The following is a 112985-nucleotide window of genomic DNA, read 5'->3' as shown; positions in this document are numbered from 1 at the left end:
ACCTCTATGTGCGTGAGTGCCGGATGACTTCTGTTGTCACGGCCGTGTTGGACCTTCCGGTAGATATCTATGGACGCGGGTGGGAGTATCTCTCGCATAAGGCCACACGGGCGCGCTTCCATCCGGCTATCGACGCTGCCCACTTGGCCTCGATCTACGCAGCAACGCAATTCAGCCTGAACACGAGTCCCAACATTTCCTCCGGTCTTCATGAGCGCGTGGCCTGCGGACTGGATTCTCGCTGCTGCGTCGTATCTGATGAAAACGCCTTCATGAAGAAAATGCTCGCGCATGTACCAACTTTTTTTGGAATAGACCCGAACAGCCCTGAACTGACGGATCGTCTCGCCCAGATTTATTATGACAAGACGGACTATACCGACGCGACACAGGTCGGGGTCGATCTCGTCTCCCGCCAGTTCGATGGAAGAACACTTATGTTCTCCCTTCTCCGGATTGCTGAGGAAATGAGATCTGCCGATCCTCTCTTCTCTCTGCTTCCAGAAGCCTTGGCCTTCGTGTGATCCCCGAACCTTGACTTTCAGTAACTGAAGCCTCGAATATGAGCCATGGACACGGGTAACCTGAATCAGCTAATTGCGCTTATCTTGGAGCGCCGCCCACAGCATGATCCAAATTGATCCTGTCCCGAACATGCCCTCAGATTTCAGTTAGGGCCTGTGGGTTGTTGTATGCCTTGGTGGCGTGTTGAGCGAAAGCCTCTGGCGTCATGCCATTGAGGCTGGTGTGGGGCCTGACAGCGTTGTAGTCGGCCCGCCATGCGCCGATGACCGACCGGGCGTGGCCGAGGTTACGGAACAGGTGCTCGTTGAGGCATTCGTCGCGGAACCGGCCGTTGAAACTCTCGACGAACCCGTTCTGCTGCGGCTTTCCCGGTGCGATATAGTGCCACAGCACCGACCGCTTTTCCTGCCAGGCCAAGATCGCGTTCGAGGTCATCTCGGTGCCGTTGTCGCTGACGATCATCATGGGAAAGCCTCGGCTTTCTGCGATCCGGTCCAGTTCGCGGCCAAGCCGTTCGCCCGACAGCGATGTGTCGGCGACCAGACCGAGGCATTCCCGGGTGTAGTCGTCGACCACCGTCAGCACCCGGAACCGCCGTCCGTTGTTCAGCGCGTCCGACACGAAGTCCAGGCTCCAGCGCTGGTTCGGCCCGTCGGGCAGTACCATTGGCGAGCGCGTGCCCAGCGCCCGTTTCCGGCCACCACGCTTGCGGACCGACAGTCCTTCCTCGCGATACAGCCGAAACAGCTTCTTGTGGTTCATGGTTACTCCCTCGCGCTCCAGGAGGATGTGCAGGCGCCGATAGCCGAACCGGCGCCGCTCTCCCGCCAGTTCCCGCAGCCGGCCACGCGCCTCGGCTTCATCCGGGCGGCGTGACGTATAGCGCCACGTCTTCGGGTCCATACCAATGAGCCGACAAGCCCGCCGCTGCGAGTAATCCCGTTCGGTCATCGCCCAGGTCACGGCGTCCCGCCGCAAACCGGGCGTCACGAGTTTTTTGCCAGCAGTTCCTTCAGCGTCGAGACGTCCATCACGCTCTCCGCCAGGAGCCGCTTCAGCTTCGCGTTCTCCTCTTCAAGAGCCTTGAGCCGCCGCGCTTCCGACACTTCCATCCCGCCATATTTCGACCGCCACGTGTAGAAGGTCGCATCGCTGATCCCGTGCCTGCGGCACAGATCCGCAGCCGTGGCACCCGCCTGATGCTCCTTCAGGATCCCGATGATCTGATCCCGGGTGAAACGCGCTTTCTTCATCGCCTGTCTCCAATGGACAGACCTTATACCAAAGGCCGTAGCCACTGACTCGTGTGTGAAGTGACGAACGGCGCCGGCTCTGATTCTCTTGATTTTGGGAGGATCTGGCAGATGACGAGAGCGGTGAAGCTACGGGATGACTATTCGGCCTCTGAGCTGAGGCGACTTGCGGCGCGCAGCCGGCAGGCGAACGCTGCGCGCCGGCTTCTGGCCCTGGCGGCGATCCGTGACGGGGCCAGCCGCACCGATGCGGCCCGCGTAGGCGGCATGGACCGCCAGACGCTGCGGGACTGGGTTCACCGCTTCAATGCTGAAGGGCCGGATGGCCTGCGCGATCATCTGCACGCAGGGCCGGCCTGCCGTCTGAGTGTCGCACAGCAGACCGAATTGAAGGCCCTGGTCGAGGCAGGCCCGGATCGGCAGCGTGATGGCGTGGTGCGCTGGCGCCGGGTCGATCTGCAACGCGTGATCGAAGGGGACTGTCAGGAATTTCGTGTGCGATGCGTTGTTCACAAGTTGTGATCAGACGGTGGCGCGGGCGAAGCGGTCACCGAAGAGAATGGCGAACTGTGCCTTTGCCATGGACCATTCCCTTGGCGGCATAGTCCATTCTTTCTCGGCCCGGTTCAAGGCCAGGAAGAGAAGCTTGAGGGCCGCGTCGTCATTGGGGAAATGCCCCCTGGCCCGGACGGCCCGCCTCAGTTTGGCGTTCAGCGCCTCTATGGCATTGGTGGTGTAGATCAATTTTCGGACTTCGGCGGGAAAGGCATAGAACGGAATGACCTCCTCCCAGGCCCGCTCCCAGGACTGGACGATCGCCACGTATTTCCGGCCCCAGGCGCTTTCGGCAAAGGCGGCCAGGGCAGCTTTGCCGGCCTCGGCGTCCACTGCCCGGTAGATATCCTTCAATGCCGTAGCCACGGATTTACGGTCTTTCCAGGCGACGAAATCCAGCGAATGACGCAGCAGATGAACGATGCAGGTTGCCCCAGGGCATCGGGAAGACGGACGATGGCCCTACGAGCTGAAACGCACCAACCCTTTTCGCACAATCTGCCGATCCGTCCCAGCCAGTCGTGCCGCGTCTCCGCGTGACGCACCATCGTAGATCGCCGCCAGCGCTATAAGCCGACGCGCCTGGCCCGCATGCCTCGTTGTCCGCGCCAGAGCACGCAGTCCCGCCGCATCATAATCCTCACGCAACGCTAACGCCCCGCCCATTCGGATGCCTCCCGCCCGGTTCGGCATCCTGTGAATCACAGCTCGTTCCAGAACGATACCGTCAGGCAATCACATATGAGTCAGGGCGGACCGGAGTTGGTATTACATGACGCTGGAAGGACTGGCCGCCATCAGCCATAATCCCACAATCAGCCTGCCCGCCGTGGCCGCCTGATAACCTCGAACCCTTCGAGGAACGGTGCTCCTACACCACACCTCGGGACACAGCCGCGCAGGGCGTTGCCCCGCAGGGTGGTGTTGTTCCACTTACCGCCCGTGGGGCTGGGGACGCCTTCGTCGTTCAGGCGGCTGGCGATAGCAAGCGCGCTGCGCCCCGACGCGAACTCACGGAAGATGCGGCGGACGATCTCCGCCTGCGCGGGATCGATCTCGCGCTCGCCCCGGATCTGTTCGCCCTTTGCGTCGAACTGCCGGACGACGCGATAGCCGTAGCACAGGCCGCCGCCGGACTTGCCCGCCTCGACCCGGCCGCGCAGGCCGCGATGAGTCTTCATCGCCAGATCCTTGAGGAACAGGGCGTTCATGGTGCCCTTGAGGCCGACGTGAAGCTCGCTGATCTCGCCCTCGGCCAGGGTGACGATGGTAACGCCCGCGAACTGGAGACGCTTGAACAGGGTAGCGACGTCGGCCTGGTCGCGGGACACGCGGTCCAGGGCTTCGGCCAGCACGACGTCGAACTGCGCGGCCTGGGCGTCGCGCAGCAGGGTCTGGATGCAGGGACGCAGGATCATGCTGGCCCCGGAGATCGCCGCGTCGCGGTAATACTCCACCACCTGCCAGCCCTCGCGCGCGGCGCGTTCTTCACAGAGGCGGAACTGGTCCTCGATCGAAGCCGCCCGCTGGTTGTCCGAGGAATAGCGGGCATAGAGAGCAACGCGGGTCATGGTGAATCTCCCGACAGGTGGTTTTGTAAGGTTTACCTCTTGCGGCTTCTGCTGCTGGGCTGACGTGTCCGATCGGCTGGCGTCTCCGGGATGCGCCCGGTTGCCGCCGTGTAGATTTCGTTGTCCTCGCGGCGTCCGACCGCGATGACGAAGATGACGATCCGCTGTTCCACGACCTGATAGACAAGGCGATAGCCGTCCTGCCGCAGCTTGATCTTGTAGAATCCCGCGAGATCGCCGTGCAGTTCGTTACCGGGAGAATGCGGGTTCAGAACCAGTTTTTCGAGCTTTTTCTCGAACTTCCTGCGAATGCTGCCGTCAAGCCCGTCCCATTCCCGAAGTGCGCGATCATCGAATTCGATCGCGTATTCAGTCATCCGGATGGCGCGCCTTGAGTTCCGCCAGCGTCATGCGGTGGCGGGGGGCGGGATCGGCGAGGCGTTCTCGGACGATTTCGATCAGCCTTGCATCTTCGTCGGTCACAAGCCGCCGCTTGACCGGTGGCTGGCCGGTCTCGGCGATATAGGCCAGGGTATCGCGCAGGACGTCGGAGAGAGACAGGCCGTGCGCGGAGAGTTTGGCGACAGCGGCGGATTTGAGGGCGTCATCGACACGGAACGTCACGGCGGACATGGCTTCCTCCTGATTGCATGACAAACGTAATACATTTGTGCGAATGGAGGAAGCGCAAAAGTGGGTGATACCGGCCTCCCTGAAATGGTCCCATGGATAGGACGGGCATCATTCATCCGGTTCCTCCCGACTTGCCGTACTGCGGCCCGACGGATCGTTGTCGTTGGCGGTGTCAATCTCACCCAGCCGCCGTTCGAATTCCTCGCGGGCGATCTGGCGTCCCAACATCCTGGCGAGGATGAATACCAGTTCGTCCATCCGCGCTTTCATCGCCGGATCGGATGAGGTTCCCGATGGGTTGTTATCATTGGCCGGCGCGATCGGCCCAGTCGTCGCCGTGCGATCCTTGTCCGTCATCGTCCTGCCCTTTCCGTCTGGAGAGAACCAGATCATGGGGCATAAAAAACGAATACTTCAAGGCGATCACATTGTACTTCTGAGGTGGGACAATAGTACTGGTGTCGGCAATTGTCGGCGTGTGCGTACTCTGGCGTATCCGGGCGTAATCCGGCGGACGACAAAAGCAGAACATTCGGTGATATGATGAATAACTATTAATTATTCTGAGGGTTTTGTGAATGAGGTGAGGCGTCAGAAGCACGGAATCGTCAGTTGAGCGCCGCATAATTCACAGCGTTGCTACACCTGCTTTTGCCATCGGGCCGGATCGTGACGGGGCAGGTAAGCCCCTTGGTTTTTCTGCCCCAAAACGCCGCCTGGAGACCAGGTGAGCCGAGCGCCGTGCTGGGCGTGGCCCAACTTGCACGCGATGTGGTTGCTCGCGTTGGTAGAGGTTCCCCTCCGTTACGCGAGGCTCTTTATCACGGAAAGCATGCAAGAGTTCAACGGGTCTTCGCGGCATCATAGACGGCAGAGTTCACCAGCGCCGCCACCAGCCTCTCCGCCAGATGTAGCCGCGCGGAGTCCAGAACCAGCGGCCCGGCTCCCAGACATAGCCTCGGCGTGGCAATGGCACCATTTCGTAGGGTGGCACCGGTGGTGGGGGGCGAATGATCGTGAGGGGAGGCGGTGCAATCACGACAGGCGGAGGTGGCGGCGCGACCACGACTGGTGGTGGAACGACAACTGGAGGTCCAGCATAAATCCACGGCCTGGCCTCCGCCGGAGCGGCACTCAGCATGGTCGCGGCGAAAGCCGCGGCCCGCAACTTCCATCTGACGCTATCAGGCATTGTCCTGGTCCACTCTGAACACGCGATGATGCTTTATAGCACGATGCCCGTGAAACGGGCATGGGTCCGTCTCACTCGCGAAGACGCGCAGGCAATGAAAACGCGAACGATAGAGGACGCCCAAACCAGCCTTTCTGCATTTTTGATGCCTCTTGACACCATGCACGGAGTTCCCAGATTGAATTTGCCGGCCGCCGAAGGGGTCGGCAGACAGAACTATCAGTTTTGATCTTGTGTCCATGTTGCTCAAAGGAGGATATGGCTATGAGAGCCACCGTTGATTTTGCTCCCCTGTTCCGTTCGAGCGTGGGTTTTGACAGAATGCTCAATGCCCTTGATCTCGCCAGCCGGATTCCGACGGTCGATAACTGGCCGCCTTACGATATCGTCAAGACCGGTGAGGATGATTACCGGATCGACATGGCGGTTGCCGGACTTGCCGAGAATGACCTTACGATCACACAGGAGCGTAATACTCTTGTCGTGACGGGACGAAAGGCGCAAGAGCCGCAAAGCGCCGCCGAATATCTCCATCGGGGTATTGCGGGCAGAGAATTCGAACGCCGCTTCGATCTGGCCGAGCATATGAAAGTCACCGATGCGCACTTCGAGAACGGACTTCTGTCCATTACCCTGAAACGTGAGATACCCGAAGCGATGAAGCCGCGTCGTATCGCGATTACGTCCTCTGCAACACGTGCGGAGGAAGCCGTGCCCCAGATCGAGGCTCGGAAAGAGGCAGCCTGATGGCGTGACGAAAACTCTCCCCCGGCCATTCATCCGGCCGGGGGAGAATCTCGAAAGGTCCTGAGCGTGAAGAGGACGAAAATATCTCTGTCGTGCGCTGCTCTGGGCTTGTCTCTACTGAGCCAGTCGGGCGCACATTGAAGCGTCCCGGGTTTCCCGGAGGCCATTTGGTTTGAGTCACGCAGCCATATCGATGATCTCGAGGGCTGCATAGTAGTTGGCTTCGGCCTCGGCGGGTGGGATATAGCCGATGGGGCCAAAGAGGCGATGGTTATTGAACCAATCGACCCAGCGCAATGTTGCCATTTCCACGGCCGATACGGTCGGCCAGGAAGGCTGCCGCCAGATGACCTCGGCCTTGTAGAGGCCGTTGATGGCCTCGGCCAGGGCATTGTCATAGGAGTCCCCGACGCTGCCGACCGAGGGTACCAGATCGGCCTCGGCCAGGCGCTGGGTGTAATTCATGGCGAGGTATTGGACGCCCCTGTCACTATGGTGGATCAAGCCATCCTCGGGTCCGGGCCTGCGGGCATGGATCGCCTGCTCCAGGGCGTCCAGCACGAAGCCGGCGGTGGCTGACGTGCTGACCTTCCAGCCGACGATGCGCCGGGCATAGGCGTCGATCACGAAGGCGACATAGACGAAGCCGGCCCATGTGTGGACGTAGGTGAAATCGACCACCCACAGGGCATTCGGCCGGCTCACGCGGAATGCGCGGTTCACCTTGTCCAGCGGGCACGGAGCCTTGGGATTGCTGATGGTCGTGACCGTCCTCTTCCCTCGCCGAATGCCGGCTAGGCCCATGGCACGCATCAGGCGTTCCACGGTGCATTTGGCCACCTCAATGCCTTCACGGCGCATCTGATGCCAGACTTTGCGCGTCCGTAGAGCTTTGAACTGGCGTCATATACCCGCTTGATCTCGTCCTTCAGTTCGTCGTCGCGCCGGGCACGCGCAGGCCGCCTGGCGGGGTCCGCCAGACGGACAGCATGTTCGTGATAGGAGGATGGGGCAATCGCCAGTTCGCGGCAGATCGGCTCGATACCCAAGTCCTCGCGATGGGCGTCGATGAACGCCATCATCATTTCCCGCGGCGGTCGAGCTCCGCCATCGCAAAATACGCCGATGCCTTGCGCAGGATCTCGTTGGCGCGGCGCAACTCCTTGACCTCGCGCTCAAGTTCCTTGAGCCGAACGCGTTCGTCACCAGCTTGCCCCGCCGGTCCCGCTCGCCGCCTGGCCTCATCGCGGCACCAGCGGCGCAAGGTCTCCGCCGTGCAACCGATCTTGGCAGCAATCGATGTCATCGCAGCCCATTCCGACCCGTAATCGGCCCGATGCTCCCCAACCATACGGACCGCACGCTCACGGACCTCAGGCGAAAATCTCTGGCTCATCGTGTTCATCATAGCTCCTTCTCACAGATAGGAGCCTCCGCGAAACCCGGGACGCTTCACATGCTGGTGATATTGTCCGGACGGCTGCAACATCGTTCGATGCGAGGGCGACTGAGGGAACGTCCACAATCCCCAAAACCGGGGCTCGCACTCATTACGAAGACGGTACGGGTGATATGCTGGTTGACAGCTTGAACGCAAGCCAGTTGGATCAGAACTACAAGGGGCCGGTCTATTATCCCGGACAACCCATTCCGCCGTTCCGGCCCATCGACACAGATCATCTGGCACAGTCAGGGTCACAGACGGCGAAGAAGACGTCCTCATCGCACGGGACGTAATGGGGATTTGAGTAAAGGCGGTGTTATAGACCGCCTTTACCTCGATTCTTCAGGATGAAGACCGTTCAGGCTCACAGCGGGCCGCAGGATTATCTTCGAGATGCGCCTGTTCCCTGGCATCGCGCGCGACACGCGCATCCTGCTCGCGGACCAGCCAGTAGACGACGCCCAGCGCCAGAACAGCCGCCGAGAGAGCGAATAGTTCCATGGCAGTCACGTCATGCAGATCCAGCAGGATGAATTTGCGGGCAATCGCCAGGAGGGCGATCAGGACGATGGTCCGCACCCGGATGACGTTCTCATGCTGGGCAAGAACGACCAGCAGGGAGTGTTTGAACTCAAGGGCGATGATAACAGTAAAGATTGCGCCAAAAATCGCCTGGAAGATCGTCTGGTTGATCGGATCGATTCCGACATCGACGACCAGATGCCATACCGCGCCGATCAGATGAATCGTCGCGATGGCGGTGACCAGCATGATGAGCGCAATCAGGGTCAGAATGATCGCCTGTTCAAAACGCTCGTAGAATGTCAGGCCCCTGAACAGCTTGATGAAGCGGGACCAGTCCCTGCTCTGCCAGGAACGTTTCATGGAGAGGTCTTCCATAGCCGTTTTCCGATCTATTAATTGCGTTATAGTTCCCACGCCCTGGGGCTGGTTTTTCTTTTAGAGCCCGATCCGAAAGTTTTTGAACAATACCAGCCTGTTGTGATTCATCCGTCTTTGCGAAGAGATGGAGTGAATGGTGACATGGACTGGTATTGCCCGACGTGAACATAGCCGGGAAGGGTTGCGATATCCATCGGATATGACGGACGGGGAGTGGGCTTTGATCATGCCATTTGTACCCCCGGCGAAACGGGGCGGTCGCCCCCGCACTACGGATATGCGCGAGGTGGTCAACGCGATGCTCTACATAGCCTCGGCCGGGTGTGCGTGGCGCCTGCTGCCGAAATGCTTTCCGCCGGTCTCGACCGTCAGGCGCTATTTTTACGCCTGGCGTGGTGCCGGAGTGTTCGAAGTCATGAATACGGTGCTGGTCATGAGCCTGCGCGAGATCGAGGGGCGTGAAGCCTCTCCGAGCGCGGGCGTGATTGACAGCCAGTCGGTGAAAACCACGGAAAGTGGCGGGCTTTCGGGCTATGACGCGGGGAAGAAGGTCAAGGGCCGCAAGCGCCATATTGTGACGTGTAGAAGTTTGCACTTAATCTGACGGACGGCTTGAAGTGGCCGGCGTGGATGCTACGCGTTCATGTGGTGTTCGACGTGGCGCCCGATATCTTTTTCGACTCACTATAGGGCGAATTGGGTACTGGGCCCCCCCTCGAGGTCGACGGTATCGATAAGCTTGATCCAGGGCCGCGACCGCACCGACACGCCCCAAACAGACCTCGGCGACCATGCGGTCGAAACCTGCGCGCGTTACGCCGCCCGCTGCCGAGCAGCCCAGATCGTCGTCGATCACGTCAATCGTCTGCCAGCCCAGCTGGGCGAGCCGTTCGCGCATGGCATATTGCAAGGCGCGGCTTTCCCGGTTGTGCTGCACCTGGTGCGCGGATGATTGCCGCACATACAGAATTGCCCTGCGCTCCAGATGACGCGGGCTGATCTTGTCACGGCTCATCGCAGGCCTCCTGCACGACACCGGGTCCGCGACTGCGTACGTGATCGAGGATCAGGCGAGCCATCATCGACTGTAGATCGTTCCGCGCCTGCTGGGGGAGGTCCCTCCAGATCAGGTTCGGACTGGGCCGATCGGCTTTCTTGTCGTCGAACAGATCCGGCTGCGCCGATATGGTCCCCACACGGGAGCGCTGTCGTCCGTCGTGTCGCATGGTCCTCTCTCCGATTCCGGTCAGGAGAGAAGCCTGCGACGGTTTCAGATGGGTCCGACGACAAAAAGCCCGTCAGCAACGATTGCAGATCGTAAAGCGCTCCCAGGGACACGGTCGGATCCGGGGCCAGCCGCATCCCGGCGCAAGCCGCGCGATCAAGCATCCACGCCGGCAATTCAAGGAGCCTGACCCCTCCCGTGTCAGACAGGCGACAGCGGGAAAGGACTTGGCCGCCCCGCTCAATCATGTCCTCGACGCACACCCGACGCCCAAACCAAGGGTGCCAGGGGTAGAGAACCTCCCGCTCGTCGGTATTATGGGTCTTGCAGAGCCGCGTTCTAGTCGGCCCGCCAGTCCTCGATGACCGTCCGAGCGTGGGCGATGTTACGGAACAGATGCTCATTGAGGCATTCGTCGCGGAACCGGCCGTTGAAGCTCTCGACGAACCCGTTCTGCTGCGGCTTGCCCGGTGCGATATAGTGCCACAGCACCGATCGCTTCTGCTGCCAGGCCAGGATCGCGTTCGATGTCATCTCGGTGCCATTGTCGCTAACGATCATCAGCGGCCAGCCGCGATGCTCGCCGATCCGGTCGAGTTCACGACCGAGGCGTTCGCCTGATAACGAGGTGTCCGCCACCAGCGCCAGACATTCGCGCGTGTAGTCGTCGACCACCGTCAGCACCCGGAAGCGCCGTCCGTTGTTCAATGCATCCGAGACGAAATCCAGGCTCCAGCGCTGGTTCGGCCCGTCGGGCAGCATCATCGGCGAGCGCGTGCCCAGCGCCCGTTTCCGGCCGCCACGCTTGCGGACCGACAGCCCCTCTTCGCGATACAGCCGGAACAGCTTCTTGTGGTTCATCGTCATTCCTTCCCGGCCGAGCAGGATATGCAGTCGCCGGTAGCCAAATCGCCGTCGCTCCCCAGCCAGTTCGCGCAGCCGCCCGCGCGCTGCGGCATCATCCGGGCGGCGTGACGCATAGCGCCAGGTCTTCGGGTCCATGCCGATCAGCCGGCAGGCCCGTCGCTGCGAATACTCTTTCTCCCGGATCGCCCAGGTCACGGCTTCCCGCCGCAAACCGGGCGTCACGAGTTTTTTGCCAGTAGTTCCTTCAGCGTCGAGACGTCCATCACGCTCTCCGCCAGAAGCCGCTTCAGCTTCGCGTTCTCTTCTTCAAGAGCCTTGAGGCGCCGCGCTTCCGACACCTCCATCCCGCCGTATTTCGACCGCCAGGTGTAGAAGGTCGCGTCACTGATCCCGTGCTTGCGGCACAGATCCGCAGCCGTAGCGCCCGCCTGATGCTCTTTCAGGACCCCGATAATCTGGTCCTGCGTAAATCGCGCTTTCTTCATCGTCTGTCTCCAGTGGACAGACCTTACTTCAATGCGAGGGCATTTCAGGGGGCAAGGTCAAGCGCTACACGGGCGCAGTGGACCAGGTCCGCCTCGCCCGCGAGGCGATGGAGCGGATCGCCCGTGTAAAACTCAATCCCGGTATTTGTAAAACACCGAGCCAAGATACAGAAATGTAAGGGTATTTTACGCCTTGGCGTCCCATAGGGGATTCGAACCCCTGTTGCCGCCGTGAGAGGGCAGTAAAAAGACATTCAGCGCTTAGAAAAAACCACAGAAACCCTTTCTTTCCAATCTATTAGTATCACCACATATCACTGCTTGTCACCTTAAATCTCCCCCATGTTGGCTCATAAATGGCTCACGCCTTAGCGGAAGTGACCTTGACTGGTGTCAAAATATCTTTAGATGGAGGGCATCCGTTCCATACCGATGATTGATGTCCAAGCTTCCCGATTCCGTCCGTCCTGCTATCCTGACATATCCGCAGGCGGCTGAATATCTTGGTATCTCCCCCGGACGCCTTCGGAATCTAAAATGGATGGGGATGGGTCCAAGGTCGGTAACATACGGCAAGAGAGACATTAGATTCCGTATTGCTGACCTTGATGAATGGTTGGGCGTGAAGGCTGGCGTCATGCCCCCGCCAGAGCCAGCGCGTAAGCGACCCAAGCGTCCTCGGCGGGGTGTTACGCTTTGGGAGGCTTTTGTCGTGCTTGGAGTGCTCGCTGGAATTTTGGCATTGTTGAGATTGCTCGGATTGCATTAGGTGAGAGCCGGAACTGCCTTCACCAGCTCACGAAGCTGCAACCCTCTGTATCGTTCTCAGACCAACGCCATATTCTTTGGCCAGCAGTGCCCCGGTCTCATTGCCATAGCGTTCTCGGATGGCTTTTCGGGCCTGCTTGCTGAGCTTGGGCTTTCGTCCCATTTTTACGCCACTGGCTATGGCTCTGCGCCTTCCCGACTGAGTACGGTCAATAATGATGGCACGCTCGAACTCTGCGAAGGATGCGAGCAGGTTCATGGTCAGGCTTCCCATCATGTCGTCCCTGATGGTGCCCACGCCATGAATGGTGATGGCCACACCCTGAGTGCGGAGAGTCTGGATGACCGTCAGGATATCGAGGGTGGACCTACCCAACCGGTCGAGCTTCATGACTACAAGCTCATCCCCGGACTGTATTTTCCTCAGTATCCTGCCAAACTGCGGGCGGCCGTCCGACCGGATGACCCCCGAAATCTTCTCTTTGAAAATACTGGCCTTGGGCACACCGAGTGCCGCCAAAGCGTCTTCCTGTTCCTTCAAATCCTGTCCCAGTGTCGAGACTCTGCAATATCCATATTTCATGCCAATTTCCCCCTGCAATTCTGGCGGGGATTTATGGCGGTGCTTTTCTGGCTGTTTTCTGCGGAAATAATAAACCGCCATATTTCCCAATCTATGGCGGTATTATACCAAAAAGATAGTAAGTTTTTTGGATTATTATAATCAATATCGTGCGGACAATATTTATTCGTTCTCAAATATCTTCTGTTCCGCTCGCTGGTCCCATCGTATTTGTAACGGCGTAACGCCACGGTATGCGCCAACGTGAATGTGCGGTGCTCTCGCAAAGCCGTTATTCCCATCAAGAGCTACAATCTGGCCTGCGGTCACGTGGTCACCAATTTTGACACGAATATCAGTGACATGCGCATACACGATGATAACATCGTCGGACCGTTTGAAAACGATAAAACTGGGTAAAGTAGGTTGCAAATGCCCCGGCGTATTCGTCACGGGATTTCTGTAAATCCCAACAACCTCACCGTTCATTGGGGAGAGCACGGGAGCGTGCCACCCGTACCAGTCGGGATTGTGTTTTCCATCAGATTTAAAAAGCCGAAAATAACCTGAGTCCTTGTCTGCAAAGCCTCCTAGAATCAAACAGTCCGTGCCGAGCGCGTCTCCTAGTTCTGTTACCTCGCCCTCTGGATGATCTACACAAGTGAAGCGTCGATCGAACAAAGGAGAGACAACAACTGATTCTATTGCCGCTCCAGGGGCGACGACAGCCTTTCCGAACAAGTTTGGCGCACCAGGAAACTTGGGGAAGGGAACTGCGACTGCGGGTTGAGTGGCGGTTATGAACAGACCCGTTATGTAAATTGGGAACGACAGCCATAAGCGACCTGAGAATCTCATTTCTTCATTACCTTCGTGAGGATCTTTCGATGGCACATTGTCAATGTGCTTACGCCGCGCTCCGTGGAGTAGTCCCCCTTTGTTGTCAGTAAGGACGAGTCAGGGTTGCGATAGCAAGATTTTGTAACGGCAGGAGTATGGTATCAAGCTTAAAAAACAGTCAGAATGATTGTGCTATCGTCCCAAAAACACCTGTTTTGGAAATAGGCGAAATCCGCATGGCTACGATTCCTGTCCTGCAATTCTGATACGGGGATTGCGGGACGGATGTCAGGAGTTCATCGCCCGCCAGGCGGTCATCTTCGAGACGTGCAGGAGCTTGCCCACCTCGCGGGCGGACAGTCCCTGCGCCTTGAGCCGACGCGCCTGAGCGATGGCGTCGTCGGGGAGGGCCGGTTTCCGGCCGAGACGGGTGCCTTTGGCTTTGGCGGTTTCCAGCCCCGACAGCACGCGCTCCCGGATGATGTTGCGTTCGAACTCCGCGAACCCTGCGAGCAGGAGCAGGAACAACCGGCCACCGGCGCCCGACGTGTCGATGCCCAGATTGAGGATGCGCACGGATATTCCGCGCTTTTTGAGCAGGTCGATGAGGGTCAGCACATCGAGTGCGTTGCGTCCCAGGCGGTCGAGCTTGACCACGGTCAGGCTATCCCCGGCCTGTAATCGCCTGACCAGCTTCCGGAGAGGTGGACCCCATTTTTCAGACAGGGGGTTAAGCTATAGACCGGCCTGAGAGAGGACGGGTTTATGGGCAAGGTTACGCGGAAACGGTATTCGGGTGAGTTCAAGTCGCGGGTGGCGCTGGAGGCGATCCGGGGCGACCAGACGCTGGCGGAATTGGCGTCGAAACACGGCGTGCACCAGACGATGATCGCCCAATGGAAGCGCCAGGCGATCGAGGGTATGGCGACAACCTTCTCTGGCAAGCAGACGCCAGAGGCGGCGGCCAGTCCTGCCGATGTGGAGAAGCTGCACGCCAAGATCGGGCAGTTGCTGGTGGAACGGGATTTTTTGCGGGATGCCTCTGTGCGGTTGGGCGTGTTCAGAGGCGGCAAATGATCGACCTGAAACGGCCTCGGTTGTCGGTGGTGCGGCAGTGCACGCTGCTGCAGCTCAACCGGTCGAGTGTCTATTACCGACCGGTACCGGAGAGCGACGCCAATCTTGCGTTGATGCGGTTGATCGACGCGCAGTTTCTGGAGACGCCGTATTACGGGTCACGGCAAATGGCACGGCATCTTTGCCGTCTCGGACATGATGTGTAGAAGTTTGCACTTAATCTGACGGACGGCTTGAAGTGGCCGGCGTGGATGCTACGCGTTCATGTGGTGTTCGACGTGGCGCCCGATATCTTTTTCGCGGGCGTGGTGGGCTGCGTCAAGGAAGGTTTGCATCGGGGTTTTGCCGAAGCAGTATCGTCCCTGGTGGGTGCGATTGCGGTTGAAGTCATCCATCCATTCGTCGAGGTCTGCCTGGAGTTCGTGGATGCTGTCGTAGATCTTGCGGCGAAAAGTGACACGATAGAACTCGTCGAGCATGGTCTTGTGGAAGCGCTCGACGATGCCGTTGGTCTGCGGGCTGCGCGCCTTGGTGCGGGTATGGTCGATGTTCTCCACCGCCAGATAGAGTTCGTATTCATGGCGTCATGAGAGCCCAGATACCGATATCACGATATGTCGCCCGTTCGATCCGACGCGATGAGAACACGCCGTTCGCATAGGCGTAAATCAGCAGCGCCAGCATCAGGCGCGGATGATACTGCGCCTTGCCGCCAGTCCGCACAGGAACGGAAAATGCCCTCAACGGCACCCGCTCTACCGCCGCCACGATGAAATGCGCCACATCGTCCGACGGCAGCCATGACTTCAGATCCGGCGGCAGAAGATACGGCTGCGATCGATCAAACGGAATGAAGCTGCTCATCCTGAAAGCTTACCGCAGATCGCCAGAGCCAGGTACCCCAACCCGACAGCCTGCTAGAGGCCTATCCATTCCCACCGGTTCGCGGACATGCCCCCCCCCGGATCGGTGCCCTGGCGAGCATCCCTGTCCGACCGTATGGAGCCATCCGGCCGGATGGCTCCAGCGCAGGGCCCAACCGGAAAAGATCCCATGCTGGACACGACCCAGACCGCCCGCGACCCCCTGCTGTGGAATCCCGACATCGCCCCCCTGCCCCGGCAGAAACGGGACTGGACATGGATCACCCTCGCCGCCGTCTGGATGGGCATGGTCCATAACGTGGTCGCCTACGAGGCCGCGGCCGGCCTCATGGCCATCGGCTTCTCCGCCATGCAGTGCCTGCTCATCGTCTGGACGGCCTATTGCTCGCTGTTCGTCGCCATGTGGTTCAATGCCCGCGCGGGCACCGAATGGGGCATTCCCTTCTGCGTCCTGATCCGCGCCGCCTTCGGCCCGCGCGGCGCCGTCATCCCCGTCGCCATCCGCGCCGTGGTCGCCATCTTCTGGTTCTCGGTCCAGTCCTATGCGGCCTCGCAGGCGCTCGACGCCATCGCCGCCAGCCTGTGGCCGGACTGGAGCAGCCTGCACCTTCCCGACGGCACGGCGCTCGGCCCCTGGCTGGCGGTGACGATGATCTGGGGCCTGCACGCCCTCGTCGCCGCCCATGGCATACACCGCATCCGCAATTTCGAACTGGTCGCCGGCCCGCTGGTCCTTGTCGTCGCCGGCGCCGCCGCCCTCTGGGCCATCAGGATCTGCCACGGCACCGGCCCACTCTTCGCCATCCCGTCCACGCTGCACGGGTCGGCCCTGTTCCTCAAGGGCGGGGCCGCCGTCACCAGCATCATCGGCATATGGGCATCGTTCGCGGTCAACATCCCCGACCTCAGCCGCTTCGTCCGCTCGCAGCGAGACCAGGCCATTGGCCAGCTCATCGGCCTGCCGGTCACCGCCGTCATCTTCACGCCCATGAGCATTCTCATCACCTCGGCCACCCTGGTGATGTTCGGAAAACCGATCTGGAACCCGGTCGAAATCCTGATGCGGATCCACAACACGCCGCTCACGCTCGCCGGCGGCATCACGATCATCGTCGCGGCCCTGTCGGTCAACGTCGCCGGCAACATCGTCCCCGCCGCCTACGACCTGCTCAGCCTGTTCCCCCGCCGGCTCGATTTCGACCGCGCGGGCATCACGGTCATCCTGCTCGGCCTGTTCGTCGCCCCCTGGCTGTGGTTCGACCATCCGCAGACGGTCTTCGCCTTGCTCGGCCTGCTTTCGGCGGTGCTGGCACCCATCACCGGGATCATGCTGGCCGACTACTATCTGGTCCGCCGCCAGACGATCGACCTCGCGCAGCTCTACTCATTCTCCGGCCTCTATGCGGGCCGGCGGGGCTGGCGCCCGTCCGCCCTGGCGGCTACCGGCCTGACCCTGCTGCTGCTGCTGCCCCCCGCCCTGCTGCCGGCCGGCACCCTCCCGGGGCAGGATGCCATCAACGCGGTATCCTGGTTCCTGGGCATTGCGACGGGCGCACTGCTATACACCGGCTTCAACCGCCACCCTCTTCACAGACCGAATGACCTGTGAAGAGGGGCATGATCACATCAGACTACGATGATCATCATTTCTTCTGCTGCGTCGGTTTCGCCGGGGCAGCCGGGGCAGCCGGGGCAGCCGGGGCAGCCGGGGCCAGGGTCTCGATAAAATCCTGCGACACGAAGACAAGCCCGTTCAGGGCCTGATCCAGCGCCTCGGCCGCCTGGGCCGGCTGGCGTCCCTCAACGAACACTGTCGCCCGGTTGACCGCACCCTCGGTCTGATCCAACGGCGCCAGCGCGACAATGAAATCGACATCCTCGCCAACGACCTGCATCGTCTGGGCGGCGCCCTTGCTGTCGCCGGCCTTCAACTGATCGTTGGCCTTGGCGACCGCGGCCTTCTTTTCAGGTGACAGAATATCGCTGGCGATAAACGCGCCGCCGACCGGAACCCAGTCGATCGGCGTGCTCGTCACCGGATGGTTCGACGGCAGCGGATGCTGCGGAGCAGGCTGAAGCGCGCTTTCCGCCACATTGTAGCGCTTTTCGGCCTTACGCGCCGCTTCCAGGCGCTTCTGCGCGTCATAGAGCGGCGGCACCGCCTGATCGACTTTTCCCTGCGCGACAAGCTGCCGAGCCGTCACGATATCGGTCAGGGCCTGCTCCCCGTCATGGGAGAGATGATGGAGCGCGCGCTCGGCCTTGAACTTCTCCCACGTCGCATGAAGCGACGCCGCCTGCGACAGCGAGGGCGCGAAGCCCAGGGCGGCGACGACCGCCAGCGTGGCAACATTTCGCATAGCTGATATCCTTCTCGTCCGTTAGAGTCATATTTAACATAATGTTTCTGGCACTCCGAGGACAAGGCAAGTCAAGATACGTCCCCGACCACCCATGCATAACGAAGCCGCGATTAATACGGCGTTGCCTCCCGCCGGAGCGCCCCAGCGGCGAAGCCTGAATTCCATCCCGGACCCACCGTAAGACGGACGATGCCATGCGCAACGAGCCGGCACGGAAGCATGACACTGCACCGGAAAAGTCGTGACCCTGCCCCGTGGAATGCCCTCGTTTTTGAGTAAGGTCTGTCCAACCGGAGACAGGCCATGAAGAGATCACGTTTCACGCAGGACCTGAAGCGTCCCGGGTTTCGCGGAGGCTCCTATCTGTGAGAAGGAGCTATGATGAACACGATGAGCCAGAGATTTTCGCCTGAGGTCCGTGAGCGTGCGGTCCGTATGGTTGGGGAGCATCGGGCCGATTACGGGTCGGAATGGGCTGCGATGACATCGATTGCTGCCAAGATCGGTTGCACGGCGGAGACCTTGCGCCGCTGGTGCCGCGATGAGGCCAGGCGGCGAGCGGGACCGGCGGGGCAAGCTGGTGACGAACGCGTTCGGCTCAAGGAACTTGAGCGCGAGGTCAAGGAGTTGCGCCGCGCCAACGAGATCCTGCGCAAGGCATCGGCGTATTTTGCGATGGCGGAGCTCGACCGCCGCGGGAAATGATGATGGCGTTCATCGACGCCCATCGCGAGGACTTGGGTATCGAGCCGATCTGCCGCGAACTGGCGATTGCCCCATCCTCCTATCACGAACATGCTGTCCGTCTGGCGGACCCCGCCAGGCGGCCTGCGCGTGCCCGGCGCGACGACGAACTGAAGGACGAGATCAAGCGGGTATATGACGCCAGTTCAAAGCTCTACGGGACGCGCAAAGTCTGGCATCAGATGCGCCGTGAAGGCATTGAGGTGGCCAAATGCACCGTGGAACGCCTGATGCGTGCCATGGGCCTAGCCGGCATTCGGCGAGGGAAGAGGACGGTCACGACCATCAGCAATCCCAAGGCTCCGTGCCCGCTGGACAAGGTGAACCGCGCATTCCGCTTGAGCCGGCCGAATGCCCTGTGGGTGGTCGATTTCACCTACGTCCACACATGGGCCGGCTTCGTCTATGTCGCCTTCGTGATCGACGCCTATGCCCGGCGCATCGTCGGCTGGAAGGTCAGCACGTCAGCCACCGCGGGCTTCGTGCTGGACGCCCTGGAGCAGGCGATCCATGCCCGCAGGCCCGGACCCGAGGATGGCTTGATCCACCATAGTGACAGGGGCGTCCAATACCTCGCCATGAATTACACCCAGCGCCTGGCCGAGGCCGATCTGGTACCCTCGGTCGGCAGCGTCGGGGACTCCTATGACAATGCCCTGGCCGAGACCATCAACGGCCTCTACAAGGCCGAGGTCATCTGGCGGCAGCCTTCCTGGCCGACCGTATCGGCCGTGGAAATGGCAACATTGCGCTGGGTCGATTGGTTCAATAACCATCGCCTCTTTGGCCCCATCGGCTATATCCCACCCGCCGAGGCCGAAGCCAACTACTATGCAGCCCTCGAGATCATCGATATGGCTGCGTGACTCAAACCAAATGGCCTCCGGGAAACCCGGGACGCTTCACTCTCCTGTTCGATCTGGCGCGTCCGCTTGATGAACTCGAGAAAATGCTGCTCGAAACCTTCTCCGGAATGACCTTGAAAATGATCGATGTATTCGAGCGCCATCACGTCGGAAAAAGATACTTGCGCAGCAATTACAAGGACGCCTTGAAATCTCTCGAGGCAAAAGGATCAATAACTGCATCACCGCCTGCACAAAATAGACGTCGAAACACATTCGCTGACAATATTCTGATAGAATTTCCTTGAAGAATAGCGAAGCGGCAGGTATCGTGCTGTGTGTCGTCACCCTGAACCGTCCTGCCCGGACAACGCGGATTTCACTCTCACACGATAATGCTCTGTGATGCGCGCCATCAGCCATCACAGGCTCATGGCGCAAGGCATCCCGGACCCATTTCGTCGGTGTCGAAGTGCCAATACCCACATTCTTAGCAATCCGCTCACGCGACAGATCGCTGCTTAGAGTCAGACACACAGCTTCACGTCTGAACTCCGCCTTGTAAACACGTCCTATTCCAGTTCCCCTTCATAACCATATAGTCTGTGGTAAAGGTCCGGAACACAACCATGACACGCCCACATCCTTCGCGTAAGTGTCCGCTTCCAGGACATGGGCTGCCGGCGGTCTTTCGGCGTTTTCGCCAATCATGACGGCTTCAGGGCGGCGCGTTGGGCCGCGATCCATTGCGTAACTCGCTGGTCCAGCATGTCCAGCGGCAGTGCGCCGCCGCCCAGGATTTCGTCGTGGAAGGCGCGGATATCGAATTTGGGGCCCAGCGCTTTCTGCGCCCTGGCGCGAAGATCCAGGATTTCGAGTTGGCCCAGCTTGTAGCCCAGCGCCTGGCCTGGCCAGGCGATGTAGCGGTCGGTTTCGGCCTGCATGCCGGGTTCGCTTTCCGATGGATGGGCGCGGAAGAACGCGATCATCTGCGGGCGCGTCCAGTGCAGATAGTGCACGCCGGTATCCAGAACCAGCCGGTCGGCGCGCAGCAGTTCGCCGTTCAGCCAGCCATATTCGTTATAGGCGTCCTTGTAGAACCCGTAATCCTTCGCCAGCCGTTCCGCGTACAGCGCCCATCCCTCGACATAGGAATTATAGCTGCCCTGCTGGCGGAAAGGCGGCAGGGGCAGGGTCTGGGCCAGGGCGATCTGCAGATGGTGGCCGGGAATGCCCTCGTGATAGGCGGTGTCCTCGATCGTGTACAGGTCGCGATGCGCGAAATCCCCGGTATTGACGAACACGATGCCGGGGCGCGACCCGTCGGGCGTACCCTGGTGGTATTCGGCGTCCGGCGCCTCGGCCTCGCGGTAGGTTTCGACCGCCTGCACCTTCACGTCCGCCTTGGGCAGCGTGCCGAACAGCCTGGGCAGTTCGGGCCGCATTCCGGCGATATAGGTGCGGTAGCGGTCCAGGATTTCCTCGCGCGAGGTCGCGAACAGCTTATGGTCGGTCTGGACCGACGCCCGTAGCGCCGCGAGGTCCGCGAAGCCCAGCCGGTGCGCGACATCGGTCATCTGCTTTTCGATCCGCGCGACTTCGGCCAGGCCCAGGGCGTGGATCGCGGCGGGGGTCATGGTGCTGGTGGTCTGCTGGCGGATGGCGAAGCGATAGCGCGCGGTCCCGTCGGGCAGCGCCCAGATCCCGTCCTGCGCCCGGCCGTGCGGCGCGTAGTCCTTTTCGACGAAATCGGCCGTCTTCTCGAACGCCGGGCGGACCTCGCGATCGACGGCGGCGATGATCTGCGCCCGCAGCGCCGCCTGCTGGTCCGCCGGAATCGTCGCCGGAAAATGCAGGGCCGGCTGTCCGAACACATTGTCCGTCCCGGCCGGGGACGCGATGCCGCGCAATTGCGGAATCGCCTTTTCCAGCAGGAAGCGCGGCGGCATCAGATGGTCCGCCATGCCGGCCCGCGCGCTGTCGACCACCGCCTGCAGGACCGCCGGAATGGCGTGCAGGCGGGCGATGTAATCCTGATAGTGTCTGACGGAATCGAACGGAATGCTGGACACGAAACCAGCCAGTTGCAACGGCACCCCATTGATCTGGTCGATCGGCATTTCATAAATCTTCAGCCGGATCGCCTCCCGGTCGATCGCCAGTTGCTGGAGCATCATCTGGCGGCTGAGGCGGTTCTGTTCCGACAATCCCGCCGTTCCGAAGGCCGTGAACCGCGTCTGGAAGTCCTTCAGCGCGCGGTCCTGAACCGCGACATGGGCCAGCGACATGTCGGACCAGCGATCATTATAGCGGTCGTCCCCGATGGTCGTCGCCAGTTCCGGGCTCTCGCGCAACTGCCATTCCCATTGCTGCGCCAGCAGGGCCTGAAAGGACGCGTTCCGGTCTTCGGCCGCGTGCGCCAGGCCGGGAAAGAGGGCGATCGAGGCCAGGAGGAGTCTTTTCAAGAACGTGCCCTTTCGGTTGACAGACCGCAGGATCGTGCCGAAGGGGGAACGTGTTGGCAAGAAGGGGTGCCCTGGTGGGGGTTGTTTGTTCTTTTTTGAAAAAAAGAACCAAAAAACTTTTGGTCTGTTCAGGGGTTTTGTGCCGGGTGCATACCGGGACCCGGAACGAATCAAAGTCTTTTTGCTTCTTTTTCTTCAGAAAAAGAAGGCTTCACCGCGCAATCCTCCGACACGCGGCAGCGCCGAGGCCGATGGCAAGGAACGTCACGGCAATGAACCCGAACATCCAGCCGATTCCGCGATGCAGCAGCGGGCCGCCGATCATGGGACCGGCGATGGTTCCCAGTCCGAACAGCAGCAGCATTTCGCTGGCCACCTGTTCCGACGGCCGGTGGGGCGCCTGCAGGGTGGTGATGCCGACGCACAGAGTGTACAGCGGATATTGCGCGAAGCCGAACGCCCCCAGCAGCAGGATCAGCCCGGCGCGGGGCCATTGCGGCGCAAGAACCAGCGGCATACACACGGCGACGCCCAGCAGGGCCACCCCGGTCAGCAGCCAGCGCCGGCCGATCCGTGCGGTCAGGAAGCTGACCGGCGTATTGGCCACGGCACCGCCCAGCGTGTTCGCGGCCAGCATCATGCGTCGTCCCGTGCATGCCCAGTCCCGCCACCATGCCGAATACGGGGCCGAGCCCGCCCAGCACGCCGGTGATCGTCCCGGCGCCCAGGCAGTCGAACGCGCCCAGCGGCGAGAGCGCGATCACGCGCCCGATTTCCGCATGGAACGCCAACGGCGCCGGCGGCAGCGCCGTGCGCTCGAGGAACACCGGGACGATCGACGCCAGCACGGCCGCGCTGGTCAGCACGAAGGGGGCCTCGCCCAGCGGATCGAGCAGGTTGAGGCTGAGGGTGCCGGCCAGCGACGCCACCAGCACCACGGCCAGGTAACTGGCAAACGCGGCATTCGCGCCCGTTCGCGCGATCAGCCATCCCTCGACCAGGGCGGACAGGCCGCCGAAGCAGAATCCGATTACCATCCGCAGCCCGATCCAGACCGCATTGAACGGCAGGAACCACAGCAGCATGGCGGACAGGCCGGACAGGCCCGCGAGCGTGGAAAACGTGGCAAAGGGCCCCAACGCGCTGGTGACGCGCCCGACCACCCAGCAGGCCAGCACGAAGCCCAGCGACCATGACGCGGAATACAGCCCGACCACCAGGAGGAACATGGCGACCCGCAGGCGCGAAACGAGGCGCCCGTCCTGGTGACCGGTCATGGGGGTCTCCCCTTCTTTTTTTGAAGAAAAAGAAGCAAAAAGACTTTTATTCGTTCACGTCTTCGTATGCGCCCAGCATGAAATCCCTGAACCGGTCGAACGTTTTTCGGTTCTTCCTTTCAAAAAGGAACGCCCTTGTCCTGATCAGCGGCGGCCGGGGCTCGGCGCCGTCGCCGGTGCCATCCTCGTCTTCATCCTCGTCGTCTTCATCCTCGTCCTCTTCCTCGCCGGGCGGCGGAAAAGGGGGCGGGATATCGGGATCGGGGAAGATTCCGTCATCAGGTTTTGGATGTTGGTCGGCCATGGCACGCCCTCCCGCTGCCAGCCGAAACACCGGCGGCGTGGCAGAGTTCCAGCCCCATCCGCGAATGGTCTGTCGCGTGAAGGTTCTACCGTGCGGAGGTGCGCAGATGCGGGCGCCTGCGGTCCCACAGGCGCATGCCGCGCAGGGCTAGGTCGGCCATGGCGGGCAGCAGGCGGGGCTGCATCAGGTCCGGGTCGAATTCCTTCATCCGTCGCGCGTTTTCGCGATAGCAATCCTCGACGAACTGCCGGAACGAGAAATCGTCCACGAAGACGTTGGCCTGCGTCACCGCGAAATCGCGGCCGTCATTGGGCTGCTGCCCGCGCCGCACCATGGCCAGCAGCCGCCCCAGCGCGCGGCCGTAGAAGCGCGTGGATTTCAGCGCGCGGCGCACCGGGCCCAGCCCGCGCCGCCGCTCGCGCCACGCCATGTAATTGATGAAGAAGACGATGTGCCGCGTTTCCTCGAACATCAGCACGTCGAAGATCTCGAACAGCTTTTCCGGCAGGAACTGCGACTGGCGCGCGTTTTTGAAGGCGCCGAATCCCAGGAACGCGTCCAGGCATTCGCCAAAGCCGAAATCGATGAACGCGGTTTCCAGGTCGGCGGGAAACGTCTCGATCGGCTGTTCGGTCGCGTCGATGCCGTAGCGGTCGATCATCGTGCGGATCAGCGCCGCGTGGCGCGCTTCCTCCAGCCCCTGCAGGGCCACGGCCTCGCGCACCACGGGGTCGTCGATCTGCGGGGTGAAGGCATCCACGATCGCCCCCGCCCGGCGTTCGGTGTGGTACACCTCCTGCCAGAAGGGGATGGTGCGCAGGCGCGCCAGTTCCTCGTCCGTCAGGTCGGGCCACGGCAGGGTTTCGGGGTCGAAAACCTGATGGGTGGCGACGAACTGACGGCAGAACAGGTCCTTATGGGCTTCCGACCCCGCTTCGACGTGGCTCAAGCAGCGTGCCCGACCTGCGCGTTGCGGGAGGCCTTGGGCAGCACGAAGCGGATGAACCGCGCAATGTTCGGCGCCAGCTTCGGCCGCGCCAGGCGCGGGTCGTAGCCGGCCAGTCGGCGCTCGTTCTCTTCCAGGCACACGCCCATCAGGTCGCGCAGGCTGATATCGATGCTGGAAACGTCCTTGACGCCGGTCACGGCGAAGTTGTTGTCCTGTTCATGCACGTTGCCGTCACCGTCCATGGTGCGCACCAGGTCCAGCCGTTCGTAGACCAGGAACGCCCAGACCGCCAGCACGCGCAGTTCGAACCACGGGCGCTTCCACAGCGGCAGCGTCGCGCGATGGTAGGTCAGCCAGTTGGCGAACAGGATGATATGGCGGGCTTCCTCCTGCATCACCGGCTCGAACGTCTCGACCAGTTCGGGGGGGAAGAAGCCGGACTTCCGCGCCAGCGCGAACAGGCCGAACGCGAAGAAGCTGTCGACGCATTCCGAAAAACCCGTGACCATATAGGCCCATTCCACGTCGGTCGGCTCGACGTAGGGGGGTTCCGGCGCCATCTTGATGTCGTAGGCCTCGACCAGCTTTGACAGGACTTCCTTGTGCCGGTTCTCCTCCCACGCATTCAGGGACATCGCGTCCTTAATGTCCGGGTCGCTGAGCATGTTCGCATAGGCCGCCATGCGCAGGCGGGCCTTGCCTTCGGTCTGCACCGCGATGTCCCAGATCGGCAGCGAGGTCACGCGCTTCAGCGTCTCGGGGTCCAGCTTGGGCCACGCGATGACCGAGGGCTTGTACGGATTGAACGTCTCGCGGAACATCTGCGCGACCGCGCGCTTGTGCTCGGCGGTGCCGGCCTTCAGCGGGCCGGGCACGGGGCTGGACCAGTGACGGGCCTTGAAATCGGCCTCGGCCACGCTGCCGGCATCGGCCTTTACGGGGTCGAGCGCCCGGGGATGGGAGGAATAGATATCGGCAAGAGAATTCATTGTTCACAGGCTCGCTTACAGGAACGACGCCGGCGGCCGCGCGGCCGGACCGGCATACCTGGCGGGCGCCCCCGTGCCGCGCGATGGCGGCACGGGCAGGCCCCGTCGATCAGTGGATATCGGAAAGAGTGTTGATGACCCGGGTGACCAGGCCGTAGGCGATCGCTTCGTCGGCCGACATCCAGTAATTGCGGTCGGTGTCGCGGCACACCTTCTCGTACGACTGGCCGGTTTCACGCGCGAACAGGCGGTTCAGGCGTTCGCGCATCTTCACGATCTCCCGCGCCTCGATATCGATATCGGTGGCGGGTCCGCGCACGCCGCCCATCGGCTGGTGCAGCAGGAAGCGCGTGTTCGGCAGGCAGAAGCGGCGCTGCGCGTTGCCGGCGGCGAAGATCAGCGCCCCGGCCGAGGCCACCCAGCCGGTGCCGATGACGTTCACCGGCGCCACCGAGTCGACGAAGCGGATCATGTCGTGGATCGTGTCGCCGCTTTCGACATGGCCGCCGGGCGAGTTGATATAGACGTCGATCGGGTGGTCGGACGCGCCGGCCAGCGCCAGCAGGCGGCCCGTGACGTCACGCGCCAGCTTGTCGTTGATCGCCCCGAAGACCAGAACCTTGCGCTGGTCGAACAGCCGGCTTTCCAGTTCGTTGATCGGCGAGGACAGGGTCTTGTTGTCGCCGGGTTCCTTGGGTTCCGGGCCCTGGGGCTCGGGGATGTCGGGGCCATCCGGGTCCTCGTCATCCATGCGGATCCGGTTTTTCGGCTGCATGCCGCTCATCGTGGTCTCCCTGTACCCAGGACTGGTCTACGTTATCGGTCTATCCTGCGCCGCCTTTTTGCCGGTGCCAAGACCCGTCCTGCCCGGCCGCTCTCTCGCTAAAGGCCCGCGGGCGGGCTAGTAAGGACGGACCGCCCCCGCGTCGCGCCGAAAACTGGCCGCAGGAAACTGGTCATGGAGAGAAGATAGGGATGATCGCGCCGCTGCCAAGAGACCGCATGGCTCACGCGGGCACTTCGCATGACAGCGCGCGGCCGCCCGTATGCCACGCTGTCCCGCCCCGGCGGGGGCGGGCGCCAGGGCTGGCGCTAGCCGCCCTGCTGGCGCTGGGCGGCTGCGGGCACCGCGACGCCTTCGACGCCACCCTGGACTGGTGGCACGAACACCAGGGCGGGGTCATCGCCCAGCAGCGGCCGCCGCCGCCCGGCGCGCACGAGGCCTATCCCGCCGTGGGGCTGACGCCGACCACGCCGCCGGTCCTGCCGTCGGAGGACTTGCGGGCGCACGTCACCGAAACCCTGGTCGAACAGCGCAACCTGGCCCACCGCGAAGGGGCCGAGATCGGGCCGCTGACCCTGCCGGCGCCCCCCGCGACCGGCGCCCCGCCGCAGGCCGCCGCGCCTGCCAGGCCCGCCGCGCCCGCCCCGGCGGACGGCGGCGCGTCGTCGGCCGTCCTGGTCGCCGCCGACGCCCCCCCGCCCCCGCCGGCAGCGTCCCCCGCCCCGGCCCGCGCCGCCAATGAGACCGCCACCGGAACCCCCGCCGCCCCCCCCACCGGGGCCACGTCCGGAACGGCGGACGGAACCGCGTCCGGCGAGGCCCTGGTGGCGATGCCCGAGGTCGGGGCGGATGTCGGCGGTGTCGGCGGCAAGCCGCCCCCTGCCCCGGTCCCCATTCCCGAGATTCCGGCCCAGCCCCCCATGCCGCCCAGCTTCCCGGGCTTCGTCGTGCCGGCCGACAACGCGCTGGCCACGCCCCCGCGCCCCGATTACGCGCTGTCCGACCCCGAGGGCACGCGCATCCGCTTCCCCATCGGGACCGACCAGCCGCTGCAGGGGCAGGCCGGAACGATCGCCAGCCTGGCGCGGCAGGCGCCCAACGGGCCGTTCTTCGTCCATGGCTATGGCGAGGCGCCCTCGACCGACGCGGCCGCGCAGGCCCGGGCCATGACCCTGGCCCTGCTGCGGGCCAGGGCGGTGGCCGAGCTGCTGGCGGCGGACGGCGTCCCGGCCAGGGCCATCCACCTGCGCGGCCACCCGTTCGGCGACGGCGTGCGGATCAGCAGGGCCAGATAGAGCGGCCGGATAGAGCGGATCGTGATGGACCGGAGTCCGGTCGCGCGCTCCGGCGCGGTTGCCTGCCGGGCGAGGCCGTCGTTATATCTGAACGGCGGGGAATTTACCCCGCCGGCCGCGACACGGCCGTCCTGAACCTGGTCCGCGGGCGGCACGCCCCCGGACGGATAGTCCCAACGAGCAACCCATGACCGAAGAATTCCACCGCATCCGCCGCCTGCCGCCCTATGTGTTCGCCGAGGTCAACAAGGCCAAGGCCGCGGCGCGAGCCCGGGGCGAGGACATCATCGATCTGGGCATGGGCAATCCCGACACCCCCACGCCGCCGCACATCGTGCAGAAGCTGGTCGAGACGGTGGCTGATCCCCGGTCGCACCGCTATTCCGTCAGTCGCGGCATCCCCGGCCTGCGCCGGGCGCTGGCCGGCTATTACGCCCGCCGCTTCGACGTGAAGCTGGACCCGGAAACAGAGGTGATCGCCACCCTGGGGTCCAAGGAAGGGCTGGCCAACCTGTCGGCCGCGATCACCAGCCCGGGCGACACCATCCTGGTGCCCAACCCGTCCTATCCGATCCACCAGTTCGGCTTCATCATCGCCGGCGCGTCCGTACGCTCGATCCCCGCCACGCCGGACGAGGAGATGCTGCGCGCGCTGGACCGCGCGGTGCGCCATTCGGTGCCCAAGCCCACGGCGCTGATCGTCAATTTCCCGTCCAATCCCACGGCCTATGTCGCGGACCTGGATTTCTATCGCGAACTGGTGGATTTCGCCCGCCGGCACGAGATCTGGATCATGTCCGACCTCGCCTATGCCGAGATCTATTTCGGCGACAAGGTGCCGCCCTCGATCCTGCAGGTGCCGGGGGCGAAAGACATCGCCGTGGAATTCACCTCACTGTCCAAGACCTATTCCATGGCGGGGTGGCGCATGGGCTTCGCGGCGGGCAATCCGCGCCTGATCACGGCGCTGACGCGCATCAAGTCCTATCTGGATTACGGGGCCTTCACCCCGATCCAGGTCGCGGCGGTCGCGGCCCTCAGCGGCCCGCAGGACTGCGTCGAGGAGATCCGCACCCTGTATCGCGACCGGCGCGACGTGCTGATCCGCGGCCTGCACGCGGCGGGCTGGGACGTACCCTCGCCCGAGGGCTCGATGTTCGCCTGGGCCCCCGTCCCCGCCCCGTTCCGCGAGATGGGCAGCGTCGATTTCTCGAAGCTGCTGCTGAAGGAAGCCGGGGTGGCGGTGGCGCCCGGCCTGGGCTTCGGCGAGTATGGCGAGGGCTTCGTGCGGATCGGCCTGGTGGAGAACACCCAGCGCCTGCGCCAGGCCACGCGGGCGATCCGCCAGTTCATGACCCGCCACGGCGTGGCCCCGGCCCGCGCCGAGCCGGTGCCCGACGCGGCGCTTTGACCCACCCTTCCCGCCCGGGCACGGACCGGGCGGGGAAAAATCGCACCCCGCACAAGGGGGTTTGCCACGAACGACGACAGGACATCAGGTGACCGGACGGAACATGAACGCTGACGAGTTGCGGATCGGCATCGCGGGGCTGGGCACGGTGGGTGCCGGGCTGGTCAAGCTGCTGCGCGCCAACGAATCGATCGTGGCCGCGCGGGCCGGCCGGCGGGTCGTGGTGACCGCCGTGGCCGCCCGCGACCGCACCCGCGACCGGGGCATCGACCTGGGCGGCGTGACCTGGCACGACGACGCGCTGGCCCTGGCGCGGGACCCGGACGTCGATGTCGTGGTCGAGCTGATCGGCGGGGCCGAGGGCATCGCCCGCGAGCTGGTCACGGCGGCGCTGCGGGCCGGCCGCCCGGTGGTCACGGCGAACAAGGCGCTGATCGCCGTCCACGGCGCCGAACTGGCCGAGCTGGCCGAACTGTCCGGCGTGCCCCTGATGTTCGAGGCCGCGGTGGCCGGCGGCATCCCCGCGATCAAGGCGGTGCGCGAGGGCCTGGCCGCCGACCGGCTGACGCGGGTGGGCGGCATCCTGAACGGCACCTGCAACTACATCATGACCGCGATGCGCGAGAGCGGCCGCCCCTTCGCCGACGTGCTGGCCGAGGCCCAGGCGCTGGGCTACGCCGAGGCCGATCCGTCCACCGATGTCGACGGCATCGACGCGGCGCACAAGCTGGCCATCCTGGCCGGGCTGGCGTTCGGCCGGCCGGTGGCGTTCTCCTCGGTCCATGTCGAGGGGATTCGCGGCATCGACGCGCTGGACCTCGGCTTCGCCCGGGCGCTGGGCTACCGCATCAAGCTGCTGGGCCTGGCCCGCCGGCGCGAGGACGGGATCGAGGCCCGCGTCCATCCGTGCCTGGTGCCGGAAAAGGCGCCGATCGCGCAGGTGGACGGCGTGTTCAACGCCGTGGTAGCCGAGGGCGCGTTCGTCGGCCGCCTGATGCTGGAGGGACGGGGCGCCGGCGAGGGCCCGACCGCCACCGCCGTGGCCGCCGACCTGATCGACATCGCGCGCGGCATCGCCGTGCCGGTCTGGGGCCGCAGCGCCGACGGGCTGACGCAGGTCGAGGCCCTGCCGCGCACCGCGTTCCACGAGGAATATTACCTGCGCCTGAACGTCCATGACCGCCCCGGCGTGATTGCCGACGTCACGGCCGTCCTGCGCGATCACGGCGTTTCGCTGCGCAGCATGCTGCAGCACGGACGCGCCGGCGCGGACGATACATCCGGCGAGCCCTCGGTGCCGCTGGTGCTGGTCACCCACCGCACGCGCGAATCCGCGATGATGGAGGCTCTGGCCCGGATCGCCGCCCTGCCGGCGGTGATCGGCGAACCGGCGATGATCCGCATCGAAGCCGGCTGACCCCCGCCGGCGCAAGAACCGGCGAAAAAAAGAGAGAGGAAGACAGCGATGACGTCCACACCGACTTCCGGCAAACCCAGCTCCAGCAAACCGAACGCCGGCTATCAGGTGACCGACCGCAACCTGGCCCTGGAACTGGTCCGCGTGACCGAGGCCGCGGCCATGTCGGCCTCGCACTGGACCGGCCGGGGCCTGAAGAACGAGGCCGACGGCGCCGCTGTCGAGGCGATGCGCCAGGCCTTCGACACCGTGGCGATCGACGGCACGGTGGTGATCGGCGAGGGCGAGATGGACGAGGCCCCGATGCTGTTCATCGGCGAGCGCGTTGGCTCCGGCGGCCCGGCGATGGACATCGCGGTGGACCCGCTGGAAGGCACGAACCTGTGCGCCAAGAACATGCCCAATGCCCTGACCGTGGTGGCGCTGGCCGAGGCCGGGAATTTCCTGCACGCGCCCGACATCTACATGGACAAGATCGTCGTCGGCCCCGGCCTGCCCGAGGGCGTCGTGGACCTGGACGCCAGCATTGGCGCCAACCTGCGCGAGCTGGCGCGGGCCAAGCGCAAGGATATCGGGGAACTGACGCTGTGCGCGCTGGAACGCGAACGGCATGAGGAACTGATCGCCAAGACGCGCGAGGCCGGGGCGCGGGTCATGCTGCTGAGCGACGGCGACGTGGCTGCCGCCATCGCCGCCTGCCTGCCCGACGGGCAGGTCGATATCTATGCCGGGTCGGGCGGCGCGCCCGAGGGCGTGCTGGCCGCCGCCGCCGTACGCTGCGTGCATGGCCAGATGCAGGGCCGCCTGCTGTTCGAGGATGACGAGCAGATCCAGCGCGCCCGCGCGATGGACCCGGGCCGCGACCCGTCGCGCAAGCTGGGCCTGTACGACATGGCCAAGGGCGACGTCCTGTTCTCCGCCACCGGGCGAACCAGCGGCCCGCTGCTGCGCGGCATCCGCCGCGACGGCAAGCACGTGATCACCCATTCGATCGTCATGCGCTCCAAGTCCGGGACGATCCGCTTCGTCGAGGGGCATCATGATTTCAGCACCAAGACCTGGAGCACGAACAGACATCGTGTCTGTCGGGAAAGACGCTTTCGACACCGGTCATGCCGCCCGTGGCTGACGGTCTGCTCTCGCCGGCCGTCGGTGCGGTCGGGGATGCCCTCGGGGATGCGTCCGGGACGATAGTCCTGGGCGTCGCCGCCAGCCTGGGGGGGCGGCGCTGGCTGTGGCGCGACCCGGTGCTGGCGGATGCCGGGGGGCGTGTCGGGCTGATGATCGCCCAGCAGGCCGGGGTGTCGGACATCGTCGGGCAGATGCTGGCCGCGCGCGGGCTGGACGGCCGGTCGGCGGCGACGTTCCTCGACCCGACCCTGCGGGCGCTGATGCCCGACCCCTCCGCCCTGCGCGACATGGACCCGGCCGCCGAGCGGCTGGCCGACGCCGTCCGCCGGGGCGAGACGGTCGCGGTGTTCGGCGATTACGACGTGGACGGCGCCTGTGCTGCGGCCCTGGTCACCCAACTGCTGCGCGACCTGGGCTGCCCGGTCCTGACCCATGTGCCCGACCGCATGACCGAGGGCTACGGCCCCAACGCTCCGGCGCTGGAGGCGCTGGCGGCGCGGGGGGCCACGCTGGTCGTGTGCGTCGATTGCGGCACGGCGGCGGGCGATATCCTGGCCGGGCTGGCCGGGCGGGCCGACATCATCGTGCTGGACCACCACAAGGCCGAGGGCCCGCCGCCGCCGGTCCTGGCCACCGTCAATCCCAACCGGCTGGACTGCACCTCCGGCCAGCGGGGGCTGTGCGCGGCGGGGGTGGCGTTCCTGGCGGCGGTGGCGACCGTGCGGACGCTGCGCCGCGCGGGATGGTTCGCCGCCCGGCCGGAACCCGACCTGATGGCGTTCCTGGACATCGTGGCCCTGGCCACCGTCTGCGACGTCATGCCGCTGACGGACCTGAACCGCGCGCTGGTCACGCAGGGGCTGAAGATCCTGGCCCGGCGGCAGCGCACGGGCCTGGACGCGCTGCTGGAGGTCGCGGGCGCGCGCGACCCGCTTTCGGCCTTCACCTGCGGCTTCGCGCTGGGACCGCGGATCAACGCCGGCGGCCGGATCGCAGAATCCGGACTGGGGCTGGACCTGCTGCTGTGCGACGACGCGGCCGAGGCCCGCCGCCTGGCCGAACGGCTGGATGCCGTCAACCGCCGCCGCCAGACGGTGGAAACCACCATCCTGGACCGCGCGATGGACGAGGCCGCGTCCCAGCGCGCGGCCGGGCGCGGCGTGCTGCTGCTGTCGGGGCGGGACTGGCACCCCGGCGTGGTGGGCATCGTCGCCGGGCGGATCAAGGAACGGTTCAACCGGCCGGTGCTGGTGGGGGCGGAACTGGAGGACGGCACGGTCAAGGGATCGAGCCGTTCGGTCGCGGACCTGGATCTGGGGGCCGCGATCATCGCCGCGCGCCAGGCGGGACTGCTGACGACCGGCGGCGGCCATGCGATGGCGGCGGGTTTCTCGCTGCCCCGGGAGGGGGTGCCGGCGCTGCACGATTTCCTTGAGGCCCGGCTGGCCGGCGCGACGGCGCTGCCGGATGCGACGGACGTGCTGATCGAGGGCGTGGTGCATGTGGCGGGTGCCACGACCGAACTGGCAACCGATATCGGCCGCCTGGCCCCGTTCGGCGCGGGCAATGACGAACCGATCCTGGCGATCCCGCGCGTGCGGGTGGTACGGGCCGACCGGATCGGCCGCGAGGGCAACACGCTGCGCGTGCTGGTCGAGGGCGAGGGCGGCGGCCCGCGCCTGAAGGCGCTGCTGTTCCGCGCCGACGACCACCCCGCCACCCCGATCCTGGAAGACCGCAACGCCCCCCCGCTGCACCTGGCGGGATGGCTGCGGGCGGAAAGCTGGAACGGCCGCGTCAGCGCCGGCTTCTTCATCCGCGACGCCGCGATCGCGACCTGAACGCCCGATAAAAACACCGCCCACCCCCAACAGGGCTTGACCACCCGCCCCCGGCAGGATAGGAACCCGCCCAAGCCTGCTGTCCCATTCGTCTAGAGGCCTAGGACGCCGCCCTCTCACGGCGGCAACAGGGGTTCGAATCCCCTATGGGACGCCACTCAATTTCTCGCAGTTTTCTGCGGGTTGTAGCTGGCAAAAGCGAAATCCTGATTTTCCAAATGTTGGATTTTGAGCCATTCCTGAGCCAAGCGGGAAAATATGGCTCTTTGCTATCAGGGGCTTCGCATGGGCGAAACAGACAAGTCAGGAAACGACCCGGTTACGGGTAAGCCACTTCCCAAGGGAGTCTGGTATCGCGGTCCCGGCCAGTATCAGGCCCGCAAGATGGTCGATGGCAAGCGCCTGCGAAAGACGTTTGCCTCATCGGCCCTGGCTCGACGGTGGCTCAGCGAGAAGCGTGCGGAGGTTGACCTTCGCCAGTTCAAGGACACCTCCGCTATCGACCGGCTGCCCATCCGGCAATTGGTGGAACGCTATCGCGACGAATGCATGGCCCATCGTGAAGCTGACAGGACAGGCCATATCCCGGCCCTGCTGGATGACCCGGTGGTCGGTGTCATGGTCGGCAAGTGGATGCCTGCCGATGTCAGGGCGTTCAGGGACCGGATGCTGGCGGACGGGTATGCGCCCGCCACGGTGGTCAAACGCCTGAACCTGCTGGCCAGCATCATCCAGCACGCCATCAGCGAGTGGGATATCCATACCGTCAATCATGCATCTGGCAGGGTCGTGAAACGACCGGCTGGTGCGGACAAAAAACGCAATCGCAGGCTTTCGAGCAAGACTGGTTTCAACGTCAACAGCAATAAAACCGAAAACGAACAGGGCAAGACGGAATACGAACGTCTCATCGGGGCCATGCTCACCTCTTGTCATTCCGATGATGTCTGGCTCGTCAGATGGTCCATCGAGCAGGCCTGTCGGTTGGCTGAATCGCTGTCCTTGCGATGGAAAGATATCGATTTCGAGCAGAAGACAATTTCTCTGGAAAGGGTCAAGAATGAGAGGCACAGGGAAGAACTTGGTGACGAAAAGAGGCCCCTGACACCCGGCGCCCGAAGGGTATTGCTGAAGTGTAGAAGTTTGCACTTAATCTGACGGACGGCTTGAAGTGGCCGGCGTGGATGCTACGCGTTCATGTGGTGTTCGACGTGGCGCCCGATATCTTTTTCGCGGGCGTGGTGGGCTGCGTCAAGGAAGGTTTGCATCGGGGTTTTGCCGAAGCAGTATCGTCCCTGGTGGGTGCGATTGCGGTTGAAGTCATCCATCCATTCGTCGAGGTCTGCCTGGAGTTCGTGGATGCTGTCGTAGATCTTGCGGCGAAAAGTGACACGATAGAACTCGTCGAGCATGGTCTTGTGGAAGCGCTCGACGATGCCGTTGGTCTGCGGGCTGCGCGCCTTGGTGCGGGTATGGTCGATGTTCTCCACCGCCAGATAGAGTTCGTATTCATGGCGGTCATGAGAGCCGCAGAATTCGGTGCCCCGGTCGGTCAGCACGCGCTGGAGCGGGAGATCGTGCAGCTCGAAGAAGGGGATGACGCGGTCGTTGAGCAGGTCGGCAGCGGTAACCGGGGTCTTGCGGTCATAGAGCTTGGCGAAGCCGAACTTGCTGTAGGTATCGACGAAGGTCTGCTGGTAAACGCGACCGAAGCCCTTCAGGGTGCCACATAGAAGGTGCCTGGGGCGGAATACCGCGCATGCCATTTCAACTCGACGGAACGGTCTATGACGGCGGTCCGGCCGTCGATCCCGAAGAGCGGGCCCGTCATATCGCTTGCAAGAACCGCAAATTGCCGCGGGCGCTCGCGTGAGTGTCCAGCTGCAAAGGAATGTTCCGCCGCGTGTCGGGATGACCGCGGCGTTCTGAACAGGGAGATCCGCCAAGGCGGATGGGGAAGGGTGCAGTCGAGGACGACGGGAAGCACGATATCTTGCCTGGAGCACGCGCAGGTGAACGCCTCGTGGGACTCCGCTCGAGTGCCTGTGATGCTGCCCCGTGAATCCGATGGCAAAATGCGCCACGACGAAAGGCCGGCCGCCCATCCACGGATGGGGCGGCATATCAGTCGTCGCTGAGCGCGGAAGAGTGCACGGCGTGCCACGAACCCTCAGTCAGGGCCGAGATGCCAGTCCAGGAGCAGAACTGTGATCGTGAAAGGAAGCTAAAGGAAAACGAAGAATGAAAAACTTGACCAAAAAACCCGCCCGATTAAGAGGGCAAGGTAAAAGCAGCGCCCGTTCGAGGCTGCATGTGGTTGGTTTGATTGGGGAATTTGCCCTCTCACCACGCACCACCTGCGGCTGTCCGGGCATTTTTCCTAATCTTTTCAACGATCCGGGCGTGGTCAGGCGCGCATCGAAGCGGAGAGCGGGCCATGCCGACGCGCGATGACAGTCTGAACGTTCGGCCCGGACGCATCCAGCATGGCAATCAGGGCGCGCGTCCGAAATCCTTCGTCGGTGAGGTCATGCGCGCCGCGAAGAAAGCCGGTCATAGCGGCACCCGCTTCGGCGCGAAGGGCAGGGGAGGCGGTGGCGGTTCCCGCTTCGGACGCGGCCGGCGTGCGGCACTCTCCATGCGGCTGCGCAGCAATGCCTGTCGGGTCGTGGTCATGGCGCGCGTCGTTCGCCAGCAGGGCACGCGGTTTCGCTCGGCGCCGCTCGCCCGGCACATCGCCTATCTCAGGCGCGAGGGCGTGACCCGCGACGGTGCCAAGGCCCATCTGTTCGATGCCGGTTCCGATGAGGCGGACAGCAAGGCCTTCGCGGAACGGTGCGAAGATGACCGCCACCATTTTCGTTTCATCGTCTCGCCCGAGGACGCGGCACGGATGGAGGATCTGCGGGGCTTCGCACGGGAACTGATGCAGGACATGGAGCGCGACCTCGGCACGAAGCTGGACTGGGTCGGGGTGGATCACTGGAATACGGATAATCCCCACGTCCATATCCTGGTGCGCGGTGTCGCCGATGACGGCAAGGATCTGGTGATCAGCCGCGCCTATATCAGCCAGGGCCTGCGCGACCGTGCCGCCGAGCGGGTGACGCTGGAGCTTGGCCCGCGCAGCGAACAGGAAATCCGCACCGCCCTGGAGACCGAGATCGGCGCCGACCGGTGGACCAGTCTCGATCGCGCGTTGCAGGACATCGGCGATGAAGGGGGCGGCATCGTCGATCTCCGTCCCGGTGCAGGAGGCGAAGACCCGGAACTGCGCCGCCTGCTGGTCGGAAGGGCGACCAAGCTGGAAGGGCTCGGCTTGGCGGAGCGCGTCGGGGTGGCACGCTGGACCCTCAAGCCGGGGCTGGAGGCGACCCTGCGCGATCTCTCCATCCGGGGCGACATCATCAGGACCATGCACCGCGCCATGTCCGACGGCGGGGCGGAACCAGATGTTGCGGGTTTCGCGATCCATGGCGAGAAACTTGCCGATCCGGTTATTGGTCGACTGGTCGAGCGCGGGCTGGATGATGAGTTGAAAGGCTCCGGCTACGTGGTCATCGCCGGCACCGACGGGCGGACGCATCATGTCCGCTTCCCCGATCTGGACCTGACCGGTGACGCGAAAACGGGTGCGATCGTCGAGACCCGAGCTTGGGAAGACGCGAAGGGCACTCAGCGCCTGTCGCTGGCGACGCGTTCGGACTTCACGCTGGCCGAGCAGGTGACGGCGCCCGGCGCGACCTGGCTCGACCGCCAGTTGCTCGCCAAAGACCCGGCGCTGGCCAACGCGGGCTTCGGCGGAGAGGTTCGCGCAGCGATGACGCAACGGATTGACCATCTCGCGTTCGAGGGACTGGCCCGGCGGCAGAGCGAGCGTGTGGTGTTCGCGCCCGACCTGATCGGCACCCTGCGCCAGCGCGATCTCGATCAGGCGGTCGCCAGGTTGGCGGCGCAGACCGGGTTGGAGCACCGGCCCGCGAAGGAAGGCGAGATCGTCGCGGGAGTCTATCGCCAGAGGGTCGTTCTATCCTCGGGCCGGTTCGCGATGGTCGATGACGGGCTGGGCTTCCAGCTCGTGCCGTGGCGCCCGGCGCTGGAGCAGAAGCTGGGACGACAGGTTTCCGGCACCCTGTCGCCGGGTGGATCGGTGGACTGGAATTTCGGGCGCAAGCGGGGGCTCGGGATTTGACCTCGGTCGGCCCGCTTGCGGATTTTCGGCTGACAAAATGGCTGCTTCATAAGTATGATAAAGTATGCCCGCTTAAGGAGGAGCCGCCTCATGTCCACGATCGAACGGATGACCATCACCGTACCGTCCGAGATGGCGGCGACCCTGCGCCAGTCCGTTGAGGGCGGCGAATATGCCTCGACCAGCGAGGTGGTGCGCGAGGCATTGCGCGAATGGATGCGCCGTCGTGATACCGACCGTCGCGATCTCGATGCCCTGCGGGAGGCGATCAGGCTTGGTGATGAGAGCGGGTCGAGTATCGCGGCCGAGACCGTCTTCGCCGAATTGCGCGACGTGATCGCCCGGCACCGTTCGCAGGGATGAAACGGCTCGGCTGAATGGAAATCTGATATGGCAAATTATGCCATTATTTGCCATCATGCGAACGCAGGGGGATATGACAATGGCTTCCATGAATGTATCCGTGCCGGATCCGATGCGTGATTGGGTTCAGCGCCGTATCGACAGTGGGCAATATGCAAGCGTCAGCGATTACGTGCGCGACCTGATCCGGCGCGACCAGACACAGGCCGAGGAACGGCAGGCTCTGGTCGAGGTCCTGGTTCAGGGCGAACAGAGCGGTGTGAGCAAACGCACGATTCCCGACATCCTCGCGGCGATGAAGACGGCCCACGACGCGACGGATGCCTAGCTACACGCTTTCCGGCGAAGCGGATTCCGACGTTCAGGCCATTATCGCGCTTTCGATCCGGAATTGGGGATGGGCGCGCGCCGAGCGCTATATCCTCGACCTGCATACGGCCTTCGAGACGCTGGGGACCTATCCCGACATGGGAGCGGATATCGGCGATCTGCGGACCGGATATTTTCGCTTCGTCCATGACAGCCACGCTGTACTCTATCGGAAGACGGGTGAAGGGATCTTTATCGTTCGTGTCCTGCATCAGCGTCAGGAGCCGAAACACTATCTCTGATCGTCCGGGGCGGGGAATCGCCGCGCAGGTCGGCTGTGCATCGCGTGGTCTGACGTCATCGGTGCGTCCGATTTTTGTCCGGATCTATCCGGGAAGCCCACCGCTTCAACTCAGAAATTGAAGTCAGTGGCACCGATCCTCTTGATCGGTGGTCATCATGAACCAGACCAAGATCCTATGGGGATCGGTGTGCGCCGTCAGCACCGTGATCCTCGCCTTTACCTGGGCCGCGACGCAGTGGACTGCCTGGTGGCTCGGCTTCCAGCCGCAGCTTGGCGCGCCGTGGGTCACGCTGCTCGGCTGGCCGGTTTATTACCCGCCGGAGTTCTTCTGGTGGTGGTTCGCCTATGACGCCTACGCACCGGACATCTTCACCACCGGCGGTTACATCGCGGGGTCGGGAGGGATTGTCGCCGTCATCGTCGCGATCACGATGTCCGTCTGGCGTGCCCGCGAGAAAAAGCGCGCCACCACCTATGGCTCGGCGCACTGGGCCGATCCGCGTGAGATCCGCCGCGCCGGATTGCTCGCACCCGATGGCGTGGTGCTGGGCCGCTTGGCCGATGCCTATCTCCGCCATGACGGACCCGAGCATGTGCTGTGCTTCGCGCCGACCCGATCGGGCAAGGGCGTCGGTCTGGTGGTGCCGACCCTGCTGACGTGGCCGGGCTCCGCCATCGTCCATGACATCAAGGGCGAGAACTGGACATTGACCGCCGGCTGGCGCTCCCGCTTCGGCCGGGTGCTGCTGTTCGATCCGACCAACCTCGCCAGCGCCGCCTACAATCCGTTGCTGGAGGTTCGGCGCGGCGAGCGCGAAGTCCGGGACGTGCAGAACATCGCCGACGTGCTGGTCGATCCCGAAGGCGCTCTTGAGAAGCGCAATCATTGGGAAAAGACCAGCCACGCGCTGCTGGTCGGCACCATCCTGCATGTCCTTTATGCCGAGGAAGACAAGACCCTGGCCGGGGTCGCCAATTTCCTCTCCGACCCGAAACGGGCGATCGAGACCACGCTGCGCGCGATGATGACCACGCCGCATCTTGGCAAAAAAGGTGTCCATCCGGTGGTCGCCAGTTCGGCGCGGGAACTGCTCAACAAGAGCGACAACGAGCGCTCCGGCGTGCTCTCCACCGCCATGTCGTTCCTTGGCCTCTATCGCGATCCCGTTGTGGCCCACGTGACCCGGCGCTGCGACTGGCGCATCCGCGATCTCGTCGCTGGTACCGACCCGGCCACGCTGTATCTGGTGGTGCCGCCCTCGGATATCAGCCGCACCAAGCCGTTGGTCCGCCTGGTGCTCAACCAGATCGGCCGTCGTCTGACCGAGGAACTGGAGGCGAAGCGCCGTCACCGCTTGCTATTGATGCTTGATGAATTCCCGGCGCTGGGACGGCTGGATTTCTTCGAGAGCGCGCTGGCCTTCATGGCGGGCTACGGCATCAAGAGCTTCCTGATCGGCCAGAGCCTGAACCAAATCGAGAAAGCCTACGGTCAGAATAATTCGATCCTCGACAACTGCCATGTCCGAGTCAGTTTCGCGACCAACGACGAGCGGACCGCCAAGCGGGTTTCCGATGCGCTCGGCACCGCGACGGAGATCCGTGACGCGAAAAACTATGCCGGGCACCGGCTGTCGCCGTGGCTCGGGCATCTGATGGTGACGCGCCATGAGACGGCACGTCCGCTGCTGACGCCCGGCGAGATCATGCAGCTTCCCCCTGATGAGGAACTGGTGCTGGTGTCCGGCTGCCCGCCGATCCGGGCGCGCAAGGCGCGGTATTTCGAGGATGCTGAACTGGCCGCGCGCATCCTCCCGCCACCCCGGTTCGAGCCACCTTCGGCTCCCGAGGAAACGCCACCCACCGGACCGCAGTCGCCAGGGGGCTGGGCCGATGTGGTCCAGCCGCCTCCTGCCGGCAATGCGGATGATGATCCCGCCAATGCCGGCATCCGCCGGGAGCCGGAACTACCGAAACAGGAAGAGGTGGTGCCTGCGCCGAGGAAACCGGTGCATGAATTTGATCCGCCCGAGGACGAACCCGAAGACGACGCCACACGAGCGCAGACCCTTCGGCGCGGGGAGCGGGCTCTCGCGCGGCAGGTGGCGCTCGATCCTGGCGATCGGATGGGGCTGTGACAGCGATGCGGATCAAGCACACGATCCGGCTGCCGCCCGATCTCAGCGTCATGCTTGCCGATTACGCCGCCCGCAAGAAGGTGCCGCAGGCGCTGATCGTGGAGACGGCGCTGGCATCGTTCCTGTCACCGGACGGGCCGGAGCGGCTGGAGGCGGCGTTGGCCCGGCGGCTGGACCGGATGACGCGGCAGTTGGAACGCATGGAGCGACGGGTCACGATTTCGAATGAGTCGCTGGCCGTGTTCGTGCGGTTCTGGCTGACCAGCACGCCCCCTTTGCCCGACGCGGCCTTTGCCGCCGTTCAAAGCAAGGGGCGGGAGCGGTATGATGGCTTCGTCGAGGCGATCGGCCGCAGACTCGCGCGCGGAAAGACGCTGGATGACGAGGTGAGGCAGGATTTCGTTGGTGCGGCTGAGGACGAAAGTCGTTGACCGTGTTTGCGGGTCTCTGGCGTATTTTCGTCTCTTTTTTTACAGGTTCCAATCAGTGGTGCATTCGGATTTTTGCGCGAATATTTCCAACTGGCCTTGGGTTTGAACTAACGTAGATGTTATTGTGGTGTGCATGGGCTGAGATATTCTTCGGTCATTTCTAAAACGTTGCTGTTGTTTGTGGAGACCGGGGGAATGAAGATCTCTGGACCAAAATTTCTCTGGGGAATACGTTCTGTATCAAAGCCGAGTAGGCGTTTATCTGAACCGTCGTTCCACAGGACTTGCAGCGGAAGAAAAGTCTTATTGACAGTAACGGAAAGTCTGACCATCTCTCTACCGGAGATTGTTGTTGTACAAGTATTAGGCTTTCCGCCGTAAGCCTCAAGAAGTGCCGAGACATTGTTGGCTATTTCGGGGGTGACGAAGACAGCATTTTGTCGCCAAGTGTGAAAGCCTGCAAAAGCCATACATTCTCTGGAAAAAGCTGACCACGATCCATGGAAAATTAAGAAAAATACGAGTAATACGACAGAAATTGCGGGATTTTGTCTCAGTTTATCGGCAGGCACATTGTCTACGAAGGTGAGCAGAAGGAAGCCGGATAGGCAGAAGTATAATATCAGGCTGATGAGGCCGATTTCTGTTATATTGAGTGCAGCAAGAAGAAAAATCATTAAAGATGAAAAAAGAGAGATAATAATATATAGAGTAAATGAGAATTTATCGCGAGGGAACACGTTATGTATAGCGGGAGTGGGTGTTTGAGGGAGAGAGTGGCATCCACGCCAGAGGATGATGGGCAGGAGTGCTGAGATTACATTGCAGGTTAGGACAGGCCAGAAAAATTCTTCAGGCTTGTCGGAGAGAAGAATTAATGCTGTCAATGTCAGGATTAGGCTAACAATAAGAGCGATAGCTATATAAAAAAACCAAGCCCTGTCGGAGACAGGAGGACAGTTCCTAATTGTGGAAGGCTGATCGGGGAGGCGTTGCAGTCTGTACTTTTGCCAGATTGACGTGCTGACAATCGAACTTATGAGGTTTGTGACCAAAAGTGCGAAGAATTTGAAGAAGGCATGAGAAGGTTGATCTGTCTGGGAGGCAGGAGGCAGCAGAGTTGCACGTTGGGAACCCATGCTGTGGAAAGGCGCCAGGATAACGTCGTGCAGCATGCTCACTTGCTGTGGAGAGGAGTTTTGCAGCCAAGTCAACAAGCAGTTTGCAGCAAGTGCCGAGAGACAAGCTACAACGATGATCAGAAAGCAACCCTTCAAAAGGGGGAGACTTTCCCCGATGACAACGATGGGATAGCGGCACACAGATACCGTGATCTGGCGCAGTCTGGTCCATGGGAATGCTCCAGTGCCGGATAGGGTACTGACTTTTCGCCATTGCTGGAAAAAAATGACGAGACAGGCATAGAACCAGAAAGCGGACATGGCTCCAAGAATAAGCATGAAGCCGTAAAAGAGAGTGACTGTCAGACTGACGGATAAGGCAATCCAGAGGAAGTTGGTCTGGCTGATAAATGCAGGAAGATTGCCAATGTGGCTCTGGTAATAAAATAGCATGAACGCGCCTGGGGTGGATGCAATGGCGGCGGGTCCGAGAAGAGAGAGAATTTTCTGAGAAAGTTTTTCGTTCAACAAAATCTCCTTTTAAATAATTGTTATCTTTTTTGTAAATTTACCACGACCATTATTTGAATGTGGAGTGGAATATTCTGGCTACACAGCCTTCTTCAGCACCGGGCTCGCCTTGAAGCGCACGGTCTTGCCTGCCTTGACCTTCACCGGCTCGCCGGTGCGGGGATTGAGCGCCTTCCGGGCTTTGGTCTTGTGAACGGTGAACGTCCCGAAGGACGGCAGCGTGAACCCGCCCTCCTGCTTCAGCTCGGCGACAATAGCCCCGACCAGATCATCGGCGGCCTTGGTAGCGGCAACGCCGGTGCAGGCGAGGGAATCCTGAAGAACAGCGGCGATGAAGGCTTTGCTCATGCGGGCACAGGTCCGTGTCGTGGTCGATTCCAGAAAACGGTAGCAGCGCCCTGTCGTCCCGTCACCGCCCAAACGGCAACCTACTCCTATGCAAGTTCTTCTATCCCAGCGCCCTACGGTCCCAGAGACTTGTTGCGCTGCCGTGTTCCTGCCTCTTTCTAATCGATCCCGCTGATCCATCGCCTCCCTCTGGAGGCTAATCGCGGGGTTCCCGGTGTCTATCGCTCCCTTCCGCTCCGAAGCCGTCGTCCGAGGCACGCGCATGCTGCGCACCGCACTCGGCCCGGCGATTGCCGGCCATCTCGACGATCCGTCGATCGTCGAAGTGATGCTCAATCCCGACGGGAAACTGTGGATCGACCGGCTGGCCGGCGGAATGGAGGACACCGGCACCCGGATCGGGCCGGCCGACGCCGAGCGGATCGTCCGCCTGGTCGCCCACCATGTCGGCGTCGAGGTGCATCCCGCCAGCCCCCGCGTCTCCGCCGAACTGCCGGGAAGCGGGGAGCGGTTCGAAGGGCTGGTGCCCCCGGTGGTGGCCGCACCCTGCTTTGCCATCCGGCGCCCAGCCGTCGCGGTGTTCTCGCTCGGCGATTACGTGACCGCCGGGATCATGACCGCCGCACAGGCCAAATTTCTGCACCGCGCCGTCGCGGAGCGGCGGAACATTCTCGTCGCCGGCGGCACCTCCACCGGCAAGACCACGCTGGTCAACGCCCTGCTGGCCGAGATCGCCCAGACCGGCGACCGGGTGGTGCTGATCGAGGATACCCGCGAGTTGCAATGCGCGGCGCCCAATCTGGTCGCCCTGCGCACCAAAGACGGGGCTGCCTCGCTCTCCGACCTGGTCCGTTCCTCGCTGCGCCTGCGTCCCGACCGGATTCCGATCGGCGAGGTGCGCGGCGCCGAGGCGCTCGACCTGCTCAAGGCCTGGGGCACCGGTCATCCCGGCGGCGTCGGCACCCTGCATGCCGGTTCGGCGATCGGCGCGCTGCGCCGGCTGGAGCAACTGATCCAGGAAGCCGTCGTCACCGTGCCGCGCGCCCTGATCGCCGAGACCATCGACGTCATCGCGGTGCTGTCCGGGCGCGGCAGCGCGCGCCGGCTGACTGAACTCGCCACCGTCCAGGGCCTGAGCCCCGATGGAGACTACATCCTCGCACCTGCCGGAGACCCGTCATGACCCGCATGATTGTCCTGCGCCATCGCTTTGCTGTGGCTGGCGCCACCCTCTCGCTCGCCCTGCTGTCGGCCCCGGCCTATGCCGCCGGTTCGAGCATGCCTTGGGAGGAGCCGCTCAACCAGATCCTGGAAAGTGTGCAGGGGCCGGTCGCCAAGATCATCTCGGTGATCATCATCACCGTGACCGGTCTGACCCTGGCCTTTGGGGAAACATCCGGTGGCTTCCGCCGCCTGATCCAGATCGTCTTTGGTCTGTCGATCGCTTTTGCCGCGTCCAGCTTTTTCCTGTCCTTCTTTTCCTTCTCGGGCGGGGCGCTGATCTGATGGAGCCGGACAGCATCCCTGGCTTCACCGCGCCGGTGCATCGCGCCCTGATCGAGCCGATCCTGCTCGGCGGCGCACCGCGCACGGTGGCGATCGTCAACGGCACGCTGTCGGCCGCCATCGGCCTCGGCCTGCGGCTGTGGATCGCCGGCGGAATCTTCTGGCTGGTCGGCCATCTCGCCGCCGTCTATGCGGCCAAACGCGATCCCGCCTTCGTCGACGTGGTACGCCGGCATCTGCGTTATCCCACCCATCTGGTCGGATGAGGGCGCCATGCTGAACCTCGCCGAATACCGCCACCGCCGCGACCGGCTGGCCGATTTCCTGCCCTGGGCGGCGCTGGTCGCCAGAGGCGTGGTGCTGAACAAGGATGGTGCCTTTCAGCGCACCGCCCGCTTTCGCGGCCCGGACCTGGAGTCCTCGACCGCGTCCGAACTGGTCGCCATCACGTCCCGCCTGAACAACGCGCTGCGGCGGCTTGGCTCCGGCTGGGCCATTTTCGTGGAAGCGCAGCGTCATCCGGCGCGTGGCTATCCGTCTGGCCCATTCCCCGACCCTGCCTCCGAACTGGTCGACGCCGAACGTCGGGCACAGTTCGAGGAAGAGGGGGCGCATTATGAGAGCCATTATTTCCTCACCTTGGTCTGGCTGCCACCGGCGGACGATGCTGCCCGTGCGGAGGCCTGGCTCTATGAGAACCGCGCCCGTGGTGGTTCCGACTGGAAGGCCGTGGTCGCGGGCTTCATCGACCAGACTGACCGAGTGCTGGCCTTGCTCGACGGCTTTATGCCCGAGGCCGACTGGCTCGATGACGGCGAAACCCTGACCTATCTCCACTCCTGCATCTCCACGCGGATGCAGCGGGTCCGGGTGCCTGAAATCCCGATGCACCTCGACGCCATTCTGGTGGATGAGGAACTGACCGGCGGACTGGAGCCGCGCCTGGGTGACGCCCATCTGCGCACGCTCACCATCACCGGCTTTCCGACCCAGACCTGGCCGGGTCTGCTCGACGAGCTGAACCGGCTGGCCTTTCCCTATCGCTGGTCGACGCGGGCGATCTGCCTGGACCGCACCGATGCGACCAGGGTGCTGGGCCGGATCCGGCGGCAGTGGTTCGCCAAGCGCAAATCGATCATGGCCATCCTCAAGGAGGTCATGACCAATGAGGCGTCGGTGCTGCTGGATTCCGACGCCGCCAACAAGGCGGCCGACGCCGATGCGGCGTTGCAGGAACTCGGCACCGACCAGGTCGGACAGGCCTATGTCACCGCCACCGTCACGGTGTGGGACGAGGATCCTGTCATTGCCGCCGATCGACTGCGGCTGGTGGAGAAGACAATCCAGGGCCGCGATTTCACCTGCATGCGTGAGACGGTGAACGCCATTGAGGCCTGGTTCGGCAGCCTGCCGGGGCATGTCTACGCCAATGTGCGCCAGCCCTGCGTCTCGACCCTGAACCTGGCGCACATGATCCCGCTCTCCGCCGTCTGGGCCGGGCCGGAACGTGACGGACATTTCGCGGCGCCGCCTCTGTTCTATGCCCGCACCGAGGGTTCGACCCCGTTCCGCTTCGCTCTCCACGTCGGCGATGTCGGCCACACGCTGATCGTCGGGCCGACGGGCGCTGGCAAGTCCGTGCTGCTGGCCTTCATGGCGATGCAGTTCCGCCGCTACGCCGGTGCCCGGATATTCGCGTTCGATTTCGGCGGCTCGATCCGTGCGGCCACCCTGGCGATGGGTGGCGACTGGCACGATCTCGGCGGCGCGCTGGCGCAGGACGTGAACGATTCCGTCGCGTTGCAGCCGTTGGCGCGGATCGACGAGCCGGGCGAACGGGCCTGGGCGGCGGAATGGGTGGCGAGCCTGCTGGAGCGCGAGGGCGTCACCGTTGCGCCCGACCTCAAGGACCATCTATGGTCGGCGTTGACCTCGCTGGCCTCGGCCCCGGTCGCGGAACGCACCCTTACCGGCCTGTCGGCGCTGCTCCAGTCGCTGGCCTTGAAGCAGGCCCTTCAACCCTATTGTGTTGGCGGTCCGTGGGGACAATTGCTCGACGCCGAGCATGAGCGGCTGGGTGTCGCCGATATCCAGGCCTTCGAGATCGAGGGGCTGATCGGCTCGGGGGCGGCGTCAGCCGTGCTGTCCTATCTGTTCCACCGTATCGAGGACCGGTTTGACGGCAGCCCGACACTGCTGATCATCGACGAGGGCTGGCTGGCGCTGGATGACCGCGCCTTTGCCGGACAGTTGCGGGAATGGCTGAAGACGCTGCGCAAGAAGAACGCCTCCGTCATCTTCGCCACCCAGTCGCTGGCCGATATCGACGCCAGCCCCATCGCGCCGGCGCTGATCGAAAGCTGCCCGACACGGGTGTTCCTGCCCAACGACCGGGCGCTGGAGCCGCAGATCACCACGATCTATCGCCGTTTCGGGCTGAACGACCGCCAGATCGAGATCCTCAGCCGGGCGACGCCCAAGCGCGACTATTACTGCCAGTCCCGTCGTGGCAACAGGCTGTTCGACCTTGGCCTGTCCGAAGTGGCGCTGGCTTTCACCGCCGCATCTTCGCCCGACGATCAGGCCGCTATCGACCGGATTTTCGCCGGGCATGGGCGCGATGGGTTTGCGGCTGCCTGGCTGGCGCACAAGGGTGTCGAGTGGGCGGTGGAGATGCTCAAGCCGGGAGCGGTGCTGTGAAAAACATACTGACAGTAAAATCAGCTTTCGTATTCGGGGTCGGTCTCGTTCTGCCGGTCGTCGCGAGCGCACCGGCTCATGCGCAATGGGCAGTCTATGACGCGGCCAATCATGTGCAGAATGTTCTCACCGCCGCCAGGGAATTGCAGCAGGTCAACCAGCAGGCGCAGAGCCTGCTCAATGAGGCGACCATGCTGGAGAACCAGGCCCGCAATCTCGCCAATCTGCCGTTCTCCGTGTTGGCCCCGCTGGAACAGTCGATCGCCCAGACTCAACAGATCGTCGGTCAGGCCCAAGGGCTTTCCTACAACCTGTCCAGCATCGATCAGGCCTTCACCCAGACCTATCCCCAGGCGCTGGGTAGTCCGACCTCAGTGGCGCAGATGACCGCCGATGCGCAGACCCGATGGCTGAACGCGCGGGGCGGTTATCAGGACGGGCTGCGCGTGCAGGCCGGCGCGGTGCAGAATCTCGATGCCACGCGCAGCCAGATCGACAGTCTGGTCACGTCCAGCCAGTCCGCGACCGGCGCCCTGCAGGCCGCGCAATCGGGCAACCAACTCACCGCGCTGCAGACGCGCCAGCTTGCCGACCTTACGGCTGTCGTCACGGCGATGGGCCGCGCCCAGGCGCTGGACGGCGCGCGTCAGGTCGAGAGCGAGGAGCAGGGCAGGGCGCAACTGGCGAATTTTCTCAATTATGGTGCCGGCTATACCCCCGGAACCGCGCAGATGTTCCACTGATGCGCGCGCCGCGCCTCTCCCCGCCGCTCGTCTTCCGGCTCGTTGCCGTTGGGCTGGTCGTGCTGATCCTGGTTGCTGCTAGCCTGCATCTCCGGCACGTCTCCCATGACGTCGGTGTGCCCGATCTCGGGCCGCCGGGATCGCGTGACCGGTTGGCCGCCGGTCTCGCACGTTGCCAGGCGCTCGGCATGAAGGCCGACGGCGATCCGGCTTGTGCTGCGATCTGGGCCGAGAACCGCAAGCGCTTCTTCGCGCCTGACGCGGCACGGTGACGCCATGCAGCAGGGCACCGGCGTCATCGACAATTTCCTCGCCATTTTCACCCAGTATATCGATTCCGGATTCGGTCTGGTGCAGGGCGACGTGCACTGGCTCGCGGCGGCGTTGATCACGATCGACATCACCTTGGCCGGGCTGTTCTGGGCGCTGGCGCCCGACGAGGACGTGCTGGCGCGCCTGATCCGCAAGACCCTGTTCATCGGCATGTTTGCTTTCATCATCGGCAATTTCAACGGGCTGGCGCGGATCATCTATGAATCCTTCGCAGGCCTCGGCATCGAGGCGGGCGGCGGGCATCTCACCCAGGCGCAGCTTCTCCAGCCGGGGCGGCTGGCGCAGGTCGGCATCGACGCCGGCAAGCCGATCCTGACCTCGATCTCCTCGCTGGTTGGTTTCGTCGCCATCTTCAACAACGCGATCCAGATCGCCGTATTGCTGATCGCGTGGCTGATCGTGGTCATCAGCTTCTTCGTCATGGCGATCCAGCTCTTCGTGGCGCTGATCGAGTTCAAGCTGACCACGCTGGCGGGGTTCGTGCTGGTGCCCTTCGGTCTGTTCGGCCGCACCGCCTTCCTTGCCGAGAAGGTGCTGGGCAATGTGGTGTCGTCCGGGATCAAGGTGCTGATGCTCGCCGTCATCGTTGGCATCGGCTCGACGGTGTTCGGCCAGTTCACCAGCGGCTTCAACAATCCGCCGACCATCAATGACGCGCTGACCCTGATTTTGGCTTCCCTGACGCTGCTCGGTCTGACCGTGTTCGGCCCGGCATTGGCCAACGGCCTGATCGCCGGTGGTCCGCAGTTGGGTGCGGGATCTGCGGTCGCTACGGCGGCCGGGGTCATCGGTGCTGGTGTGGCCGCCGCATCAGGGGCCGGACTGGCTGTGGGAGCGGCGGCGGCGGCCGTGCGTAGCGGCGCTTTTGTCGCGGGCGGGGCCACCGCCGCCTATCGGGCCGGCGGCGCGGCCGGTGTCGCCAAGACTGGATTGTCTGCCGCCGCCAGTCCGTTGCGCAGGGCGGCGGCCAGTGTCCGCACCAGCTATCAGGCCGGCGGGGCTGCCGCGACCGGCGGCGTTGGTGGTGCCACCGCTTCGGGCGGTGGCGGTGGAGCAGGGGCGCCCGGCAAGCCGCCAGCCTGGGCCAGCCGGATGCAGCGCAACAACCGGATCAGGGGCGGGGCTGACGCCGCCGCGCAGGCGATCAAGGGCGGCGACCGGCCCAGCGGCGGCCACGACGTCGATCTCTCGGAGGGAGAATAACCATGTTCCTTCGCCCCAGCATACGGTTCGGCAAAACACCAGAACCGGAAACGCCCTATCATAAGGCCGGACAGGTCTGGGACGACCGCATCGGTTTGGCCCGCGTCCAGGCGCGTGACTGGCGGCTGGCCTTCTTCGGCTGCCTGGCATTGAGCGGCGGTCTGGCGGCCGGGCTGGTCTGGCAGTCGGCGCGGGGCACCATCACGCCGTGGGTAGTGCAGATCGACCATCTTGGTCAGGCGCAGGCCGTGGGGCCGGCGACGGCCGCCTATCGGCCGACCGATCCGCAGATCGCCTGGTATCTGGCGCGCTTCATCTCCGAGGTGCGCGGCATCCCTGCCGATCCGGTGGTGCTGCGGCAGAACTGGCTCGACGCCTATAACTACGTCACCGATCGCGGCGCGCTGGCCCTGAATGATTATGCCCGCACCAACGATCCGTTCAGCCGGATCGGCAGGATGCAGGTTGCGGTCGAGATCGCCAGCGTGATCCGCGCCTCCGATGACAGTTTCCGGGTGGAGTGGGTCGAGCGCCGCTATATCGACGGCGCGCTGGCCACCACTGAGCGCTGGAGCGCGATCCTCACCATCGTCGTCGCCACGCCCACCGATGCCGAGCGGCTGCGCAAGAACCCGCTCGGCATCTACATCCACGCCCTCAACTGGTCCAGGGAACTCGGCTGATGCGCACCCTCAACACAATCGCGCCGTTCATGATCCTGTTGGTGCCGCTGGCGGCCTGCTCGTCGTGGAAGCCGCCTGTCATCAGATACGACGATACGCCCCGGCAGGCAGTTCTTACGCCTGACCCGCCCAAGCCTGTGCAGGTGGTGGCACTCCCCGAGCCCTTGCCGCTACCGGGGCAACTCAAGCCGCTCCCATACCGGCACGGGGCGCCGGAACCGACGGATCCCCATCAACGGGTCGAGCGCGCCAATAGTGCGGCGCGGATCCAGCCGACGCGGACCGGGTATCTCAATGCGATCCAGGTCTATCCGTTCTCCGAGGGTGCGCTCTATCAGCTCTACGCCGCCCCCGGCGAGATCACCGATATCGCGCTGCAACCCGGCGAGAAGCTGGTGGGTGCCGGCCCGGTCGCCGCGGGTGATACCGTACGCTGGATTATCGGCGACACCGAGAGCGGGGTAGGGGCGTCGAAACGGATTCATATCCTGCTCAAACCGACGCGGCCGGACCTGACCACCAACCTGGTCATCAATACCGACCGGCGCACCTACCATCTGGAGCTGCGCTCCGATGAGCGGACCTATATGGCCTCGGTGTCGTGGGACTATCCGCAGGACCACATCGTCGCCCTGCGTGGGCAGGATCGGGATTCTGATCTTGGCACTCCGGTTGCGACCGGCGTCGATCTCGATGCACTGAATTTCCGCTACCGGATCGAGGGCGACGAGGCGCCGTGGCGGCCGTTGCGGGCCTTCGATGATGGGCGGCAGGTGTTTATCGAGTTTCCGACCGGGATCGCCCAGGGCGAGATGCCGCCGCTCTGGGTGATCGGCCCGCAGGGCGACGGCCAGTTGGTGAATTATCGGGTGCGCGGCAACCGGATGATCGTCGATCGTCTGTTCGCCGCTGCCGAATTGCGGCTGGGGGCGAAGCACCAGCAGGTGGTGCGCATCGTCCGCACCGACGGGGCGCGGCGGTCGTGAGCGGGAGCACCGGAACGGGGGAGGCGGATAAACCAATGCCTCCCGTTAGGCCGCCGGGCGAGATGCGGTTGCGCGTGACGCGACCGCCGGTCACGCGCCTGTCGCGCAAGGTGATCCTCGGCCTGTCGGTCGTCGCCGTCGCCGGCATCGGCGGTGCGCTCTATCTGGCGTTGAAGCCGACGCCTCCGAAGAGCAATGCCGAACTCTATAATACTGGCAGCCGCACCACGCCGGACGGGCTGGCCAATCTGCCGGGGGACTATACCCATCCGCCGCGGCTCGGGGCGCCGCTCCCCGGTGATCTTGGTCGACCGCTCCTCAAAGCAGGTGTTAGCGCTCCCGGCATGGCGACACCGGCGGCGCCTGCCGATCCGGAGAAACAGCGTATCGCCCAGGAACAGGAAGCGGCGCGGGTCAGCCACCTGTTCACCCAGACGCAGATCGGTCGGGATATCGCAACGCCGACGACGGCGGGGGCGACGGCAACCCAACCCGTCAGCGTTGCTACTGACCGCAAGCAGGCGTTCATTGATGGCCCGGTCGACCAGCGCACCGTCAGCACCGCGCGTCTGACACCCGCTCCCAGCCCTTATGTGCTTCAGGCGGGATCGATCATTCCCGGTGCGCTGATTACCGGCATCCGCTCTGCCCTGCCGGGCGAAGTCACGGCCCAGGTGACGGAGAATGTTTATGATTCTCCGACCGGGCATATTCTGCTGATCCCGCAGGGGGCGACACTGATCGGTCGCTATGACTCCCAGATCGCTTATGGCCAGAAGCGGGTGCTGCTGGTCTGGACCCGGCTGATGCGCAGTGGCGGGGATTCGATCGTGCTGGAGAACGAACCTGCCGCCGATGCGGCGGGCTACGCCGGATTGCAGGACCAGACCGACAATCATTGGGGCGAGGTATTCAAGGCCGCTCTGGTTTCGACCATCCTCAGTGTGGGTTCCGAAGCGGATATCAGCGGCGGTAATGGCATTGCCCAAGCCCTGCGCACCGGTGGCTCGCAAGGTTTCAACCAGATCGGTGAGCAGATGGTCGGACGGTCGCTGAATATCCAGCCGACCAACACAATCCGGCGTGGCTTTCCAGTGCGGGTCATGGTGCATCGTGACCTGGTTCTCTCCCCTTACGGAAAGGAGGCGTCTCGATGACAAAACTCAGGCTGGGCCCTATTGAGAATGACAAACCGGTTCGGCTCACCGTGGAACTTCCCGCCGCCGTGCATCGCGATCTGATCGAATACGGGCGCCTGCTGGCGCGTGAAAGCGGTAAGGCCGAGATAATGCCAGCAAAGCTCATTGGGCCAATGCTCGCGCGCTTTATGGGCGGAGACAGAGAGTTTCGAAAGCAACGCATGAAGGGTCTGGCCAATCCCGCATCCGATCTCGTATGAACGCGACGAATTTATCTACCACCCACCGGATATTCGATTTTGTACCAAGCATGATGGGGCTGAATTTGCGCCTCAATATCTTCGAGAGGTTTCCGGTTATTTAGGCGTCGACGAATATGGAAAGTGACTTTCGATCGTTCCATTGCCGGATATTGCGAGAATCCGATCAGATACTCTGCTCGGCCACCGAAGATACGCGCAGCCTTCTCTGCTCGTAGACAGTGAGATTGAGATTGATCAGATCAAGAGTCGGCGTGGCAATCTGATGCGCGCGGGCCCGCTTCACGAGGTCGCCAATGATCTGTGTCGCCTCAATGGGAGCGCCCTGTGACAGATCACGGAACATGGACGATGTCAGGGACGATTCCTTTGCGATTAACAGCCGGACGATACCGCCCAGGGTCTCCTCGGTGAGCGGATACCCGGCCGCCGCCGCGATCGAAGCGCATTCGCCGATCGTCGCCCGCGCGAAAGCCTCTCCTGCGGGCGCGCTGGCCACTTCCCCCACGGTGGCCCGCATCAGGCAACATACGGTGCCCAGCGATGCCAGCAGAGCCCATTTGTTCCACATCTCCTGAATGATGTGGTCCGACAATATAGTCTCGAAGCCAGGACCGGAGAGAGCATCCTTGAGGCTCCGGATCGGGGCGTTGTCGCCAGAGGATCGCGGGCCAAAGGTCAGTTTGGGGAGTGATCCCACTTGAACGACATGTCCTTCAGAATCCAGCTTGCTGACGATGAAGCACGTCCCGCCCAGGACCTTCGGATCTCCGAAACGCTCTGCCAGTACATCGAGATGCCGCATGCCATTTAGAAGAGGTATGATGCGCGTATCCGGGCCGACGGCGGCAGCGAAATCGTCCATCGCGGACGCGAGGGAGTAAGCCTTTACGCTGAGAAGAATGATGTCATAAGGGCCATCGATATCGTCGGATGTCACCATTTTCGGCGCGAGGCTGGCGTCCCCCAGCGGACTGACCAGCCGTAGCCCGTCCGTACGCAGCTGCTGCAGCCGGTTGGGACGCACCAGGAACGTGACATCATGTCCCGCCGTTGCCATCCGGGCCCCAAAATATCCCCCAACTGCACCTGCGCCGACGATCAGAACTTTTGGATTCATGGTGTCGTTCCTTGTTCCGGGACTGCCGCGCCGCGAGGCCGGCGACGCAAGTCTCGCCGTTGATACCATCAATGCGCTCTGGTCATGAACAGGGACATTGGAATGAGGAAGTCGCGGCGAGAGGGGGCGTGTGGAAATGGGGGGCCGCGCGCCCCCGGACGAACGCGACGAACTTGCCGATCACCGGATCTTCGCTTTCCGGGCGCCATGCCAGACTGACCGGCAGACAGGCCGTGTCTTCATCGATGGGGACGAATGTCAGACCGGGGAACTTCAAGTGTAGAAGTCTCGACTAAATCTGACGGATGGTGTCTGCTGAAGCTCAACCAGGGCTGCGGCGGGGGCGGAGTGGCCGGGCGACGCAGCCCCCGCCGCAGCCATCGGAGGATATCCTCATGACCCGTGACCAGAAGATCATCCGCGCCAAAGTTGGCCTGCTGGAACTATCGAAGCAACTGGGCAACGTCTCCCAGGCCTGCAAGATGATGGGGTATTCGCGCGACAGCTTCTACCGCTTCAAGGAGCTCTACGACAAAGGCGGCGAAATCGCTGCTCCAGGAACTCTCCCGCCGCAAACCCTTGCTTCGAAAACCGCGTCGAGCCGGCGGTTGATGAAGCTGTGGTCGCGATCGCCATCGAACAACCGGCCTGGTGTGCCAGGCCCCCGTGGCCAACGGAATCTGCTCAAGCGCGGCGTCAACAGCCCTCACACACGGGTGCGCAGCATCTGGCTGCGCCACGACCTCGCTACCATGAAGCTCCGCCTCAAGGCGCTCGAAGCCAAGATGGCCCAGGAACGGCTGATCCTCACCGAAAGCCAGCTTGCGGCCCTGGAGAAGGCCAAGGCCGACAAGGAGGCCTGGGGCGAGTTCGAGACCGAATGTCCCGGCTATTGCGGCGCTCAGGATACCTTCTATGTCGGCACCCTGAAGGGCGTCGGTCGCGTCTACCAGCAGACCTTCGTCGATACCTACAGCAAGGTCGGCTTCGCCAAGCTCTATGACCGCAAGACCCCGGTTACCGCTGCCGACCTGCTCAACGACCGCGTCATCCCCTTCTTCGAGCTGCACGATCTCCCGCTCCAGCGCGTGCTGACCGACCGGGGCACCGAATTCTGCGGCTCTCATGACCGCCATGAATACGAACTCTATCTGGCGGTGGAGAACATCGACCATACCCGCACCAAGGCGCGCAGCCCGCAGACCAACGGCATCGTCGAGCGCTTCCACAAGACCATGCTCGACGAGTTCTATCGTGTCACTTTTCGCCGCAAGATCTACGACAGCATCCACGAACTCCAGGCAGACCTCGACGAATGGATGGATGACTTCAACCGCAATCGCACCCACCAGGGACGATACTGCTTCGGCAAAACCCCGATGCAAACCTTCCTTGACGCAGCCCACCACGCCCGCGAAAAAGATATCGGGCGCCACGTCGAACACCACATGAACGCGTAGCATCCACGCCGGCCACTTCAAGCCGTCCGTCAGATTAAGTGCAAACTTCTACACTTCAAGGTGGAATAGGCTTGGGCGGCGATTGTGATACCAAATCCCGCGCGCACGAAGGCGAGCACGCTCAGGATGCTGGCTTCAAGGATGTGTAATCGGGCACCAGGCAGCCGAGCCATATAGAAATCGCGGCAGATGGCCCCCTTGCCCGAGGCCCCGAGCAGAAGGATCTCGTTCTCCAGACTCGCCCAGTGCAGCATATTTTGCCCAATCAGGTGATGACCAGCCGGTAGCACGGCCACGAGAGGTTCGGCATAGACTCGCACGGCCGCTTCGTGGTTCTGCAGCAGGCAATCCGGAATCAGGGCGACGTCGACCCGGCAGCCCGTCAGGGCCGCGTGCAGGCTTTCTTCGCCAAACTCACAGGGTGCAACGATGACGCCCGGATAGGACATGCGCCATTCCCGTAGCAGGGCCATCAGAACAGGACTGATCGGCGGAAGATGCAGGCCCAGGCGGATCTCGCCCTTCTCTCCGGCACTGCCGCGAGCCAGTGTGTCCTCCATTGCATGCGTTTCATGAAGCACACGGCGGATATAGCGTGTCGCCAGTCGTCCCGACGCGGTGGCTCGGATCCCGGCCGGCGTCCGCTCCAGGAGCGTCACGCCCAGCCTGTCTTCCAGCCGGCTGATGGCACGGCTGAGTGTCGATACCTGGAGGTGCAAGGACTGGGCGGCCCGACCGAAACTTCCGGCTTCGATAACCGTCAGCAGATAACGAAGTTCGGTGAGATGCATGAGTCCGGTCACCGTTGGCTATGAGTAATGCCGATCCTCAATCGGCGTCCAGCTTATGACCGCTTCCAGAGCACATTTGCGGACGCTGACGCTCCTCCCTCATTGCGGCGCGGCGGTCAGTCGCGCTCGGGGGCAAGATGCACCGCGAAGCCGTGCGCTCCGGGGGGCGCCAGTCCGGGCAGCAGTTCCATGGTCGGGATCTGGTAGTCGCCGTAATTCTGCTTGCGATAAGGAATCGGCGCGATCGTTTCCAAGGTCGTCATCCGCTCGCGCAATTGTTCCGCGAGAAGCGTGAATTTAGGCTCGTCCATCCGATCGACACGATAGGCCACGAAGGGCGGCAGAACGGTGAAGCCGGGATAGAAAAGGATCCCATGATTGATCGGGAACAGCAGATCGTCGATCGGGCCGTTGATCCCGCGGTCCGAATAATGTTCGGGCCACCCGCCTGCGGTGACCATCAGCATTGCGCGCTTGCCGGCCATGACCCCTTCGCCATACCGGTCGCCCCAGCGCTGCTCGCTGTGTTCGCCCACCCCATAGGCGAAGCCGGAGGCATAGACCCGGTCCACCCAGCCTTTGAGAATGGCCGGCATGGCGAACCACCATAACGGGAACTGCAGAATGACCGTATCGGCCCACAGCAATTTCTCTTGTTCCGCCTTCACGTCCGGCGTCAGCGCATCTGCCGCGAACCCGTCATTGGACGCTTTCCAGACTTTCAGCGGTCCGTCGGACGACAGGCCGGGAAAATCGTCCCTGTCAACTGCAGCCTTCCAGTGCATGGCATAGAGATCCGACACCTGAACGTCATGTCCCTGGGCCGTCAGTTCAGAGACGGCGACGTCAAGCAGGGCGCCGTTGAGCGAGTGTCTTTCCGGATGAGCGAAGACGATCAGAACATTCATGAGCGGACTCTCATTGCGTGGAAAATTTCGTTTCCCAACGAGATTACGCGATAGGCTATTCTTATCCCATATGGCGATGGCGGAAGGGAGAATGCTGAAATATGGAACAATCGCCAGTCTCACTGGAGCGGATGCGGACCTTCGTGCGGGTCGCCGAACGTGGCAATCTGGCGGCCGTTGCCCGTGAAACCGGTGCCGGGCAGTCGACGATCACGCGGCACCTGCGCGAGCTTGAGGACGCTCTGGGCGTCTCACTGCTGACGCGGACGACGCGTCGTACGGCGCTGACGGATGAAGGAACGCGCTATTACGCGCATTGTGTGCAGATACTCTCTCTCGTCGAGCAGGCGAGCCAGGAGATGCGCGAGACGCGGCAGGCAACGGCCGGAACGGTACGCATCTCCTGCACCGGCGCGCTGGGTGTCCTGCATGTCAGCCAGCTCATTTATGCCTTTCAAGACCAGAATCCGGGAATACGGGTGGAATTCGGCCTGACGGATGAGCGGATCGATCTGGTGCGGGATGGGGTCGATATTGCCATCCGTCTCGGTCCCCTGAGCGATTGCGCGATGAAACTGCGTTCCCTGGGGGAGAGCGAGCGCCTGTTGGTCGCATCGCCCGAATGGCTACACCGTACTGGGCCGGTGCGGCGACCGGTGGATCTGCGTGATCGCGAAGGGGTGCGAATGTCGCGCGTGCATGGATCGGACCGACTGGTCCTGCGGAGCGCCAGGGGTAGAAACCATGTCGTGCCGTTTCATGGCCGTTTGATCGTCGATCATGGTTTGGCGGCGCGGGAGGCGTTTCTGGCGGGCAGGGGTTTCGGCCCGGCCCATCGTTGGCTGGTGGAAGACTGCTTGCAGGACGGTCGACTGGTGCCGCTTCTTCCAGACTACACGTTGCCGTCGGTGCCGCTGAGCATGCTTATCGCGCCTGAACGGACGAATCTGGCCAGGATCCGTCTCTGCGTGGAGTTCCTGGCCGAACGGGTCGGCGGAATACCAGGCATCAGCCGGTGATCGTCGGGGAATTGGCGCGATTTTCCGCCTGCTTGCGCACGGCGGCCAACATGCGTCTGCGGATCAGTCCACTGACCGGACGGATGAGATACCAGTAGGGTGCGAAATGCCGCCGCGCCGTGGGCGTCGGACAGAAGACGCTTGTCTCGGTTGTCAGACGATTTGTCCCGCGCGTGAGTGGGCGGAGCGTATAGGACAGCACAAGCTTGCAGGCGTCCTGATATGCGCTGGTCCGGAAATCCTCCGCCGAGTGGCACGGTATCAACCCATAATCGGCATTCCAGAATTCGCCGATAAGTCCGAAGGCGAGGGCGGTGTCCCCCTTGCGTCCTAGAAAGGTGAAATCGTCCCGGTCGAAGGGCGGCCGACGGCTTCGCCCTGATAGCCGTGAGGGCAACTCCCGTACTCCTATGGCGAGACGGACGAGCGGGTCGTCTTTCAGCCGGTAGTTCATAGCGCAATCAAGAATAAGTCCGGCGGACGCTGCGATATCGATGTTGTGTCGTTCGCGAAAGTCCGCCCGAGGCAGAAATGTGTCAATCCAATTCGCGGCTGACACCGGGGAGGAGTCGCGTGTCATCCGCGAATACCTGGTATCGGCGTGAACTTCGGCAAAGCGCGAACGCGGTCGAGCCATCCTGCGAGCGCGGGAAAGGGGGTAACGTCGATGCCGCCTTCATGCGCCAGCGCAAGATAGGGAAACAGCGCGCAGTCGGCGATGGTCGGATGGCCGAGCGCGAACCAGGCATGCGTGCTCAGGTGCTGGTCCAGCAGCGGCAGGAGCCGTTGTGTGACGAGAAGCGCGCTCTCCATTGCGAGATCGTAGCCGAATTTCCGGATCAGGCGGGCGGCATTGGGCCCGTCACGAACCTCGCTCGAGGCGATGCACAGCCATTGCACGATCTCTGCCTGGGATGTCGGGTCTTCGGGCCACCATGTCCTATCCCGGAGCTGGCCCGCCAGATACACGAGGATTGCCTGGGAATCCCGCAGCGCGGTCTTTCCATCTACCAGAACAGGCACTTCCTGAAACGGATTCAGGGCCGTGAACCTAGGAGTGTAGTGCTCGTCAGCCGCGAGGTCGACCGGAATGAGTTCAAGCTCAGTGCCCGTCAGAGCCGCGAAAAGCCGGACCTTGTAGCAATTACCGGAGAGGGCAAGATCGTAGAGTTTCACGGGGACCTCTCGGGATCGTAGGAGGGAGACACGGCGGTTTTTGTGGGGAATCAGCATTTCCTGACTCTTCATCCTATCGTCGGCTGGAGTCTCCGCAATGGTTATCAGTATGCCGCCGATCCTATCGTGCAAAGGTCGTATGCCGGCCTGCCATAATGACATTCAGACATGGGATGATCCGCTCAAACAGGCTATGCTGCGCACATGACTGCTCCGATCTCCCTGTCACGCCTGCCGCGTCCCTCCCTGGTCGATGCGGCGCTTGCCGCCATGCGTGAGCGGATCACATCCGGTGACTGGCCCGTTGGCCAGCGCATTCCCAAGGAGACAGAACTGGCCGAAATGCTCCAGATCGGCCGCAACACCGTGCGCGAGGCCCTGCGCGTGTTGTCTCATGCCGGCATGATCGAGGTGCGTCAGGGCGACGGGACCTACGTGCGTGCCTTGCATGAACCCGCAACGATTATGGCGCAGGTCAGTCATACCAGCCTGCGCGATCATTTCGAGTTGCGTGTGATGCTGGAGACGGAATCCGCGCGTCTGGCAGCGCTCCGCCGGACAACGCGGGACATCCGCAGAATGGGGGCAGCCCTGAAGGCGCGTGGCGAACGGAGTTCCTACAGCGACCTTGCCCGCTTTCTGGACCTGGATGCTTCCTTCCATCTGGCCGTCGCGGAGGCCAGTCACAACGATGCGCTGATCCCTCTTTATCGCTATTTTCTGGATGCGGCGCGCGAAGCCGCTCTTTCTGCCCTCGTTGAGCATGGAGTCACCGAGCCGAAGCTGGAGCTTCACGAACGGCTGTTCCAGGCGATCGAAGCGGGGGATGCACTGCGGGCAGTGAGGGCGGCGCGGGCTATCCTTCAGCCATTGATCGCGGCCTTTACCGACGGCAAGTCTCCGGGCACGGCCGCGGCTCGCGGCGTTCGCAAGCGGGCGGCACAGGAGCGTCATAAAGCCTGAGCGGTCTCTGGCTTTATGATCGGGGCGCGAGGGCTCATGACACGTAGGACCGTGCGTCGCAGCCATTGATGGACCTGGTCAGTGTCGTGTCGGGGATGCCAGGCCTGGAAGATCGTCACCGGCTCCAGATCGAGCGGTAGCGGAAAGCCATAAAGACCCAGCCGGTCGAGCATTGCCGCGTCAGTCAGGATATCCGGTGCCGGGAGGATCAGATCGGTATGTGCGAGCCCTTGCAGCGCGGCATAGAAAGAGGTCAGCAGCAGCGCGACAGTGCGTTCGAGCCCATACTGATCGGCAAGGACCTCGTCGATCGGTCCCCGTCGCCTCCCTCGGCGCGAGACGGCGATGTGCTGGTACGCTACCAGCGCCTGCGGTGTGATCTTTCCCAGCAGGATCGGATGACCGGCCCGCACCACACCGCGAAAGCGGCTCTCGAACAGGGTCTGGCGCATGATTTCGGGCCGCAGGAGCGCGGTGGCGCCGATATAGAGATCGATCCCGCCCTGTCGCAGGAAATCGCTGTCGTCACCGTTCGATTCTGCGGTGAAGATCAGCGTGGTGTCCGGACAGTCGGCGCGCAGGGCGCTCAGCAGCGCCTCCGCGTATGGGCCAATCACCACGTCGGCTGCCCGGATACGGAAGGTCGGCGTCAGGCCGGTGAAATCCAGGGCATGCCGTGGACGATACAGATCGCTGATCGCAGAGAGGATCTGGCTGACACGCGGCTGCATCTGCAGGGCACGCGGTGTTGGCACCATATGCCGACCCGATTGCACCAGAATGGCATCGTGGAACGTCTCGCGCAGGCGGGACAGGGTGCGGCTCATGGTCGCGGCACTGACGTGCAGCCTCTCGGCCGCGCCGGTAACGCTCGATTCCTCGACCAGCACGTTCATCGCCTGAAGAAGATTGAGGTCGTAGCCGCGCGCCACATGTGCCATCGGGTCTTCCTTATGTCATGCGACTCAGGCTCTGAATTGGCTAATAAACACCCAATCATAGGATGAATATGCCGCGAGCAGTCTTCGCCTCAGCCAACGCTGGCAGAGACATCGCCGCGTCGCAACGGGAATCTGACATCCGACCGTTCCATATCTGCTTCCCGACGATTTCATAATTGAGCGTTCCCAAACATGGGATGTTTCTTCAAGACTGCCGACACGAGATCAAACGATGCTGTTGCGAGGTATCCTGTGGACCACGCTGATACGCTGGCGCTGTCGCGTCCCGACGGGCTGCCCGTGCCCGTGCTGCTGCAACCGGAACCACCTCCGGCGCCGCCGAAGGCTGCGGTGTTCGGTCCGCGCCTGGCCACGGGGCTGGCGGGCGTGCTGCTGGCAGTTCTGCTGGCGGGGTTCAACGAGCACACGACCGAGGCTGGGCTCGCCGATATCCGGGGCGCATTCCATCTCGGGCATGACGAGGGGACCTGGATCACCGCCGTGTTCGAGGCGTTCAACATCGCTGCGATGGCGTTCGCGCCCTGGTGTTCGGTGACGTTCTCCATCCGACGCCTGACGATCGCGATGACGGGGCTAGTGGGCGTGCTGGGTACGGCGGCACCCTTCATGCCGAACCTGTCGTCTCTTCTTCTGCTGCGCTGCGTGCAGGGATTGGCTTGCGGTAGCCTGCCGCCAATGCTGATGACGGTGGCGCTGCGCTTCCTGCCGCCCAATATCAAGATCTACGGTCTGGGCGCCTATGCCCTGACCGCGACTTTCGGGCCGAATATTGGCGGCGCGCCGCTGGCGGGATTCTGGTTCGAGTATGTCGGCTGGCCGTTCCTGTTCTGGCAGATCGTGCCGCTGTGCCTGATCTCGATGGTGTGCGTGGCGTGGGGCCTGCCGCAGGACCCGATCCGGCTGGAGCGTTTTCGCCAGTTCGATTGGCGTGGCCTGCTGACCGGCTTGCCTGCGATCTGCATGCTGGTGATCGCGCTGGAGCAGGGGGACCGGCTGGACTGGTTTCGCTCGCCGTTGATCACCCACCTCTTCTTCGGCGGCGGGTTCCTGTTCGTGCTCTTCATCGTCAATGAATGGTTCCATCCGGTGCCGTTTTTCCGCATCCAGTTGCTCAAGCAGCGCAACGTGACGGATGCGCTGCTGACGCTGGCGGCGGTTCTGGTATTGGGGGCGGTCACGGCGGAAATCCCTGCGGTCTATCTGGAGGAGGTGCGCGGCTATCGCCCGATCCAGATCGCGCCGGTCATGCTGATCCTCGCGCTGCCACAAGTGCTAGCGCTGCCGCTGGTCTCGGCCCTGTGCAACATCCGCCGGGTGGATTGCCGTCATGTGCTGATGGCAGGCCTTGCGATCCAGGGGCTGTCCTATTTCCTTGGCACCTGGATCGATGCTGACTGGGTGCGCGAGAACTTCTATGCCATGCAGCTCCTGCAGGTGGCCAGCGAACCGATGATGGTCATTGCAATCCTGATGCTGGCGACGATGGGCCTGGGTCCGGCCGATGGACCGTTCATCTCGGGCATGTTCAACATGACCAAGGGAGTGGCCAACGCCATTGCTGCGGGCGTTATTTCCGCCCTGCTGCGCCGGCGCGAGCAATTCCATTCCACCATGCTGCTCGACACCTATGGCACCAACCATACCGCGTTGCAGTCCTGGGGCGACCCGGCGCAGGCGCTGCTGGCGCCGCACATCGTTGATCCGGCCCGGCTGGACTGGAACATGACCGTCTTGCTGCACGGCGAGGCGTCGGAGCAGGCGCTCATTCTGGCCTGTGCAGATATCTACACGATCATGATCGGCGTCTGCGCCGCCCTGTTCATGCTCAATCTGGTTCTGCCGCAACGGGTTTATCCGCCCCGCGCGCCGTCCACCTCCGCTCCTGCACGCTGACGGAGACGGACAGTATGTCATGTGAGACCAATATGAAGACCAGTTCGTATCGGGATACGCGCCGCGTGCGGCATCCAGACATCCTATCATCGGATCAGACAGGCAACGCGACAGCACCGAGGTGGACGCTGCGCGACCGCATCGAGGGCTACTTCGTGGCCCTCGTCGTAACGATCTACCTGAAGCTGACCTGACGGTCCCGCGCAATCCGCGACAGACGATGTGGCCGCCGGGGCCGCAAGAGGGAATATTCATGAACGGAACAACGAAGGCGCTGCTGCTGGCGGCCGGCGTGGTGGTGCTGGGGGCCGCGGCCTGGGGCGGTGACCGCCTTGTGCTTGGAGACGGCGTGCGGGTCGAGACCAACGACGCCTATGTGTCTGCCTATTCCTCGGTGGTCGCCCCCAAGGTCGGCGGTCGCATCGACGCCGTGATGGCGCAAGACAACGAGCAGGTCCGCAAAGGCGAGGTGCTGGCCCATATCGAGGATGACGACTACCGCGCAGCTCTTACCGTGGCGCGGGGCAATCTCGCCGCCGCGCGCGCCGACATCGCCAATCTGCAGGCGGAGTTGGCCCGGCAGGATGCGCTGATCGCGGCGGCACGGGCGGCGGTACAATCTGACGACGCTGAACTCGTCTTCGCGCAGCAGGACGAGGCGCGCTACCGCAATCTGGCGGTCGGTGGCGCCGGCACGACCGAGCAGCGCCAGCGTACGGCGGCGCAGACCCGCGAGGCCACGGCCGCGAAAGCCCGCGACGAGGCGAGTGTGCAGGCCGCGACCCAGGAAAAGGATGTGCTCGCCGCCCAGATCGCGCGTGCCAGGGGCAACCTGACCCGCGCCGAAGGCGAGGAGCAGCGGGCAGAATTGGATTTGTCCTATTGCACCATCCCGGCCCCGGTGGACGGCGTGGTCGGCGCGCGCGGCGTGCGTGTGGGCAACTACGTTAATCCCGGCAGTGCGCTGATGGCGGTCACCCCGGTCCAGGATGCGTTCGTGGTTGCCCATTTCCAGGAGACGCAACTCACGCATGTTGTGCCGGGGCAGAAAGCGACGGTCTGGGTCGACACCTTCCCGGGTCAGCCACTGCGCGCTCATGTCGACAGCATCCCGCCGGCGACCGGCGTCGCGTTCGCGCCGATCCAGCCCGATAATGCGACCGGCAACTTCACCAAGGTGGTCCAGCGTCTGCCGGTGCGCATCACCTTCGATCCGGGGCAGCCACTTGCCGCGCGCGTCAGGGTCGGCATGTCGGTGGAAGTCAGGGTCGACACGGCCTCCCGTCCCGAAGGCCCGAAGGCGGACGACCCCCGCTATGCTTGGCGGTGAGGGGCGGATCATGATCACACGCCTCAACCGCCCCATGCTCGCTCTGGCGAGCGCGCTCCTGCTCGGCGCCTGCACGGTCGGGCCCGACTATCACAAGCCGGATCTCGCCAGCGCGCCGCACTGGCGCCGCGGTATGGCGGATGCCGAAAGCCACCCGGTGGAAAGCCCGGCCGATCCGCAATGGTGGACGATCTATCGCGATCCGGTGCTGACGGCGCTCGAACAGCAGGTCGCGTCGGCCAATCTGGATCTGCGGGCAAGCGCCTATCGCCTGGCGGAGAGCATCGCCGAGCGGCGGATCGCGAGCGCGGCACAGTTCCCGCATATGGAGGGGAATGCGTCCTACGCCCGCGAGCGGGCCAGCACCAACGGTATCCTCGGCCTGCTCGGCACGCTGGAGCGCGCCGGCGCGGGCGATGTCGCCAGCGGCGCGCAGGGCTTCGGCCCCGTGGCTGTGCCGGGCACGGTCGGCAATCCGTCCTTCAATCTGCCGCAATACGGCATGAGCGCGTCCTGGGAAGTCGATCTCTGGGGTCATGTTCGGCGTCAGGTCGAGGCGGCCAACGCGGCTGTGCAGGCGACGCAGGACATGCAGCGCGACGTGCTGGTCTCGCTGATGGCCGAGACCGCGCAGGACTATCTCGATCTGCGCGGCGTCCAGGCACAGATCGCCATCGTCGACCGCAATATCGACATCGCGCGGCATAGTGTCGATTTGACGGCGATGCGCTTTACGCAGGGAGCCTCCACGCAGCTCGACGTGGCGGATTCGCGCGGACAACTCAGCGAATTCCAGTCGCGCCTGCCGATCCTGCGCAGCCAGGAAGTGCATCTGATCAACGCGCTGAGCTTTCTCGTTGCGCGCGAGCCGGGTGCGCTCCGGGCGCAACTCGGCACGCCTGCCCCGATCCCGCCGGTACCCGATGCGGTGCCCGTTGGCCTGCCGTCGGAACTGGCCGAACGTCGGCCCGATATCCGCATGGCCGAGGAGCAGTTGCATGTCGCCACCGCCAGCATCGGCGTGGCCGTGGCGGATTTCTTTCCGCGCGTGACGCTGTCCGGCAGTCTCGACGTGCAGGCGCTGCAATTCAGCGGGCTCGGCTCCTGGGCGTCGCGACAATACGGCTTCGGTCCGACCATGACGCTGCCGCTGTTCGAGGGTGGCCGCCTCACCGGGCAATTGCGCCTACGCCGGGCGCAGCAGAAGGAAGCGGCGATCACCCTGCAGCGCACCATTCTCAAGGCCTGGCAGGAGATCGATGACGCGATGGCCGATTTCTCCGCCGCCCAGCAGCAGCGCGACCGGCTGAAGGAGACCGTGGCCCAGAACGAGACGGCCGTGCGCCTGGCCCAGCAGCAATACGTGCAGGGGGCGTCGGACTTCTTGAACGTGCTGACCCTGCAGAACGCGCTTCTGGCCAGCCAGAACCAGCTCGTCCAGTCGACGACGGCGGTTTCGGTCGCAGTGGCCCGGCTTTACCGCGCGCTTGGTGGTGGCTGGGAGGCGCGCTATCCGGAAGCGGTGGCCCGGCGGTCGACCATCCAGTCAGCGGGGCAGGGAGGGCGACAGGGATGATCAAAGTGCGGCTGCCTTCCGAGCTGGGTCATCTGGTCCAGGATGGCGTCAAGCTCGAGTGCCATTTCGCATTCCGGGACTATGCTCACCCCGCTCCCTCACATTGGGGACGGCTCCGGGTGCTCAACCGGATCGACCTGGAGGCCGATGCCGCCTTCAGGCTGGACCATGAAAGCGCGGTCGAAATCGTGACCCTCGTTCTCAACGGAACAGTTCTGGCGCTGGTGGATGGGCTTGGCGACAGCCTGCTGAAGCCGGGCGATTGTCATCTCGTCAGCGCCGGCGATGGCGTGGCCCTGGCGACGTGGAAGACCGGCGGTGCGCCGGCGTCGCTCCTGCAACTGTGGCTGATGCCCGAAGAGGAAGGGGGCGCGTCGGAAATCGGCCTGCGCCGCGATGGGGACCGCTTCGGGCACGAGCATGTCCTGCTGGCCAGCGGCTTTCCCGAAGACGACCCGGAGGAAGCTGATCAGGGGCGGTCGGGTGACCCTCTACCGTTAAAGGCTCGGGTTCGCGTGCTCCGCCTCACGCTCCCGACTGGCGGACAGGCCGTCATCCCCACCTATGCGGACCGCTGCGTCTACGCCCTCGTCGCCGCAGGCCAGGTCGAAATTCAGGGGTTCGATGCTGGTGCTGGCTGCGGTGTCGCGATCACGGGATGCGAGACGGTCGTTGTGCATGCGCGCGAGCCATCCACTCTGGTTATCTGTGATTCCGACTGAGCGAAAGGAGACACGCATGAAGCTGTGCCGTTATGGGGAACCGGGAGAGGAACGTCCGGCTCTGATCGATCAGACGGGAGGCCTGCGCAGCTTGGCGGGGGTGGTCGGGGACGTGTCGCCGGAGGTACTGGCGCCGGCGCGTCTGGCCGCCCTTGCGGCGATCGATCCGTCGAGCTTGCCGCAGGTGGATCCTGGCCAGCGTCTGGGCGTGCCGGTCGCAGGGATCGGGAAATATATCTGCATTGGGCTGAATTACCGGGACCATGCGGAAGAGGCAGGGCTGCCGGTGCCCGACGAGCCGATCATCTTTCTCAAGGCGATCACGGCACTCTCCGGGCCTGACGATCCGATCATCCCGCCGATTGGCGCGACACAGTTGGACTGGGAAGCTGAACTCGCCGTCATCATCGGCACGCGCGCGAAGAATATCGCAGTCAGCGAGGCGCTGGATCATGTCGCGGGCTATTGCGTCGCCAACGACGTGTCCGAACGCGCCTTCCAGATGCAGTCAAGCCAGTGGGACAAGGGCAAGGGATGCGATACGTTCGGGCCGCTCGGCCCGTGGCTGGTGAGCCGGGACGAGGTGCCCGACCCTCAGAATCTCGCGATTTGGCTGGATGTGAATGGGCGCCGGATGCAATGCGGGACTACGCGCACGATGGTGTTTTCCGTCGCCGAGATCGTCGCCTATGTCAGCCGCTACATGACACTCATGCCCGGCGACGTCATCGCCACCGGCACACCACCGGGTGTCGGAATGGGGATGCGGCCAGAGCCGGTCTATCTGCGGTCCGGCGATGTCGTGGAACTCGGGATCGAGGGGCTTGGCCGGCAGCGGCAATGCGTGGCCTGATGCGCCTCGCGCCAGCAGCGGATCTGAATGAGGAGAGGGAGAAAGCATGATGAACGAGATTCTGGATACGATGTTTGCGCGACGGGCGACGAAGCGTTTCGACGCGCACCATACGATTCCTGATGAAACGCTGACCGCCATTTTGCGCGCCGCGCGAACGGCACCGACTGCGTTCAATATCCAGAATTGGCGGTTCCTGGTGGTGCGCGATCCCGCCGTCCGTGCCGCAATCAAGGCGGTGGCGTGGCACCAGCCGCAGATCGAGGAATGTTCGGCACTCGTCGTCCTGTGCGCGGACATGCACGCCTATGCGAAGGACCCCGGACGCTACTGGAAAGACGCGCCGGAGGCTATGCGTGAGAAATATATCGGCATGATCACACAGTATTACGAAAACAACCCGACGATGCAGCGCGACGAGGCATTTCGCTCTGCCGGCATGGCGGCATACGCATTGATGATGGCGGCGTCAGCGCATGGCTACGATACGTGCCCGATGGACGGGTTCGATTTCGAGCAAGTCGCGGAGATCATCCGCCTGCCCAAGGACCATGCGCTGGTCATGTTCGTCGCGATTGGCAAGGGAACGGGCGATCTGCCTCCGCATGGGGGACGGATCCCGGATATCGATGTCATTGCCTTTGATCGGTTTTGATCGAGGGGATGTCGCGTAGATCCCGGCGACCAGTAATCTCGTAACAATCGATCCAAAAAAAATGGAGTGTCAGATAACTCATGGGGGTTCGGAGGCTTTATCCGGAAAATACGGAAGAAGACGAAGTAAAAGGTGCCGCGCCTGATGGTTCATCTTGCTCCTGAATTTCAGAGGGGATGATCGATCTGATCTTCTAGCGGTTTTCTGATTTATGGAAATATGCCAGCGTTAATCCTGCGAGGCCAAGTCCTGTCCCGAGCAGGCAGACGCTGGTCCAGCCTCCATGTGCATAGGCCAGAGTGGAGGCAAAGGCGCCGCATGCGCTCCCAAGCGAATAGAAAACCATATAGGCACCGACAAGACGGCTGCGAGCTTCTGCGTCCGAGGCAAAGATCAGGCTCTGACTGGTGACATGAATCGCCTGAACGGTAAAATCCAGCAGGAGAATGCCTGCGATCAGAAACCACAGAGAGAAAGGCAGGGCGGCCATCAGACCCCACGCCACCAGGGCCAGAACAAAGGATAGAATGGTCGTCCGGCGCGCGTTGCCCTGATCGGCCCAGATGCCGGCTCGTCCGGCCCCCAGCGCTCCAGCCACGCCTGCAAGACCGAACAGCCCGACTTCGGTGTGCGAAAGCGAGAACGGAGCTGTGCTGAGTGGAAGAACAAGGGGCGCCCAGAGCACGTTGAACATCGCAAAGATCAGAAACGCCAGCAAACTGCGGCGGCGCAGCACGGGATTGGTTCGGTAAAGCGACAGGGTCGAGAAAACCAGGACCGGATAGGAACGCGGCACCTCATTTCGCCTTCCGGGAGGCAGGATGCGTGCCAGCGCCAGAGCCATGCCCGCTGTCAGGACGGCAGACGCAAGATAGACGGCCCGCCAGCCGATCGCATCCGTGAGCAGGCCCGCAATGATCCTGGCGCACAGGATTCCGATCACGATGCCGCTGGTGACCTGTCCGACAACCTGTCCCCGCTCGGTAGGTGCTGCCCAGCCGGCCGCGCAGGCCACCAGCGTCTGGACGATGACGGACGAAAGACCGACCAGAAACAGACTTCCAAGCAGCGATCCCCATGAGGGGGACAGCGCAGCGGCAACAAGCCCGGCAGCCGCAGTGAGCCCCTGAATGAGCACAAGACGCCCAGAGGATATCAGGTCACCCAGCGGCACGATACCGATCAGACCGAGCCCGTATCCGACCTGGGTTGCGGTGATGATACTGCCGATAAGGGCCGGGGCGACACCCAGATTATGGGCGATCTCGTCAAGCATGGGAGCGGCGTAATAGACATTTGCAACGCTCAGTCCGCAGGCGGTTGCCAGCAGCAGAATGAGTGGGCCGGTAAGCGGAGGCTGCCGGTTGCAATTGGCAGAAGAAGGAGAGGACATCGGTTGCACCTCATAATAGGTTCTATAATAGAACCTATTGCACCATGCGTCGTCCAGTTCTATTTTAGAACCATATGAAAATGTGAGGATGTCGGATGGTGAAGCGGGTGAGCCTCAGCGATGCGGAATGCCCGGTGGCCCGGTCGCTGGATGGCATTGGCGACTGGTGGTCGCTGCTTATCGTGCGCGACGCCTTTGACGGCGCAAGGCGTTTCGGAGAATTTCAGAAAAGTCTCCGAATATCCAAAGGGATTCTGGCGAGCCGTTTGCAGGGTCTTGTTGCCTTGGGAGTGCTTGCAGTGACGTCGGCATCTGACGGCAGTGCCTGGCAGGACTACGTGCTGACCCCAAAAGGAGAGGCGCTGTTTCCGGTTATTGTCGCATTGAGGCAGTGGGGAGAGGCGTTCTGCTACAGACCCGGGGAGCCACATTCGGAACTGGTAGACCGGAAAGATGGAAAAACCCTGGCGCCGTTGATCGTGCGGAATGCGGACGGCGAGATTATTCGGGCGCGGGATACCATCGTCATGAAAATCTGATGAGGCGGTGAAGGAGACTGGCGCTGTGACGGACGGCGAGTGCAGTAAAGACGGTGGCGTGTCCCGTCGGTCCAGACCCGGATATGGCATCCGACAAATCGGAGAGGCTCTGGCATCATGAAATCTTATCTGTTTCCGATCCTGGGCAGTATCGACAATATGGTCCAGCAGTGTTAATTTTCACTGAGATCTGACCCGGGGTTTTCATCGAGAATTGACCCGGCCTTTGGGTATCTCCCTCATGTTTTGGGAGGGGGTCAAGCGGTTGTTTTTTCCTTTCTGGCTTTTGGGGCGGCCGAGCTTGCGCGAAACCTGAAGCTGTCGTTTCCGGTTTCGAGGATATGACAGTGGTGGGTGAGGCGATCGAGCAGGGCCGTCGTCATTTTGGGATCGCCGAAAACCTCGCCCCATTCGCCGAAGCTCAGATTGGTGGTAATGACGACGCTGGTGCGCTCGTAGAGGCTGCTGAGGAGATGGAACAGCAGAGCACCGCCGGATGCGCTGAACGGCAGGTATCCCAGTTCGTCGAGGATGACGAGATCGAGGCGCAGGAGGCGTTCTGCGATCTGTCCGGCCCGGTTGGCGGCCTTCTCCTGCTCGAGGGCGTTCACCAGATCGACGGTGGACCAGAACCGCGCCTTCTTGCGGTGATGCTCGATCGCCTGCACGGCCAGTGCCGTTGCCACGTGGGTCTTGCCGGTGCCCGGTCCGCCGATAAGCACGACGTTCTCGGCCCGGTCGATGAAATCCCCGCCATGGAGTTGGCGCACCATGACCTCGTTGACCTCGGCGGCGGAGAAATCGAAGCCGGTCAGATCCTTGTATGCGGGGAGCCTGGCGGTCTTCGTCTGATAGGCGATGGAGCGCACCTCGCGCTCGGCCAACTCGGCTTTCAGAAGTTGGGAGAGGACGGGGATGGACGCCTCGAACGCCGGCGCGCCCTGCTCCGTCAGTTCGGCGGTGGCCTGGGCCATGCCATACATCCGCAGGCCGCGCAGCATGACGATCAGGGCTCCCGCCGCGGGGTCATGACGCATGGCGAGCCTCCCCGCGCAGCGCGTCATACCGTCCGGTATCGGCCCGGGGCTCGCATTCGAGCACCAGCGCCTGTGGCGCGTCGAGCCTGGAGGCTCCCGTCTTCTTGGCGTCCGTCAGGCGATGCAGCGTGTTGAGGACATGGGTCTTTGTGGCCACCCCCTCCTCGAGCGCGAGTTCGATCGCACAGAGCACGGCCTGCTCGTCATGATGCAGCACCAGGGCCAGGATCTCCGCCATCTCGCGGCCGCCCCCGGCGCGCCGGAGCAGATGCGCTTGCAAGGTACGGAACGCCCCGGGCAATTCGGCGAACGGTGCGCCGTTGCGCAATGCGCCCGGTTTGCGCTGGATCACCGCCAGGTAATGCCGCCAGTCATAGACCGTGCGGCCCGGCACGCCGTGGGACCGCTCGACGATCCGGCGATGCTCGCACAGGATCCGCCCCTCGGCGGCGATCACCAGCCGGTCGTGGTAGACGCGCAGACTGACCGGCCGATTGGCAAAGGAAGCCGGCACGCTGTAACGATTGGTCTCGAACTGCACGAGGCAGGTCGGCCCGACCCGCTTGGCGTGCTCGACGAACCCGTCGAACGGGCGGCCAAAGACCATCAGGTGCGGCACCTCCGCCGCGTGCATCTCGGCGATGCTGCCGGGCAGTTCGACATGCCGCAGCTCGGCCCAGCGCGCCACGCACCGCGTCTCGAGCCAGGCGTTCAGCGCGGGCAGATCGGGAAAATGCGGCATCTCCTGCCAAATCTGCCGCCGCGCGTCCTGGACGGTCTTCTCGATTTGCCCCTTTTCCCAGCCTGCCGCCGGATTGCAGAATTCCGCCTCGAACAGGTAATGGCTCACCATCGCCGAGAAGCGCAGATTGACCTGGCGTGCCTTGCCCGGACCGACCCGGTCCACCGCAGTCTTCATGTTGTCGAAGATGCCCCGGCGCGGAACGCCGCCAAGCGCGCGGAACGCCTCGCCCAGCGCGTCGAACAGCATCTCGTGGGTCTGCAGCGGATAGGCCCGCAGGATGAACGCCCGGCTGTAGGACAGCTTGCTGTGGGCGACTTGCAGCTTGATGCGCCGACCGCCGATTGTCGCCCAGTCCTCGCCCCAGTCGAACTGGAATGCCTCTCCGGGCGCAAAGCGCAGGGGAACGAACACCCCGCGCCCCGTCGTCTGCTTCGCCTGTTGCCGCTCCGTCTTCCAGTCCCGGATGAACGCGGCTACGCGGCCATAAGAACCGTCATAACCCAGCGCTACAAGATCGGCATGAAGGCAGCGCCCCGTGCGGCGCTGCTTGCGCGACTTCGCCGCCTCCAGAAACAGCCAGCCCCTCAGCTTCTCGGAAAACGGGTCCAGACGGCTCGGACGCTCCGGAACCTTGAACTTCACTTCCCCCGTCTCCGCCCGCAGATATTTGCGGATCGTGTTGCGCGACAGCTTCGTCCGCCGCTCGATCTCGCGGATCGGCAGATGTTCCCGGTAATGCCACCGACGGATCACACTCGATAACTCCATGCTGATCACTCCTTGAAAACCCCTCGCTCGTTCGCGCCGGGGCCAGGGGTCAGACACGGGTCAAATCTCAATGAAAATTACCGCCCCTAAAGGGTCACTTCTCAACGCAAATCAACAACCGCTCTTGTGGTCGCACTCAGAAGCGCGAGGTTGCCCGGCGCGCGACTGAAGTGATGCCGGCCAAACCGACGGGGGTTCCGCACCGCCGCTCATAGCGAGAACTTTCAAGGCATATTCGCCGGTATTACTATTCCCGAAAGAGTTTTTATTTGCTCTCAGCAATCCTTACCATTGTCCACAAGGCATTATTAACGGGGACATCAATTTCGAATCTTTGAGCCAGTCTCACAATTTCCCCGTTGAAATGATCGATCTCAGTTTTCCTGCCTCGAGTCAGATCCTGTGCCGTCGAAGATCGTTGACCGACCATGCTAGAGAAAACGTTCCAAACGATTTCCCAAATGTTGCCTGGAAGACTGACGCCACTCGCACTCGCGACCGCAACACATTCGTGCATTGTATCTTTGACTAATTGCTCAGCACCCTCGTGCATGGCTATCTGGTCATAAGTCTGATTGGTCAGCGCGGAGAGCGCATTGACACAGCAATTAACGACGAATTTCGTCCACATAGCCGTCTCGGCTGTGTTGGAGACCGTGGCCGGAGCACCCGCATCATTGAACAAAGAGGCGAGCCTGGAACTGTCGGGCCCTTCCGGGAAAACCAGTTCGCCTCTTCCGCGATGACGCATATGGCCGGGTCCCGCCATCTCGGCCGCAATATAGACGACAACCGGAACGACTGGCCGGCCGAGTATCACAGCAAGTCGTTCAGCGTTGCCGATCCCATTCTGCATGCTGAGCACAATGCTATTCGATGCGAGAAGGGGAGAAATAGCACGCCCCGCACTTTCCGTGTCACCCGATTTCACCGTAAGCAGGACGATGGAGGCATCAGCCACGGCTTCGACAGACTCGCTTGCGGCCAAAGCAACCGTCTCGATTCCACTCTGCCGTTCCAGGAGTAGCCCCTTGTTCGCAACGGCCTCAACCAAGCCCGGGCGGCCGATCAGGGTGACCTGATGTCCGTTCAAAGCGAGAAGGGCGCCATAATAGCAACCGACCGCGCCGGCTCCCATGACCACAATTTTCTCTTGAACCATGATGTTCTGCTCCTCGGCCTGATGCGGCCGGTGAATCGTCGATGATGGTCTGGCTAAGCGCCGTTACGGCGCCTGATCTTTCGCAACACCGTGTCGAGCACGCCGGGAAAGGCCGCTTCCATCTCCGAAGAGCGGAGGCTGGCATAGCTGTCGCGGCCTAATTTCCGGGACAAAAGAATTCCCGTCTCGCGCAATACGCGAAAATGGTGCGAGGCACCTGACTTGCTGATGCCGATCTCCTGATAGATTGCAGCACAGGGCGTCTCGCCCTGGCGATCCAGGATGCCGATGATCTGAAGCCGCACCGGATCGGTGAAGGCCGTCATCAGTGTGGGTAGATCGATGTCGGTTGGGTCGGTGTGATGCTGTTCGCGCATCGGACTACTATACAAGAGATATTGAACCATGGCACCTAGATGTTTGGTCCCGGGATTTGGTGGTGCATTATTTTCACATGAGTGGAAGGATGCGCTATGGGCCAGGTTCACCACGGAAGCGCCACGACGACAGCGGCAGTCCGTCGAGCGATACAACATAGTCAAGAGAGCCTGAGGGTTCTGGCGAAACGCTACGGGATCAACCCGAAGACGGTCGCCAAATGGAAGGGGCGGACCGATACGTCGGATCGACGCACCGGTCCGAAGGTCGCATCCTCAACCATCCTGTCGACCGAAGAAGAAGCGATCGTTGTGGCCTTCCGTCGCCATACCCTGCTGCCTCTTGATGATTGCCTTTATGCGCTTCAGGCGACGATCCCGCATCTGACGCGATCTTCCCTGCACCGTTGTTTTCAGCGCCATGGGATCAGCCGCCTGCCCGAGACCGAAGGCGACAAACCAAAACGGTCGAAGTTCAAGAGTTATCCGATCGGCTATTTTCACATCGACATTGCTGAAGTCCGCACTGAAATGGGGCGCCTTTATCTTCTGGTGGCGATCGACCGGACCTCGAAATTCGCTTTTGTCCAATTGCACGAGAAAGCGACACGTCGCGTTGCCGGTGACTTCCTGCGTGCTCTGGCCGCTGCGGTTCCCTACCGCATCCATACCGTGCTGACCGATAACGGCACGCATTTTACCGATCCGGCCGGCAATGGATGGACACCCGAAGACATCAAGGCCATGCGGGCGGATGGTGTCCTGTTCCGGTGCCACTCTTTTGAACTGGCCTGTGCTGATCTCGATATCGAGCATCGACTGACAAAGCCGCGACATCCCTGGACGAATGGCCAGGTCGAGAGGATGAACCGCACGATCAGGACGCCACTGCGCTTCTACTACGAAACACATGACCAGTTGCGTCAACACCTCGCCGACTTCGTTACCGCCTACAATTTCGCACACAGGACCAGTTGCTGCGCGGCCTCACTCCATATGAATTCATTTGTCAGCAGTGGGAAAAAGAACCATCACGGTTCATACATAATCCGCACCACCAAATCCCGGGACCAAACATCTAGCTAACGGTACAACGATCGTTATACAATAGGACCATGATCGATCCTCGTATTCTGCTCCTGGCCTTGGGCACCTTCGCGATTGGCACGGAGGGTTATGCGATCGCCGGCCTGTTGCCGATGATCGCGAGCGACCTACGCATCAGCGTCGCTCAATGCGGCCAGATGGTGACGGTCTTCGCGCTGGCATACGCGCTGGGTGGTCCTGTTCTTGTTGCCAGATTCGGAGCGATGGCCCGTAAGCGATTGATCATTGGCTCGCTTCTTGTTTTTGGGCTCACCAACCTGCTGGCGGCTTTCGCACGTTCGTGGGAAGTGTTGGCGGTGGCGCGGGTGTTAGCGGGTTTTGCCGCCGCCTTATTTATGGCGCCCGCTAGCGCCGCCGCCGTGGCCTTGTCTCCTCCGAATCGGAGAGGCCATGCGCTCTCCATCACGGCTACTGGAAACGCCTTGGCTCTGGCGGCAGGAGCTCCGCTGGGCACCATGGCTGGTGCGCTATGGGGATGGCCGGGAGCTTTCATCCTCGTGGCGGTGCTGAGTGGAACTGCGGCTGTCGGACTAGGGCTGATGTTGCCTGCTTTGCCTTCGTCACCTGCGGTGCCATTTCGCACGCGCTTCGCGCTTTTGCGCCGCTCGTCCGTGCGGAAGGGCTTGGCTACCTCCTTCGGAATGTTCGTATGTGCCTTGACAGCCTACACCTATCTGACGCCGCTGGCTGCACAGGCTGCGGGCATGCAGCCACCGCAAGTCGCCGCCCTCATGGTTGTGTTTGGCATCTTGGCCACGACTGCAGGCCTAGCGGCTGGACATACGATCAGTCGGTTCGGGGCAAACCGCGTGGTTAGGGGTTCCCTTGTAATTATGGCAGCCCTCTTCTGCCTGCTCGGTGTTCTGGCGATTGAATGCCAGGAGGGGCCGGTTTCCGCTGGGCTGATGTACCTGCTCGTCGCCTGCTGGGGAGGCGCATGGTGGAGTGGCGGTATTGCTCAGCAACACCGGATGACGGATTTGGCACCGGATCAGCATGCGGCCGTTCTCTCGTTGCATTATGCTATGCAGTTCCTCGGCATTGCTGCCGGCGGTGCGCTTGGCGGCCTACTTCTGAGCGTCGTTAGCACATCCGCTATCGCCTTTGGCGCTGCCGCTGTCGGTATGATCACGACGATGTTTTTATAGAACCAAATCGCGGACCAGCTTATTGCGATATCGAAATTCGACTGAGAAATGGCAGCTATCAACCAGCTCATGCCGTTATGTTCTGTAAAGCCAGCAATACCGACTATTTGCCGTCATGTTCGTCCGCATATCTTTTCATCCCCTCCCGCAGGATTTCCAGGAAGGTATGATTTCTGCCTTCGGCATCAGCTATGATCGCGTCGAAAGAGACCACGAAGGTTGGCGTTGGAATGACTCGACCATCAGGATGTGGCGTGTCAAACTCCTGATAATAAACTTTTCCTTTTGAGAAAAAAGGCGTCCATTTGAATTGCCTTAGACGGAATGCCGTCGCATCATTGATGTGCATAATCGCATAGTACCAAACACGCTGGATGTTTGGACAATGCAGTACGAGCTTACCAGCACGATCCAGTAGCTGATTTACTGCGTAAACGTTGTCCTTTTCACCATCTGTTTTCTTCTTTATCTCAACGACAACAACGTCGACTGGTGTGGTGTCGCTGGGGTCTGCCGAGAAGATCATCGCAATATCCGGCCTTCCCGCATCTCTCACACTCTCATCATCCAAGCGTATAGCGTTGATTACGGCATTCATGCTTTTCTCGCTCAGAATTGTTCTGAAAACCATAAATTTGTCATCGAGCAGCCAAGCATTATTCTGGTAAATCTCCGAGGTCATGGAGCTCTGCGAATACTCCTTGAATCTCGGCACTATCAGGTTATGAATTTCGGATTCCGCGTTGCCGCCTGTCATCTCCTTCATTCGGCTAATGATTTTGTCTCTATATAAAATATACTCCGTCAGCGTGCGAGAAGACATTTCCAAAGATTTCTCGTATGAGGCGTCGCTTAATTTCTCAGATTGAAGTATTTCCTTCTGCTCTTTGAAGAATCTCTGTTGAGCGACCGATAACGCATCATCTCGGTCGATCAAGCCAACGGTATCATCTTCAAAAAATCCAAGAAGATGAGGGAATTGCTCTTCGAATTTTGCCTTGATTTTTTCATTACGATCGGTGATTTGCGGGATATTCTCCGCTAACACTCGGCCTAGCTCGCGACGCAGAACGCGGAAGAGATGAGATTCGGGCGTTCCTTCCGGCAGGAGAAGTCTTTGTCGGGAGCTATCGGCATTCGAGTGAAAGAGTTCGGACTCGAAGAGGAAGACGCACAGATAGCCCGGCGGAAATGATGAAGCGGGTATCAGGTTTGCTGGTATAGTTCTTCCATCGATACTAAAAGCAACGAGCGAATTGCCTTTCCCAGATACTGGAGCAACGTGGTAGTGCATATTAATTGCCGAAATGGCATCCAGTGTATCGTCCTGGATGGTAATCTTGGTCATTGGTGGCAAATCATTCGGCGTTATTTCTACTGCCTGCGGGAAAAATTCCTTCTGGACATTATTTTCGTTAGTCCTCAGATTTATTGAAATTTTAAATTCCTTGCCTTCGCGCTTACGCGCGTCAAGCGTTGGCAGAAATTGTTCAATCAGAAGCGGTTTAAGTGCCTCTGGCTTGAGGTCATCATAAGTGTCCGTCCAAGATCATTGTTTTTAATTACAGATCTTTCTGAGCATCAATCGAACTGACGCCCATCGGAGGAAAGCGAGTGCATTGCGATTGAGGCACTCCCAATCCTTGCTCAAGCGTCGGCAGCGGTTCAACCAGGCGATGGTGCGTTCCACGATCCAGCGCTTGGGCAATACCACGAATTTTCCGACGTCACAGCGCCGTACGATCTCGACATTCACAGAACGGCAGACTTGAGCCAGTCCCTGGTGAAACTTTGCTCCCTGATAGCCCGCGTCGGCGTAAAGTTTCAGAAGGAACGGATACAGTCCGAACAATGTCGCCATCAGCATGACACCGCCATCACGATCCTGGATATCGGCCGCGTGGACCGTTGCCTCCATCAACAGGCCCTGCGTATCGACGAGGACATGCCGCTTCTTGCCCTTGATCCTCTTGCCGGCGTCAAAACCGGACGGATCGATGCGCCGCCCCCTTTTTCAGCACTCTTGACGCTCTGGCTGTCGATGATCGCCGCTGTCGGACTGGCCTCACGGTCCGCCTGCTCCCGACACAGGACGTAGAGCGCATGATGCAGACGGTCGAGTGTTCCGTCATGCTGCCAGCGGCAAAAATAGTAATTCACCGTGCTGCGCGGCGGGAGGTCTTTCGGGATCGCGCGCCACTGGCAACCCGTTCCAAGAACATACATCAGGCCATTCATGACCTCCCGTATATCCACTGTCCGCTTGTTGCCGCCACGCCGGGCAGCCGGGATCAGGGGTTGGATCAGCGACCATTCCTCGTCCGTCAGATCGCTTGGATAGCGAAGCTGGCTCCGGTCATATCGGGCGCGGTTCTCGGCGGTCCACATCAGCAACTCCTGCGAATCGGGCGCGCTGACAGGGAATCACAAACGATTCCAATGATTCAAGATGATCTTGGACGGACACTTAGCGATGCTCAGGCTTCATGAGAAAGAAAACTCTCTCGACTGGCCGTCTGACCTGTGCGGTTTTGCGATCAGAGCCATCAAAGATTTTCTCATGAGTGAAGACGATCACCAAGATAATAATCTTGATTTTTATGCCGCCGAAGTCGTCAAAAAATGCTTATTACCAAATGATGAGAAAGGAGCACGATATCTCGTTGATGCTCTGGTTGCTCATGCCAGTCACCGTTACGGGTCCTTTTACAAAGCGGAACAGACAGCGGCTGCTTTGGCGGAACGGTCACCACTGATATTTCTTGATAACGCGCTTGCCTCGAAAGACTCAAAGCTCAGATTCTCTCGGTACGCGACCCATCATCATCCCCCACTGGCCAAAATCGATCCTCAGATATTGGTCGAGTGGTGCCAGAGGGGAGATTTAGAACGGTGGGTTTTGGTCGCAGAAGCAATCCGTCCTTTTTGCTCACATGATAATAGATTAGACGACGGCGCAAAAGCAGTCAGCTTATCTCGTCAGGCCGATTATCTTCTCCAAACAGCACCGTGTCCGGGTAGCATCCTTGAGAAACTTGCTTTCCACATAACTCCGACGTCTTGGAGTGGGAGCCGGGCGGCTATTATGGAGCGCCGGTTCGCGGCATTGGAAATATTGTCAAACCATTCGAGACGGGAGGTCAGAGAAGCGTTCGCGATTTGTGCTAAAAAAATACGGTTAAATATCGCACGCGAACACGAACGAGAGCTCTCGGAAGACCACGAACGGGACGTTTCTTTCGAGTGAGGTGAGAGGTGGCCCCCATTTTTCGGACAGGGGCGTAAGCTATAAACCGGCCTGAGAGAGGACGGGTTTATGGGCAAGGTTACGCGGAAACGATATTCGGCGGAGTTCAAGTCGCGGGTTTCGCTGGAGGCGATCCGGGGCGAGCAGACGCTTTCGGAGTTGGCGTCGAAGCACGGCGTGCACCAGACGATGATTGCCCAGTGGAAGCGCCAGGCAGTCGAGGGCATGGCGGGCATCTTCTCCGGCAAGGCGGCACCGGAGGCGGCGGCCAGCCCGGCCGACGTGGAGAAACTTCACGCAAAGATTGGCCAATTGCTGGTGGAACGGGATTTTTTGCGGGATGCCTCTGTGCGGTTGGGCGTGCTCAGAGGCGGCAAATGATCGACCTGAAGCGGCCTCGGCTTTCCGTGGTGCGGCAATGCGCGCTGCTGCAGCTCAACCGGTCGTCCGTGTATTACCGGCCGGTGCCGGAGAGTGAGGGCAATCTTGAACTGATGCGGCTGATCGACGCGCAGTTTCTTGAGACACCCTATTACGGGTCGCGGCAGATGACCCGGCATCTCAGGCGGCTCGGCCATGATGTCGGGCGCAAGCGTGTCCGTCGGCTGATGGCGACGATGGGGCTGCGGGCGATCTATCAGAAGCCGCACACGACGATACCGCATCCTGGGCATCGCAAATATCCGTATTTGCTGCGGGATCTGGTGATCGATCGCCCCAATCAGGTGTGGTGCTCGGACATCACCTATATCCCGATGCGAAAGGGTTTTCTGTATCTCGTGGCGATCATGGACTGGTCGACGCGCAAGGTTCTGGCCTGGCGGCTGTCGAACACGATGGATGCCGAGTTCTGCATCGAGGCGCTACAGGAGGCCCTGATCCGCTACGGCGCACCGGAGATCTTCAACACGGATCAGGGGTCACAATTCACGACGCCCCGGTTCACGGACGTGCTGCAAGCGCGCCAGATCCGCATCAGCATGGACGGGCGCGGCCGATGGCTCGACAACGTGTTCATCGAGCGCCTGTGGCGATCCCTGAAATACGAATGCGTCTACCTGCACGCGTTCGAGACCGGTTCGGAACTGCGGGCCGGGCTCATTTCATGGATCGCGCATTACAACGGGCAGCGTCCTCATTCGGCTTTGGCTGGACGCACGCCCGATGAGGCGTATCATAACGCGCCGGCGCCATTGGGTCCGGGGTTAACCCCGGACCCAATGGCCAACAGCAACACCGTCAACCTGGCGGCATGACAACAACCGGCTATAGCTTATCAGGCCCGTAAAGCTGTCCGACGTGTAGAAGTCTCGACTAAATCTGACGGATGGTGTCTGCTGAAGCTCAACCAGGGCTGCGGCGGGGGCGGAGTGGCCGGGCGACGCCAGCCCCCGCCGCAGCCATCGGAGGATATCCTCATGACCCGTGACCAGAAGATCATCCGCGCCAAAGTTGGCCTGCTGGAACTATCGAAGCAACTGGGCAACGTCTCCCAGGCCTGCAAGATGATGGGGTATTCGCGCGACAGCTTCTACCGCTTCAAGGAGCTCTACGACAAAGGCGGCGAAATCGCGCTCCAGGAACTCTCCCGCCGCAAACCCTTGCTGAAAAACCGCGTCGAGCCGGCGGTTGAGGAAGCAGTGGTCGCGATCGCCATCGAACAACCGGCCTGGGGCCAGGCCCGCGTGGCCAACGAACTGCTCAAGCGCGGCGTCACCGTCTCTCCTTTCGGGGTGCGCAGCATCTGGCTGCGCCACGACCTCGCTACCATGAAGCTCCGCCTCAAGGCGCTCGAAGCCAAGATGGCCCAGGAACGGCTGATCCTCACCGAAAGCCAGCTTGCGGCCCTGGAGAAGGCCAAGGCCGACAAGGAGGCCTGGGGCGAGTTCGAGACCGAATGTCCCGGCTATTGCGGCGCTCAGGATACCTTCTATGTCGGCACCCTGAAGGGCGTCGGTCGCGTCTACCAGCAGACCTTCGTCGATACCTACAGCAAGGTCGGCTTCGCCAAGCTCTATGACCGCAAGACCCCGGTTACCGCTGCCGACCTGCTCAACGACCGCGTCATCCCCTTCTTCGAGCTGCACGATCTCCCGCTCCAGCGCGTGCTGACCGACCGGGGCACCGAATTCTGCGGCTCTCATGACCGCCATGAATACGAACTCTATCTGGCGGTGGAGAACATCGACCATACCCGCACCAAGGCGCGCAGCCCGCAGACCAACGGCATCGTCGAGCGCTTCCACAAGACCATGCTCGACGAGTTCTATCGTGTCACTTTTCGCCGCAAGATCTACGACAGCATCCACGAACTCCAGGCAGACCTCGACGAATGGATGGATGACTTCAACCGCAATCGCACCCACCAGGGACGATACTGCTTCGGCAAAACCCCGATGCAAACCTTCCTTGACGCAGCCCACCACGCCCGCGAAAAAGATATCGGGCGCCACGTCGAACACCACATGAACGCGTAGCATCCACGCCGGCCACTTCAAGCCGTCCGTCAGATTAAGTGCAAACTTCTACAGTCCGACGGGATGGGACCACCTCTGTGGATATGCGAGGAAGCCGGTTGCAAAAGCCTGCACTGTTGAGAGAAAGGCTGTCTCCCTTATTATAGTCTGATCCGCTTCTTAACTCTACACATCGCCGAAAGGTAATTATGCTTAATCGGCAGCGGACAGGCGGCAGTCGTCTCATGCCGGTCGTTCAGCTGAGATTCGCGTCCGGAAGCGGACGTAACCAACGACATCGTATTTGGCATTGTTGGCAGGAGCCAGTCGATACACGGCGGGGTGCGACTCTTGCCAGTCACATGTCGCTCGAGCTCGATGCGTTGCAACTCTATGAACTGCCGTCGCATCCGCATCGTTTCAGCGGAAGCCTTCTTCAGCACGCATTCCAACTACATCGTCAACTTGTAGGCGACCTGGCAGCATTACAGATTTTTATCCCCAGACCTGGGCGCTTTCCGCATCATAGAATACGACGTCCAGCGGCCACCTCTCATGCCGGAGGCCAGCCAGCCATCTGGCACGTGCGATTATCGTCTTGTTCCAATCTTCAAGGGGGTCTCCATAGATGCCTACATAGAGTTTTTTGAACCTGCCGCGACCGATGCGCGTGAGAATGTGATCATCATTCGCCGCTAGGGAATGTCCAAATATGAACCAACAATGTTTTCCTTGGGTCACATTGTTGGCGAGTTGTTTGAGGCCCTGATAGAGATAGGCGTTATGCCTGATCTTGTCCTTCTTCTGAGCGCTGGTCCCTTCTGCCACGAACAGCGGGAATTTGCTGCCGGCGAGGGCGGCGCGAACCTGATCGATTAGCGGCAACCCCTTTCTTATCCATGTGTATTTGAGAAGATCCTTGCCGGAATCAAATAGATGTAGCGCGCCGTGCAGGAACATGACGTTAGCGCTGTGCGCGTTCGTCTCTCCCTGCCATACAACATAGTCCACGTCCGGTTCGTCCTCGTCGTTACCGAAACCATCGTTTTTCGTAAGTTCGATTGGATCTTCGGACGGCAGGTCCTCGTGCATCAATGTCCAGTAAAGAAGTAGGTCGTAGTTCAATGTGAAGACACAGCCAGCCTTCTCACCGGAGAGAAAGTGCGAAAGGAAGCGTCGACAGGCCCAGAACTTAGCATCGGGAATATCGGAGGGTATATGAGGGTGGTTGCCCGCGATTGTCTGAACTAGGATTTCCTTCAGAATCGCGGCATGCTCGAGCATCTTGGTCGGCGCCGCTCCGCCATCGTCGACATATGCAGGAAGGATTGTGGCAGCACTCTCAAGCGTGTGGATCACTGCTTCGAAATCCTTGGTGACAAGAGCAGTGAAAACTGCCTCCACCTCGGGTGTTCTGGAGAAATCGGCTTGATCGTATAGTGAGCCGTAATGGAAGATGTCTGCTCGGCAGGCAATGCTGAAGCCGTTACCAAGCAGTAGGTGTCGCTTCGAGATGTCAAACGAAACGAGGAACTGACCCCTTTGGCGAAGTGAGGAACTGGCCCCCTTCATGGTGTGGCGACCTCGGTTTTCTCGATGAACGCTCCGGCCTTCTGCAGAAGGCCGGAGCGTCGCTTTTCGCGCAGGCGGTAGCTGTCGCCGCGGATGGTGATTACGGTGGAATGGTGCAGCAGGCGGTCGAGGATGGCGGTGGCGACCACCGGATCGCCGAAGACCTCGCCCCATTCGCCCACCGACCGGTTGGACGTGATCAGGATTGAGCCGCGCTCGTAGCGCCGTGACACGAGCTGGAAGAACAAATGCGCGGCATTGGCCTCGAACGGCAGGTAGCCCAGTTCGTCGATGACCAGCAGCTTCGGGCGCGAGAGGATCGTCAGCTGTTTGTCCAGCGAGCCGTCGGCATGTGCCTTGGCCAGCATTGCCACCAGCGTCGCGGCGGTGACGAACTGCACGCTGTAATTCCGCCGGATCGCCTCGCGCCCGAGCGCCACGGCCAGATGGGTTTTCCCTGTTCCCGGCGGTCCCAGCAGCAGGACCGTATCGCCGTGCGCGATCCAGCGGCCTTCGGCCAGATCGCGGATCTGCTTCGGGTCGAGGGAGGGCTGAGCGTCGAACTCGAACCCGTCGACCTCGCGCACGAACGGAAACTGCGCCATCTTGCTCGCCATGGCGATGCGTCGTTCATCGCGGCGGGCGATCTCGCGTTCGACCAGAAACGCCAGCGCCTCGCGCAACGTCATGTCCGAGCGCGCCGCCTCGTCCAGCAGCGTGTCGAGCTGGTCGCGGATCGCCGTCAGCTTGAGCCGGTCGAGCATCGCGACCAGCGCTTCATGGTTCACGGACGTCATCACCAGGCACCTCCCGCCACGGCCTCATACTCGGCAAGCGGACGGAGCAGTGCCGGCTCGGGGATCGGCACAGGAGGCGATAACGGAGCGGCGCGCGGTCCGCCGACCACACCCTCCAGATGGGTGCGATCGACAATCCGCTGCCGGCGTCCCGCGCAGAGCGGATGATCCGCCACGATCCGGCCGGCATGGCGCACGATGACGCGCCCGCCGAGCACCACCACCTGCACGCTCTCACCGATCAGCCGCCACGGCACCGAATAGCTGTTCGTGTCCAGGTCGATCGCGCAATCCGCCTGGACCTTGCGCACCAGATCCCGCAACTGCCCGAACGGCGCCCGGCCGCCAAGCGGACGCAGGGCTCCGGCTTCCCCGGCAAACCGGTCCGCCGGCGCCATGCCGGTCGTGCCATGCACGCGCCGGTCGGCGACCTCGCGCGTCCAGCGATCCAGATGCGCCTCGAACGCCGCCCAGTTCTCGAAACGCCGGCCCGCGATCGCGTTCCTCTTGACGTAGCCGACCCCGCGCTCGTCCTTGCCCTTGGTCCGCGCCCGATACGGCGCGCAGGCACGGGGCGAAAAACCCCAGTAGCGCGCAAACGCGTGCAGACGAGGATTGAAGCGCACCTCCCGCGTCGCCGCATCATGATGCTCGACCAGGGCCTTTGCGTTGTCGAGCAGGATCTCCGCCGGAACCCCGCCGAACCGCACGAACGCGCCCTCCATCCCCGCGAACCAGTCCGCCTGCCCCTGCCGGAGAGACGCACGGATATGCAAGCGTCGCGAGTAGCCCAGCGTCGCCACAAACAGATACACTCGGACCGCCTCGCCGCCGATCCATGCCCGCGTCTCGCCGAAATCGATCTGCAACTGCCGCCCCGGCGGCGTCTCGAAGCGAACCGTCGCGCGCTTTTGGGCCAGCAACTCCCGGCGCCACGGGCGGACTTTCAGCTCGACCGAACGAAGCCCGATGACGATCCCATGCTCGCTCGCCAGTTCCTGGCGGATCACGTCGGCATTGCCGTCGTGACGGAAAAACCGCTCCCACAGCCAGTCCTCCAGACCGTCGAATGCAGACCCGCGCGCCGGCTGCCGATACGCAATCGCGCCACCGGCACGCACATACCGCCGCGCCGTCGTCCGCGAACACCCGAACTCCCGCGCCAGGCGCTTGACGCCCCAGCCCAGCCCGTGCAGCCGCATCATCGCGGCGACCTCCTCCGGTTGCAGCATCCCCGTCCCCCGCATCGTCCCAGACAATGCGGAAATCATGCTCTTCTCTTCCGTCATGGTTTCCCCTTTCGAAAACGAAGGGGGGCAGTTCCTCATTTCGGCAGGGGGACAGTTTCTCACTTCGCCTGACACGAGAACTGTTCGGAATCCGCAATTGCCTGTTCGAAGGTCAGTAGCGACAAGATGTTATTCTCTGGCACTAGTAAATACTCCCGCTGCGGCCGCTCAAACGGTTACAGATATCTCTCACGACAATCTAATAAGCAGGCTTTCTCGTGCCAAAAAGTGTAACGTTGCCTGCAACCACTTGACCCCGCATACTCGACGTATTCAAACGAATAGGCAAATGCCGCCCTCATATAGGTCATATTGACAGTCGGAATAGTTTCCCAAGAGCCTATCCTCGCTGGGGCGTATCGTCAGTTATCTAGAGCGTGATGATTTTAGTTTAGATCGGAAAGTGGGTACCTCGATTGCCGAAAATCTGATTCAACATGCTGTCTGGATTGGAGGCCAGCATGGATGGCGTGTCCTTATTCGATGGATCTTCGCGAGCGGGTTGTAAGAGCCGTGGAAACAGACGGTTTGTCCTGCCACGAGGCAGCGAAGCGTTACGGCGTAGCCCCCATCACTGCGATCCGGTGGATGCAGAATTTTCGGCGGACCGGCAGCGTTTCCTCTGGTCAGATGGGCGGCCATAAGCCGAAACGGCTGAAGGGTTGTGCATCGAGAGTGGCTGATCGAGCGCTGCAATGCGGGGGATTTTACGTTGCGGGGCTTGGTCGCCGAACTTGCCGGGCGCGGCCTTAAGGTCGATTACCGCTCTGTCTGGGCCGTTCGTCCACGATGAGAGGCTCAGCTTTAAAAAACGCTCGTCGCGGCCGAACAGGACCGTCCTGATGTCGCCCGGCGACGGTTACAATGGCGAAAATATCAACACCTCATCGATTCCGCCCGCCTGGTGTTCATTGATGAAACCTGGACCAAAACCAGTATGGTGCCGCTGCGCGGCTGGGCACCGCGCGGCGAACGGCTCCGGGCCAAAGTGTCTTGGGGTCATTGGAACACCATGACCTTTATTGCCGCCCTGCTGGTCAACTGGATCGATGCACCGTGGCTGCTCAATGGTCCGATCAACGGCGAACGCTTCCGCATCTACGTCGAAAACGAACTCGTGCCGACGCTCAGACCGGGTGACATCGTGGTCGCCGACAACCTCGGCAGTCACAAGAACAAGGCAGCGCGGGTAGCTATCCGACAGGTCGGCGCGCACTTGATCTTCCTGCCAAAATATTCGCCAGACCTAAACCCGATCGAACAGGTCTTTGCCAAGCTCAAGCACCTGCTCCGCAAGGCTGCGGCTCGAAGTCGCGACGCAGTCAGTTCAACCATCGGCGAACTCCTACGCAGCTATGCTCTCAGCGAATGCGCCAATTATTTCATAAACTCAGGATATGGACCAACCTAAAATCATCACGCTCTAAAGATCAAACGCCGGGAAATCCGTCGTCTGGCCTCGTGTCGAGCATGTATTTGATGACCAGAAATCGCAAACGGGACTGTTTGTCCGGATAATGGGCATCACCCGTGTCACCATGAGGATCGGGCTGGCCAATATCGTCTATAATATGAGCCGCTCTTTCTATTCTTGCAGCGGATTAACGCCGCTGCATAGTAATCCAGAGCCAATCCCCGCTCTGCACCAGACGCAGTGCGAAAGTTACCACCCAGAATCATCAATACCTGCTCGTTGAACCCAAAATCAGGACACGATGACTTCAATCAATGGTTCTTCGAACCATCCATCTGAACAACCGTTTCAAACGTTTGCAACGATCTCTAAGCATTCGTCCTCAATTAGCCTGCCAAGTGCCGTTGTCACGGCAGTTCGCGGGAAGCTCTCGCGTTTATGGTCATTCCATGACTCGAGAGCCTCGGACATTTCCGGTTGCGTAGTAATGCCCTCAGTGATGGCCAAATAGTGAACGCTCGATAGCAGTTCCATGCCGTAGGGGCTTTCATAGCCTTCTACGAGCAAAGAGAGTTTTTGCACCAGAGGTGAAACGTCGACCTCGTTCGACTTTAGGAAATCATCAGAAGCGGCAAACGTCGACGGTGTGACGACCACCTCGTGATCATCCCCCTCATATCCGGAGATATACTGCTTTCTCTCCATGACTTTGAAAATACCATGCAGCTGCTCAGAGTATGGCCCAAATTTTGCCTTGCTATAAGTCAAACCAAAGTCCGATCCTAAAACTTGCATAAAATACACAAGCTTCTGGGCAGTCAGCCTCGTAAAATGTCCGCCGAAGTATTTCTCTAACTCTCCCAGAGCAACCATCATAGTTGCACGCGGAATTGTAAGGCCGCTAGGAACGTTTTCCTGTTCCGTAACCTGACAAACTCCAGTGGACGGAGCGAACACGATAAATTTTACATCAGGCAACGAGGAAAGTTTTTCTTCGATAAGCGGACGGACCTCGTTCCAATCAAGGCCACCGTTGCCACAACCGAGTGGAGGCATCACCACGGATTTGATGCCCAGCTCACGCACTTGGTGCATAAAATTCTCAAGCCCATGCTCGACATACTCGATTTTGGATTTTGCTTTCCAATGCTGCTTCGTGGGGAAATTGATCAAAAACTGACGATCACCTTTCTGCAAAAGATCGCCTATTTGGAAAATGAACATTTCCCCTGGCGATAGCTTTCCGGCATCGCAAAGGCGTTTGTAAGCGCGAAAGTTGTCAGGCCACCGACGCTTGAATTCCAGTGCGACGCCTTTGCCCATCACGCCCACACAGTTGACCGTGTTGACGATAGCCTCGGCGGGCTCGTCAAACATATCACCTGATTTATACTCGATAGTCATGGCTTAAAAATAACATCCTGGATTGACGAACACAGGTATGCTGAACCCGGCCCGCCGGATCCACGCCTCAACCTGTGCCCGGTGAACGTCAGTTTTGAGTACGATCGCCGAAAGCTCGTCCATCCTCAAATGGTCTTTCACCAAGAACTCCGCCATGCGCTGTTTGCTTCGCTGCTGGTACCCCAGAGCGTCGCGGTCATGCTGATATTGACATACCCCACCATACCCCAGTTGCGGGATCGTGGCCATCCTGGGGTACTCATCGAAGAGTGGCCAAGCGACGTGCTGTGACAGGTTGCCGGGATCACTCTCATAGGCTGGTGTGATTGCCGAATTGCAAGCTTGGTCCGTAAACCAGCATTCACGCCCTGACCGAAAGAGGACCTCTGGGTCGACAACCATGTAAGCCACATCGTCCATACTCGCAGGCCCCAGATTTTGGTCGTCCGGAGTTCTCAAGGGAACATTTTTCGTGTGAATGGAGTAAGCCATTTTAGTCGAGGGCGAGAAATAGAACGGCACAAATTCGTTAACACTATAACCACTAGGCACCCTAAAAACCGTACCTCGCCGAGCAACGATTTCTTCAAAAGAAATTCTATAGCGTGGCCTTCCATCAGGGCTATCTTTCGCGAACTCCGCGCCATTCGCGAGGAATGCCTTCAGGTTCTTATAATATGTCATGCGAAAGAGATAACGTTTGGGCACGCGCTATTCCATTTGGATAAGTCAGGCCACTCCATATAGGGCGACGAACACTGATATCCAAGCTGTTTCGATCTACCCTGATGGCGTCCTCGGGACGCTCCACAAGCCTTTGGCTTCAGTCAAGCTTGGATAAACATAAATGCCAAATTTTTAATCACCACGCAAATCGCCCAACGAACGGAAGGTAGGGGGTGACACAGCATCCTAATGAAAATTCTGCCCTTTCCCGAGCGCATTAATGTAGCGGATATGGCCCAAAGGTCAGCTTCTGCTTTTTACCCACTGAGGGTCTGTAGGGCATGAACCAGAACTTCTTGCCCATAGGCACATGGATAAACAGCCCCTCGCTATCTGCCAGCCTGAAGGCCTTATCTTGGGCCTCTGCGGTTTTGATCGCTGTATCTGTCAGCATCATATCTGTTACCCGTCCGCTAAACCTCACGCGTAACCGCCGGTTGCAATACGATCCAGGTAACGTCGGACGGCATCGGCGCGTCCTTCCCGGACGAGTGCCTCGGCAGTCTGATCACCGAAGGAGGGCAGGGGCTGCGACCGGTACCATGCGAAAGCCTGTTGGGCTGAGCCCGCCCATGGCCGGACGCGATTGAGGATCTCGACCATGTCGCGCAGCCTCGCCTGGGTGGCGAGACGGCCGAGCCGGGCGCTTTTGGAGACGGCGTCACGTGACAGGCCCAGCGTGGCGGCCAGTTCACCCCTCGTGATGTGCAGCATATTGCTCAGCCGTTCCGCCGCAATCAGCCCTGATGGATCGAAGGCGTCGGCGAGGAATGTGGTCTCAGACATGATGGAATGCCCCATATATTGTCCGTATTGTGGGATCATATATGACGCGGCCTGGCTGTGGCAAAGATTTCGATTGGATGTCTCGATGCACTTTGGCATTGTCACTTCGTCATGCGGCGAGGCGGGGTATCTCGCGGTCCACCAATCGCAAGTATCGTTGGTTGTCTTCCCCCGCAACCATCTGAACTTGCGATGCCAACGCATCACGAACCCCAGTCCGGAAACGGGCTGGGATTTTCGTTTGTCCGCCCGACGCAACCGTCAGAATGCCGGCCAGGTCGCCCCGGACATCGATCTGGAGGCCCTTGTCGGATGGCGTCAGGATGATGGCCTCGATCAGCGAGCGGATCACCTCGGCTGCCTCCTGGCGCTTCTCGTCCAGCTCGGAAAGCAGCATGTCGTGCAGGCGTGCGAGTTGCCGATGATAGAACTCCGCCATCTGCGGATGAAGCAGGGGCGGGGGCGCCTCGGCGGTCGCAAGGAAGTCCTTGAGTTCCGCCTTGCGGGCCTCGAGCTTTGATCCACGCTCCTTGACCGTCTCGATGGAAATGGCTTCCGAGAGGTAGAGATCCATCAGGCGCTGGATGTCGCGTTCCACCCGCTTCAGTTCTGACTCGCTCGCGCCGATGTCGGCCGATGCCTCCATGCGCAGCCGGTTCATCTCGGTGGTGAAGGCCGTGCAGAATTCGGCGAACAGGTCGGGGTTCATGAGATGGTGGCGCAGGGCGTCGAGGACGCGGCGTTCCAGCTCCTCGCGGCGCATATTGGTCCGGTTGTCGCAGGTGCCCTTGTTGCGCGCTGTCGAGCAGCCGAGCAAGGTGCCGGAGATCATCGAATAGCCGCCACCGCAGCAACCACACTTGCTGAGGCCGGAGAACAGATAGCGGGGACGGCGTTTCTCGCGGAAATGATCGGGCGAGGATGTGTCGCGCGTATCCCGGCTGGCGCTAACGCTGGCCTGGCGCGCCTTGACCGCGTCCCACAGTTCCTGGTCGACGATCCGCAGCTCCGGCACCTCCTGGATCACCCATTCGGAGTCCGGATTGGGACGGGCCTGACGCTTGCCGGTATCGGGATCCTTGATGAAACGCTGGCGGTTCCAGACCAGCTTGCCCACGTACATCTCGTTGTTGAGGATACCGGTGCCGCGTAGCCGGTTGCCGTTGATGGTCGAGAAACCCCAGGCACCGCTACCCGGTGCGGAGATGCCTTCGTCATTGAGACGGAAAGCGATGGCGCGCGGTCCCAGCCCGGCGGCGAAGTCGCGGAAGATGCGACGGACAACGTCGGCTTCCGCTGGATTGATGGTGCGGTCGCCCCGGATCGGCTCCCCATTGGAGTCGAGCCTGCGCACCACGTCATAGCCGTAGGCGTTGCCGCCGCCGGACTTGCCCTGCTCCACCCGGCCGCGCAGGCCCCGATGGGTCTTCTCGGCCAGGTCTTTCAGGAAGAGGGCGTTCATTGTGCCCTTGAGGCCGACATGGAGGTGGGAGACCTCGCCCTCGGAGAGGGTGACGATCCGCACGCCGGCATAGTTCATGCGCTTGAAGACGCCAGCGATGTCCTCCTGGTCGCGGGACAGACGGTCCATCGCCTCGGCCAGCACGATCTGGAACCGTCCGCGCTGCGCATCGGCGATCAGCGCCTGGATGCCGGGCCGCATCAGGGACGCGCCCGAAATGGCGTGGTCGGTATACTCCTCGACGATGCTCCAGCCCTGTTTCTCCGCGTGGGTGCGGCAGACCCGAAGCTGGTCGGCGATCGAGGCGTCGCGCTGGTTGTCGGACGAATAGCGGGCGTAGAGCGCGACCTTCATGACGAGGCATCCCTTACGGTCCGGAGCGGCAGCGCTGCTCCTGTTGCTGCGACCGGAACCAGTCCCGTGCCGCGCGGCGTGCCATCAGGCGGACCAGCGCCACAAGACGCGGGTCGGGGGTATTGGGTCGCAGGATGAGCCGTAACTCGGGCTCGGGCGGCCGATACGCCGGGGCAATGGACTGGCTGGGTCTGTCCGTCATCGTCGCTCTCTTCTGCCCGCATGACAAGGAAAACAGACACACGATCCGGACAGATGACTGTTATTTCAATGGAAATGCGCATTGTGGAACGTCGCGCCTGTGCGTGCTCCAGCGTAAGGAATCGTAGTTATGGGTAGTCCCGGATACAGGCGCGTCGTACAAATACTGGCGTACGACGGCGGCACGGGAGGGGAGGGCGAGTCATGAACGATACGGGAACGCGGTTCTTCCGGCAGGCCGGATGAGCGGACGCGCCACCGACTCTTCGCCCACGGAAGTGCTGGCGGGACTGGTCGAGCGGGTGACGTTCCACAACGCCGAGAACGGCTTCTGCGTTCTGCGGGTGAAGGTGCGGGGGCAGCGCGATCTGGTCACTGTTGTCGGCCATGCCGCCATGATTTCGGCGGGCGAGTTCGTGCAGATGTCGGGACGCTGGTTCAACGACCACACCCACGGCCTTCAGTTCAAGGCCGAGTTTCTCAAGGCCAGCCCGCCGACCACGGTCGAGGGCATCGAGCGTTATCTTGGTTCGGGCATGATCCGGGGCATCGGCCCCGTCTATGCCAAAAAGCTGGTGAAAGCGTTCGGCGAGGCGGTTTTCGACCTGATCGAGCAGGAGCCCGGCAGGCTGCGGGAGGTGACGGGCATCGGTCCCAAGCGCGCCGAACGGATCGTCGCTGGCTGGGCGGATCAGAAGGTGATCCGCGAGATCATGCTGTTCCTGCACAGCAACGGCGTCGGCACCTCGCGGGCAGTCCGGATCTTTAAGACCTACGGGCAGGATGCGGTCCGACTGATCAGCGAGAACCCCTACCGGCTTGCGAAGGACATCCGGGGGATCGGATTCAAGACCGCTGACCAGATTGCCCAGAAGATGGGGATCGCGCCCGACGCCATGATCCGGGTGAGGGCAGGGATCTCCTATGCGCTTGGCGAGGCCATGGACGAAGGGCATTGCGGCCTGCCGGTCGGGGAATTGCTGACCAGCACCGCCGAACTGCTGGAGGTAGCCGCCCCTCTGATCGAGACTGCCCTCGCGCTGGAGCTGGAGGCGGGCGACGTTATTGCCGACAGCGTGGGAGAGACGGGCTGTATCTTCCTTGCTGGTCTCTATCGCGCGGAGCAGAGCATCGCCGAGCGGTTGCGCGCCTGCGCCGTCGGTCGTCCGCCCTGGCCGGACATCGACGCTGAAAAGGCCATGGCCTGGGTGGAAGGCAAGACCGGACTGGCTCTGGCGCCTAGCCAGCAGAAGGCGGTGCGTCTGGCTTTGGGTAGCAAGGTGCTGGTGATTACGGGTGGTCCCGGCGTAGGCAAGACCACGCTGGTCAACGCCATTCTCAAGATCGTGACGGCCAAGGGCGCCGACGTGCAGCTTTGTGCGCCGACGGGTCGCGCAGCGAAGCGCCTGTCGGAAAGCACGGGGCTGGAGGGCAAGACTATCCACCGCCTGCTGGAGACGGATCCGGCGACTGGCAGCTTCAAGCGGGACGATACCAACCCGCTGACCTGCGATCTGCTGGTCGTGGACGAAGCCAGCATGGTGGACGTGCTGCTGATGCGCTCCCTGTTGCGCGCCTTGCCCGACAGCGCAGCCTTGTTGATCGTCGGCGATGTGGACCAGTTGCCGTCGGTCGGGCCGGGGCAAGTGCTGGCCGACATCATCAACTCCGATGCCGTACCTGTGGTGCGGCTGACCGAGGTGTTCCGCCAGGCCGCGCAGAGCCGGATCATCACCAACGCGCACCGGATCAATGAGGGCAGGATGCCCGAACTGAGCGCGGAAGAGGGATCGGATTTCTACTTCGTCGAGGCGGCAGAACCGGAGATCGGGCTACGCAAGCTGCTGGCCGTGGTGAAGGACCGCATCCCGGCGCGGTTCGGGCTGGACCCTGTTCGCGACGTGCAGGTGCTCTGCCCGATGAACCGGGGCGGGCTTGGGGCGCGGTCGCTGAATATCGAATTGCAGCAGGCGCTGAACCCGCCAGGCGACGTGAAGGTCGAGCGGTTCGGCTGGACCTATGGTCCGGGTGACAAGGTGATGCAGATCGCCAACGATTATGACCGGGACGTCTTCAACGGAGATCTTGGCGTCATCGACAGGATCGATATTGAAGAAGGCGAACTGACGGTTTCATTCGATGGACGGGAGGTCGTTTACGGCTTCGGCGAGCTGGATGAACTGGTGCTGGCCTACGCGACGACCATTCACAAGAGCCAGGGGTCGGAATACCCGGGGGTGGTGATCCCATTGGTGACGCAGCATTACGCCATGTTGGAGCGGAACCTGCTCTATACCGGCGTGACACGGGGGCGGAAACTCGTTGTCCTGATCGGGCAGAAGAAGGCGCTGGCCATTGCTGTGCGGAATCAGGGCGGGAGACGGCGGTGGTCGAAGCTCAGGGAATGGTTGGCTGGCGGTGCCACATGAGGCTGTATCTCCGTGTAGGTTGCCCGCTCCCACTCTGATCGTCCCATCGGGATTTGCAGATTCTCGAAAGCGGACCGAGTCCACGACAGATATCGCTTCGTAGTTCGGCTACGCTTTCAATTTTTGTGGTATGTAACTGACCCTGCCCCGAACGTGCCCTCAGTTTTGAGTTAGGGTCTGTGTATTGTTGTATGCCTTGGTGGCGTGTTGAGCGAAAGCCTCTGGCGTCATGCCATTGAGGCTGGTGTGAGGCCTGACGGCGTTGTAGTCGGCCCGCCAGTCCTCGATGACCGTCCGAGCGTGGGCGATGTTACGGAACAGATGCTCATTGAGGCATTCGTCGCGGAACCGGCCGTTGAAGCTCTCGACGAACCCGTTCTGCTGCGGCTTGCCCGGTGCGATATAGTGCCACAGCACCGATCGCTTCTGCTGCCAGGCCAGGATCGCGTTCGATGTCATCTCGGTGCCATTGTCGCTAACGATCATCAGCGGCCAGCCGCGATGCTCGCCGATCCGGTCGAGTTCACGACCGAGGCGTTCGCCTGATAACGAGGTGTCCGCCACCAGCGCCAGACATTCGCGCGTGTAGTCGTCGACCACCGTCAGCACCCGGAAGCGCCGTCCGTTGTTCAATGCATCCGAGACGAAATCCAGGCTCCAGCGCTGGTTCGGCCCGTCGGGCAGCATCATCGGCGAGCGCGTGCCCAGCGCCCGTTTCCGGCCGCCACGCTTGCGGACCGACAGCCCCTCTTCGCGATACAGCCGGAACAGCTTCTTGTGGTTCATCGTCATTCCTTCCCGGCCGAGCAGGATATGCAGTCGCCGGTAGCCAAATCGCCGTCGCTCCCCAGCCAGTTCGCGCAGCCGCCCGCGCGCTGCGGCATCATCCGGGCGGCGTGACGCATAGCGCCAGGTCTTCGGGTCCATGCCGATCAGCCGGCAGGCCCGTCGCTGCGAATACTCTTTCTCCCGGATCGCCCAGGTCACGGCTTCCCGCCGCAAACCGGGCGTCACGAGTTTTTTGCCAGTAGTTCCTTCAGCGTCGAGACGTCCATCACGCTCTCCGCCAGAAGCCGCTTCAGCTTCGCGTTCTCTTCTTCAAGAGCCTTGAGGCGCCGCGCTTCCGACACCTCCATCCCGCCGTATTTCGACCGCCAGGTGTAGAAGGTCGCGTCACTGATCCCGTGCTTGCGGCACAGATCCGCAGCCGTAGCGCCCGCCTGATGCTCTTTCAGGACCCCGATAATCTGGTCCTGCGTAAATCGCGCTTTCTTCATCGTCTGTCTCCAGTGGACAGACCTTACTTCAATGCGAGGGCATTTCAGGGGGCAAGGTCATAACGCTTGTGAAAAATGGCTCAGGAAAGAAACGGATTGCTACGGTTGCGCTCTATTACTTGTAGGAAACTATCCAACACAGAGCCGACGAAGCTCTTCAGATGTACTGCAAGTTCTGGCCACTGCGACGAGGCGATTTCTGTTGCAAAGACTTTCGCGGGTGCGGCCTGCGGTTGTACTATCGCCTTGAAAGATTTCTGGCCGGGCTTTGGTGGGGTTGGCACCGCCTGGAGGTGGCCAGACGTACCGATGAAGAAGATTGGCAACTTTCCTGAGAAGGTTCCCTTCCGGTAGCGCTTGAGGACTCGTGGAATGACAATATGGATGACATCCGTCAAACCACCCAGTCTATCTGCCATATTTCCGATGGGCACGGGACCCCCGGTTCCCCCTGATCGGCAGATTAGGAGTTGAAGAACGAGGGCCGTGCCCTCAGTTTGCACGTTTCCGACAGCTAATTCGGTTCCGGCTACCGCGACGAGTTCGTTGAGTTCGACGTGCCCGAGTTCCTCCTGAGCAACGTTCTGCACGCTTGTTGCCAGCACTGCGCCGGTGCCGAGCGCGGCAGCCGCCTTCTCGAGTTCGGCTGACGTGAAGTCGCGTAATTGCACCAGCATGGCAGCAGCGATCGCCTCCCTGTCCTGCCGGGCAGAATCTCTCTCGGCCTTCTCACGCCGCTCGTCCGCTACAGACCGCTGGAGTGCCTCGAGCCTCTTCAGAGCCGCTTCGCTAAATGGAGAAGCTATCGACATCCTGTCCCATGCTGCGATGCGTTTCAACTCATCTTCAACTTGGGCCATTGTCTGAAGTCTACCAGCGGGTTCGCATACCATCCGGCGGAGAAGTAGGTCGAGAAGATGGAAGCGACCGCCCTTCGATAGAACTGCGGCATAGCGTGGATCGTCGAGGCGCTCTCGGGGCAACACCGTTCCGCCACTGACCATGAAATAGAGAAGTTTACCTAGAGAATAAACATCGGCTGCCGCCGTGACGTTGAGCTGGCCCCCATGCTCGACTTCGGGCGCCATGAACGCCCATGGTCCGGCAACCTCATGCGTCGCTGTGGCACGCTCCGTGTTCCGTATGAGGCAGATGCCAAAGTCGGTAAGCCAGGGGTCGTTGCCCTCGTCTGCGAAAATGACGTTTCCCGGCTTGACATCCCGGTGCACGATGCCCTTCGCGTGGGCTGCAGATAAGGCCGAAGCCAACGGGAGGGCAACGGCTACCGCCCCATCGAGTGAGTCCTTATAGACCTTAACCCGTGAGGCTAAGTCACCCCCTCTGGCCAAGGGCATCACCAAGAATTGCTTGGCGTCATCGCAATCCGTTGTGCCAAGCGCGGAATGATCGATTAGACGAATAATGTTCGGGTGATGCAACTGCTCGATGGCCGCAACCTCTGCTTCAAAGCGCTGCCGCCGCTTAGGATTTCTCACGCGTTTCAGCGCGTAGGGTCCAGCCTCAGGGTGCCGAATGTCTATAACCTTGAATACGTCGCCTTGACCGCCCTGTCCCACGGAGCAGACTAATTTCCAACGTTCTCCATATACTTGGGCCACCATTAGTTCCTTACCTGCTTGCAAGATTATATTTCGCGCCAACAACCGCAGCGATGCCGTATTGTCGCTTGCCTCTATCCGGCTGGCTTTCTCAAAATCCTCGACATCTTTCTCAAATTCCGGTTCGATCAGAACGGGATCTCGTCGTCCAGGTCTGCGTTAGAATAGAAATTGACTGCTGAAGCCACTGTATTGATGTGAGCTTCGGCCGGCTTAGCCGGCGGGACTGCTGCGAGTGGCGCATCAGCGTCAGCCGCCCGGATGCGCCGCGCTTTCCAGAAACTCTGGAACTCGGGCCCCTTAGAATCCGGTGGATACTCGGGCTTATGGATGAATAATGGCACCGGTGCGGGAATGTCAGGACCAATCACAACTGCCTCGCCGGGTGCCAGCATTGGAACGAACTGCGCGGCTCCGCGATCGAGGTCGCCACAGGCGCGCTCTACAGTTTCCCGATCTTGGTCATTAGTCAGGCGGTGAACGAAGAGCGTGCCGAGTTGGCTCATCACATCTTGAGGGATATCGCGCGGCCGCTGTGTAGCAAGAACACAGGTCAGGCCATATTTTCGGCCCTCTTTGGCAATCAGGCCGAATGAATCAAGCTTTACGGAGCCATAGTCGTCGCCGACCGAACGACCAAGAAATTGGTGCGCTTCATCAAGGAAGACGACCAGAGGGGATGTCCGGAAGGCACCACTACGCGCTTCCGCCAAGAGGAACCGACCAATTACATTAAGGAGGATTTCACGCGTATTGTGCTCGAAGCGAACATCCTTGAACGAAATGACAGCAATGTCACGTCGATCGTCGGCGAGGAAAGTGCGAAGCTCGTCAACGAGTGAGGTTCCGCGAGTGCGGAAGATGCACTCCAACTCGCGCGATCCGAGCAACGTGTTGATGCGGGCAATCAGAGACTCGCAATAGCCCAGCGAATTCTGGTCGGTGTTGCCGAAGGCATCAGCATTATTACCCTGCCCACTTCCCCAAACGCATTCATTCTTTACCTGTTCGGCGAGGTTCGCAATATCGAAGTCGCAGGCCGGCGCATGCAGCACTGCAGCATGCGTACGGAGCGCGCTGAAATAGGGCACGCGCTTGCGTCCGGCCTTCTCGATTAGGCCATTATTGACGTAGAGTCCTGTCGGCACGGCACCTGCGACCGCCGCCACAAGCTTCAGGCTCTTGATCGCCTCACGCAGGCGCGGACCTTGGCTTTGACCCGACGGTCGGAACAACGTGAACAGGTCGTCCTCGGTCATTTGGCGATAGGGAAAGTGGACTAACTTGGAGTTCTCGACTGGCGCGTCGAATACGAAGACATCATCAATATTGCCCATATCGGCGAATTCGCCAGTGGGATCGAGCACGATCGCGCGACCTCCGGCTTTTTTGAGCTGTTGGACCAATGTGGCCACCGTCCAGCTCTTGCCGCCACCGGTCGCACCGAACACGCCGCAATGGCGGCCAAAAATCTTCTCGGGCGGCAAGCAGACATCGACGCCATCGGCGGTATTAATCCGTCCGACGCTCAGGGTTAGTTCATCTTGGCCTGCAACCGCGTTGCGGATGAGCGTTGCCAGTTGGTTCGGTTCGGCCAAGTAGACTGCATCGCCAATACGAGGAAAAACGGGAAGTCCGCGCCGCAGTTTATTGGAGCGTTGCTCGACAGCGGCAAGTAACTGAACCCGCCCGATCGGGTTGGTGAGGCCCGTCTTTCCTAGCGACGGTTCCACGGTGAGCCGCTCCGCATCGGGAATCCTCGTTTCGACGATTCGACCGAGGATATTGAACTGCTCGCAATCGATGAAGACGAAATCACCTACTGCCCCGAGTGCTAACCCTCGCTGCTCAGGGACAACTGCGGCATTGGGCAGGTTGACGTGGACATAGGAGGCCGTCGATTGGGTGATCGTGCCAATATAACGATCGGGATTGATCGGGTTGATGCGGGTCACGCCGTGATGTCCATGCTGTCTCTGAGCATGCGGACACGCTGCATGTGACGTTCGCGATCTGTCTCGCCGATAAGATCAGGTAAAGCCGAGACCAAATCCTGGAACCGGCCGTTGATCAGATGAATCCGTGCGTCACCGACCTCGGCCATGCGCTTGAAGGCCGCAAGAAATCTGTTCTGCGGCTCTACGACCGTAGTCATACTTTGGTCGGTAGCGTTTAAGGCTGCTGCTGGAATGAAGGCTGGATCGCAGATAACCAGTCGTAGCGACATGTTCGCCTCGACGGCTGACAGTATAGGTCGACTGATATGGTCGTCGTTGAAGCCAAAGCCCGAGATCAGAACGGCCGTATCAGGTTCGCGTAGTGCCGCCTGGAGTGCGCTGATCATGTCCAGATAGGGAGCATCGAAGCTTTCCTGGTATTTGCTCGAACGCGGATAGATGAGGACCGGGTCACCTTCTGGGCCGCGTGAGCGGTAAATCTCCGCTCCTTTCCGTCGCCAGTCGAGGGAGCCATGCAGTTTATAGAGGTGGAAGACGTTCTCAATATAATCGGGCGCATCGCGCAGGCCGGAGCGACGAACGATGTCAAACTCGAACTGACTGCGATCGTAAATCTGGTCGAGCCCATGCGAGAAGCCGTCGATGATCGTGAAGCGGTGACGCCGTGCTGCCTCCTCAAAGCAGAGATCATAGTTGGTAGTGAATAGCTTGGAACGGGCCTTGCGCACACTACGGCGGCCAATCTTTTGGATCAATCCGGCATGAGCATCGAGATTGGTCGTCCAGTCGACGAAGTCGACACGGGCAAGGATCGCTTTCTCGGCGGTTGCTACAAAATCGCGGATTCTGAGGAAGGTGGCATCCTCGACCGCTGTCTCGTGAAGTTCGAGGTAGAGTTTGCACAGCGTCAGAAGCCGCTCAATATTATCTTCGATCCGCGCGCTCGCAAAACTGTCGCAAACCTCCTTGAAAGTGGCGGGTCCAACTTCGGCCTCAACTGCCTGCCACACGTCCCACATGCCGGCGGGTGTGGGTTTACCCACATCATTGCGTGCGGCAAAGGATGAACCGGTGCCGGTCAGCACAACGACGTTTGTCGCGTTCAGCACATTTAGGAGGCTGCTCTCAATTGTTCTCTGCGTGCCGGGCTCTTCGACCCGATCACCCTCGTCATTCATCTTATCCTTGAAGGCACGCCAGCCGTCCCCAGGCACGAAAAGACGCAAATGGGCAGCGTCCGCCTGCTTGTCGTTCCAAAATGTCATCCGCCCCAAGCCATCCCCGTGATCTCGTTGGAAAAGGATTAGCAGCTTTTTATTGCGACGGCAGCCAGAGAGACGCAGAAGTGCAACAGGGGCATGCGAGTATTAAGCAGAAACGACGGTTAGAGCAGTTGCGTCGCGGGGAACTGCCTGACAGGAAGACTCCCAAGCTCGACTGGGCAAAGTGCTCCGCAAATAAGTAATAGAAATAGATTTGAATTTTTATCGGTTTGTTTTTCAAAATTATATATTATGGATATGTTTCCATAAACTATATATACTATTTATTAATTCTACTGTTTCTTGATCCATTTTTCTAGGGCCTCGACGTGGTCCGTCACCTCCATTCTGCTGGGTCTGATCAATCCGTAACCCGTTCCGTCCGCCTGGAAGCCCACCGGGGCCATCAGCCGTCCGTTCGCGACATCGTCCGCCGCGATGATCCGGGGCGAGAGGGCGACACCCAAGCCGCTGGCGGCAGCCTCTAGCATCAGGAAATGATGGTCGTAGAGACGGATGTCGCGTGGCGCTTGGACGTCGGGCCGTGTGGCCAGCCATTCCGGCCATGCCTCGGGGCGGGTCCGCGAGCCGAGCGCCAGGTAATCTCCGTCCTCGAATCGCCCCGCCATATCAGGTCGCATGACCGGACCGACCGCCTCTGCTGTGAGCGTCGTTATGGTCCAGTCCGGATCCAGCGGGAAGTCGAGCCGTCGGATTGCTAGGGTGATGCGTTCCCGCTCGAAATCCAGCGGACCGCCGCCGGTCGAGAGATGCACGTCGATGGCGGGGTGACGATCCTGAAAATCCGACAGGCGCGGGATCAGCCAGCGCATCGCCAGCGATCGTTCGCAGGACAGCACGATCGGCGGGGAGGTCAGAGGCGACCTGATCTCGGCGAGCGCTGTCGATATTCCCTTCAGTGCATCGCTCGTGGCCAGCGCCAGGCGTTCACCATCCGGGGTCGGCCGTACGCCACGACCGTCGGGTTCCAATAGTTGCAGTTTGAGGTCAGCAGCCAGCTTGGACACCCGGCGGCTGATCGCTCCATGCGTCAGAGCCAGTTCGATGGCAGCCGCTCGCACGGAACCGAGGCGCGTTACCGCTTCGAACGCACGCAGATCGTCCAGAGACGGGATGTCTGATCGCTTCATTGGTCAGTTTTTATCACCAGAAGAGGTCAGTTTATATCGATTTTCTGTGGACCCTGTTCCGTTATTGTCACCATCATGAGCGAAACACCTTCCTTCAGTCTCCAGCCGTTGGCGGTCACGATGGGCGATCCCGCCGGGATCGGACCGGAAATCGTGGCCCGGATGTTTCTACGGCGACCGGCGCAACGGCGCTGGATCGTCGTCGGCGATCCTCTGGTGATGCGTCATGCGCTGGCCGGGCTCGATCCAGCGGCGCACGTGCGCCGGATCACAACATTGGCCGAAGCCCGCTTCGACGACGACGTGCTGCACGTCCTGGCGTCGTCGGAGTGTGCGTCCCTGCCGCCCGTGGGTCAGATCACCGTCGAAAGTGGCCGCGCCGCCTATGCGGCGATCCTTTTCGCGGTCCAATTGGCGAAGAACGGGACAGTAGGCGGCATCGTCACCGCACCGATCCACAAGGAAGCGCTCGCTGCCGCCGGGCTGCACTACCCCGGCCATACGGAAATTCTCGCCGAACAGGCCGACGGTGCGACTGTCGCCATGATGCTGGCGAACGAGGATATCCGCGTCGTGCTGGTGACCATCCATTGTTCGCTGCAAGACGCAATCCAGCGTGCCGATTTTCCCGCGCAGATGGCGGCGATCCGTCTGGCCCACGCTGGCGCGCGGGCTCAGGGCATCGAACAGCCGCGTGTCGCAGTTGCCGGTCTCAATCCCCATGCCGGAGAAGGTGGCCTGTTCGGTCATGAGGAAGCCCGCATCATCGCGCCCGCCATTGCACAAGCTCGGAGCGAGGGCATCGATGCGTCCGGTCCGTGGCCGGGCGACACCGTGTTCATGCAGGCACGCGAAAGTCGCTTCGATGTCGTGGTCGCGCAATATCATGACCAGGGGCTGATCCCGGTGAAATATATGGGTCTGGCACAAGGGGTGAACATCACGCTCGGCCTGCCGTTTGTGCGCACGAGCCCCGACCACGGCACTGCTTTTGACATCGCGGGGCGCGGTATCGCCGATCCCTCCAGTCTGGAGACCGCGTTTGATTACGCTCTTCGCCTTACCGGAGTCACAGTATGACCCGCCCCGATTTCATCTTCATGCTGACTCGTCACGACCGGACGGTGGAGAATGCGGTCGATCTGGTTGAAATCGTCCGTGCTGCCGGTGTCCGTCATATTGGGTTCAAGGATATCGGCCTACCGTTTGCGTCTCTTCAGACCCTGACCCATAAAATCAGGCAGTCGGGAGCAACGACCTATCTGGAAGTCGTCTCCCTCGATCGCGAAAGCGAGCTTCGCTCGGTGCAGGCCGGTATCGCTCTGGGTGTCGATTATCTGCTCGGTGGCACTCATGTCGATGACGCGCTACGACTGCTGAAAGGCACGAAGATCCGCTATTACCCCTTCCCCGGCAGGATCAGCGGGCATCCTAGTCGTCTCGAAGGGACCGAGGGCGAAATCGTACGCAGTGCGGTCGATCTTGCCTCCCGGCCCGGCGTGCATGGACTGGATCTGCTGGCCTATCGGTTCGCGGGAGATGTACCCAGCCTGATGCGGAAGGTCCGCGCCGCAGTGACGGGCAAGCGGGTCATCGTCGCAGGTTCAATCGATCGGCAGGAACGGATCCAGGCTGTGGTGTCGGCGGGCGCCGACGGTTTTACGGTCGGCACGGCGGCATTCGACGGCGTGTTCTCGACATCCGGTGATCTGACGGGGCAGATCGATTACGTCCGGATGATGCTGTCTCGACCCTGACGCAGAGTCGGGTGGGCAGAATGACAGCCTTAAAAGAGAAAAAGCTAATGGCTCCGCCCTCGCGCCGGCAAGGGTTCGCGTCAGCGCGCTGACGCCGCCCGATGGGGTGTCCCCGATCTTCCTGCGCTACGCTCCGTGCAGATCTGGCGATACCCCTCCCCATCGGTCGCCCTTGTCGTTGCTACCCCGCTGCTCGCCGCGAGGCAGAGGAACAGCGGGGGCTGTTCCTCGCGGAACAAAGGGCAGAGACAATGACCGACACCACCACGGTAACCGATTTCCGCAACACCATCCTTAATGGTGACAGCGTGCAGCTTATGCGCGCACTACCCCGCAATGCGGTGGATTTCATCCTGACCGACCCGCCTTACCTGGTGAACTATCAGGGCAGGGACGGGCGGAAGGTCCGCAACGACGACAATGCGCGCTGGCTCCAGCCGGCCTTCAACCAGATGCATCGTGTCTTGAAATGGGGTGGGTTCGCGGTTTCGTTCTATGGATGGAACCGCATTGACCTCTTCGCGGATGCCTGGAAGGCGGCCGGGTTCCGCATGGTCGGGCATATCGTCTTTCGCAAGTCCTATTCATCCTCTTCCCGGTTTCTCCGGTATGAACACGAGAGCGCGTATCTGCTGGCCAAAGGCAACGTGACGCCGCCCGCAAATGTTTGGTCCCGGGATTTGGTGGTGCGGATTATGTATGAACCGTGATGGTTCTTTTTCCCACTGCTGACAAATGAATTCATATGGAGTGAGGCCGCGCAGGGTCTTGAGCCTGCGGGCGAAATTGTAGGCGGTAACGAAGTCGGCGAGGTGTTGACGCAACTGGTCATGTGTTTCGTAGTAGAAGCGCTTGACGGTGGCGTCCTTGATCGTGCGGTTCATCCTCTCGACCTGGCCATTCGTCCAGGGATGTCGCGGCTTTGTCAGTCGATGCTCGATATCGAGATCAGCACAGGCCAGTTCAAAAGAGTGGCACCGGAACAGGACACCATCCGCCCGCATGGCCTTGATGTCTTCGGGTGTCCATCCATTGCCGGCCGGATCGGTAAAATGCGTGCCGTTATCGGTCAGCATGGTATGGATGCGGTTGGGAGCCGTAGGGAAGCCGCAGCGGCCAGAGCACAAAGGAAGTCACCGGCAACGCGACGTGTCGCTTTCTAACGCAATTGGACAAAAGCGAATATCGAGGTCCGGTCGCCCGGGCCCCTCCGCCCCCGCCGCAGCCCTGGTTGAGCTTCAGCAGACACCATCCGTCAGATTTAGTCGAGACTTCTACATGATAGACGCGGGACGGAGATCGTCCCTGCGTCGCAAAGCCAGACTGGCAACTCGCACCGACCTGGTTCATTATTTATACGATGAATCCGTTTCGTTTGCCCGACAACGACCTCCCCCTGTCGCATGCCCTCATCCTGAAGGCCGCGCTGCTGACGATCGGCTATATTGAGGAGAACGCCCCGATCGGCCTTACGCCCAACAAGGCGCTCAAGCGCTATTTTGTCGCGTGGGCCGCCGAGGCATTTGACTGGCCAGCCTATACGGTCGAAGACCTCTACGCCGTCAACAAAGTCCTCAATGAACCCGATTTCCCGCCGCTAGTGATCCTGCATGAGGTTCTGCTCAGCGCGAAGCTCGCACGGCATTTCAAGGGCACCCTGCGGCTGACCGACCTGGCGAGACAACTCAAATCAGAGCCTGCCCGGCTCTGGATGCTGTTGACGACCCACCTCCTCTTTGTCGTTGACCACAGCCCTTACACCCGAAGCGATGAGCCACTGTTCGGCAACTGGGATATTTTTCTTAACGTCATCAATATCGAGGCCCAGGTTGCCGTCACCGAAGAGCGGCTATGTTCGGTTCTCTACGGAGGTGAGGAAGAGGATATCCGTCGCCGGGATTTCAAGCTGACCGCCAGTCTTTACGTCCACGTCCTGCGTCCGCTGTGCTGGGCGGGACTGCTCAACGAGCACCGAACAGGCACCGGCTTCAGCAGACGGGATTTCTATACCAAAACACCCTTATGGCCAGCAGCCCTCAAACTCGAGACGGATCGCCACCTGCTCCCGGTGACCCGTCACTGACTCCAACCGTCCGCTAGCGCGGGTGCGTCCGGAGACAGTCTCGTCCAATACAAAAGGCGGCTCCCGAAGACCGGAAGCCGCCCATGATACTCAACAATAGATCTCACTCGGCGGCGACCGCATCAGGACTGTCGGTCATGCGCGCCGCCCCTTCTTCCCTTTCAGTTCGCTCCGGCGCATGCGCCGTCCGCAGAGCCTCGGGCAGCCAACCGCTGCCCTCAAGCAGCCTTTCGGCCGCCTGTGCCATGTCGGCCTTTTTCAGATGGGCGATGCGGTCGGCGGCCTCGTCGCCCCGCGCCTCACGCACGGCTTCGAGGATACGCGCCTTGGTGACGCGGCCAAGATAGTTCTCCACTGTCGCCTGCCAGCCCGCTTCGGCCAGGTCGAGCGTGAGCGCAGTGGCGAGACGGTCGGCGCGAGCCAGCCGCTCCCTGACGCTGCGTGCCAGAGACGGACCATGGGACGATTCATGCAGCGCGTTGATCCCGAAGGACAGGCAATGCGCCAGCAGAGCCAGGCGACTGGTGTCGTCCATCCGGTCGAGCCACTGCCAGAGTGCATCCTCGTCCTCCGGCAGATCGTGCTTCCAGCCCTCGTTGCGCTGGCGCAGCGCGTGGGCTGGAAGGCTGCCGGGCATGTCGGGGGAATGGACCCGCAGCGGGATTTCCCGGACATAGGCTTCCAGGCAGTCCACGCTCGACACCTGCCAGTACAGGTCGCGCACCAGCGTGTGCAGCAGTTCGGTCAGCGCGATATGCGGATTGGCGGCGAACGCATCCCGCAACGCCAGCGTGCGCCAGGCCGTCAGTTCCGTCAGCAGGCGATCGGACAGCGGCTTCAGTCCGTCTTCCTCCTCGGGCTCGGCGTCCGGACCACTTTCCCGTAGGCCCCCTTCGCCGTCGTCACCCGCGCTGTGACAGACGACCGCGTCGTCATCACCTTCGGATGCATCGTGGCCGTCCTCGGGCTCCGCCGGCACATCTTCCGGCCGGACGAAGCCCCGCTCGACCAGCAACGTGCCGTCGGTATCCAGGCTGACAAAGGCGCCTGCTCGCTCCATGTCTACCGGATCGAAGGATACCGGGCGTTCCTCCAGCGCCTCGATGGCCTGCTCGATTTCACCGAGGCGCGCGTCGATTTCCTCCGGGAACTCATCGGCCTGCGCGTATTCCGCCTCGATGGCCTCCTGCTCGCTATGCAGCGCGATTAGACGGCCGGCTTCTTCCTCCGAAAGCGCAACAGGCGTGCCCTCGATCTCCACGAAGTCCCGCGTGTGCCCCCAGGGGAAAGACAGGGCCGTCTCGACCCATTTCCAGCCTTCGGCACGGATGTCTTCCGCTGCCCCGGTCAGTTTTTCCATCACCAGCCGGTCGAGCAGCGCCGGATCCTGCAGCCAGCCGCCATCGTCAGCCTCGAACAGGTCACGCATGACGTGGCCGCCTGCCGCCAGATAAGCCTCCAGCCCAACGAAACGCACGCGGCGATCCGATGCCCGCACGGTCTTCTCCGTCAGCATGCGGCGGATCAGATAGGGCTCGCGGTTATGGCTCTGGGCAATAATCTCCCAGACCTGTTCCTGACGGGTGTGGTCATCGCTGATCGAAAAGGCCATGAGCTGGTCGAGCTTCATGCCATCCTGCTCATAGATCTCAAGCAGCTTGTCCGAAACGGTCATCAGGCGCAGGCGCTGCTTCACCACGGCCGGCACGACGAAGAACGCGGCAGCGATTTCTTCCTCGGACATGCCCTTCTCCAGCATGTCGCGAAAGGCGCGGAACTGATCCAGCGGATGCAGGGCCACGCGTTGGACGTTCTCGGCCAGGGAATCATCCTCGGCGAGAATGGTCGAGCCGGCCTCGCGCACGACACAGGGCACTGGGGCCGTCTTCACCAATTTCTTCTGCTTCACCAGAAGTTCGAGAGCGCGGAACCGGCGGCCGCCGGCCGGCACTTCATAGGCGCCGGTTTCTGCCCCCTCCCCGTTCAGGACGGGGCGGACGTTGAGGCTCTGGAGCAACCCGCGACGTTCGATGTCCCGGGCCAGTTCCTCGATCGACAGGCCGGCCTTCACACGCCGCACGTTGGACTGCGACAGCACCAGCCTGTTGAAAGGAATATCACGGGACGCATTAAGGGCGATTTTCTGGATGGCGCTCGCCATGGCGGAACACTCCGTGACGGACGGGCGGAAGCCTCTCTCCCACCCCTGAATCCGTCACGAAAACCCCACGTCCCTCTTCCTCTCTTCCGGCCCCACCAGACGCCGGATCGCATCCACGGAACCGCGTAGATGCGGCTTCACGGAATGCAGTTCCGTGCCAACCAACCTGCGAGTCGATGCACACCGCGATACATTGCGACTATTATAGTCGCTTCATCACCAATTTGTGATAGTGCCGACCACGATAGCCGCGCGTATTCGCGACTATCCCGAAGCCCTCTTCCTGCGCTCCATCCCATTGTTTCCGTGTATTTTTCTGTTCGCGCCTATCCCGTCCGACATCCACAGTGCTTTCAGAGCTAACCGATGGTCCATGCAGAAAGGACGGGAAGATGGCACGCCAACGCGATACGATAGCTGGCAAGCTGCGGCTCGTTCTCGACGCCCCGGACGCCTACGTGACCCCATTGCGCAGTGGAGCCGATCCGCGGCTGGTCAGTCTGGTCCGGCTTCTGGCCCGTCAGGCCGCACGGGATTTCGTCAACGCTGAAGTGGAGGCCGCGAAGCGACGCGATCTCCAGGAGTAGGGAGATGGGGATTGTGAAAGTCGCGCTCTACGCCCGCTATTCGTCCGAAAACCAGCGTGACGCCTCGATCGAGGATCAGTTGCGCCTCTGCCGGCTTCACGCGAAAAAGCAGGGCTGGACGATCGTCGACAGCTACACGGACCGGGCGATCTCGGGTGCCTCCCTGCTTCGCCCCGGCATACAGGAACTGATCCAGGACGCCACACGCGGCCGCTTCACGATCGTGCTGGCCGAAGCCATGGACCGGTTGTCGCGCGACCAGGAAGATATCGCCGGCCTGTTCAAGCGGATGACCTTCTCCGGCGTGCGGATCATCACCCTTTCCGAGGGCGATGTCACACACCTGCATATCGGCCTCAAGGGTACGATGAACGCCCTGTTCCTTAAGGATCTCGCCGAGAAGGTGCGCCGTGGTCTGCGCGGACGCGTCGAGGACGGCAAGTCCGGCGGTGGCAATTCCTATGGCTATGACGTTGTGCGCCAGTTTGACGCGAAGGGTGAGCGCATTCGCGGCGACCGGACCATCAACGAGGAAGAAGCCCGCACGATCAGACGGATCTTCACCGATTACACGCGCGGCAAGTCCTCACGCACGATCGCGATGGAACTGAACCGGGACGGCGTTCCGGGTCCGCAGGGACGTGAATGGGGACCATCCACCATTCACGGCAATCGGGAACGCGGCACCGGCGTCCTCAACAACGAGATGTATGTGGGCAAGCTGGTGTGGAACCGGCTGCGCTATCTGAAAGACCCCGATACCGGCAAGCGCGTCTCACGCCTCAATCCTGAATCCGAATGGGTGATCCAGGAGGTGCCCGAGTTGCGGATCGTCGAGCAGGATCTGTGGGATGCCGTGAAGGCGCGCCAAGCTGAGACAACCTTCAGCCAGCCGGAACGGGGAAATGAGGCCCTCAGTGAGCGGCGGCGTCCCCGCCACCTCTTTGCCGGGCTCATCCGCTGCGGCTGCTGTGGCGGTGGCTACAGCATGATCTCGAAAGATCTTCTCGGCTGCTCGACAGCACGCAACAAGGGCACATGCGATAACCGGCTCAACATCCGTCGCGACGCGCTGGAAGCATCAGTCCTGAGCGGATTACGCACGCACCTGATGGAACCTGATCTGTTCAAGGAATTCTGCAACGAGTTCACCCGCGAGGTGAACAGGCTTCGGATGGAACACGGTGCCGATCTTGTCGCCATGCGGGCAGAACTGCCCCGCATCGATCGGGAGCTGGCAAAACTTCTAACCGCGCTCAAGGCTGGTGGACCAATCCAGGCAATCGTCGACGACATGAAGCGGTTGGAAGCACGCAAGGCCGAAGTGACAGAGCGTCTTGCTAATACTGAGGAGCCGCCTCCCCTTCTCCATCCGAACATGGCGGAGATCTACCAGCAGCGGATCGCGTCTCTCTATGAGAGTCTTCAGGCCGAAGACACGAAGACCGAGGCGGCCGAGCGCCTGCGCACGCTCGTCTCGCAGATCACGCTCCAACCGGCCGACGGCGAACTGGCGATCGTCCTGCGCGGCGACCTGGCTGCGATCCTGCAGTTCGCGGCGCACAAGAAAAACGCCACGGCCCATCCGGACAGTGGCGTTCTCGATGCGTTCGTATCGCAAGTATCGTTGGTTGCGGGGACAGGATTTGAACCTGTGACCTTCAGGTTATGAGCCTGACGAGCTACCGGGCTGCTCCACCCCGCGCTGGTGTGGTGTGTGTGTTGTGAGGGGTGGACTGGAAGACCTGGCGGCGACCGACTTTCCCGCGTCTTGAGACGCAGTATCATAGGCGCTGGGGCATTTCACGGCCGAGTTCGGGATGGGATCGGGTGGGTCTATCCCCGCCATGGCCACCAGGTCGTCCAGTCCACCCTGTGGGGTGTTATTGGGCGTGTGAGGTTGGTGCGGTGAGAGGTGAGTGTGTTGTGTGGATGATTGCTGTGCATGTGTGTTGCCTGCTGGGCAGGCGGTGTGAGTGAGCCTGTTGGGCGATTAGGACCAGTTAGCTGCACGCATTGCTGCGCTTTCACATCTGGCCTATCGACGTGATGGTCTATCACGGCCCTCGGGGAGACCTGGTTTTGAGGTGGGTTTCTCGCTTAGATGCTTTCAGCGATTATCCCGTCCAGACTTAGCTACCCGGCTGTGCCGCTGGCGCGACAACCGGTGCACCAGAGGTCTGTTCATCCCGGTCCTCTCGTACTAGGGACAAATCCTCTCAAGTCTCCAACACCCACGGCAGATAGGGACCGAACTGTCTCACGACGTTCTAAACCCAGCTCACGTACCACTTTAATCGGCGAACAGCCGAACCCTTGGGACCTGCTCCAGCCCCAGGATGTGATGAGCCGACATCGAGGTGCCAAACCTCCCCGTCGATGTGGACTCTTGGGGGAGATCAGCCTGTTATCCCTAGAGTACCTTTTATCCGTTGAGCGATGGCCCTTCCACGCGGGACCACCGGATCACTATGGCCGACTTTCGTCTCTGATCGAGCTGTCACTCTCACAGTCAGGCGGGCTTATGCCATTGCACTCAACAGTCGATGTCCGACCGACCTGAGCCCACCATCGCGCGCCTCCGTTACACTTTGGGAGGCGACCGCCCCAGTCAAACTGCCCACCATGCAGGGTCCCGGACCAGGCTTACTGGTCTCGGTTAGACATCAGAAACAGTCAGGGTGGTATTTCAAGGATGGCTCCACCGGAACTGGCGCCCCGGGTTCAAAGCCTCCCACCTATCCTACACAGAATGTCTCTGATGCCACTGCAAAGCTGCAGTAAAGGTTCATAGGGTCTTTCCGTCTGACCGCGGGTACCCCGCATCTTCACGGGGAATTCAATTTCGCTGAGCCGATGCTGGAGACAGCGGGGAAGTCGTTACGCCATTCGTGCAGGTCGGAACTTACCCGACAAGGAATTTCGCTACCTTAGGACCGTTATAGTTACGGCCGCCGTTTACCGGGGCTTCAATTCAGTGCTTGCACACCTCCTCTTAACCTTCCGGCACCGGGCAGGCGTCAGGCCGTATACGTCGTCTCTCGACTTCGCACAGCCCTGTGTTTTTACTAAACAGTCGCTACCCCCTGGTCTGTGCCACCCACCGATGGTTGCCCAACGATGGGTCTCGCTTATCCCGAAGTTACGCGAGTAATTTGCCTAGTTCCTTCAGCATCGTTCTCTCAAGCGCCTTGGTATGCTCTACCAGTCCACCTGTGTCGGTTTCGGGTACGGTCTATATGCCAGAGCTATTTCCTGGAATGCGCCAAAAGCCGGATCAATCCGTTAAGACCCGACAACATATTGCATTCGTCACTTCTGGCAGGCCCGGGAATATTCACCCGGTTTCCATCGACTACGGCTTTCGCCCTCGCCTTAGGGGCCGGCTCACCCTGCGCGGATTAACCTTGCGCAGGAACCCTTGGACTTTCGGCGACAGTGTTTCTCGCACTGTTTGTCGCTACTCATGTCAGCATTCGCACTTCCGATATCTCCAGAGAGGGTCACCCCGTCTCCTTCACAGACCTACGGAACGCTCCGCTACCGCGCATACAAAGTATGCACCCACAGCTTCGGCACGTGGCTTGAGCCCCGTTACATTTTCGGCGCAGGGTTTCTATTAGACCAGTGAGCTATTACGCTTTCTTTAAAGGATGGCTGCTTCTAAGCCAACCTCCTGGTTGTTTTGGAATCCCCACATCCTTTCCCACTTAGCCACGATTTAGGGGCCTTAGCTGGTGGTCTGGGCTGTTTCCCTCTCGACGATGGACCTTAGCACCCACCGTCTGTCTGCCAAGCTAAACTTCCGGGTATTCGGAGTTTGGTTAGGTTTGGTAAGGCTTTGGGCCCCCCTAGCCCATCCAGTGCTCTACCCCCCGGGGTCAACACCTGACGATCTACCTCAATAGATTTCGCGGAGAACCAGCTATCTCCGAGTTTGATTGGCCTTTCACCCCTAGCCACAGCTCATCCCCGACTTTTTCAACAGGCGTGGGTTCGGCCCTCCAGTGCGTGTTACCGCACCTTCAGCCTGGCCATGGCTAGATCACTCGGTTTCGGGTCTTCTGCCAGCAACTCGTCGCCCTATTCAGACTCGCTTTCGCTGCGCCTACACCTACCGGCTTAAGCTCGCTGCAAACAGAAACTCGCTGACCCATTATACAAAAGGTACGCCGTCACCCCATAAGAGGCTCCGACTGCTTGTAGGCATCCGGTTTCAGGTCTCTTTCACTCCCCTCGTCGGGGTGCTTTTCACCTTTCCCTCACGGTACTTGTTCACTATCGGTCACCAGGGAGTATTTAGGCTTGGAGGGTGGTCCCCCCATGTTCAGACAGGATTTCACGTGTCCCGCCCTACTCAAGGATCATTCTCGACATTACGCATACGGGGCTATCACCCACTATGGCCGGACTTTCCATTCCGCTCTGCTTGTCCGAAAATAACCACTGGCCTGTTCCGCGTTCGCTCGCCACTACTAGCAGAATCTCAATTGATGTCTTTTCCTCCAGGTACTGAGATGTTTCAGTTCCCCGGGTTCGCCTCGTGACCCTATGTATTCAGATCACGATACCCATCGCTGGGTGGGTTGCCCCATTCAGATATCCACGGATCAAAGCCTGCTCGCGGCTCCCCATGGCTTTTCGCAGCGTGCC

At 61.6% G+C, this 112985-nt stretch carries 100 protein-coding genes, 2 tRNA genes, 2 rRNA genes, 16 pseudogenes and 2 other annotated features (2 of these 122 cut by a window edge); of the genes and pseudogenes, 62 read left to right on the top strand and 58 right to left on the bottom strand.

Annotated elements, in window-relative coordinates; all coding sequences use genetic code 11:
* On the top strand, positions 1 to 524 hold the end of the coding sequence (locus GDI_RS05120) for a hypothetical protein (protein ID WP_231854220.1). Its footprint begins 694 nt before the window's first position; 524 of the gene's 1218 nt are visible here — the last part of the coding sequence; the start codon falls outside the window, past its left edge; its stop codon occupies positions 522 to 524.
* A 136-nt stretch (positions 525 to 660) separates the two neighbouring features.
* On the opposite strand, the gene GDI_RS05115 is transcribed toward GDI_RS05120, so the two are convergent.
* A protein-coding gene (locus tag GDI_RS05115) for an IS3 family transposase (RefSeq protein WP_157870996.1) occupies positions 661 to 1778 on the bottom strand; the annotation gives its coding sequence in 2 pieces (ribosomal slippage) (positions 661 to 1526 and positions 1526 to 1778; 1119 coding nt in all).
* Positions 1779 to 1889: 111 nt separating this feature from the next.
* On the opposite strand from GDI_RS05115, the pseudogene GDI_RS05105 reads away from it, so the two are divergent.
* Positions 1890 to 2252, top strand: a pseudogene (locus GDI_RS05105) (helix-turn-helix domain-containing protein); the annotation flags it as partial.
* 48 nt (positions 2253 to 2300) lie between these two features.
* Here GDI_RS05105 and GDI_RS05100 read toward each other — a convergent pair.
* From GDI_RS05100 to GDI_RS20585, 7 genes and pseudogenes are all read right to left on the bottom strand, one after another.
* Positions 2301 to 2762: pseudogene (locus GDI_RS05100) on the bottom strand (IS256 family transposase); the annotation flags it as partial.
* Positions 2763 to 2798: 36 nt separating this feature from the next.
* Positions 2799 to 2999, bottom strand: a pseudogene (locus tag GDI_RS18915) (IS630 family transposase); the annotation flags it as partial.
* Between the two features lie 227 nt (positions 3000 to 3226).
* A pseudogene (locus GDI_RS05095) lies at positions 3227 to 3904 on the bottom strand (recombinase family protein); the annotation flags it as partial.
* Between the two features lie 32 nt (positions 3905 to 3936).
* Positions 3937 to 4281 carry a type II toxin-antitoxin system RelE family toxin gene (locus GDI_RS05090; RefSeq protein ID WP_012223960.1) on the bottom strand — a complete coding sequence of 115 codons (345 nt, stop codon included), beginning with the start codon at positions 4279 to 4281 and terminating at the stop codon, positions 3937 to 3939.
* Entirely contained in the window at positions 4274 to 4537 is a 264-nt protein-coding gene (locus GDI_RS05085; RefSeq protein ID WP_010511780.1) for a type II toxin-antitoxin system RelB/DinJ family antitoxin, read from the bottom strand. The genes GDI_RS05090 and GDI_RS05085 overlap by 8 nt, the downstream gene beginning before the upstream one ends.
* Before the next feature lie 108 nt (positions 4538 to 4645).
* Positions 4646 to 4894 (bottom strand): hypothetical protein, encoded by a 249-nt coding sequence (locus GDI_RS05080; RefSeq protein WP_010511782.1) that lies wholly within the window; start codon positions 4892 to 4894, stop codon positions 4646 to 4648.
* A gap of 520 nt (positions 4895 to 5414) precedes the next feature.
* Positions 5415 to 5516, bottom strand: coding sequence for a YXWGXW repeat-containing protein (locus tag GDI_RS20585; protein WP_124296136.1), 102 nt, complete (start codon positions 5514 to 5516; stop codon positions 5415 to 5417).
* A gap of 160 nt (positions 5517 to 5676) precedes the next feature.
* Between GDI_RS20585 and GDI_RS05075 the strand changes: the two genes are divergently transcribed.
* Positions 5677 to 5958 carry a hypothetical protein gene (locus tag GDI_RS05075; protein ID WP_039905436.1) on the top strand — a complete coding sequence of 94 codons (282 nt, stop codon included), beginning with the start codon at positions 5677 to 5679 and terminating at the stop codon, positions 5956 to 5958.
* A gap of 35 nt (positions 5959 to 5993) precedes the next feature.
* Positions 5994 to 6476 carry an Hsp20 family protein gene (locus GDI_RS05070; RefSeq protein WP_012223951.1) on the top strand — a complete coding sequence of 161 codons (483 nt, stop codon included), beginning with the start codon at positions 5994 to 5996 and terminating at the stop codon, positions 6474 to 6476.
* A 177-nt stretch (positions 6477 to 6653) separates the two neighbouring features.
* Here GDI_RS05070 and GDI_RS05065 read toward each other — a convergent pair.
* Positions 6654 to 7881: pseudogene (locus tag GDI_RS05065) on the bottom strand (IS3-like element ISGdi14 family transposase).
* Positions 7486 to 7600 (bottom strand) — a sequence feature (AL1L pseudoknot). It overlaps the preceding pseudogene by 115 nt.
* Positions 7882 to 8262: 381 nt before the next feature.
* Positions 8263 to 8820 (bottom strand): phosphate-starvation-inducible PsiE family protein, encoded by a 558-nt coding sequence (locus GDI_RS05055; protein WP_012223947.1) that lies wholly within the window; start codon positions 8818 to 8820, stop codon positions 8263 to 8265.
* Positions 8821 to 8956: 136 nt separating this feature from the next.
* Between GDI_RS05055 and GDI_RS05050 the strand changes: the two are divergent.
* A pseudogene (locus tag GDI_RS05050) lies at positions 8957 to 9403 on the top strand (IS5-like element ISGdi1 family transposase); the annotation flags it as partial.
* A 159-nt stretch (positions 9404 to 9562) separates the two neighbouring features.
* Positions 9563 to 9775, top strand: a complete 213-nt coding sequence (locus tag GDI_RS20580) for a hypothetical protein (protein ID WP_041249305.1) — start codon at positions 9563 to 9565, stop codon at positions 9773 to 9775.
* A 615-nt stretch (positions 9776 to 10390) separates the two neighbouring features.
* Here GDI_RS20580 and GDI_RS05035 read toward each other — a convergent pair.
* The 4 genes and pseudogenes from GDI_RS05035 to GDI_RS05020 form a co-directional block, all read right to left on the bottom strand.
* Positions 10391 to 11400: pseudogene (locus GDI_RS05035) on the bottom strand (IS3-like element ISGdi11 family transposase); the annotation flags it as partial.
* A gap of 796 nt (positions 11401 to 12196) precedes the next feature.
* Positions 12197 to 12832: a recombinase family protein gene (locus tag GDI_RS05025; RefSeq protein ID WP_231854218.1), complete on the bottom strand. Its 636-nt coding sequence runs from the start codon at positions 12830 to 12832 to the stop codon at positions 12197 to 12199.
* Positions 12833 to 12913: 81 nt separating this feature from the next.
* Positions 12914 to 13624, bottom strand: coding sequence for a M23 family metallopeptidase (locus GDI_RS18900; RefSeq protein ID WP_012223932.1), 711 nt, complete (start codon positions 13622 to 13624; stop codon positions 12914 to 12916).
* 234 nt (positions 13625 to 13858) lie between these two features.
* A complete protein-coding gene (locus GDI_RS05020) occupies positions 13859 to 14296 on the bottom strand; it encodes a recombinase family protein (protein ID WP_081482851.1) in 438 nt (145 codons plus the stop codon).
* A gap of 39 nt (positions 14297 to 14335) precedes the next feature.
* Between GDI_RS05020 and GDI_RS19665 the strand changes: the two are divergent.
* Positions 14336 to 14850, top strand: a pseudogene (locus GDI_RS19665) (transposase); the annotation flags it as partial.
* 51 nt (positions 14851 to 14901) lie between these two features.
* Here the strand turns inward: GDI_RS19665 and GDI_RS05005 are convergent.
* Together GDI_RS05005 and GDI_RS05000 are read right to left on the bottom strand one after the other, a co-directional pair.
* Positions 14902 to 15231 (bottom strand): annotated as a pseudogene (locus GDI_RS05005) (integrase core domain-containing protein); the annotation flags it as partial.
* A gap of 13 nt (positions 15232 to 15244) precedes the next feature.
* A pseudogene (locus GDI_RS05000) lies at positions 15245 to 15511 on the bottom strand (transposase); the annotation flags it as partial.
* Positions 15512 to 15700: 189 nt separating this feature from the next.
* On the opposite strand from GDI_RS05000, the gene GDI_RS04995 reads away from it, so the two are divergent.
* Complete coding sequence (locus GDI_RS04995) at positions 15701 to 17140, top strand: NCS1 family nucleobase:cation symporter-1 (protein ID WP_041249301.1); 1440 nt, start codon at positions 15701 to 15703, stop codon at positions 17138 to 17140.
* A gap of 34 nt (positions 17141 to 17174) precedes the next feature.
* Here the strand turns inward: GDI_RS04995 and GDI_RS04990 are convergent, their stop codons facing one another.
* Positions 17175 to 17891 carry a YfdX family protein gene (locus GDI_RS04990; RefSeq protein WP_041249300.1) on the bottom strand — a complete coding sequence of 239 codons (717 nt, stop codon included), beginning with the start codon at positions 17889 to 17891 and terminating at the stop codon, positions 17175 to 17177.
* A 384-nt stretch (positions 17892 to 18275) separates the two neighbouring features.
* Between GDI_RS04990 and GDI_RS04980 the strand changes: the two genes are divergently transcribed.
* Both GDI_RS04980 and GDI_RS19660 read left to right on the top strand, forming a co-directional pair.
* Positions 18276 to 19504, top strand: a protein-coding gene (locus GDI_RS04980) for an IS3-like element ISGdi14 family transposase (RefSeq protein WP_157864216.1) whose coding sequence is annotated in 2 segments (ribosomal slippage) — positions 18276 to 18564 and positions 18564 to 19504 — 1230 coding nt in all. Because the reading frame shifts where the segments join, the coding sequence is not laid out codon by codon here.
* Positions 18557 to 18671 (top strand) — a sequence feature (AL1L pseudoknot). (Overlaps the previous gene by 115 nt.)
* A complete protein-coding gene (locus GDI_RS19660) occupies positions 19501 to 19791 on the top strand; it encodes a hypothetical protein (RefSeq protein ID WP_144880446.1) in 291 nt (96 codons plus the stop codon). The genes GDI_RS04980 and GDI_RS19660 overlap by 4 nt, the downstream gene beginning before the upstream one ends.
* Before the next feature lie 399 nt (positions 19792 to 20190).
* Here GDI_RS19660 and GDI_RS04975 read toward each other — a convergent pair whose 3' ends face one another.
* Both GDI_RS04975 and GDI_RS04970 read right to left on the bottom strand, forming a co-directional pair.
* Entirely contained in the window at positions 20191 to 21948 is a 1758-nt protein-coding gene (locus GDI_RS04975; protein WP_231854216.1) for a DUF885 domain-containing protein, read from the bottom strand.
* Positions 21949 to 22159: 211 nt separating this feature from the next.
* The gene (locus GDI_RS04970; RefSeq protein WP_041249299.1) at positions 22160 to 22588 is read right to left on the bottom strand and encodes an MFS transporter; all 429 of its coding nucleotides are present in this window, start codon (positions 22586 to 22588) and stop codon (positions 22160 to 22162) included.
* Positions 22589 to 22602: 14 nt separating this feature from the next.
* On the opposite strand from GDI_RS04970, the gene GDI_RS04965 reads away from it, so the two are divergent.
* Together GDI_RS04965 and GDI_RS04960 are read left to right on the top strand one after the other, a co-directional pair.
* On the top strand, positions 22603 to 22896 hold the full coding sequence (locus GDI_RS04965; protein WP_157870995.1) for a hypothetical protein: 294 nt from the start codon (positions 22603 to 22605) through the stop codon (positions 22894 to 22896).
* 135 nt (positions 22897 to 23031) lie between these two features.
* Positions 23032 to 23217 carry a hypothetical protein gene (locus GDI_RS04960; RefSeq protein WP_041249297.1) on the top strand — a complete coding sequence of 62 codons (186 nt, stop codon included), beginning with the start codon at positions 23032 to 23034 and terminating at the stop codon, positions 23215 to 23217.
* Between the two features lie 54 nt (positions 23218 to 23271).
* Here the strand turns inward: GDI_RS04960 and GDI_RS04955 are convergent, their stop codons facing one another.
* From GDI_RS04955 to GDI_RS04940, 4 genes are all read right to left on the bottom strand, one after another.
* A complete protein-coding gene (locus tag GDI_RS04955; RefSeq protein ID WP_012223921.1) occupies positions 23272 to 23529 on the bottom strand; it encodes a hypothetical protein in 258 nt (85 codons plus the stop codon).
* 85 nt (positions 23530 to 23614) lie between these two features.
* Complete coding sequence (locus GDI_RS04950; RefSeq protein ID WP_012223920.1) at positions 23615 to 24478, bottom strand: hypothetical protein; 864 nt, start codon at positions 24476 to 24478, stop codon at positions 23615 to 23617.
* Positions 24475 to 25467: a ferritin-like domain-containing protein gene (locus tag GDI_RS04945; protein WP_012223919.1), complete on the bottom strand. Its 993-nt coding sequence runs from the start codon at positions 25465 to 25467 to the stop codon at positions 24475 to 24477. Before GDI_RS04945 ends, GDI_RS04950 begins: the two co-directional genes overlap by 4 nt.
* 109 nt (positions 25468 to 25576) lie before the next feature.
* The gene (locus GDI_RS04940; RefSeq protein ID WP_012223918.1) at positions 25577 to 26251 is read right to left on the bottom strand and encodes an ATP-dependent Clp protease proteolytic subunit; all 675 of its coding nucleotides are present in this window, start codon (positions 26249 to 26251) and stop codon (positions 25577 to 25579) included.
* Between the two features lie 218 nt (positions 26252 to 26469).
* Between GDI_RS04940 and GDI_RS04935 the strand changes: the two genes are divergently transcribed.
* From GDI_RS04935 to GDI_RS04905, 7 genes are all read left to right on the top strand, one after another.
* Complete coding sequence (locus tag GDI_RS04935; RefSeq protein ID WP_012223917.1) at positions 26470 to 27546, top strand: OmpA family protein; 1077 nt, start codon at positions 26470 to 26472, stop codon at positions 27544 to 27546.
* Between the two features lie 187 nt (positions 27547 to 27733).
* Positions 27734 to 28957: an LL-diaminopimelate aminotransferase gene (locus tag GDI_RS04930; RefSeq protein WP_012223916.1), complete on the top strand. Its 1224-nt coding sequence runs from the start codon at positions 27734 to 27736 to the stop codon at positions 28955 to 28957.
* Between the two features lie 103 nt (positions 28958 to 29060).
* Positions 29061 to 30374, top strand: a complete 1314-nt coding sequence (locus GDI_RS04925; RefSeq protein WP_012554380.1) for a homoserine dehydrogenase — start codon at positions 29061 to 29063, stop codon at positions 30372 to 30374.
* Between the two features lie 48 nt (positions 30375 to 30422).
* Positions 30423 to 31568, top strand: coding sequence for a class II fructose-bisphosphatase (glpX, locus tag GDI_RS04920; protein ID WP_012223914.1), 1146 nt, complete (start codon positions 30423 to 30425; stop codon positions 31566 to 31568).
* Positions 31487 to 33346 carry a single-stranded-DNA-specific exonuclease RecJ gene (gene recJ, locus GDI_RS04915; RefSeq protein WP_012554378.1) on the top strand — a complete coding sequence of 620 codons (1860 nt, stop codon included), beginning with the start codon at positions 31487 to 31489 and terminating at the stop codon, positions 33344 to 33346. The genes glpX and recJ overlap by 82 nt, the downstream gene beginning before the upstream one ends.
* 81 nt (positions 33347 to 33427) lie before the next feature.
* Positions 33428 to 33503, top strand: a tRNA-Glu gene (locus tag GDI_RS04910).
* A gap of 128 nt (positions 33504 to 33631) precedes the next feature.
* Entirely contained in the window at positions 33632 to 34504 is an 873-nt protein-coding gene (locus GDI_RS04905; protein WP_012223912.1) for a tyrosine-type recombinase/integrase, read from the top strand.
* A 29-nt stretch (positions 34505 to 34533) separates the two neighbouring features.
* Here the strand turns inward: GDI_RS04905 and GDI_RS04900 are convergent.
* Positions 34534 to 35073, bottom strand: a pseudogene (locus tag GDI_RS04900) (IS481-like element ISGdi10 family transposase); the annotation flags it as partial.
* Positions 35074 to 35587: 514 nt separating this feature from the next.
* Here GDI_RS04900 and GDI_RS19655 point away from each other — a divergent pair.
* From GDI_RS19655 to GDI_RS04870, 7 genes are all read left to right on the top strand, one after another.
* Positions 35588 to 35800 carry a hypothetical protein gene (locus GDI_RS19655; RefSeq protein ID WP_157870994.1) on the top strand — a complete coding sequence of 71 codons (213 nt, stop codon included), beginning with the start codon at positions 35588 to 35590 and terminating at the stop codon, positions 35798 to 35800.
* Positions 35784 to 37538: a relaxase/mobilization nuclease domain-containing protein gene (locus GDI_RS04895; RefSeq protein ID WP_012223910.1), complete on the top strand. Its 1755-nt coding sequence runs from the start codon at positions 35784 to 35786 to the stop codon at positions 37536 to 37538. The genes GDI_RS19655 and GDI_RS04895 overlap by 17 nt, the downstream gene beginning before the upstream one ends.
* Before the next feature lie 90 nt (positions 37539 to 37628).
* Positions 37629 to 37901, top strand: a complete 273-nt coding sequence (locus tag GDI_RS04890) for a ribbon-helix-helix domain-containing protein (RefSeq protein WP_012223909.1) — start codon at positions 37629 to 37631, stop codon at positions 37899 to 37901.
* Between the two features lie 79 nt (positions 37902 to 37980).
* Positions 37981 to 38229 (top strand): type II toxin-antitoxin system ParD family antitoxin, encoded by a 249-nt coding sequence (locus GDI_RS04885; protein ID WP_041249296.1) that lies wholly within the window; start codon positions 37981 to 37983, stop codon positions 38227 to 38229.
* Complete coding sequence (locus GDI_RS04880) at positions 38222 to 38512, top strand: type II toxin-antitoxin system RelE/ParE family toxin (protein ID WP_012223901.1); 291 nt, start codon at positions 38222 to 38224, stop codon at positions 38510 to 38512. The genes GDI_RS04885 and GDI_RS04880 overlap by 8 nt, the downstream gene beginning before the upstream one ends.
* Before the next feature lie 157 nt (positions 38513 to 38669).
* Positions 38670 to 40652 (top strand): conjugal transfer protein TraG, encoded by a 1983-nt coding sequence (locus GDI_RS04875; protein ID WP_012223897.1) that lies wholly within the window; start codon positions 38670 to 38672, stop codon positions 40650 to 40652.
* A gap of 5 nt (positions 40653 to 40657) precedes the next feature.
* Positions 40658 to 41083, top strand: a complete 426-nt coding sequence (locus tag GDI_RS04870) for a hypothetical protein (RefSeq protein ID WP_012223896.1) — start codon at positions 40658 to 40660, stop codon at positions 41081 to 41083.
* Between the two features lie 119 nt (positions 41084 to 41202).
* On the opposite strand, the gene GDI_RS19650 is transcribed toward GDI_RS04870, so the two are convergent.
* Entirely contained in the window at positions 41203 to 42732 is a 1530-nt protein-coding gene (locus tag GDI_RS19650) for a hypothetical protein (protein WP_157870993.1), read from the bottom strand.
* Positions 42733 to 42813: 81 nt separating this feature from the next.
* Complete coding sequence (locus GDI_RS04865) at positions 42814 to 43083, bottom strand: HU family DNA-binding protein (RefSeq protein ID WP_012223894.1); 270 nt, start codon at positions 43081 to 43083, stop codon at positions 42814 to 42816.
* A 214-nt stretch (positions 43084 to 43297) separates the two neighbouring features.
* On the opposite strand from GDI_RS04865, the gene trbB reads away from it, so the two are divergent.
* From trbB to GDI_RS04810, 11 genes are read left to right on the top strand one after another with little or no spacing between them, the layout of a single operon-like run.
* Positions 43298 to 44266 carry a P-type conjugative transfer ATPase TrbB gene (trbB, locus tag GDI_RS04860; protein WP_012223893.1) on the top strand — a complete coding sequence of 323 codons (969 nt, stop codon included), beginning with the start codon at positions 43298 to 43300 and terminating at the stop codon, positions 44264 to 44266.
* Positions 44263 to 44589: a TrbC/VirB2 family protein gene (locus tag GDI_RS04855; protein ID WP_081482849.1), complete on the top strand. Its 327-nt coding sequence runs from the start codon at positions 44263 to 44265 to the stop codon at positions 44587 to 44589. The genes trbB and GDI_RS04855 overlap by 4 nt, the downstream gene beginning before the upstream one ends.
* On the top strand, positions 44589 to 44855 hold the full coding sequence (locus GDI_RS04850; protein ID WP_012223891.1) for a VirB3 family type IV secretion system protein: 267 nt from the start codon (positions 44589 to 44591) through the stop codon (positions 44853 to 44855). The genes GDI_RS04855 and GDI_RS04850 overlap by 1 nt, the downstream gene beginning before the upstream one ends.
* A 7-nt stretch (positions 44856 to 44862) precedes the next feature.
* A complete protein-coding gene (gene trbE, locus GDI_RS04845) occupies positions 44863 to 47289 on the top strand; it encodes a conjugal transfer protein TrbE (protein ID WP_012223889.1) in 2427 nt (808 codons plus the stop codon).
* The gene (gene trbJ / locus GDI_RS04840) at positions 47286 to 48032 is read left to right on the top strand and encodes a P-type conjugative transfer protein TrbJ (RefSeq protein WP_012223888.1); all 747 of its coding nucleotides are present in this window, start codon (positions 47286 to 47288) and stop codon (positions 48030 to 48032) included. The genes trbE and trbJ overlap by 4 nt, the downstream gene beginning before the upstream one ends.
* On the top strand, positions 48032 to 48304 hold the full coding sequence (trbK-alt, locus tag GDI_RS04835) for a putative entry exclusion protein TrbK-alt (RefSeq protein ID WP_041249295.1): 273 nt from the start codon (positions 48032 to 48034) through the stop codon (positions 48302 to 48304). The genes trbJ and trbK-alt overlap by 1 nt, the downstream gene beginning before the upstream one ends.
* Positions 48305 to 48308: 4 nt before the next feature.
* Positions 48309 to 49568 (top strand): P-type conjugative transfer protein TrbL, encoded by a 1260-nt coding sequence (gene trbL, locus GDI_RS04830; protein WP_012223887.1) that lies wholly within the window; start codon positions 48309 to 48311, stop codon positions 49566 to 49568.
* Between the two features lie 2 nt (positions 49569 to 49570).
* A complete protein-coding gene (gene trbF, locus GDI_RS04825) occupies positions 49571 to 50251 on the top strand; it encodes a conjugal transfer protein TrbF (protein ID WP_012223886.1) in 681 nt (226 codons plus the stop codon).
* Complete coding sequence (trbG, locus tag GDI_RS04820; protein WP_012223885.1) at positions 50251 to 51237, top strand: P-type conjugative transfer protein TrbG; 987 nt, start codon at positions 50251 to 50253, stop codon at positions 51235 to 51237. Before trbF ends, trbG begins: the two co-directional genes overlap by 1 nt.
* A 35-nt stretch (positions 51238 to 51272) precedes the next feature.
* Positions 51273 to 52394 (top strand): TrbI/VirB10 family protein, encoded by a 1122-nt coding sequence (locus tag GDI_RS04815; RefSeq protein ID WP_173363367.1) that lies wholly within the window; start codon positions 51273 to 51275, stop codon positions 52392 to 52394.
* A complete protein-coding gene (locus GDI_RS04810) occupies positions 52391 to 52636 on the top strand; it encodes a DUF2274 domain-containing protein (RefSeq protein WP_012223883.1) in 246 nt (81 codons plus the stop codon). Before GDI_RS04815 ends, GDI_RS04810 begins: the two co-directional genes overlap by 4 nt.
* A gap of 166 nt (positions 52637 to 52802) precedes the next feature.
* On the opposite strand, the gene GDI_RS04805 is transcribed toward GDI_RS04810, so the two are convergent.
* On the bottom strand, positions 52803 to 53756 hold the full coding sequence (locus GDI_RS04805; RefSeq protein WP_041249294.1) for a ketopantoate reductase family protein: 954 nt from the start codon (positions 53754 to 53756) through the stop codon (positions 52803 to 52805).
* Positions 53757 to 54151: 395 nt separating this feature from the next.
* On the opposite strand from GDI_RS04805, the gene GDI_RS04800 reads away from it, so the two are divergent.
* Positions 54152 to 55216 carry an IS481 family transposase gene (locus GDI_RS04800; protein WP_231854215.1) on the top strand — a complete coding sequence of 355 codons (1065 nt, stop codon included), beginning with the start codon at positions 54152 to 54154 and terminating at the stop codon, positions 55214 to 55216.
* A gap of 29 nt (positions 55217 to 55245) precedes the next feature.
* Here the strand turns inward: GDI_RS04800 and GDI_RS04795 are convergent, their stop codons facing one another.
* Together GDI_RS04795 and GDI_RS04790 are read right to left on the bottom strand one after the other, a co-directional pair.
* Positions 55246 to 56007, bottom strand: coding sequence for a LysR family transcriptional regulator (locus tag GDI_RS04795; RefSeq protein ID WP_012223880.1), 762 nt, complete (start codon positions 56005 to 56007; stop codon positions 55246 to 55248).
* A 116-nt stretch (positions 56008 to 56123) separates the two neighbouring features.
* Entirely contained in the window at positions 56124 to 56915 is a 792-nt protein-coding gene (locus GDI_RS04790) for an NAD(P)H-dependent oxidoreductase (RefSeq protein WP_012223879.1), read from the bottom strand.
* Between the two features lie 101 nt (positions 56916 to 57016).
* On the opposite strand from GDI_RS04790, the gene GDI_RS04785 reads away from it, so the two are divergent.
* Complete coding sequence (locus GDI_RS04785) at positions 57017 to 57934, top strand: LysR family transcriptional regulator (protein ID WP_012223878.1); 918 nt, start codon at positions 57017 to 57019, stop codon at positions 57932 to 57934.
* Here the strand turns inward: GDI_RS04785 and GDI_RS04780 are convergent.
* Together GDI_RS04780 and GDI_RS04775 are read right to left on the bottom strand one after the other, a co-directional pair.
* A complete protein-coding gene (locus GDI_RS04780) occupies positions 57924 to 58388 on the bottom strand; it encodes a hypothetical protein (RefSeq protein WP_231854214.1) in 465 nt (154 codons plus the stop codon). The two genes, GDI_RS04785 and GDI_RS04780, sit on opposite strands and share 11 nt — an antisense overlap.
* Before the next feature lie 122 nt (positions 58389 to 58510).
* The gene (locus tag GDI_RS04775) at positions 58511 to 59110 is read right to left on the bottom strand and encodes a glutathione S-transferase family protein (protein WP_012223876.1); all 600 of its coding nucleotides are present in this window, start codon (positions 59108 to 59110) and stop codon (positions 58511 to 58513) included.
* Between the two features lie 204 nt (positions 59111 to 59314).
* Between GDI_RS04775 and GDI_RS04770 the strand changes: the two genes are divergently transcribed.
* Entirely contained in the window at positions 59315 to 60073 is a 759-nt protein-coding gene (locus GDI_RS04770) for a FadR/GntR family transcriptional regulator (RefSeq protein ID WP_012223875.1), read from the top strand.
* On the opposite strand, the gene GDI_RS04765 is transcribed toward GDI_RS04770, so the two are convergent.
* Positions 60061 to 61014 (bottom strand): LysR family transcriptional regulator, encoded by a 954-nt coding sequence (locus GDI_RS04765; RefSeq protein ID WP_012223874.1) that lies wholly within the window; start codon positions 61012 to 61014, stop codon positions 60061 to 60063. The two genes, GDI_RS04770 and GDI_RS04765, sit on opposite strands and share 13 nt — an antisense overlap.
* Before the next feature lie 252 nt (positions 61015 to 61266).
* Here GDI_RS04765 and GDI_RS04760 point away from each other — a divergent pair, with 252 nt between their 5' ends.
* The 7 genes from GDI_RS04760 to GDI_RS04735 are packed head-to-tail and all read left to right on the top strand — an operon-like array spanning position 61267 to position 68064.
* A complete protein-coding gene (locus tag GDI_RS04760) occupies positions 61267 to 62928 on the top strand; it encodes an MFS transporter (protein WP_041249292.1) in 1662 nt (553 codons plus the stop codon).
* A 32-nt stretch (positions 62929 to 62960) separates the two neighbouring features.
* The gene (locus tag GDI_RS20030) at positions 62961 to 63122 is read left to right on the top strand and encodes a hypothetical protein (RefSeq protein ID WP_012223872.1); all 162 of its coding nucleotides are present in this window, start codon (positions 62961 to 62963) and stop codon (positions 63120 to 63122) included.
* 59 nt (positions 63123 to 63181) lie between these two features.
* Entirely contained in the window at positions 63182 to 64258 is a 1077-nt protein-coding gene (locus GDI_RS04755) for an HlyD family secretion protein (RefSeq protein WP_012223871.1), read from the top strand.
* Positions 64259 to 64268: 10 nt separating this feature from the next.
* On the top strand, positions 64269 to 65834 hold the full coding sequence (locus tag GDI_RS04750) for an efflux transporter outer membrane subunit (protein WP_041249291.1): 1566 nt from the start codon (positions 64269 to 64271) through the stop codon (positions 65832 to 65834).
* Positions 65831 to 66556, top strand: coding sequence for a pirin family protein (locus GDI_RS04745; protein WP_012223869.1), 726 nt, complete (start codon positions 65831 to 65833; stop codon positions 66554 to 66556). The genes GDI_RS04750 and GDI_RS04745 overlap by 4 nt, the downstream gene beginning before the upstream one ends.
* A 16-nt stretch (positions 66557 to 66572) precedes the next feature.
* Complete coding sequence (locus GDI_RS04740) at positions 66573 to 67409, top strand: fumarylacetoacetate hydrolase family protein (RefSeq protein WP_012223868.1); 837 nt, start codon at positions 66573 to 66575, stop codon at positions 67407 to 67409.
* Positions 67410 to 67455: 46 nt separating this feature from the next.
* On the top strand, positions 67456 to 68064 hold the full coding sequence (locus GDI_RS04735) for a nitroreductase family protein (RefSeq protein WP_012223867.1): 609 nt from the start codon (positions 67456 to 67458) through the stop codon (positions 68062 to 68064).
* Positions 68065 to 68257: 193 nt separating this feature from the next.
* On the opposite strand, the gene GDI_RS04730 is transcribed toward GDI_RS04735, so the two are convergent.
* On the bottom strand, positions 68258 to 69457 hold the full coding sequence (locus tag GDI_RS04730; RefSeq protein ID WP_012223866.1) for an MFS transporter: 1200 nt from the start codon (positions 69455 to 69457) through the stop codon (positions 68258 to 68260).
* A gap of 95 nt (positions 69458 to 69552) precedes the next feature.
* Here GDI_RS04730 and GDI_RS04725 point away from each other — a divergent pair, with 95 nt between their 5' ends.
* Positions 69553 to 69996 carry a winged helix-turn-helix transcriptional regulator gene (locus GDI_RS04725; protein ID WP_012223865.1) on the top strand — a complete coding sequence of 148 codons (444 nt, stop codon included), beginning with the start codon at positions 69553 to 69555 and terminating at the stop codon, positions 69994 to 69996.
* Between the two features lie 257 nt (positions 69997 to 70253).
* Here GDI_RS04725 and istB (GDI_RS04720) read toward each other — a convergent pair whose 3' ends face one another.
* The 4 genes from istB (GDI_RS04720) to GDI_RS04705 all read right to left on the bottom strand — a co-directional run bounded on the left by istB (GDI_RS04720) (position 70254) and on the right by GDI_RS04705 (position 74085).
* Complete coding sequence (istB, locus tag GDI_RS04720) at positions 70254 to 71033, bottom strand: IS21-like element helper ATPase IstB (protein WP_012223864.1); 780 nt, start codon at positions 71031 to 71033, stop codon at positions 70254 to 70256.
* Entirely contained in the window at positions 71023 to 72546 is a 1524-nt protein-coding gene (gene istA / locus GDI_RS04715) for an IS21 family transposase (RefSeq protein ID WP_041249290.1), read from the bottom strand. The genes istB (GDI_RS04720) and istA (GDI_RS04715) overlap by 11 nt, the downstream gene beginning before the upstream one ends.
* A 265-nt stretch (positions 72547 to 72811) precedes the next feature.
* On the bottom strand, positions 72812 to 73708 hold the full coding sequence (locus GDI_RS04710; RefSeq protein WP_012223862.1) for a ketopantoate reductase family protein: 897 nt from the start codon (positions 73706 to 73708) through the stop codon (positions 72812 to 72814).
* Between the two features lie 53 nt (positions 73709 to 73761).
* Positions 73762 to 74085, bottom strand: coding sequence for an ArsR/SmtB family transcription factor (locus GDI_RS04705; RefSeq protein ID WP_012223861.1), 324 nt, complete (start codon positions 74083 to 74085; stop codon positions 73762 to 73764).
* Positions 74086 to 74181: 96 nt separating this feature from the next.
* Here GDI_RS04705 and GDI_RS18890 point away from each other — a divergent pair.
* A pseudogene (locus tag GDI_RS18890) lies at positions 74182 to 75167 on the top strand (IS481 family transposase).
* Between the two features lie 33 nt (positions 75168 to 75200).
* Positions 75201 to 76340, top strand: a complete 1140-nt coding sequence (locus GDI_RS04695; RefSeq protein ID WP_012223859.1) for an MFS transporter — start codon at positions 75201 to 75203, stop codon at positions 76338 to 76340.
* 103 nt (positions 76341 to 76443) lie between these two features.
* On the opposite strand, the gene GDI_RS04690 is transcribed toward GDI_RS04695, so the two are convergent.
* The gene (locus GDI_RS04690) at positions 76444 to 77688 is read right to left on the bottom strand and encodes a hypothetical protein (protein ID WP_197535946.1); all 1245 of its coding nucleotides are present in this window, start codon (positions 77686 to 77688) and stop codon (positions 76444 to 76446) included.
* Positions 77689 to 77898: 210 nt separating this feature from the next.
* Positions 77899 to 78728, bottom strand: a protein-coding gene (locus GDI_RS20575) for an IS5 family transposase (RefSeq protein WP_156472016.1) whose coding sequence is annotated in 2 segments (ribosomal slippage) — positions 77899 to 78341 and positions 78341 to 78728 — 831 coding nt in all. Because the reading frame shifts where the segments join, the coding sequence is not laid out codon by codon here.
* A gap of 85 nt (positions 78729 to 78813) precedes the next feature.
* Between GDI_RS20575 and GDI_RS19645 the strand changes: the two genes are divergently transcribed.
* The 3 genes from GDI_RS19645 to GDI_RS04660 all read left to right on the top strand — a co-directional run bounded on the left by GDI_RS19645 (position 78814) and on the right by GDI_RS04660 (position 82064).
* On the top strand, positions 78814 to 79587 hold the full coding sequence (locus tag GDI_RS19645) for a hypothetical protein (RefSeq protein WP_012223855.1): 774 nt from the start codon (positions 78814 to 78816) through the stop codon (positions 79585 to 79587).
* A gap of 69 nt (positions 79588 to 79656) precedes the next feature.
* Positions 79657 to 80843, top strand: a protein-coding gene (locus tag GDI_RS04665) for an IS3 family transposase (protein WP_157870992.1) whose coding sequence is annotated in 2 segments (ribosomal slippage) — positions 79657 to 79927 and positions 79927 to 80843 — 1188 coding nt in all. Because the reading frame shifts where the segments join, the coding sequence is not laid out codon by codon here.
* A gap of 162 nt (positions 80844 to 81005) precedes the next feature.
* Positions 81006 to 82064, top strand: coding sequence for an IS481-like element ISGdi10 family transposase (locus GDI_RS04660; protein WP_012222646.1), 1059 nt, complete (start codon positions 81006 to 81008; stop codon positions 82062 to 82064).
* A 474-nt stretch (positions 82065 to 82538) separates the two neighbouring features.
* Here GDI_RS04660 and GDI_RS04655 read toward each other — a convergent pair whose 3' ends face one another.
* From GDI_RS04655 to istA (GDI_RS04645), 3 genes are read right to left on the bottom strand one after another with little or no spacing between them, the layout of a single operon-like run.
* Entirely contained in the window at positions 82539 to 83615 is a 1077-nt protein-coding gene (locus GDI_RS04655) for a DUF4917 family protein (protein ID WP_012223848.1), read from the bottom strand.
* Entirely contained in the window at positions 83612 to 84412 is an 801-nt protein-coding gene (gene istB / locus GDI_RS04650; RefSeq protein ID WP_041249286.1) for an IS21-like element helper ATPase IstB, read from the bottom strand. Before istB (GDI_RS04650) ends, GDI_RS04655 begins: the two co-directional genes overlap by 4 nt.
* On the bottom strand, positions 84412 to 85701 hold the full coding sequence (gene istA / locus GDI_RS04645; protein ID WP_041249285.1) for an IS21 family transposase: 1290 nt from the start codon (positions 85699 to 85701) through the stop codon (positions 84412 to 84414). Before istA (GDI_RS04645) ends, istB (GDI_RS04650) begins: the two co-directional genes overlap by 1 nt.
* 465 nt (positions 85702 to 86166) lie before the next feature.
* On the opposite strand from istA (GDI_RS04645), the pseudogene GDI_RS18880 reads away from it, so the two are divergent.
* Together GDI_RS18880 and GDI_RS19640 are read left to right on the top strand one after the other, a co-directional pair.
* Positions 86167 to 87112 (top strand): annotated as a pseudogene (locus GDI_RS18880) (IS630 family transposase).
* A 16-nt stretch (positions 87113 to 87128) separates the two neighbouring features.
* Positions 87129 to 87319: pseudogene (locus GDI_RS19640) on the top strand (IS5/IS1182 family transposase); the annotation flags it as partial.
* Between the two features lie 144 nt (positions 87320 to 87463).
* On the opposite strand, the gene darG reads toward GDI_RS19640, so the two are convergent.
* The 6 genes from darG to GDI_RS18870 form a co-directional block, all read right to left on the bottom strand.
* A complete protein-coding gene (darG, locus tag GDI_RS04635; RefSeq protein WP_012223837.1) occupies positions 87464 to 88519 on the bottom strand; it encodes a type II toxin-antitoxin system antitoxin DNA ADP-ribosyl glycohydrolase DarG in 1056 nt (351 codons plus the stop codon).
* 3 nt (positions 88520 to 88522) lie between these two features.
* Positions 88523 to 89227, bottom strand: coding sequence for a DUF4433 domain-containing protein (locus GDI_RS18875; RefSeq protein WP_157870991.1), 705 nt, complete (start codon positions 89225 to 89227; stop codon positions 88523 to 88525).
* 235 nt (positions 89228 to 89462) lie between these two features.
* The gene (locus tag GDI_RS04625) at positions 89463 to 89642 is read right to left on the bottom strand and encodes an Arm DNA-binding domain-containing protein (protein WP_041249283.1); all 180 of its coding nucleotides are present in this window, start codon (positions 89640 to 89642) and stop codon (positions 89463 to 89465) included.
* A 23-nt stretch (positions 89643 to 89665) separates the two neighbouring features.
* The gene (locus tag GDI_RS04620; protein WP_041249676.1) at positions 89666 to 90031 is read right to left on the bottom strand and encodes an antitoxin Xre/MbcA/ParS toxin-binding domain-containing protein; all 366 of its coding nucleotides are present in this window, start codon (positions 90029 to 90031) and stop codon (positions 89666 to 89668) included.
* 109 nt (positions 90032 to 90140) lie between these two features.
* Positions 90141 to 91847: a recombinase family protein gene (locus tag GDI_RS04615; protein ID WP_012223829.1), complete on the bottom strand. Its 1707-nt coding sequence runs from the start codon at positions 91845 to 91847 to the stop codon at positions 90141 to 90143.
* 13 nt (positions 91848 to 91860) lie between these two features.
* Positions 91861 to 92049 (bottom strand): hypothetical protein, encoded by a 189-nt coding sequence (locus GDI_RS18870; RefSeq protein ID WP_081482848.1) that lies wholly within the window; start codon positions 92047 to 92049, stop codon positions 91861 to 91863.
* Positions 92050 to 92290: 241 nt separating this feature from the next.
* Between GDI_RS18870 and recD2 the strand changes: the two genes are divergently transcribed.
* Entirely contained in the window at positions 92291 to 94477 is a 2187-nt protein-coding gene (gene recD2 / locus GDI_RS04610) for an SF1B family DNA helicase RecD2 (RefSeq protein ID WP_012223826.1), read from the top strand.
* A gap of 159 nt (positions 94478 to 94636) precedes the next feature.
* On the opposite strand, the gene GDI_RS04605 is transcribed toward recD2, so the two are convergent.
* The 5 genes from GDI_RS04605 to GDI_RS04580 all read right to left on the bottom strand — a co-directional run bounded on the left by GDI_RS04605 (position 94637) and on the right by GDI_RS04580 (position 101744).
* A protein-coding gene (locus tag GDI_RS04605) for an IS3-like element ISGdi11 family transposase (protein ID WP_157864127.1) occupies positions 94637 to 95754 on the bottom strand; the annotation gives its coding sequence in 2 pieces (ribosomal slippage) (positions 94637 to 95502 and positions 95502 to 95754; 1119 coding nt in all).
* Between the two features lie 80 nt (positions 95755 to 95834).
* Positions 95835 to 97376, bottom strand: coding sequence for a serine/threonine-protein kinase (locus tag GDI_RS04595; protein ID WP_012223825.1), 1542 nt, complete (start codon positions 97374 to 97376; stop codon positions 95835 to 95837).
* A gap of 125 nt (positions 97377 to 97501) precedes the next feature.
* A complete protein-coding gene (locus GDI_RS04590; protein WP_012223823.1) occupies positions 97502 to 99328 on the bottom strand; it encodes an ATP-binding protein in 1827 nt (608 codons plus the stop codon).
* Entirely contained in the window at positions 99325 to 100596 is a 1272-nt protein-coding gene (locus GDI_RS04585) for an SIR2 family protein (RefSeq protein ID WP_012223821.1), read from the bottom strand. The genes GDI_RS04590 and GDI_RS04585 overlap by 4 nt, the downstream gene beginning before the upstream one ends.
* A 290-nt stretch (positions 100597 to 100886) precedes the next feature.
* Complete coding sequence (locus GDI_RS04580) at positions 100887 to 101744, bottom strand: LysR family transcriptional regulator (protein ID WP_012223819.1); 858 nt, start codon at positions 101742 to 101744, stop codon at positions 100887 to 100889.
* 75 nt (positions 101745 to 101819) lie between these two features.
* Between GDI_RS04580 and pdxA the strand changes: the two genes are divergently transcribed.
* From pdxA to GDI_RS04565, 3 genes and pseudogenes are all read left to right on the top strand, one after another.
* Positions 101820 to 102824, top strand: coding sequence for a 4-hydroxythreonine-4-phosphate dehydrogenase PdxA (gene pdxA, locus GDI_RS04575; RefSeq protein WP_041249281.1), 1005 nt, complete (start codon positions 101820 to 101822; stop codon positions 102822 to 102824).
* Positions 102821 to 103501 (top strand): 4-hydroxythreonine-4-phosphate dehydrogenase, encoded by a 681-nt coding sequence (locus GDI_RS04570; protein WP_012223817.1) that lies wholly within the window; start codon positions 102821 to 102823, stop codon positions 103499 to 103501. Before pdxA ends, GDI_RS04570 begins: the two co-directional genes overlap by 4 nt.
* Before the next feature lie 251 nt (positions 103502 to 103752).
* A pseudogene (locus GDI_RS04565) lies at positions 103753 to 104163 on the top strand (DNA methyltransferase); the annotation flags it as partial.
* Here the strand turns inward: GDI_RS04565 and GDI_RS18865 are convergent.
* A pseudogene (locus GDI_RS18865) lies at positions 104164 to 104699 on the bottom strand (integrase core domain-containing protein); the annotation flags it as partial.
* A gap of 162 nt (positions 104700 to 104861) precedes the next feature.
* Here GDI_RS18865 and GDI_RS04560 point away from each other — a divergent pair.
* Positions 104862 to 105584: a hypothetical protein gene (locus GDI_RS04560; protein ID WP_012223815.1), complete on the top strand. Its 723-nt coding sequence runs from the start codon at positions 104862 to 104864 to the stop codon at positions 105582 to 105584.
* A gap of 103 nt (positions 105585 to 105687) precedes the next feature.
* Here the strand turns inward: GDI_RS04560 and GDI_RS04555 are convergent, their stop codons facing one another.
* Positions 105688 to 107745 (bottom strand): ParB/RepB/Spo0J family partition protein, encoded by a 2058-nt coding sequence (locus tag GDI_RS04555; protein WP_012223814.1) that lies wholly within the window; start codon positions 107743 to 107745, stop codon positions 105688 to 105690.
* A 392-nt stretch (positions 107746 to 108137) separates the two neighbouring features.
* On the opposite strand from GDI_RS04555, the gene GDI_RS20185 reads away from it, so the two are divergent.
* Both GDI_RS20185 and GDI_RS18860 read left to right on the top strand, forming a co-directional pair.
* A complete protein-coding gene (locus tag GDI_RS20185) occupies positions 108138 to 108332 on the top strand; it encodes a hypothetical protein (protein WP_012223813.1) in 195 nt (64 codons plus the stop codon).
* Positions 108333 to 108345: 13 nt separating this feature from the next.
* Positions 108346 to 110004, top strand: coding sequence for a recombinase family protein (locus GDI_RS18860; protein ID WP_081482917.1), 1659 nt, complete (start codon positions 108346 to 108348; stop codon positions 110002 to 110004).
* On the opposite strand, the gene GDI_RS04535 is transcribed toward GDI_RS18860, so the two are convergent.
* The 3 genes from GDI_RS04535 to GDI_RS04525 all read right to left on the bottom strand — a co-directional run.
* A tRNA-Met gene (locus tag GDI_RS04535) sits at positions 109961 to 110037 on the bottom strand. The genes GDI_RS18860 and GDI_RS04535 overlap by 44 nt on opposite strands.
* Before the next feature lie 38 nt (positions 110038 to 110075).
* A 5S ribosomal RNA gene (rrf, locus tag GDI_RS04530) occupies positions 110076 to 110191 on the bottom strand.
* A gap of 113 nt (positions 110192 to 110304) precedes the next feature.
* A 23S ribosomal RNA gene (locus tag GDI_RS04525) occupies positions 110305 to 112985 on the bottom strand (it continues 60 nt past the right edge of the window).

The organism is Gluconacetobacter diazotrophicus PA1 5 (genome assembly GCF_000067045.1).
Lineage (GTDB): Bacteria > Pseudomonadota > Alphaproteobacteria > Acetobacterales > Acetobacteraceae > Gluconacetobacter > Gluconacetobacter diazotrophicus.
The sequence above is the reverse complement of the archived record's forward strand: the minus strand, read 5'-3'. Positions and strand labels throughout refer to the sequence as shown.

What these genes read in the sequence shown, in the direction of transcription:
- GDI_RS05090 (WP_012223960.1), bottom strand. Translation starts at nt 4,281, where the DNA reads ATGACTGAATACGCGATCGAATTCGATGATCGCGCACTTCGGGAATGG.
- GDI_RS05085 (WP_010511780.1), bottom strand. Translation starts at nt 4,537, where the DNA reads ATGTCCGCCGTGACGTTCCGTGTCGATGACGCCCTCAAATCCGCCGCT.
- GDI_RS05080 (WP_010511782.1), bottom strand. Translation starts at nt 4,894, where the DNA reads ATGACGGACAAGGATCGCACGGCGACGACTGGGCCGATCGCGCCGGCC.
- GDI_RS20585 (WP_124296136.1), bottom strand. Translation starts at nt 5,516, where the DNA reads ATGGTGCCATTGCCACGCCGAGGCTATGTCTGGGAGCCGGGCCGCTGG.
- GDI_RS05075 (WP_039905436.1), top strand. Translation starts at nt 5,677, where the DNA reads ATGGTCGCGGCGAAAGCCGCGGCCCGCAACTTCCATCTGACGCTATCA.
- GDI_RS05070 (WP_012223951.1), top strand. Translation starts at nt 5,994, where the DNA reads ATGAGAGCCACCGTTGATTTTGCTCCCCTGTTCCGTTCGAGCGTGGGT.
- GDI_RS05055 (WP_012223947.1), bottom strand. Translation starts at nt 8,820, where the DNA reads ATGGAAGACCTCTCCATGAAACGTTCCTGGCAGAGCAGGGACTGGTCC.
- GDI_RS05025 (WP_231854218.1), bottom strand. Translation starts at nt 12,832, where the DNA reads ATGGCGGTTTATTATTTCCGCAGAAAACAGCCAGAAAAGCACCGCCAT.
- GDI_RS04995 (WP_041249301.1), top strand. Translation starts at nt 15,701, where the DNA reads ATGCTGGACACGACCCAGACCGCCCGCGACCCCCTGCTGTGGAATCCC.
- GDI_RS04990 (WP_041249300.1), bottom strand. Translation starts at nt 17,891, where the DNA reads ATGCGAAATGTTGCCACGCTGGCGGTCGTCGCCGCCCTGGGCTTCGCG.
- GDI_RS04970 (WP_041249299.1), bottom strand. Translation starts at nt 22,588, where the DNA reads ATGATGCTGGCCGCGAACACGCTGGGCGGTGCCGTGGCCAATACGCCG.
- GDI_RS04965 (WP_157870995.1), top strand. Translation starts at nt 22,603, where the DNA reads ATGCCCAGTCCCGCCACCATGCCGAATACGGGGCCGAGCCCGCCCAGC.
- GDI_RS04960 (WP_041249297.1), top strand. Translation starts at nt 23,032, where the DNA reads ATGGCGGACAGGCCGGACAGGCCCGCGAGCGTGGAAAACGTGGCAAAG.
- GDI_RS04955 (WP_012223921.1), bottom strand. Translation starts at nt 23,529, where the DNA reads ATGGCCGACCAACATCCAAAACCTGATGACGGAATCTTCCCCGATCCC.
- GDI_RS04945 (WP_012223919.1), bottom strand. Translation starts at nt 25,467, where the DNA reads ATGAATTCTCTTGCCGATATCTATTCCTCCCATCCCCGGGCGCTCGAC.
- GDI_RS04940 (WP_012223918.1), bottom strand. Translation starts at nt 26,251, where the DNA reads ATGAGCGGCATGCAGCCGAAAAACCGGATCCGCATGGATGACGAGGAC.
- GDI_RS04935 (WP_012223917.1), top strand. Translation starts at nt 26,470, where the DNA reads ATGGCTCACGCGGGCACTTCGCATGACAGCGCGCGGCCGCCCGTATGC.
- GDI_RS04930 (WP_012223916.1), top strand. Translation starts at nt 27,734, where the DNA reads ATGACCGAAGAATTCCACCGCATCCGCCGCCTGCCGCCCTATGTGTTC.
- GDI_RS04925 (WP_012554380.1), top strand. Translation starts at nt 29,061, where the DNA reads ATGAACGCTGACGAGTTGCGGATCGGCATCGCGGGGCTGGGCACGGTG.
- glpX (WP_012223914.1), top strand. Translation starts at nt 30,423, where the DNA reads ATGACGTCCACACCGACTTCCGGCAAACCCAGCTCCAGCAAACCGAAC.
- recJ (WP_012554378.1), top strand. Translation starts at nt 31,487, where the DNA reads ATGCCGCCCGTGGCTGACGGTCTGCTCTCGCCGGCCGTCGGTGCGGTC.
- GDI_RS04905 (WP_012223912.1), top strand. Translation starts at nt 33,632, where the DNA reads ATGGGCGAAACAGACAAGTCAGGAAACGACCCGGTTACGGGTAAGCCA.
- GDI_RS19655 (WP_157870994.1), top strand. Translation starts at nt 35,588, where the DNA reads ATGAAAAACTTGACCAAAAAACCCGCCCGATTAAGAGGGCAAGGTAAA.
- GDI_RS04895 (WP_012223910.1), top strand. Translation starts at nt 35,784, where the DNA reads ATGCCGACGCGCGATGACAGTCTGAACGTTCGGCCCGGACGCATCCAG.
- GDI_RS04890 (WP_012223909.1), top strand. Translation starts at nt 37,629, where the DNA reads ATGTCCACGATCGAACGGATGACCATCACCGTACCGTCCGAGATGGCG.
- GDI_RS04885 (WP_041249296.1), top strand. Translation starts at nt 37,981, where the DNA reads ATGGCTTCCATGAATGTATCCGTGCCGGATCCGATGCGTGATTGGGTT.
- GDI_RS04880 (WP_012223901.1), top strand. Translation starts at nt 38,222, where the DNA reads ATGCCTAGCTACACGCTTTCCGGCGAAGCGGATTCCGACGTTCAGGCC.
- GDI_RS04875 (WP_012223897.1), top strand. Translation starts at nt 38,670, where the DNA reads ATGAACCAGACCAAGATCCTATGGGGATCGGTGTGCGCCGTCAGCACC.
- GDI_RS04870 (WP_012223896.1), top strand. Translation starts at nt 40,658, where the DNA reads ATGCGGATCAAGCACACGATCCGGCTGCCGCCCGATCTCAGCGTCATG.
- GDI_RS04865 (WP_012223894.1), bottom strand. Translation starts at nt 43,083, where the DNA reads ATGAGCAAAGCCTTCATCGCCGCTGTTCTTCAGGATTCCCTCGCCTGC.
- GDI_RS04855 (WP_081482849.1), top strand. Translation starts at nt 44,263, where the DNA reads ATGACCCGCATGATTGTCCTGCGCCATCGCTTTGCTGTGGCTGGCGCC.
- GDI_RS04850 (WP_012223891.1), top strand. Translation starts at nt 44,589, where the DNA reads ATGGAGCCGGACAGCATCCCTGGCTTCACCGCGCCGGTGCATCGCGCC.
- trbE (WP_012223889.1), top strand. Translation starts at nt 44,863, where the DNA reads ATGCTGAACCTCGCCGAATACCGCCACCGCCGCGACCGGCTGGCCGAT.
- trbK-alt (WP_041249295.1), top strand. Translation starts at nt 48,032, where the DNA reads ATGCGCGCGCCGCGCCTCTCCCCGCCGCTCGTCTTCCGGCTCGTTGCC.
- trbL (WP_012223887.1), top strand. Translation starts at nt 48,309, where the DNA reads ATGCAGCAGGGCACCGGCGTCATCGACAATTTCCTCGCCATTTTCACC.
- trbF (WP_012223886.1), top strand. Translation starts at nt 49,571, where the DNA reads ATGTTCCTTCGCCCCAGCATACGGTTCGGCAAAACACCAGAACCGGAA.
- trbG (WP_012223885.1), top strand. Translation starts at nt 50,251, where the DNA reads ATGCGCACCCTCAACACAATCGCGCCGTTCATGATCCTGTTGGTGCCG.
- GDI_RS04815 (WP_173363367.1), top strand. Translation starts at nt 51,273, where the DNA reads ATGCCTCCCGTTAGGCCGCCGGGCGAGATGCGGTTGCGCGTGACGCGA.
- GDI_RS04810 (WP_012223883.1), top strand. Translation starts at nt 52,391, where the DNA reads ATGACAAAACTCAGGCTGGGCCCTATTGAGAATGACAAACCGGTTCGG.
- GDI_RS04805 (WP_041249294.1), bottom strand. Translation starts at nt 53,756, where the DNA reads ATGAATCCAAAAGTTCTGATCGTCGGCGCAGGTGCAGTTGGGGGATAT.
- GDI_RS04800 (WP_231854215.1), top strand. Translation starts at nt 54,152, where the DNA reads ATGACCCGTGACCAGAAGATCATCCGCGCCAAAGTTGGCCTGCTGGAA.
- GDI_RS04795 (WP_012223880.1), bottom strand. Translation starts at nt 56,007, where the DNA reads ATGCATCTCACCGAACTTCGTTATCTGCTGACGGTTATCGAAGCCGGA.
- GDI_RS04790 (WP_012223879.1), bottom strand. Translation starts at nt 56,915, where the DNA reads ATGAATGTTCTGATCGTCTTCGCTCATCCGGAAAGACACTCGCTCAAC.
- GDI_RS04785 (WP_012223878.1), top strand. Translation starts at nt 57,017, where the DNA reads ATGGAACAATCGCCAGTCTCACTGGAGCGGATGCGGACCTTCGTGCGG.
- GDI_RS04780 (WP_231854214.1), bottom strand. Translation starts at nt 58,388, where the DNA reads ATGAACTACCGGCTGAAAGACGACCCGCTCGTCCGTCTCGCCATAGGA.
- GDI_RS04770 (WP_012223875.1), top strand. Translation starts at nt 59,315, where the DNA reads ATGACTGCTCCGATCTCCCTGTCACGCCTGCCGCGTCCCTCCCTGGTC.
- GDI_RS04765 (WP_012223874.1), bottom strand. Translation starts at nt 61,014, where the DNA reads ATGGCACATGTGGCGCGCGGCTACGACCTCAATCTTCTTCAGGCGATG.
- GDI_RS20030 (WP_012223872.1), top strand. Translation starts at nt 62,961, where the DNA reads ATGAAGACCAGTTCGTATCGGGATACGCGCCGCGTGCGGCATCCAGAC.
- GDI_RS04755 (WP_012223871.1), top strand. Translation starts at nt 63,182, where the DNA reads ATGAACGGAACAACGAAGGCGCTGCTGCTGGCGGCCGGCGTGGTGGTG.
- GDI_RS04750 (WP_041249291.1), top strand. Translation starts at nt 64,269, where the DNA reads ATGATCACACGCCTCAACCGCCCCATGCTCGCTCTGGCGAGCGCGCTC.
- GDI_RS04745 (WP_012223869.1), top strand. Translation starts at nt 65,831, where the DNA reads ATGATCAAAGTGCGGCTGCCTTCCGAGCTGGGTCATCTGGTCCAGGAT.
- GDI_RS04740 (WP_012223868.1), top strand. Translation starts at nt 66,573, where the DNA reads ATGAAGCTGTGCCGTTATGGGGAACCGGGAGAGGAACGTCCGGCTCTG.
- GDI_RS04735 (WP_012223867.1), top strand. Translation starts at nt 67,456, where the DNA reads ATGATGAACGAGATTCTGGATACGATGTTTGCGCGACGGGCGACGAAG.
- GDI_RS04730 (WP_012223866.1), bottom strand. Translation starts at nt 69,457, where the DNA reads ATGTCCTCTCCTTCTTCTGCCAATTGCAACCGGCAGCCTCCGCTTACC.
- GDI_RS04725 (WP_012223865.1), top strand. Translation starts at nt 69,553, where the DNA reads ATGGTGAAGCGGGTGAGCCTCAGCGATGCGGAATGCCCGGTGGCCCGG.
- istB (WP_012223864.1), bottom strand. Translation starts at nt 71,033, where the DNA reads ATGCGTCATGACCCCGCGGCGGGAGCCCTGATCGTCATGCTGCGCGGC.
- istA (WP_041249290.1), bottom strand. Translation starts at nt 72,546, where the DNA reads ATGGAGTTATCGAGTGTGATCCGTCGGTGGCATTACCGGGAACATCTG.
- GDI_RS04710 (WP_012223862.1), bottom strand. Translation starts at nt 73,708, where the DNA reads ATGGTTCAAGAGAAAATTGTGGTCATGGGAGCCGGCGCGGTCGGTTGC.
- GDI_RS04705 (WP_012223861.1), bottom strand. Translation starts at nt 74,085, where the DNA reads ATGCGCGAACAGCATCACACCGACCCAACCGACATCGATCTACCCACA.
- GDI_RS04695 (WP_012223859.1), top strand. Translation starts at nt 75,201, where the DNA reads ATGATCGATCCTCGTATTCTGCTCCTGGCCTTGGGCACCTTCGCGATT.
- GDI_RS04690 (WP_197535946.1), bottom strand. Translation starts at nt 77,688, where the DNA reads ATGACCAAGATTACCATCCAGGACGATACACTGGATGCCATTTCGGCA.
- GDI_RS19645 (WP_012223855.1), top strand. Translation starts at nt 78,814, where the DNA reads ATGCTCAGGCTTCATGAGAAAGAAAACTCTCTCGACTGGCCGTCTGAC.
- GDI_RS04660 (WP_012222646.1), top strand. Translation starts at nt 81,006, where the DNA reads ATGACCCGTGACCAGAAGATCATCCGCGCCAAAGTTGGCCTGCTGGAA.
- GDI_RS04655 (WP_012223848.1), bottom strand. Translation starts at nt 83,615, where the DNA reads ATGAAGGGGGCCAGTTCCTCACTTCGCCAAAGGGGTCAGTTCCTCGTT.
- istB (WP_041249286.1), bottom strand. Translation starts at nt 84,412, where the DNA reads ATGACGTCCGTGAACCATGAAGCGCTGGTCGCGATGCTCGACCGGCTC.
- istA (WP_041249285.1), bottom strand. Translation starts at nt 85,701, where the DNA reads ATGACGGAAGAGAAGAGCATGATTTCCGCATTGTCTGGGACGATGCGG.
- darG (WP_012223837.1), bottom strand. Translation starts at nt 88,519, where the DNA reads ATGACTATCGAGTATAAATCAGGTGATATGTTTGACGAGCCCGCCGAG.
- GDI_RS04625 (WP_041249283.1), bottom strand. Translation starts at nt 89,642, where the DNA reads ATGATGCTGACAGATACAGCGATCAAAACCGCAGAGGCCCAAGATAAG.
- GDI_RS04620 (WP_041249676.1), bottom strand. Translation starts at nt 90,031, where the DNA reads ATGTCTGAGACCACATTCCTCGCCGACGCCTTCGATCCATCAGGGCTG.
- GDI_RS04615 (WP_012223829.1), bottom strand. Translation starts at nt 91,847, where the DNA reads ATGAAGGTCGCGCTCTACGCCCGCTATTCGTCCGACAACCAGCGCGAC.
- GDI_RS18870 (WP_081482848.1), bottom strand. Translation starts at nt 92,049, where the DNA reads ATGACGGACAGACCCAGCCAGTCCATTGCCCCGGCGTATCGGCCGCCC.
- recD2 (WP_012223826.1), top strand. Translation starts at nt 92,291, where the DNA reads ATGAGCGGACGCGCCACCGACTCTTCGCCCACGGAAGTGCTGGCGGGA.
- GDI_RS04595 (WP_012223825.1), bottom strand. Translation starts at nt 97,376, where the DNA reads ATGGTGGCCCAAGTATATGGAGAACGTTGGAAATTAGTCTGCTCCGTG.
- GDI_RS04585 (WP_012223821.1), bottom strand. Translation starts at nt 100,596, where the DNA reads ATGACATTTTGGAACGACAAGCAGGCGGACGCTGCCCATTTGCGTCTT.
- GDI_RS04580 (WP_012223819.1), bottom strand. Translation starts at nt 101,744, where the DNA reads ATGAAGCGATCAGACATCCCGTCTCTGGACGATCTGCGTGCGTTCGAA.
- pdxA (WP_041249281.1), top strand. Translation starts at nt 101,820, where the DNA reads ATGAGCGAAACACCTTCCTTCAGTCTCCAGCCGTTGGCGGTCACGATG.
- GDI_RS04570 (WP_012223817.1), top strand. Translation starts at nt 102,821, where the DNA reads ATGACCCGCCCCGATTTCATCTTCATGCTGACTCGTCACGACCGGACG.
- GDI_RS04560 (WP_012223815.1), top strand. Translation starts at nt 104,862, where the DNA reads ATGAATCCGTTTCGTTTGCCCGACAACGACCTCCCCCTGTCGCATGCC.
- GDI_RS04555 (WP_012223814.1), bottom strand. Translation starts at nt 107,745, where the DNA reads ATGGCGAGCGCCATCCAGAAAATCGCCCTTAATGCGTCCCGTGATATT.
- GDI_RS20185 (WP_012223813.1), top strand. Translation starts at nt 108,138, where the DNA reads ATGGCACGCCAACGCGATACGATAGCTGGCAAGCTGCGGCTCGTTCTC.